Consider the following 91581-nt stretch of genomic DNA (forward strand, 5'->3'; position numbering starts at 1 on the left):
ACCCGGTTCATTTCCCGGATCACCTGCTTGCCAAAGCGGGTGACGCCACTGTCCTCGGCCTCGTAACAGCCACAGGCCAGCAGGCTCTGGTTATTGTAGGTAAGCTGCATGATCATCAGCCCCAGCCGCCGCATGATGGCGACCAGGTCAATATCGTCCTCGATGGGCGAGCAGTTCTGGGCACCGAAAAAGATGCCCACGCGATGGCTTTCCCGCGCCAGCTCAATATCACTGGCCTGGCGCACCGGCATGATCAGGTCCTCATGCTCTTCGAAGCGACGCTGCCATTCGCCGAAGCGCAGCAGGGTTTCGCGGCAGTTCTCGTGATACACCAGCGTGGCGTGCACGGCATCGACACCGCCCTCACGCATCTCCTCGAAGATTGCCCGTGACCAGTTCGAGTATTGCAGCCCATCAATGGTCAGAATCGACTTTGACATGGCGGAGTCCTCAGGCCTTGATATAGCAGGTTTTAACCACGGTATAGAACTCGCGGGCATATTGGCCCTGCTCCCGTGGCCCGAAACTGGAATCCTTGCGACCGCCGAAGGGCACGTGATAATCCGTGCCGGCCGTGGCCAGGTTCACCATCACGCAGCCGGTTTCGGCGCGGGCCTTGAAGTCCGAAGCCCGCTGCAGGGAACCGGTGATCAGGCCGGCGGTCAGACCGTAGTTGGTATCGTTCAGTGTTGCCAGGGCCGTTTCGTAGTCCGGCACCCGGATCACGCAGGCCACGGGGCCGAACACCTCATCCCGGTTGATGGCCATTTCATTGGTGGTGTCGGTAAACAGGACCGGCTGCATGTAATAGCCATCACTGTCGACACGGACATCCTCGCCGCCGAACGCCAGGGTTGCGCCTTCCTGCAAGGCGACATCCACCCAGCGGCGGTTGGCGGCCAACTGGCTTTCGCTGGCGATGGGGCCGATAACCGTGCCGTCTGCCAGCGCCGGGCCAACAGTGGCCTCGGCCAGTTTGCTGGTCAGCCTGGCTACGAATTCATCATGGACCGCATCAGTGACGATCAACCGGGAGGAGGCGGTACACTTCTGCCCGGAGCCGGAATAGGCACCGGCAAACGCTGCGTCCACCGCCACGTCCAGGTCGGCGTCGTCCAGCACGATCAGTGCGTTCTTGGACCCCATTTCCAGCTGGCACTTCACCAGGTTGGATGCGGTCGCCGCTGCCACACGGCGCCCCACTTCCAGAGAACCGGTAAAGGTGATGGCCCGGACCCGCGGGCTGGTGATCAACGCCTCCCCCGCTTCCCGGCCACTGCCGGTGACCAGGTTGAAGGTCCCTGCTGGCAGCCCCTGGCGGCTGATGATTTCGGTGAGCGCCCAGGCGCTTGCCGGCACCAGATTGGCAGGCTTGAATACCACCGCATTGCCAAAGGCCAGGGCCGGGGCAATCTTCCACACCGCAGTCGCCATGGGGAAATTCCAGGGACTGATCACGCCCACAACGCCCAACGGCTCGCGGCGGGTCTCGATCTCGACGCCGGGGCGCACGGAGGCCGCCCGGTCATCAATCTGACGCAGCACTTCGGCGGCGTAATAGTGGAAGAACTGGCCGGAGCGGTACACCTCGCCCTTACCCTCTGCCAGCGGCTTGCCCTCCTCCCGCGACAGCAATTCACCCAGTTCGTCCTTGCGGGCGATGAGTTCATTGCCAATCGCCATCAGCACGCTGTAGCGGGTTTCAAGGCCGGTTTCAGCCCAGGCTTTCTGGCCCTCGCGAGCCACCTCAATGGCCTGAGTGACCTGCCCGGCGCTGGCCTGGTGATAATGGCCGATGATGTCTTTCAGGTCCGAAGGGTTCTGGTTGGGCAGCGGGGTGTTTTCGCCTTCAACCCACTCTCCACCTATATAGAGTGCGTACGTGTTTGACATGGGAGCCTCCTTGAATGGTTATCCTCAAGCCTAAACCCCTCGCGGAAATAAGGATAATCAAAAATATCGCATTTTTTATAAGTACTTCTTATACTCGGTTTAAATGTACTACCCGGCAGATGATCCATGGCAACCGAACTGAAAATCCAGCCACTGCGCTATGTGCTCGCGGTTTGTGAAGAAGGCAGCTTTCAGGGCGCCGCACTACGGCTGCATCGCAGTCAGCCGGCGCTGTCCATGGCTATTCGGGATCTGGAGGAAAAGCTGGGGCAGCCGCTTTTTGAGAAGTCCTACAAGGGCCAGCTGACGCCCTATGGAGAATATTGCCTGCCGCGCTTCCGGGAACTGGTCCAGCAGCATGACCGGCTGGCCACCGAACTGGAACATATGGCCCGGGGCCACCAGGGGCGGGTCACTCTGGCCACGGTACCATCGGTCGCCAGCCGACTGATGCCTGACTTCCTGGCGGGTTTTATCAGGGATTACCCGGGCATCAACATCAACCTGCACGACGAAAACGCCGAGTTTGTATGTCGCATGGTGGCGGGAGGCGAGGTAGACCTTGGCATCAGCAGTACCTGGGCCGACGATGAACGCCTGAGCTACACACATCTCTTCGAGGACAATATCGGCGTGGTGCTGCACCGGGACCACCCGCTGGCCGACCGGCCAAGCCTGAAATGGCAGGAACTGACGCAGGAACGTTTCATCGCCAACGGCACCTCCCGCCTTCTGAAACATACCGCTGCTGCCAGCCTGGTGGACAATAACGACTTTTACATTTCCAACATGATTTCCCTGATTGCCATGCTGGAAGCCGGCAGTGGCGTTACCACCCTGCCCCGCCTGGCCTTTCCGGTCGATAATCAGAAGTTGTGCTTTGTCCCCCTGAGCGAACCCAAACTGGTCCGCCAGATCGGCCTTATCAAGCTGGCGAACCGCACACCATCGCCCTCGGCCCAGGCATTGGAAGAGGTAATTCTGAAACAGCTGACAGGCGTAACAACCTAGGTTTTCTTGTCCTTGATCAATCCACCATTGACGGGCCTTTAAAAGCGCGTAATCTGATAATTTAACGTTGAACCAATGAAAATAAGCCCAGCCATAGAGATTACTTATATGCCAGCGGAGAAGCACGACCTGATTCACGAAATGCCCGAATCCAAAGAAGCCATTCACTACCTGAAAACCAGCAACAACCATTTCGCAAAACTGTTTGACGAGTATCATGAGATTGATCATGCCGTTCATCACTTCGAAGGTGGTGCAGCAAACACCTCTGACGAACATCTGGAAAATCTCAAGAAACAGCGCCTGAACCTGAAGGACCAGTTGTCTGGAATGATTCGCGAGTACGAGTCGTCAGCATCACAGTGAGCGAACGGTAAAACGGTAAGAAGAGGACGCTGAATCTGGCAGTCCTGGCACGATGGGCAATCAAGGAGAGCTTTATAGCCGGGCTGCTTTTTTCTGACCCAAGATGGGAAACCGGAAGTGTCGGTTGCCGCGAAAGTTCGTTGAGTATCCTGACAATACCAATCCATTAAGCCAAACAGATATCGGCAAGTCCCGGGGCTGCCATCACCGTCGTATCTCCGGTCAGGACGATGCTCAGAATTAACAAAACGCAACTGAATCAACAGTTCATTCTGAGTATCCTCCGGCCTTGTACTCTTCAGTGATGCACAAAGTCAGGACACTCATTGCAAATGACCAAGACCGATCTCGTATTCCAGAGCTATGGAAGATGCTGTAACCGCGATGCGTTTTTTGTCGACTTCTACGAATCCTTCATGGCCAGCTCGACCATCATCAGGGATCGCTTCGAGAACACGGATATGGCAGCGCAGCGCCACTTGCTTCGAAACGGCATCATGCAGCTGATCCTGCACGCACGTGGCATGTCCGACCGAAAGCTGAAAGCGCTGGGAGAAAGCCACAATCGCACCCACTACGACATCAAACCGGAATGGTATTCACTCTGGCTGGACGCCCTGATGAAGACTGTCCGTATCCATGACCCCGAATACACAAAAGAACTCGATGCTGCCTGGAGAGAGGTTTTAACCCCTGGCATTGACCTGATTCGCGGGGCATATTAAGCCCCAGGAGCACAACGTCCGTTGATGACCTACTGATCAATGCCGCGAACCAGCCCCAGGCCTATCGCCACTTGCACCAACTCGGCAAAAGAATCAACCTTCATCTTGGCCATCATGTTTGCCCGGTGGCCTTCAACAGTTTTCCGGTTGATCCCCAGTTCGTCTGCCGCTTCCTGGTTAGACAGCCCCTTGACGATCAGCTCCAGGACCTGACGCTCTCTTCTGGTGAGGCTTTCGTAGTGCTCTCTCACACGTGCCTGAGAACTACGCCGCGCGAATCTTGCCCAGTCTTTTTCCAGAGCATTGTGTACGTGATCAATCAATACCTGATCGTCAAACGGCTTCTCGATGAAAGTCATGGCCCCCTGAGTGAGGGCCGTCACTGCCATGTCCACATTGCCATGGGCCGAGATCATGATAACCGGTAGCTCAACATTGTACTCAGGCAGTTTCTTCTGCGCATTGATCCCGCTCAGCCCGGGCATCCGTACGTCCATAACAATACAACCACTTTGGCCGGTATCGAAGTCATCAAAAAACGCCAGTGCATCCTCGTAGGTCCGCACATTGAGGCCGACAGACTCAAGCAGCCACTTCAGGGAATCTCGTACGTCTGCATCATCATCAATAACAAAAACCGTTTGCGCGTCGTTGTTGGAGGTCATGAATGATCAGTCAGCAATATTCAGGGTAAATGAAAAGCACGCACCTCCCTCCGGGAGGTTGTCTGCCCATAGCTCGCCACCAAGATTCTCCACCAATGAACGACTGATGGCCAGCCCCATTCCAAGCCCTGTTTGCTTGGTTGAAAAGAAACGATCAAAAAGACGAGACATATCTGCCTCTGAAATTCCTGCGCCCTGATCTTTAACCTGCACGCGCAATTGCCGTCCCTTATCCTTCGCAACACTGATTCTTACAGTTGAAAACTGTTCAGCAGCAGGTGAGCCGCTTGCCTCAATGGCGTTGACGATCAGGTTCAGCAAGACTTGCTCCAACTGGATACGGTCACCCAACACCAGAGGCAGATCGTGGTCAATTTCAAAAACAAGCCTCACGCTGTGCCGGTCCGCCATCGATTCACAGAAATCAATCATGTCGCGGATCAGCGCCGCCAGATTGAGCTCGGTAACAACCGGCTCCTGCTTGCGGGTAAAGTCCATCATCCGGTGAACGATCTCACCGGCCCTCAATGCGGTTCGTATGCTGCGGGTAATCGGAAGCTCGATATCACTCCAGGCAAGACTCTCCTTCCCCGCGAATCGCCGTTCGATCCCTCGGAGGAAGTTCACCATCGCCGAAAGCGGCTGGTTAAGTTCATGCGCCAGGCTGGATGCCAACTCACCCATAGTCACCAGCCGACTGGCGTGATCAATGTCCGCCTGGTACTGCTTCAGCTGTTCTTCTGCAGCCTTCTTTTCTGTGAGATCGTGGGCGACGAGTGAAAAATACTCGATATCTCCATGCAATGAGCGGTGGGCCAATAGTTCAAGAAGCACTGGAATACGCCCGCCCTTGAGACTCCGCATGGTCAGCTCTCCTCGCCAGTATCCGGTTTGGCTGGCAGAGGAGAATCCCTCCTGCATTAATTGTCTTGCGTCTTTTTCCGTGAGAAAACCAGCAAGAGCCGAGGAACTGTAGTCTGTTTCCTCCAGTTCCAGGGCAACGCGGGCAGCTTCATTCAGATGCGAGATGGTGAAGTCCAGGTTCACAAAAATGACGAGATCCTGAGTACTCTCCAACACTCTGGCAAGCCGCCTGTTAGCCTTATCTGCCTTGATTCGGTGGGTCGCATCGCGGGAAACCACTAGAATTTCCCGAATCTCATTGGTATCCGGATCCCGAATGGTGCGGCTGGTACTCTCGAGCCAGGTGTAGTGACCGTCTTTGTGCCTGAATCGATAGGTATGGGTATAAAGGCCACGATCATAATTGACGGTTGGTGCCCGCAACCTGAAATCTTCCACATCGTCCGGATGGTAGAGATCATAAGCAGACATACCCACGATCTCCTCAACGCTATAGCCCAACAAATGGGTAACGGCTGGCGATGCATAGATGAACCGCCAGTCCTCTGGCGTGTGCCTCGAAATCATGTCGGTTGACTGCTCAGCCATCTCTGCCAGCAGTCGGTTGCGCTCGGCGTCGTCCGTCAACGCGGTTAGCCCCTCTTCGGGCGTCCGGGTTTTCATTGTCAAGCGTTTCTCCGATCTCGGGTTGCCTTGATTACTCTATTCTGACGATGTCAGGGGCCCCTGGCCACGCTGCTGCCGGGCCCCCTTTTACGGTCAGCGCAGAAACTCTTTACTGAAATCTTTGAACTCAGGCATATCAGAACGACGCAGCCATTCGAATCCGACCATTTCTTTCGTCACGATTGCCGCCCCCGCCTGTTCCATCCTGCGCAACGCCACTTCCGTGTCGTATGGATTTCTTGCAGAAATTGCATCGGCAACTACAAACACATCAAATCCCTTCTCAAGCAGTCTCAGTGTGGATTGCATCACACAGGCCTGAGATTCCATACCACAAAGCACAACCTGCTTACGGCCATGGGCCTGGAAGGCTGCTTCAAAACCGGGATCATCAATACAGGAAAAAAAAGTCTTGCCATGAATGCGTTCCGGCCCTACCAGCTCCTGAAGTCTCTCTTCTGTATGTCCCAAACCATCCGGATACTGCTCCGAACCGATAACCGGCACATCCATTAACCGGGCCAGGCGAACCAGCCAGCTGCAATTCTCTACCAAGCGCTCACTTTCGTATACGCCAGATAGCAAACGTGCCTGAACGTCGATCACTGCAACGATGACATTATTCTTATCCATCAACATATAACTGCCTCCTGACTTACGCCGGCCTGCGATCAACCATGTTAGTGGCAACGCCTTCTGCAACGACCGTATCGCCTACTTTGCAAACGGTTTCCAGTTTCACCCGGCGTCGTTCTTGATTGATTTCTATAACTCTGGCGGAAGCTACCACCGTGTCACCAATGTGAACCGGGGCTTTGAAACTGATCTGCTGGTCAATGTAGATCGCGCCCGGGCCAGGCAGACGGGTACCCAGTACTGCCGAGATCAGGGCAGCACTGAACATGCCATGGACGATCCGCTGCTTGAATGGCGTGGTCTCGGCGTATTCCGCGTTTATATGCACAGGATTGTCATCACCACTGATACCTGCGAACAGCACCACATCTGCCTCTGTGATGGTCTTTGCATAAAAAGACTCCATCCCAACTTCCAGATCTTCCAGATAGTAACCGTGTAATTCTCGCATTGTTTATTCCTTATGTTGATCCATGAGCTTACTAGATTACTGGTTTATGACTGTAGAACCAAGTATTTTTACTTGGTTTTTTCAAGGACCTCTGATAGCCTTCCCGCAACAACAAAGACAACACCGCTTTGCAAAGAGGGAAATGCGGTATGCAGAGTCAACCCGTAAGTATTTTCGAAAGAGCCTTCAAGAAACTGGTTCCCGGTGGCCTGGAATCAGTTAGCCGGCGTGGTGCAGACATCATGAGTATCGCCGAAGACCTACCGGAAACAGACGTTGCCATTGTCAAAGAATGGATTGAAAACTGTTTGGCGGAGAATGGTGGCCAGGTAGAAGCGCGAAACCGGGCAGCGTTGCTGGGCCGCGCCTACCTGAAACTCTCGCAAACCGGCAAGATCCGATTTTTTGGCTTGCTCTCGGAGCAGTTTGGTGTTGAAGAAAGCAGTGTTGAGAAGGCGATTGACCACTGGCATAAAGCCGACGCAAATCGGAAAACAACGGCAGCCCAGGCACTGCGCAAGGCTCTGGAGCCCAGCCGTATAGCTCTTTTGAAACAATTCAATGGCGTTCCGTCCGGAGTCAAATTTCTGGTGGACATGCGGGATGAACTGCTCAACTTCTGCAAAGACTATCCGGCCCTGAAGCCCCTTGAAACTGACCTGCGAGACCTGTTGGCCACCTGGTTCGACGTTGGCCTTCTTCAACTGGAAGAGATCAACTGGAACTCAAGTGCGGCCATGCTCGAAAAGCTCATTGCCTATGAGGCGGTGCACGCTATCAAAAGCTGGAACGACCTGAAGAATCGACTGGATTCAGACAGGCGTTGTTTCGCCTTCATACACCCAAACATGCCAGATGAGCCTTTGATTTTTGTTGAAGTCGCCCTGGTAAATGGCCTCGCCGGTAACGTGCAGAAGCTGCTGGATGAGAGTGCACCAACCCAGGATATCAATACCGCCGATACGGCAATTTTCTATTCAATCTCTAATGCCCAACGCGGACTGGCAGGCATAAGTTTTGGCAACTTCCTGATCAAGCAAGTCGTGAAACGGTTGCAGGACGAGTTCCCGCAATTGAAGCAGTTCGCCACACTGTCACCAGTTCCCGGTTTCCGTCGCTGGCTTGACAGCACACCAGCGGACAGATTGCGAGAGTTACCGGGTGGCGAGAAATGGCTCAGTTATCCACCACCAAGAGATCCCGATCCGGCAAATTTGGTAGACCCTGCCGGAGGCCAACAGGAAGCCATTATGAAGCTAGCTGCAGCCTATCTTTGCACGACCAGACCCGGAAATGGTCGCGCAATAGATCCGGTTGCACATTTCCATCTCAGCAACGGCGCACAGATTGCTCGTCTGAATTGGCTGGCGGACACCTCCGAGAAAGGCATAAGCCAATCCGCTGGGCTGATGGTGAATTATCTGTATGAGCTTCCCAAAATTGTTCACCGCAGCGAGCGGTACACCTCCATGGGGGTGATTTCACAATCATCTGCCATCAAAAAACTTCTGAAATAAACAGCGACTGAAAATGAGGAGAACACAATGACAAATCGAATTGCCGTTGTAACCGGATCTACCGGTGGGCTGGGTACCGCTATGTGTAAAGCAATGGCCAGCCAGGGTCGAAAAGTGATTGGCACGCACCTGCCTGGCAACGAGTTCACTGCTGAAGCGCAGAAATGGCAGGCTTACCTGCGAGAGGAAGGTGTTGATGTTGCAATCTACCCGCTGGACGTTACCGATTTCGAGAACTGCCAGACATTTGTCCAGACTGTAGAGAAAGAGCAGGGGCCAATCGAAATCCTTGTAAATAATGCAGGTATTACCAACGATGCTCCATTAAAGAAAATGCAGCCGGAGCAGTGGAACCAGGTCATCAACGTGAACCTGAATTCCATGTTCAATATGTGCCGCCAGGTTTTTGACGGTATGTGTGAACGCGGCTTCGGGCGGATCGTAAACGTGTCTTCCCTGAATGGTGAGAAGGGCCAGTTCGGCCAGTCCAACTATGCGGCGACTAAAGCGGGCATCTATGGCTTCACCAAATCCATCGCACTCGAAGGCGCCCGTAAAGGCGTCACTGCCAATGCGGTATCTCCGGGCTATATAGATACACCGATGGTCCGCAAGGTACCGGAGAAGGTGCTCAACACCATTGTTGAGGGCATTCCTGTCGGCCGCCTCGGCGAGCCGGAGGATATTGCCCGGGCTGTCGCATTCCTGACAGCGGATGACGCAGGCTTTGTGACTGGCACCAACATGTCAGTCAATGGCGGCCAGTACATGAGCTAAGGGGACGAACAGTGATCGAGTATAGAGCACCCACTCGGGACATGGCGTTTACCCTACAGCAGGTCGCCGGATTCTCAGAAATGGCCAAAGCCTGCGGCTACGAAGAGGCCAGCGATGACGTTGTTGCAGCCATTCTCCAAGAAGCAGCAAAATTTTCGAGTTCGGTCATTGCGCCAATCAACGCTGCCGGCGACCAGTCCGGCGTGCATCTGGAGCCGGACCACAGTGTGATAACACCGGACGGTTTTGCCGAAGCCTATCAGCAGTATGCCGATAGCGGCTGGGCCAGCCTGCAGTTTGATCCAAAGTTCGGCGGCCAGGGGCTGCCATTCTCCCTTGCCATCCCGGTTCAGGAAATGTGGCACGCCGCCAATATGGCCTGGGGGCTCTGTCCTCTGTTATCGCAAGGTGCTGTCGAAGCGCTTTCCGAGAATGCCAGCGATGCCCTCAAGCAAAAGCTCCTCCCGAAAATGATCTCGGGGCGCTGGACCGGAACCATGAACCTGACTGAACCTCAGTCAGGATCTGACCTTTCCGATATTCGCACAAAGGCGTGGCAAGATGGTGATGTCTATCGGATCAAAGGCCAGAAAATTTTCATCACCTGGGGCGAACACAACATGGCAGAGAACATCATCCACCTGGTGCTCGCCCGCCTGCCTGATGCACCCCCGGGAGTTAAAGGCATTTCCCTGTTTGCCGTCCCGAAATATCTTCCGGATGTTTCCGGCGAACCCGGCGAGCGAAACGACTGCCGTGCCGTATCGTTGGAACACAAGCTTGGGATTCACGCCAGCCCTACCTGCGTCATGAGCTATGGTGATAATGAGGGAGCCATCGGCTATCTGGTCGGTGAAGAAAACCAGGGCCTGGCATGCATGTTCACCATGATGAACAACGCGCGGCTAACAGTTGGGTTGCAAGGAGTGTCCATTTCGGAACGAGCCTACCAGCAAGCACGAGACTACGCCTTCGAGCGAACCCAGGGCACAGCACCCGGCGAACATCCGGGTGTCTCTCCAATCATCAGACACCCGGATGTTCGCCGGATGCTGATGACCATGAAGGCCCTGACAGAAGCAGCACGTGGGCTCGCGTATACCGGATGTGTTGCCGTGGATTACGCCAACACCCTGCATCTTCCCGATGGTGCCCGCGAACGCTATCAGCGTCGCGCTGACCTGCTGACACCGTTGGTAAAAGGCTGGTGTACGGAAATCGCCCAAGAAGTCACGTCGCTGGGAATCCAGGTCTATGGCGGCATGGGGTTCATTGAAGAAACCGGGATTGCTCAACACTATCGGGACGCAAGGATTCTGCCGATATACGAGGGTACCAACGGTATTCAGGCACTCGACCTCGTTGGCCGGAAGATCATTCGCAATCAGGGCAAAGCCATGGCGGAGCTGATTGATGATATGCGGCAGCTTACCGTGCCCGTTCAAAGAACCTCATCACTCACTGCCGAACGACAGGCAAGATTTGACCAGGCCGTTGCCTTCCTCGAAGATGCCACTGGCATTGTGCTCGACCGCGGTAACGACGATCAGTTTACCGGTTCTGTTGCCCATAATTATCTGATGCTCAGTGCAACCGTGACAGCAGCCTGGCTAATGCTGAAATCCACAACCGCCGCAGCGAAGCAAAGCATTGACGAGGACTCGTATGCGGCCAGCAAGCTGGCAACAACCAACTTCTTTTTTGACCACATTCTGCCGCGCAGTTCAGCCTACGTGACCGCGTTGCGATCCGGTGATGATGCCATCATGGCATTGCCGGAAATTGATTTCTGATACACCCCGGAGGTAAGTCCTCATGTACATAAACGGAGAATGGATAACCGGACGCTCCGAGTTTCCGGTCACCAACCCGGCAACGGGTGAAACCATTGGTACAGTTCCTGACTGCACCAATCAGGACATTGAGGCGGCCATTACGGCCGCCGATCGTGCTTTTATCGAATGGAAAAAAACAACGCCGTATGTTCGATCCCGGTTGTTGTATCGTGCCTGGGAACTGATGATACGCCAGAAGCGGACATTGGCGGAGCTGATGACTCGGGAACAGGGCAAACCGCTGAAAGCATCACTTAACGAAGTACAGTACGGTGCTGATTTTCTGCTTTGGTTTGCCGAAGAAGCAAAAAGACTGTACGGGCAAAGCATTCCCTCTGCCCGGGAGAATCAGCGATTTCTCGTTCAGAAATCTCCCGTGGGGGTAGTCGGTGCCATCACGCCCTGGAATTATCCGATTTCGATGATCACCCGCAAACTTGCTCCTGCCCTGGCATCAGGCTGTACTGTTATTCTCAAACCGGCTGAGAGCACACCTTTGTGCGCCAAAGCCATGATGGAAATCTTCGAAGATGCCGGGTTTCCGCCGGGAGTGGTAAACCTGCTAACCGTGCAGAACCCGGAGCCGGTGGGAAAGGCCTTCTGCACTGACCCACGAATCCGCAAACTTACATTTACTGGTTCCACTTCTGTCGGCAAAGAACTGAATGGCCTTGCAGCCGCGAATATGAAACGGGTTTCCATGGAACTTGGTGGCCACGCGCCAGCGATTGTGTTCCCGGACGCGGACCCTGTACATGCTGCCAAAGGACTCTCACTGGTAAAGTTTCTGAATACCGGACAGGCTTGCATCAGCCCCAACCGGATATTCGTGCACGAGGATCACGCAGAACCTTTCATCAGGGAACTGAGCAGCCGCGCCAATCGGCTGGTAGCAGGCAATGGCATGACGGAGGGCACAGGCCTCGGCCCACTGATCAATGAGCTTGCCATCCAGAAGGTCGACACTCAGGTGAAAGATGCCGTATCCCGTGGAGCCAGAGTGGAAACGGGCGGGCGGCGGTTGACCGATGGCGGGCTATCGGACGGCTATTTTTACGCGCCAACTGTTCTGTCTGGCGTCACCGCTGCCATGAAGATCTACCGCGATGAAACCTTCGGGCCGGTAGCACCCGTTATTACCTATCGTTCAGAGGACGATGTGATCGCGATGGCCAACGATACCGATTACGGATTGGCAGCCTATATCTATAGCAATGACATAGGTACCGCCATGCGAGCCTTCGAAGCCCTGGATTTTGGCATCATTGGCATTAACGACATTAACCCCACAAGCGCCGCAGCGCCTTTTGGTGGCATGAAGACCAGTGGTCTTGGCCGGGAAGGTGCCAAGGAGGGCCTTGAAGAGTACCTCGAAACCAAGCTTGGCGGATTCGCGATTTGAACAGCGACCTGCACTAAATAGCCCGGCATAATGCCAGGCTATTTAGTGCAGGTACAAAAAGGCCCCGGCAATCGCCAGGGGCAAAAGACTACAGCGTAAAACCCAACCCACCTCTACACTGTCAGCTCACTCCTCAGTACATGCTTTTGCAGTTTGCCAGTGGATGTTTTCGGCAAATCATCCGCAAACACTATCTTTTTGGGCACCTTGAAGCCGGCGAGGTTCGCCCGACAATGCGCCACAATATCGGCCTCTGTCAGCCCCTCGTTTCCGGCTTTCAAAGTAATGAATGCACAGGGTATTTCCCCCCAATAATCATCGGGCGCGGCTACAACGGCTGCTTCCAGAACAGCAGGATGATCGTAGAGCGCACTTTCTACCTCAAGAGTCGAAATATTCTCTCCACCGGAAATAATGATGTCTTTGGAGCGGTCTTTTATTTCCACATAGCCATCGGCATGCCAGACCCCGAGATCACCTGTATGGAACCAACCCCCTTTTAGGGATTTCGCGGTTTCCTCCGGGTTGTTCAGGTAACCCTTCATAACCGCATTACCCCGCACATAAAGCTCACCAATCGACACACCATTCTTGGGCACTGGTTCAAGTGTCACGGGATCGGCCACCATCATGTCAGCCATCGACAATGACAGGATACCCTGACGTGCCATTTTCGCCGCTTTCTTCTTGCCATCCAGAAAATGCCATTCGTCCTGGAATTCACAGATCAGGCTGGGGCCGTATGTTTCGGTAAGACCATACAAATGAACCACGTTCATACCCATGGCCTCCATGGCTTCAATAGTCGCCGCAGGGGGCGCAGCACCCCCGGTCGCTGCCGTTACCTGCTGGCTGAACGGCTTTCTGTATTCCTGAGGTGCGTTAATCAGCATGTTCAATACAACCGGCGCTGCACAGAAATGCGTCACGCCGTGCTGTGCAATGGCGCTGAAAACCGGTTGCGGCTGAGGGGCTCTTAAACAGACATGGGTTCCGGCAACAGCCGTAACAGCCCAAGGGTAACACCATCCATTACAGTGGAACATCGGCAGTGTCCAGAGATAGACGGCGCCCGAAGGCAACCCGAAGCCGATTACATTACTCAGCGCGTTCAGATGTGCACCGCGATGATGATACACAACACCTTTCGGGTTCCCTGTCGTACCGGATGTGTAATTCAATGCAATTGCCTGCCACTCGTCATCCGGCATGTCCCACACAAAATCGTCATCGCCGCTGGCAAGCAGGTCGCCATAGGTCATTTTGCCAATCAGTTCACCACCCTCAAAGTTAGGGTCGTCAACGTCCACAACTATCGGTTTTGCGTCGCAACCTGCAAGAGCTTCTCTGGAACGATCACAGTATTCCCTGTCCGTAAAGAATACTTTGGCGCGGCCATGATTCAGCATGAACGTCATGGTTTTTGCGTCAAGACGAGTATTTTGAGCATTAAGTACGGCACCGATCATCGGTACCGCAAAGTGCAGTTCCAGCATTTCGGGAATATTAGGTAACAATGCAGCCACTGTATCCCCTTTGCGGACGCCCAGTTTTCTCAGGGCAGACGCCATCTTCAGACAACGCTGATAGGTTTCCGCCCAGTTTCTCCTGATATCCCCATGAATGACCGCCGTGCGGGTCGGATGTGCCAGAGCAGTTCTCTGAATAAAGGTGATCGGGGTGAGAGGCGTATGGTTCGCCTCTTGTTTTTCCAGCCCAAGTTCAAACATATTTTCCATCGCGGTTAACCTCTTACTATTCTGTCGGACCAAGATTCTGGGTCAGCTTCGATCAGCCACGGCATCATCATCAGCAGGCTCGTCTTTATGGTGGTGCGTCGCTTCATAGGCGTCGGCAAACCAGTTTTTCTCCAGGAAGAACCAGAGTACAAGCCCGACACCAAGCCCCCAGGCCGCTCCTTTCGCCGCCAGGATGGATCCAACGATCACTGCAATACCTCGCTCAAGGTTGGTCTGACGATCCAGCATTTCTATGGCCAGATAGCCGCAAAGGTAGCCTTGGATCAGTAATGTAAGTGCCATACCGATATTGAGGCCCGGCTTGAACAGGGTTACCACTGGCACCAGAACAATCGCGATAGTCATGCCCCAGTAGATACTGGTTGCACCTCCCCAATAGCTATCCATGGCAGAGCGGGGGTTGTTCATGTAGCGATTAATTACCAGAGCCTGCCCACCCGTCCAGGCCGGGCCGGAAAGGCTGATGAACGGTGCGAAGATGCCATGCAGGAAGTTACGAATGCCTACAATGATGCTGTTACGGCGAGGACTGAAGATCAGCTTCTCGTCCTTGCGCACGCCGTCAGCATTTTTGAAAAGGGAGTCCACAACCAGAATATCGCCGAACGCAATAATATAGGCAGCCAAAGCCAGCGGTATGGCATCAATGAAGTATTGCAGAGGTGGCAATCCCAGTCCTAAGACGCTGTAATCCTGGAGGATGGTGGTAAATGGAATTGTGGTAAAACCCCACTCGATTACCGGTGTTTCCACCTCGCCAATGATCATGCCAAACACGTAGGCAATCAGGAATGGGACCGCAATGCCGTACTGAGCCACGAAACGGAAAAAACCATATCGCGCGCGCAGAGGGCTTGCTGTCTCAGAGAACAACATGAAAAAACCAAGCACTGCCCCCGTCAGAATGGTGATAGGCATAGTCCAGACACGTCCGTCATCAGCGAATTCGCCCATCACTGCGGAAATACCGGCACCTATTAAAATGCCGGATTTGAGCGACATGGGCATCTTCCGCACTAACGCATCAGCCCCTTTGAACACCCCAAGCCCAAGGAAGATGATGGCAACGGTTATCTGTAGGGCAATTAACGCCAGTATTCTGGCTTCCCCCTCTGGGTAGCCGGTCAGGAAGGCGATATAAAGAGGAATACCAGCCGTGATCCAGCCAGCAACGGCCGGGTCTCCAAAATGCGAATGCACCAGGTAGAGAATATTGTTCAGTAACACAAAGGCAACCGCTATCTCGAACGGAATACCAAGAACTGAGGTCATCAACGCAGTGATACTCAGTGGAACAACACAAAGAATCGCGCCCTGCAGTATATCCGGGATCTCTACCTTGTAATGGACGAACGGCACGCGCAATTTCAAGGTGCCTAACATGGACGGCTGCTCGCCGCCTGTTGGCCTCTTATGTAAGGACATTGTTTTTGTTCTCCATCCAACTGAATTTGAGAATGCAAAGGGAGGCACATCACCTCTCCGATAATACTAGGCATATTTACTCATTTGTTCAATGGTTTTTACTTGGTTTTTAGAGAACTACTACTTGATTTATTTGCATGCCTATCTTTTTACATACTAATTATAAGCACTTGATATATGACACTCTTGGTCCGGAATTCACGCGACAATAGTTTCAGTCGACTGGCAGGCTCCTTCTTGCCCCGATGCCACACCCCCACGCCTCATGAGGCAATATGTCACAAGCGGCATTAAACTCACTTAATCTTTTGGTATTTTTATCTTATTGTTTTTAAAGGTTTTATTTCATTTTCAGGGCATCATGGAATCCTGGCACGGGGCTTGTAAGGGATACCTTGCACTCAACAGAGGCACTGATCGAAAACAGCCTCGAATGAAGCAAAACTGTAGGAGAGTTTTTATGAACAAGCTTTTGATCTCATTGACTGCATCCATGGCACTTCTGGCCGCTGGCCCGGTACTGGCCCAGGAATCCCAGCAGAACCAGCAAAGTGGCGATGCCATGCAGGGCGAGCAAAGCGCTCCGCAGACTGATTTCAGCGATGGTGAGCTGGAGAGCTTCGTTAATGCACAGAAAGGCATCAACGACATCCGTGACGAGTACATGGAAAAAATAGAGTCTGCTGACGACCAGGCGAAAGCCCAGGAACTGCAGCAGGAAGCCAATGACGAGATGGTCGAGGTTATCCAGGGCGAAGACATGGAGATCGAGACCTATAACAGCATCGCTACTGCATACAACAGCGATCCGGAAACCCGTGAGCGCGTTGATGAAATGATGTAACAGTAACGACTGCGTTACTACAAAAAATCCCGGGGTTATGCTCCGGGATTTTTTTGTGCCATCACGACAATATCGGCATAGTCGTGTATGCGAACCAGAGGTTTTTCGGGATTCTCTGGCCGCAGATCGCGCACCTCATTTACCATCGCCCTGGCCACGGTATCCGCCTCAATGGCACGAAACCTTTCCAGTGGACCGATGAGCGCCCGGTTGATCAGGGGCATGGCTTTCATACCGAGCGCCTCGGCTGTGCGGTGTTCGTTCCTATCACCCAAAAGCAGACTGGGCTGGTAAATGGACAGGTATGGAAAGCCCAACGCTTTGATACCTTCCTCCAGTTCACCTTTAACGCGATTGTAGAAAACTCTGGATGACGGGGAAGCGGCAATGGCCGACATCAGGATAAACCCTTTCACACCCTTCGCCTGCCCTAACCCGGCGGCTTTCATGGCATAGCCATAATCCACCTTGCGAAACACCTCGGCCGAGCCGGCCTTACTGATAGTCGTGCCAAGGCAGCAGATGATGATGTCTACTTCGAACAGACTGGCGTGATCATCCAGGTGGTCAAAGTCGATCTGGTGCTGTTCGAGTTTCGGATGGCTCAGTGACAGTGGCCGACGTACCGGAGTGACCACCAACGACACCTCCTCCCTGGCCAGCAAACCGTCCAGCACCTTTCCCCCGGTCAGGCCTGTCGCACCCAATAACATGATCTTCATAGAATATTCCTCAGCCACGAAACCACCCCGGGATACCCTGATGTATCCAGAACAAACTCCTGCCCACGGGACGCACTCCTGAGATAACAGTGGTCATCATCACGTTGCCAGCGCGAGAGGTTACTGTGGAAACTCAGGGCCGAGTCCGCAGAACCCGGATAGAAACCACCTGGCAGACGCCATTGCGTCGTTAACCTTGCCTCCGGTGCCGTCAGGCGAAGCGAATCCGCCATTGTACTGAATACACCGGCCCCCGGCAGTCCCGTTGACTGTCCCTCGAGATACAGGCGGTCAGAAGCAACATACAGGGTATTGTTACGATCCGGCCGACCGTGAAAATGCGGATGATACCGCGCCCATTGCAAGTCGCCGTCCGCAATCTCATCTATCTGGTGAATGTCGCCGATCTGCAGCCACCCCCAGAGGGCATGAAAGGGCCTGGCCTGCGTGACAAACCGCCAGGCCCTGCCCTGTTTCTCCACCTCCCGGAACAGACCGAAGAAAAGAAACAGATCACCCACACCCACCTGCTGTTTACGGAGGTGGCCCTGGGCCGCACCCGTCTGGCCCAGGCATGGCCGCCAACCGGGGGCACGGGGCAACGCACCGGCAATCAGATCAGGGTCAAGATGGGCCTTGCGTGTGCCTCCTCGCCGGTCACCGGTCAGGCTGGCAACCAGATGGCCCACACTCATACCGTTATACCGGATATCCCGATACGCAATTTTCGAACCCGAGTCCGGAATCGGCAGCGTGTAAAAAGAGCCATCCGGAAATACAGGGCTGGGACAACCGCCTGCAGATGAGTCGAAGCCTTTCCGGCTCAATATCAGTTTCATAAACGTTTTTTTCAGCGCCAGGAAGAAAACGGCAACCATATCACGCCGGGCAAAAGCAGTTTACACTGACTAAAACCGCACACTGGCCCACCTGCTGATCCGACATCGATTGCCCATGACTGATTCTGCCACGTTAAACGCGCTACAGTCCGGCCTCCAGGGCTGGTTTTTTCCTGGTCTGACCGCCCTGATCTCGGTGGTGGTTACCCTGCTGGTCTTCAGGGGTGTGTTAACGGTTATCCAGCGGCTGACCCGCCGGAAAACCGTCCCGCGGCTGTTTCTTGATGCGTCCGCCCCGGCCCTGGGGATTGTTATTGCCCTGCTGGTTCTTAACGGCATCCTTGAAACCGCCTCGCCTGACCTGCCATTCCTGGGCTTCTTCCAGCACGCCGCCACGCTGCTGCTGATTGTGGCTGTTACCTGGGCCCTGGTGCGCTGCACCTCGGCCATCGGCGAGGTGATTGTCTCCCTGAATCCGGTGCTGGAAGGCCAGTGGAAGCGTGCCCGCAAGGTCGAAACGCAAACGCGGTTCCTGGTGCGGGTGCTTAATATCCTTATTATCATCGTTGGTATAGGCGGTGCGCTGGTGACCTTCGAACCGGTTCGTCACCTTGGCAGTGGCCTGCTTGCCTCAGCAGGTATTGGCGGCATCATACTGGGTTTTGCTGCCAAGCCGGTGCTTGGCAACCTGCTTGCAGGCATGCAGATTGCCCTGACCCAGCCTTTCCGTATTGATGACGTTCTCTTCGTACAGGGCGAGTGGTGCTGGGTCGAGGAAGTAACCGCCACCTATGTGGTGCTCAGGGTATGGGACCTGAGGCGGCTGGTTGTGCCCCTGCAATGGTTTATCGAGAACCCGTTCCAGAACTGGACCAGGAACGACACAGAGCTGGCCGGTACTGTATTCATTAACGTGGATTACGGCATGCCCATTGAACCGGTACGCACAGAATTCAACAGAATGCTGCAACAGTCTCCGGAATGGAACGGGAACATCAGCAATGTTCAGGTCACAGAGGCCGGGGAAACAACCATTCAGATCCGCCTGTTCATGAGCGCCATAGATTCATCGGCGCTCTGGAACCTGCGCTGTGCCATTCGCGAAGGCATGATTACCTTCATCCAGCAACATTACCCGGAACATCTGCCCAGGGTCCGTGCCAGGCTGGTTGAAAAGCCGGATCAGTGAACGACAGCTTCGCGGTTACCCGCTGGCTTCTGTTCCAATCTGATCACACCATTCGTTGAAAGATACCGTCTTTGCGCAACAAATGACGCAAAGCTGCCGCGATATGGCCGGCAATCAGCACACTCAGCGTTATGGCAAGCCACCCGTGTATATAAAACAGGCTGGCAGCCAGTTCTTCGTCCTCTGGTACAAAAGGCATGGCAGGCAGTCTGTAATCGCCCGCTATGGCCAGAGCAGGAAACGCGGTCACGCCGGCCCAGCCAAACAACGGCGTTATCACCAGCAGTATATACATCAGGTGATGCACACTCCTGGCCGCTATCTGTAAGGTGCGCGGCATCTCATCCGGGTATGGTGGGCTTTTCACCCGGATTTTCACTGCAATCCTCAGGATCATCAGTAACAGCACCGTGAAGCCGATGGTCTTGTGCACACTGTAAAGTGTGTTCGTCAACGCCCCCCAGATGTCTGCTTCCGCCCGTGACGCCATCCAGAGCCCAACGGGTATCAAGGTCAGAACCATCAGGGCCATTACCCAATGCAGTACCCGCCAGCCTGTGGGGTATTTCTGAATCTGTGGCATACACTGTCCCTCCACTGTGATGTGCCGCAGCTGTAGCGAGGTCAGTCAGACCAGGAGCCGGGCATAAATATCACCCGAAGCAAATCCATCTGCACCCGCCGCAAGCCAATGCCGGAGTGACTCCGGATTCCGCCATGAAACCCAGATAAAGCGGCGTTGCTCACCGGCAATAACATTGAACTCGTATTGGCCGAGCAGATCCAGTTCTTTCAGACATCGCAATGCCCGATCCAGGGTACCGTTTACGAACTCGAAAGACAGTGCCGGCAGCGGCTGGCTCAGCCCCGCCAGCACTTCGGCCTCAAAGCCCTCCACATCAATCTTGCAGAAGCCAGGCCTGCCATACTGCCATATCAGCTCGTCCAGGGTTGTCACCGGAACGGTAACCGAATCTTCCCAGCGCACATGCCGGAAACCGGCCGTTGTTGTACGCAGGTGTTCCCGCCAGCGGCTGTCCAGTGAAGCCACCGCGGGATTGCGCAGGCTCAGGGCCAGCTCGGCATTGCCCGGAGCCCGCCCGACAGCCAGCGACAGGCACACCACCCCCGGTTGATGCCGGGTCAGCCACCGCAGCCAGCACAGCAGCCGGGGTTGGGGCTCCACCGCCACCACCCGGGCCCCCAGCGCGGAAAATGCAGAGCTTCGGTCGCCCAGATGGGCCCCAATGTCGAAGACCAGGTCCCCCGGACCGACGAACTCACTGTAGAGTTGGCGTAAAGCCCTCTGACGACCGGGACGTCGATAGATCACCAGGGACCGTAACAGCCCCAGCCCGTGGTTCAGCTGGTCGATGATCGGACGCAAGACCACCTCCTGTTGCACTCAACCCGGGACTGACATGCTCAGTAATTGTCAGAGTAGTAGAAAAACCGGATCAGTGAACGGCAGCTTCGGTCACCCGGTCCACCAGGTAAACCAGCCCATGGTAGTCAATCCCTCCATGCCGGCTCAGGCCGATCTCACAGGTGCGGCTGGTGGAAATCCCCTCCACGCAGCCATCCACCTGGCGCGGCAGGGTGCGCAGGGCGTGGCTGTTCAGTTCCGGCACATTGAAGCCCTTGTCACCGGCAAAGGCACAGCAGTGAATATCCTCGGGAATCACCACGTTGGTGCTGCAGCGCCGGGCAATATCGATCAGACCCTGTGATTCCCCAAGGTGCTGGGTGCTGCAGGTGACATGGATGGCAATGGCGGTGTCATCAGGCTTGAAAACCAGGCGGTCCACCAGTTTTTCACGGATAAACTTCACCGGGTCGTACAGGTCAAGGCCCAGCTCCCGGGCTGCCTCCTGGATCTGCAGGGTGCAGGGGCTGGTGTCGCAATACACCGGATCCTGGCCGTTACGGGTGGCAGCCATCAGTGCATCCAGGAGTTCTGTTTTCTTGCGCTCAGCCTGTTCAGGGTAGCCTTTGGAGGCAAACGGCTGGCCACAGCAGAGGGCATCCAGGCTTTCGGGGAAAACCACCTGATAGCCACCCTTTTCCAGCAGTTGCCGGGTTTTCTCATGCAGAGGCGTCTGCTCCGAATCGCCGCTGGCCGGCCCCATCACCCGGGATACGCAGGCCTGCAAATACACCACCCTGGGCGCTCCATTATCCGGTGCCACGGCTGACGGCACAAAACGGATGGGCTGCGGCATGGACGGATCCCACTGGGGCAGCCTTTGCCCGGAGAGCTTGCGCATACCAGCGCTCAGCTTCGCCAGTCTGGGCGCCCCCAGCAGCTTCTCGGCGCCGGATGCCATGGAAAGCACGAAGCGGGCGCCACGCAACACAGCCTGGAAATGATCGGCGGCACGGTCGGCGGTGCCACTGTGGCGGGTCTGACCAGCCCTGAGCTTGCGCACCAGGTCACCGGTGTTGATATCCACCGGGCAACGCTGGGCACAGAGGCCTGTCGCAGCACAGGTGTCTATGCCGTGGTACTGGTAGGCAGCCTCCAGCTCCGAGGTATCCTTGCCGGCCCGTTTTTTGGCCTGGATATCACGCCAGATCACGATGCGCTGACGCGGTGACAGGGTCAGCCCTTCCGAGGGACACACGGGTTCACAGAAACCGCACTCGATGCACTTGTCCACCAGCGGATCGGCGGCGGGCAGCGGTTTGAGGTTTTTCAGGTGAATGTCTTTGTCGTGAGAAAGCACCACGTCCGGATTCAGCAGATTATCCGGGTCCAGCAGACCCTTGATCTTCCACATCAACTGCCAGGCATCATGCCCCCATTCCAGTTCCACAAAGGGCGCCATGTTGCGACCGGTGCCATGCTCCGCCTTGAGTGAACCGCCGAATTCAACCGCCACCAGCTGCGAGACGTCTTTCATGAAGGCGTCGTAGCGGGCCACTTCCTCGGGGTCGTCAAAGCCCTGGGGAAACACAAAGTGAAGGTTCCCTTCCAGCGCGTGACCGAAGATGATGGCATTGTCATAGCCATGCTTTACAAACAGGTCCTGAAGCCGCTTCACGCCTTCCGCCAGCTGGTCGAGAGGGAAGGTAACGTCCTCGATAATCACAGTGGTTCCGGTCGGGCGCACCGCACCTACGGCGGGGAACGTGCCCTTGCGGATAGCCCACAGAAGCTCAGACACTTTCGGGTCCGTGGTGAAATCCACTTTCTGTTCCACGGGGAAGTCCGCCAGGGCGGCCTTGATCTGAACCAGCTGCTCCTGCAGCAAATTCTGGTCGGGAGCCCGGGTCTCAATCAACAAGGCGCAGGCATCGTCCGATAATCCGTGTATCCACTCGGGAAGGCCGGGCTTGTCCTGGACCGAGCGCAGGCTGCGACGGTCCAGAAGTTCTACCGCGTCCACCGGCTGGGACCGCAGCAATGCCGCCGCACGGCAACAGCTGTCTGCATTGGTAAACACCAGCAATCCGGTCGCCTTGTTCGGGTAATCCGGCACGGTGTTGTAGGTCACCGAGCTGACAAAACCCAGGGTACCTTCGGAACCCACCATCAGGTGGGTCAGGATATCCATCGGGTCGCTGTAATCCACCAGCGCATTCAGCGACAGGCCGGTGGTGTTTTTCAGCCGGTATTTATGGCGGATGCGATCAGCCAGTTCGGTGTTGGCGCGGGTCTCGGATGCCAGCTGTTCCAGCTTCGCCAGCAGCCCGGCGTGGCTTTCCCGGAACACCTTCACACTGGCATAGTCCTCGGTATCCACCACAGCACCATCCGCCAGCACCATTCGCATACTGGCGAGGGTATGGTAGGTATTCTGGGCGGTACCGCAGCACATGCCACTGGCATTGTTGGCGACAATGCCACCGATCTTGCAGGCATTGATAGATGCGGGGTCAGGGCCGATCTTGTAGCCGTATGGCGCCAGCCAGGCATTGGCCTGGGCACCGATGATCCCCGGCTGCAGGCGGATCTGGCGTCCTTCGTTACGGATCTCATGGTCTTTCCAGTGATCACCCAGCACCAGCAGGATGGAATCGCTGATGGCCTGGCCGGACAGGCTGGTTCCGGCAGCCCGGAACGTCACCGGCGCCGCGAAGCGCCGTGCGATCTTCAGTACTCCGACAACTTCATCCTCGCTTTCCACCTTGACCACGGCCCCCGGGATCAGGCGGTAAAAGCTGGCATCCGTGCCATAGGCCAGGGTCGAGAGCGGGTCGTCATAGACCCGCTCGACCGGAATCAACTCCTTTAATGCCGAGAGAGCCTCGGAGGACAGTTTCATGAGGCTCCCATCAGAGGATCAGTGGCTCCCAGCACATAGGCCGCAATCAATGCAATCAGGCCTGTGAAGAGAATGTAGTACATGGCTGGCCAGATAGTTTTTCGCAGTGTCTGACCTTCCTTGCCCAACAGCCCGACTGTTGCTGAAGCGGCAACCACATTGTGAATCGCCACCATATTACCGGCAGCGGCACCAATGGCCTGGACCGCGACAATCAGCGCCGTTGAAAGTCCCAGCCCTTCAGCCACACCAAACTGGAACTGGCTGAACATCATGTTGGATACGGTGTTTGAACCAGCCAGGAAGGCACCCATGGCACCCACGGCCGGAGCCAGCAACGGATAGATACCGCCAACGCTGTCCGCCACCCAGGTAGCCATGGCAATGGGCATGCTGGGCAGGTCAGACATATTGACGCCGGAGTTGATCAGAATACGGACCATGGGCACGGTGAACAGCAGCACGAACCCGGCGCTGAGAATGACACCGCTGGACTCCTTCACAGCCGCCGTCAGCTCTTTTACCTGCATGCGATGGAGGAAGAAGGTCGCGATGACAATCATCATCAGAATGCCACCCGGTAGGTAAAGGGGCTCAAAACTGGTACTGACACCAGACTCGCCCATGATATCGGTTACGCCAATGGAAACCGACATGAATGCTTCTTTCACCGCCGGCACGGTACGGCTGATAACCAGTACCACACCCACCAGCACATACGGCAGCCAGGCCCGGAAGGAGCTCATGGGCTTCTTGGTCAGCTCATCGAGTTTCATTTCGATGGTACCCAGCCATTCAGAGGGCCATTCGTTACCGGGGGCAAAGTCCCAGTTGTTCTTCGGCAGCAGGAAGCCCTTGCGCGCAGCAGTGGTCACAATGGCAAGGCCAATCAGGCCACCCAGCAACGACGGGAACTCCGGACCAAGCACAACACCGGTGATGGCATAGGGCACCACGAATGCAATACCGGCGAAAATGGCAAATGGCAGAACTTCCAGTCCTTCGCGCCAGCTGCGGTTCTTGCCGAAGAAACGGGTCATCATCATCACCATGAACAGCGGCATTACAACGCCGACAATCGCGTGAATGATCGCTACTTCCGAGGTGATAATCTGCAGGTAGGTGTCCCAGTTGGAGCCCAGCTCTTCCAGCCTTTCCGTGATGCTGGATTTTTCCAGGCCGGTGTTAACACCCACAATGATCGGCGTACCCACAGCACCGAAGGAAACCGGTGTGCTCTGAACCATCATGCCCAGCATCACCGCCGCCATGGCCGGGAAGCCAATGGCAACCAGCAGGGGTGCAGCAATCGCAGCCGGCGTACCGAAGCCCGAAGCCCCCTCAATAAAACAGCCGAACAGCCAGGCAATGATAATGGCCTGGATACGACGGTCCGGGCTTATATTGGCAAATCCTGCCCGTATGGCGGTAATACCCCCCGAGTGCTTCAGCGTGTTCAGCAGCAGGATGGCACCAAAGATAATCCACAGCAGGCCGAAGGTAATACCCAGCCCCTGAAGCGTGGACGCCAGGATGCGATTGAACGACATATCCCAGGCGGTGAGACCAATCAGTGCGGTCACGATAAACACGATGGGCATGGACCGGCTGGCAGGCCAGCGCAGACCAATGAGCAAGATGCCCGCCAACAGAATTGGGGTGAAAGCCAGTAACGCGAGAAGACCGGGTGACATCAGAGGCTCCTGAATTTTATTGTTGATGAATTTGGATAATTGGTAATACCAATTTACAATGTCAGTCAAACACGATAGGGAAATTTTCCGATGACTTCAAAGCATTCAGTATAGACATTAGTCGAGTAACGCAAATCGCGGGTTATCATTCACACCGTTGCTCGGCATAATCAAGAATTGGTAAGACCAGAGGGGAACCCAGGAGCACAATGAACACCGGACGTATCTCACCACGGCGCCTTGCGGATAGCATTGTCGAAGAACTGGAAAAGATGATTCTGGAAGGGACGCTGCAGCCCGGGGAGCGGCTGCCGGCGGAGCGTGCCCTGGCTGAAAAATTCGGTGTGTCGCGCCCGTCATTGCGGGAGGCCGTACATAGACTGGCGACCAAAGGTCTTCTCATCAGCCGCCAGGGCGGCGGGCATTTTGTCTCGGAATCACTGGGGACCAGCTTTACCGACCCCCTGATCACCCTGCTGGAGGGGCATCCGGACGCCCAGAGGGATCTGCTGGAGTACCGTCGCACCCTGGAAGCAGACTGCGCCTATTACGCCGCCCTGCGGGCAACTACCATCGACAAGACCCACCTCAAGGCTGCCTACGAAACCCTGCAGGCCTGCTACGCCTCTGAGAGCGGCGGGCTGAACGAGGAAGGGGCAGCAGACGCCAGGTTCCATCTTGCCATCGCTGAAGCCAGCCACAACGCCATCCTTTTGCATACCATCCGCGGGCTCTTCAGCCTGCTGAAAACCAATGTGGTAGCCAATATCGGCGGCATGTACGCCAGGGAGAAGCAGACGCGCAGCGAGCTGATGGAACAGCATCGCCTGCTCTTTGAAGCCATTATTGAAGGCCGCGCTGAAGACGCAAGGCATTTTGCCGGCCAGCACATCCAGTACGCCCAGCAGGTGCTCTCGGAACAGCTCGAGAACCACAGGCGCCTGGAAAGGTCCCAGCGCCGGATCAGGCCAGACAAAACAGCCACTGACTCAATGACTGCGAGTGAAGCCGGCAAAATGGGCTGACCTGGTGGGGTCTGGGCAGATTCTGTGCCAGCAACCCGCCACCCAACCACGCAAGGAATGCCCATGATGTTCGGAATCGCCTGGTTCGTAATGATGTGGTTCGGGCTCTTCACCATAGCCTTGATTGCCCTGCTGGTGTTTCTGCTGCGCCGGCATGGCCCGAGACGGGAGGAACGCAGGGAGGCCACGCGCCCGCTGAAAAGCGAAGCCCACCGGCAAGTGCTCGAGAAGATTCACGGCATGCACACCGCGACTGAAGGTCTTCGTGGACGCGCTCGCGTAAAAGCGCTGCGGCAGTACATGGACAGCATGAGCGATGGCCTGGATCTGAGTTCGCAAATCCGCTCGTCCGCAAGTGGCGCCCCCAGGGGAGAATGGGTGATAGCACCGGGCGCACAGGCCAATCGCCGGATTCTCTACATTCACGGCGGTTCCTGGATCGCCGGCAGCCCCAGGAGCCATCGGGCCATCACTGACCGCCTGTCGGGGCTGGCCCAAGCCTGCGTCTTTGCTGTTGATTACCGGCTGATGCCGGAAAACCGCTACCTGGACGGCATTAACGACTGCCGACGGGCATACCGCTGGATGCTCGAGAACGGCCCTGACGGAAAGGCACCGGCGGATTTCATTGTGGTTGCCGGGGACTCTGCCGGCGGCAGCCACGCCCTGGGGCTGATTGCCTGGATACGGGACGAGGGTCTGCACAGACCCGATGCGGCCATCGCACTGTCACCCTCTACGGAATTGATGCTTACTTCCCTGGGCAGGCGTGCCAACCTGGCAACGGACCCCATGTTGGGCCCAACGGTTAAAAAGCTGTCGCGTGTTCCCCTGCCGTTACTCTGGTGGGGGACTGTCCTGGGCCTGCGGGTACTCCCCACCAGCCCGATCGCATCCCCCCTGCGCGGAAAGCTGCACAACCTGCCGCCGACACTGATTCAGGTCAGCGAATCAGAGCTGCTGCTGGAGAACGCCCAACGATATGTAAAAAAAGCACAGGCTGCCGGATCGCCAGTGGAGATTGAAACCTGGCCGGACATGGTTCATGTATGGCATCTGTTTACGCCACTGCTACCGGAGGCGGAAGAGGCCTTCGGGCGGATCGGGGCATTTCTCGCCCGGGTGGAGGCAAACGCGGGCCGTTAGTCCCGTTCGGCCCCGCGCAATATGGCGTGCAGCAGTTCCTCAGCGTCGAACTTGGTGAGGGCCTCATCCGCACCCACCTGTTTGGCATAGCTCACGCTCATTTCGCTGTTCAGCGAGGTATGCAGGATAATGTAAGGCTGTTTCAGGGCGCTGCTGTCCCGCACATTGAACGTCAGTTCATAGCCGTCCAGCCCCGGCATTTCAATGTCGCTCACCAGGATATCAATGGGCTTGCCGTCGTTATTGGCATTGATCATCAGATCCAGTGCATCCTGGCCGTTCGTGGTCACGAAATAGGTGACATCCTTGGCGTCCAGCGCATCAGACAGCTGCTTGCGTGCCACCTGGGAATCATCCACCAGCAGGATGTTCAGCCCTTTCAGAGTCTCACGCTGAACATCGGTCAGGACCACTTCAGAGGGGTTGACGGATTCCGGATACACCCGTGCGAGCAACAGCTCCACATCCAGCAACTGGACAATCTGGTCCTCAATATTCACCAGCCCGGTAATAAATGCACGGTCGCCAAGGCTTTTGGGGGGAGGCATCACATCCTTCCAGTCCGTCTCCACGATTTTGCGAACGCTGCGCACCAGAAAGCCAATTTCCTTGCGCTGTATATCGGTCACGATAATGGAGGCTGTCTTGCGCTCTTCTGCGGACAGTGGCTGAGAGCCAACCGCTGCGGCCATGTCGATCACCGGCACCGCCGCGCCACGGAAACTCATGGTGCCCACCACCGCCGAATGGCTGTGGGGCAGCTTGGTTAACGGTACAAACGGCATGATCTCGCGGATTTTCAGGGTGCCCAGCCCGAAGGGCCTGTGACTCGTCAGATAAAACAGCAACAGTTTCTGGGGGTGCTTGGTGCCCTCGGCCATAACCTTGTAACCTGTCCTGAACTTTGAGAAAAGTGTAGCAGGCCGACAATACCATGCCGGCCCAACTGAAATTGTAAGATTTTGCAGCCAGCCGCCCTGCCCGAGATGAACGCCCGATGAAGAACCTGACCTTCTCTTCCCACTACGCCAGGTCCGTCCTTTACGGCCTGGAGAAGGCCGGCGGCTATTCCGATGAACTGTTACGTAATAACGGCATTGACCCGGAATTCATTAGCTCACCACGTGCAAGGGTGCCCACGGAGCAGTTTATACGTCTGTTCCGACTGGTATGGGGCAAACTGGACGACGAATTCATGGGCCGCACGACCCGGCCCTGCCGTGTCGGGCATTTCCATCTTATGGGGTCGCTGGTGGTGCACAGTGCCAACCTGGAAGAAGTCATTCACCAGAGTATCCGCTGTTACCGGCTGTTCTCGGATGACATTGTGATCGAGCTGGACACCAGCGGCGAAGAGGTGGAGCTGAGTGTCACCCACCGCCATCCGGAGCTGGACCCGGACAACTTTCTGGTGGAGTGGCTGTTACTGGTATGGCACAGACTGGTGGGCTGGCTGATCGGGCGCAAGATTGTACTCAGCCACGCCACCTTCCAGCATGGGCTGCCAGGGTATTTCGATGAGTATCGCTTTGTATTCCCCTGCCAGTGTTACTTCAACCAGTCCCGCAACAGCCTGTTCTTCAGCCGCAACTATCTGGACATGCCGGTCACCCGGACGCCGGAAGAGCTGGACGAGTTTATCGAGAAGTCTCCCCGTAACCTGCTGATCTGGACCGATGACGACGACAGTTTCACCACCCGGGTGCGGCAGATTCTGGAGAGCGTGGATGACGAACGGCTGCCGACCCTGGAACAGGTGGCGGACCAGCTGCATATGACGGCTTATACCCTGTCACGGAAGCTGAAGGCGGAAGGCAGTTCCTATCAGAAGATCAAGGATAACCTGCGGCGGGATCAGGCAGTGATCATGCTGACCCGGCAGAACCTGACGGTGGCGGAGATCTCATCCCAGCTGGGATTTGCCGAGCCCGGTGCCTTTTCCCGTGCTTTCAAGCACTGGACCGGGCTCAGCCCACTGGCCTACCGCAAGCAGGACCAGTAGTTACACCTTTTACAGCAGTTCGATGGCTACCGCTGTTCCTTCCCCGCCACCGATGCACAGGGACGCCACACCGCGTTTGAGGCCACGCTGTTTCAGGGCGTTGATCAGGGTGATCATGATCCGCGACCCTGAAGAGCCGATGGGGTGGCCCAGGGCGCAGGCGCCGCCATGGACGTTGACCTTGTTGGCATCCAGGCCCAGCTCGTTGATGGCGGCCAGGGTGACCACGGCAAAGGCTTCGTTGATTTCGAACAGGTCCACGTCGTCACGGCTCCAGCCGGCCTTTTTCAGTACCTTTTCGATGGCACCGATGGGCGCGAGGGTAAACTCGGCCGGCAGGCGGGCGTGGGTGGCGTGGGCGATGATGCGGGCCTGGGGTGTGAGGCCGCGTTTTTCTGCTTCTTCGCGGCTGGCCAGTACCATGGCGGAGGCGCCGTCGCTGATGGAGCTGGAGTTGGCGGCGGTGACGGTGCCGTCTTTGGCGAAGGCCGGTTTGAGCTGGGGGATCTTTTCCGGTTTGGCTTTGCCGGGCTGTTCGTCGGTGTCTACCACGGTGTCGCCGCCGCGGCCGGAGACGGTCACGGGGGTGATTTCGTCGGCGAAGCCGCCGTTCCTGATGGCCGCCAGTGAGCGTTCGAGGGAGGCGATGGCGAAGTTGTCCATGGCTTCGCGGCTGATATCGTATTTGTCCGCGGTGCGCTGGGCGAATACGCCCATGAGGCCGCCTTCGTAGGCGTCTTCAAGGCCGTCGAGGAACATGGAGTCCATGACCTGGCCGTGGCCCATGCGGTAGCCGGCGCGGGCTTTGGGCAGCAGGTAGGGGGCCTGGCTCATGTTTTCCATGCCGCCAGCGATCATGATGTTGTTGGTGCCGGCTTTGATCTGGTCGTGGGCCATGATGACGGCCTGCATGCCGGAGCCGCACATTTTGTTGATGGTGGTGCAGCCGCTGGAATCGGGGATGCCGGAGGCGCGGGAGGCCTGGCGTGCGGGCGCCTGGCCCAGGCCGCCGGGCAGTACGCAGCCCATGATGACTTCCTGGATGTCTGCTGGCTGGAGGCCGCTTCTTTCGATGGCTGCCTTGATGGAGATGGCGCCCAGGTCCGGGGAACGTACGGAGCTGAGGTCGCCCATCATTCCGCCCATGGGGGTTCTGGCGGAGCCTGCTATTACTACTTCTGTGTTGCTCATGGTTTTAGTCCTCTTGATTCGGGGGCGGGCCGAGTGGCGATCATCCCATCCGGGACACGCCGTGAATACGTCCCTGTAGGCTCGTAAAAAACATCCATGTTTTTTACGGTCCCGGATGGGATGATCGCCACTCAGCCTCCAACTTGTGAGTTATCTTCCGACCTGTTTTGGCTTTTCGATTTACGCCTTTCCCAGAACAGACCTGGCAATGATTTCTTTCATAACCTCAGACGTACCGCCGTAGATTCTTTGTACCCTTGCGTCGATAAACGCTCTCGAAATCGGGTACTCGCTGGTGTAACCGTAGCCTCCGAACAACTGCAGGCAACCATCAGCAACCCGGCACTGCATTTCCGTAGCGCTGTATTTCGCCATGGAAGCCGTGGGGGCGTCGAGTTCGCCTTTTTCGTACAGGTCGATACATTCGTCCACGAAGGCGCGGTTCACGCGGCAGTCGGTTTCCATGCGGGCGATTTCGAAGCGGGTATTTTGCAGTTGGGCCAGTTTCTGGCCGAACAGTTCCCGTTCCTGGGAATAGGCGATGGTCAGGTCCAGGGCGCCGCGGGCGGCGGCGACGCCGAGGGCGCCGATGACCAGGCGTTCCCGGGGGAGTTCACGCATCAGGTACATGAAGCCCTGGCCTTCCTCGCCCAGCAGTGCCGAGGCGGGGATGCGCATGTCGGAGAAGAAGAGTTCCGAGGTGTCGCCGGAGTGCTGGCCGATTTTGTCGAGGTTGCGGCCTTTACTGTAGCCCGGCAGCGAGGTGTCTACCAGGAACAGGCTGATGCCACGGGCGCCCGCCTTGGGGTCGGTTTTGGCGGCGACGATGACCATGTCGGCGTGTTGGCCGTTGGTGATGAAGGTCTTGGAGCCGTTGAGGATGTAGTCGTCGCCGTCTTTCACGGCGCTGGTGCGGATGGCCTGGAGGTCGCTGCCGGCGCCGGGTTCGGTCATGGCGATGGCGCCGACGGCTTCGCCGGAGACCATTTTCGGCAGCCAGTGTTGGCGCTGTTCCTCGTTGCCGATGTGGCTGAGGTAGGGGGCGACGATGTCGGAGTGCACCATGACGTTGGTGGACAGGGCGCCGAAGCCCATGCGGGCCATTTCTTCGCCGACGATGACGGAGTACTGGAAGGGCGCGCCGCAGCCGCCCCAGTCTTCGGGGACGTCCACGCACAGCATGCCGGCGTTGCCCAGGGTGTTCCACAGTTCCCGGGGTACGATGCCGGATTTTTCCCAGGCTTCGTAGTGGGGCGTTACCTCGGCCTCCAGGGCCTTGATGACGGTCTCCCGGAACATCTCGAGTTCTTCTTTATCAACAACGCTGGTCATGGTGGTCTCCTGCAATTATTTGGGCGCCATGCGCAGAGCGCTGTCGAGGCGGATGACTTCGCCGTTGAGCACCGGGTTGCGCACCATCTGGTCCACCAGCATGCCGAATTCTTCCGGCTTGCCCAGGCGCTTGGGGAACGGCAGTGTGGCGGCCAGACTGTCCTGCACTTCCTGGGGCATGCCGGCCATCATCGGGGTCATGAAAATGCCCGGGGCGATGGTGTTCACGCGGATGCCTTCCCGCGCCAGTTCCCGTGCGGACTGCAATGTCATGGCGACAACACCGCCCTTGGAGGCGCTGTAGGCGGCCTGGCCGATCTGGCCTTCGAAGGCGGCCACGGAGGCGGTGGATATAATCACGCCCCGCTCGCCATCGGCATTGGGCTCGCGCTGGGCCATGTCGGCGGCGGCCAGGCGCATGATGTTGAAGGTGCCTATCAGGTTGACCTGGATAACCTTGCTGAAGTTCTCCAGGGGCATGGGGCCTTCCTTGCCGAGGATTTTGGCGGCGGGGGCGATGCCCGCGCAGTTGACGGCGATGCCGCACAGGCCGTGGGCGTCGCGGGCGGCCCTGACAGCAGCCTCTGCGCTTTCGGCGGAGGACACGTCGCATTCGATGAACACACCGCCAATATCCTTCGCTACGGCTTCGCCCTTCTCTTTCGACAGGTCGAAAATAGCAACCTTACAGCCAGCGGCGGCCAGTGCACGGGCTGCGCCTTCGCCAAGGCCGGATGCGCCACCGGTGACAATTGAGGGGACTCCCTGAAATTCCATATTGTGCTCCTGATATCAGCATCACCGGCAAAGCCCAGGAGCCCGCCGGTGAACAGTTTGAATTGGGTATGGGATCAGTCTGTCTCAGTCACCTCCTGGGCGCCATGACATAACCGGGCAGGAAATTTGATAAAAAATGACACGCCGGAGCTACTTCCATGCTCGCCCCGGCGTTTACAACTGGCGGTCACAACTTTTTCGCGTCGTCCCGCAGCACGAACTTCTGGATCTTGCCGGTATTGGTTTTTGGCAGCTCGCTGAACACAATGGTCTTGGGAATCTTGTACCCGGCCATTCGCTCCCGACAGAAGGCGATGATGTCGTCTTCGCTGACATCTCCCGCCTCCGGTTTCAGGGTCACAAATGCGCAGGGTGTCTCGCCCCATTTTTCGTCAGGCCTTGCCACCACGGCGGCTTCGAGGATATCAGGGTGGCGGTAGAGCACATCTTCCACTTCGATGGTGGAGATGTTCTCGCCACCGGAAATGATGATGTCCTTCAGCCGGTCCTTGATCTCGGCATAACCATCCGGGTGCCACACGGCCAGGTCGCCGGTATGGAACCAGCCACCCCGCAGGGCTTCGGCCGTGGCCTTGGGATTCTTCAGATATCCCTTCATCACCGTGTTACCACGCAGGAAGATCTCGCCGATGGTCTTGCCATCTTTAGGCACGGCCTCCATGGTTTCCGGATCTCCCACCATCATGCCGGCCAATGTGTGGTAGCGAACCCCCTGCCGTGCTTTTATGCGGGCACGTTCTTCCACGGGCAGGTCGTCCCATTCCAATTTCCAGGCGCAAACGGTCACCGGGCCATAAACCTCTGTAAGGCCGTAAACGTGGGTAACCTGGAAGCCCATCTCCTCAATTGCCTCAATCACCTTGGCCGGTGGCGCCGCGCCGGCAGTCATTGCCTGTACGGTATGGCTGAAACTGGACTTGGAGGCCTCTGAAGCACCCAGCAGGGTGTTCAATACTATCGGCGCACCACACATATGGCTGACCTTGTGCTCACTGATCAGCTGCAGGATCTTCTCCGGGTCCACCTTGCGCAGGCAAACATGGGTGCCAGCAAAAGCCGTAATGGTCCAGGGAAAGCACCAGCCATTGCAGTGGAACATCGGCAGTGTCCACAGGTACACCGGGTGCATGCCCATGGACCAGACCGCCTGGTTGCCCATGGCATTCTCGTAGGCCCCGCGATGGTGATAAACCACCCCTTTGGGGTTACCGGTGGTGCCGGAGGTGTAGCAGAGTGAAATCGCATCCCATTCATCCGCCGGCATCTGCCAGTCAAATTCCGGATCGCCACTGGCCAGGAAGGCCTCGTAATCCAGATCACTGATCTGGGTACCATCACCAGCAAATTCAGGGTCATTAACATCAATCAACTGCGGGGGATTATCCAGCAGGCCCATGGCTTTATTGATCACATGGCCGAATTCCCGGTCTGCAATCAGCACCTTCGCTTCGCCATGTTCCAGCATGAAGGCAACGGCCTCGGCATCCAGCCGGGTATTCAGTGCATTCAGAACCCCGCCCAGCATGGGAACGCCGAAATGACATTCCAGCATCTCAGGAATGTTCGGCATCATCGCCGCGACTGTATCCCCTTTGCCAACACCTTTAGCGGCCAGCGCCGACGCAAGACGGCGACAGCGCTCGTAGGTTTCCCGCCAGTTACGGCGGATATCGCCGTGGATGACCGCCGGGTACTCCGGATAAACACTGGCGGTACGCTCCAGGAAATCCAGCGGTGACAGGGTTGCATGGTTTGCTGCGGTGGGCTCAAGGCCCTGGTCAAAGATCGAAGTCATACCGGTCTCCTGATGTTGTTGTTCCGGATTGGTATCCTGTTCCCATGACTATAGGGCAACCGTTGCGTTTTGACACTTACACCATTCGCCGAATTTTTCCCTGCCTGTCAATCCAATTCGATCTCAAAAATACTTTACGTTTACGTAAACTTTATCTAACCTAAGTCTAAAAAAGGAAACCGCCATGGACATCAAGAAAACTTACAGCATCAGCGAGCTCGCCAAGGAGTTCGACGTCACTACCCGAAGCGTACGTTTTTACGAAGATCAGGGCCTGCTCCACCCCACCCGGCGCGGCCAGACCCGCATCTTCAGCTCGAAAGACCGGGTGCGCCTGAAACTGATCCTGCGGGGCAAGCGCATGGGGTTTTCCCTGGCGGAGACCAAAGAGCTGTTCGACCTGTGGGACGAAACCCTCAGCGGTAACGAAAAACAGCTCCTGCTGATGCTGGACACCCTGGCCCGCAAGCGGGCACAGCTTGAGCAGCAGAAAAACGACATTGCCCAGGCGGAGATGGAAATGGATACGGCAGAAGCCCGGTGTCGGGAAGCACTCGCCGAGCTACAGAAGAAAAAGCGTCAACAGGCAAAGGCTAAAAAAGAAGAGCCCGAGTCCATCGAACAAAAGTAGTGGCGGACACCCGAGCGAGCGGATATCGGTTTCCGAAACCGTGCGGAGCCATGGATGGCGGAGCCCGAGCGTACAGGGACGTATTTACAGCGTGTTTCGGAAACCGATATCCGCTCGCGAAGCCCGCGACCAACTCCAGATTTGAGAGCAAAAGGTAGCCAACAATGAAATCACAATACTCAGAGTTCAACTTCGGCCTTGGTGAGACCATCGATATGCTCCGGGAGCAGATCAACGGGTTCGCCGCCAAAGACATCGCTCCCCGCGCCGAAAGCATTGACCGGGAAAACCTATTCCCCAACGACCTGTGGAAAAAGTTCGGCGACATGGGCCTGCTGGGTATTACCGCCGACGAAGCCTACGGCGGCTCCGGCATGGGCTACCTGGCACACGTTGTGGCCATGGAAGAAATCAGCCGCGCCTCGGCCTCGGTGGGCCTTTCCTACGGTGCCCACTCCAACCTGTGCGTTAACCAGATCAACCGCAACGGCACCGACGAGCAGAAAGAAAAGTACCTGCCCAAGCTCATCAGCGGCGAACACATCGGCGCCCTGGCCATGTCCGAGCCTAACGCCGGCTCCGACGTAGTCTCCATGAAACTCAGCGCCAAGGACGCCGGCGACCACTACGTGCTCAACGGCAGCAAAATGTGGATCACCAACGGCCCCGACGCCAACGTCTACGTCATCTACGCCAAAACCGACCCGTCTGCCGGCCCCCGTGGCATCACCGCCTTTATAGTCGAGCGCGACACCCCGGGATTCACCCAGGCCCAGAAGCTGGACAAGCTGGGCATGCGCGGCTCCAACACCTGTGAGCTGGTCTTCGAAGACGCCAAGGTGCCCAAGGAAAACGTCATGGGCGGCGTGGGCAACGGCGCCAAAGTCCTGATGAGCGGCCTCGACTACGAACGCCTCGTCCTCGCCGGCGGCCCGCTGGGCATCATGCAGGCGGCCATGGACGTGGTGGTTCCCTACATCCGCGAACGCAAACAGTTCGGCCAGGCCATCGGCGAGTTTGAACTGGTACAGGGCAAGGTTGCGGACATGTACACCTTCATGAACACCGCCAAGTCCTACGTCTACATGGTCGCCATGTCCGCCGACCGCGGCAACACCACCAGAAAAGACGCTGCCGGCGCGATCCTGTATTCCGCAGAAATGGCCACCAAACTGGCCCTGGACGCCATCCAGCTGCTCGGCGGTAACGGTTACATCAACGAATACCCGACGGGCCGCCTGTTGCGTGACGCCAAACTGTACGAAATCGGCGCCGGCACGTCCGAAATCCGCCGGATGCTGATTGGTCGGGAGCTGTATCTGAACAACTAGGCCCGCTGTTCCGGGTGGAGGCGGTCGGCCGGGTAGGGCTTTCGGGAAACGCTACGAGCACATCCATGTGCGCTTGACGTAGGCCATCCTTGGCCTACGACATTCCCGAAAGCCCTACCCGGCCAACCGTCCGAACTTGGGTAGTCGCTCTCAAACAGAAGTACAGAGAGCGGCTGGCAACCAAATTCAGACGAGGGTCTGGTGGCATGGACGTATTCACGGCGTGTCCCGGAGCGCCATGCCACCAGACCCGACGCACGGACTCAGACACACGGACTAAAATGCTATGACGGTACTCCAAAGCAAAGTTAACCCAAGGTCCGAAGAATTCCAGGCCAACCAGGCCTCCATGGCAAAAGCCGTGGCCGACCTGCGGGACAAGGTAGCCACCATCCAGCAGGGCGGTGGCCCCTCCTACCAGGAACGCCACATCGCCCGCGGCAAACTGCTCCCGAGAGAGCGCATCAACCGCCTTCTGGACGACGGCTCTCCTTTTCTTGAAGTAGGCCAATTCGCCGCCTATAACGTCTACGATGAAGAAGTCCCCGCCGCTGGTGTCATCGCCGGTGTGGGCCGCGTCTCCGGCACCGAATGCATGATCATCGCCAACGACGCCACCGTCAAAGGCGGCAGCTACTACCCGCTCACGGTCAAGAAGCACCTCCGTGCCCAGGAAATCGCCCTGCAGAACCGTCTGCCCTGCATCTACCTGGTGGACTCCGGCGGCGCCAACCTGCCCAGGCAGGACGAAGTCTTCCCGGACCGCGACCACTTTGGCCGCATCTTCTACAACCAGGCCAGAATGTCCGCCGACGACATCCCCCAGATTGCTGTCGTCATGGGCCTGTGCACCGCAGGTGGCGCCTACGTACCCGCCATGGCGGACGAATCCATTATCGTGCGCAACCAGGGCACCATTTTCCTGGCCGGCCCACCACTGGTAAAAGCCGCCACCGGTGAAGTGGTCAGCGCCGAAGACCTGGGTGGCGCCGACGTCCACTGCAAAATCTCCGGCGTGGCCGACCACTACGCCGAAAACGACGCCCACGCCCTGGAAATCGCCCGGCGCTGCATCTCCAACCTCAACCGCCGCAAACCCGCGGATGTGGAGATCCGCAAACCCAGGGCGCCGCTGTTCAACGCCGAAGAAATCTACGGCATCGTCGGGACCGACCTGCGCAAACAGTTCGACGTGCGTGATGTCATCGCCCGTATCGTCGACGGCTCCGAGTTTGACGAATTCAAACGCTACTACGGCCAGACCCTGGTCACAGGCTTCGCCCATATCCACGGCTACCCGGTGGGCATCATCGCCAACAATGGCATCCTGTTCAGCGAGTCCGCCCAGAAAGGCGCGCACTTTATTGAACTGTGCTGCCAGCGCAACATCCCGCTGCTATTCCTGCAGAACATCACCGGCTTTATGGTGGGCCAGAAGCACGAGGCGGAAGGCATCGCCAAGCACGGCGCGAAGATGGTCATGGCCGTGGCCTGTGCGGAAGTGCCCAAGATTACCGTACTGATTGGCGGGTCTTTCGGCGCAGGCAACTACGGCATGTGTGGCCGCGCCTACAGCCCCGACTTCCTGTGGATGTGGCCCAACGCCCGCATTTCCGTCATGGGCGGTGAGCAGGCCGCAGGCGTACTCGCCACCGTCAAGCGTGAAGGCATGGAGCGCAAGGGCCAGGACTGGAGCACCGAAGAAGAGGCAGATTTCAAAAAGCCCATCATCGACTCCTACGAGCACCAGGGCCATCCCTACTACGCCAGCGCCCGCCTGTGGGACGACGGCGTGATCGACCCGGCCCAGACCCGTGAAGTGGTCGCCCTGAGCCTGTCCGCCACCCTCAACCGCCCGGCCAAGCCAACACGCTTCGGCGTGTTCCGCATGTGACGGAGGAGAACGCCATGACCGATCAGGAATCAGCGATTCTGCTCAGAAAGCGTAGCGAAGGCATCACCGAAGTGGTGCTGAACCGCCCGGACAAACGCAACGCGTTCGACGACGTAATCATCCAGCAACTGATCAACGCGCTGGAAAAAGTAAACGCCGACAAAGACACCAACATCGTAATCCTGCGCTCTGAAGGCAAGCACTTCTCCGCCGGGGCGGACCTTGGCTGGATGCGCCGGATGGCGGACAACACCCGCCAGGAAAACCTGGATGACTCCCGGGAACTGGCGCGGCTGATGAATACCCTGAACCATCTCGGCAAGCCGGTGATCGGCCTGGTGCAGGGTGCGGCTTTCGGCGGTGCCGTTGGCCTGGCAGCCTGCTGTGACATCGTGCTTGCCACCGAAAAAGCCAGCTTTTGCCTGAGCGAAGTCAAACTCGGCCTGATCCCCGCCGTGATCAGCCCCTACGTGGTACGCGCCATCGGTGAACGCCAGGCCCGGCGCTACTTCATTACTGCCGAAGTCTTCACCGCCCGGCAGGCCGAACATTTCGGCCTGGTACACGAAGTATGTGAAGACGTGGCTGCCATGGAACGCCGCTGCAACGAACTGCTGCTGCAGCTTGCACTCAACGGCCCCGAGGCCATGCAAGCCGCCAAGAACCTGGTGTTCGCTGTCAGCCACAAAGTCATCGGCAAAGACGTTATCGACGACACCGCACAACGCATCGCGGACATCCGGGTGGGTGCCGAAGGGCAGGAAGGGCTCAGTGCCTTCCTGAACAAGCGCAAGGCCAACTGGGTTCCGGAGGAAGACTAATGTTCAGTAAAATTTTGATCGCCAACCGCGGCGAAATCGCCTGCCGGATCATACAGACCGCCCATCGCATGGGCATCCGCGTCGTCGCCGTCTACTCGGACGCCGACGCCGACGCCCGCCACGTGGCCATGGCCGACGAAGCCTTTAACATTGGCCCCGCCCCCAGCTCCGAGAGCTACCTGAAAGCCGACAAAATCATCGAGGTGGCCAAAGAAAGCGGCGCCCAGGCGGTTCATCCCGGCTACGGTTTTCTCTCCGAGAACACCCAGTTTGCCGAGGCCTGCGAAGCCAACAACATCGTCTTCATCGGCCCGCCCTCCTCCTCTATCGCAGCCATGGGCTCCAAATCCGCCGCCAAGGCCATCATGGAAAAGGCCGGCGTGCCATTGGTGCCCGGCTACCACGGTGACGACCAGTCCCCGGACACCCTGCGCAAGGAAGCCGAGAAGTGCGGCTTCCCGCTGCTGCTGAAAGCGGTCGCCGGTGGCGGCGGTAAAGGCATGCGGGTGGTGGAACGCATGGAAGACTTCGACGATGCCCTGGCCGCCGCCAAGCGGGAGTCCAGGAACGCCTTCGGCAACCCGGACATGCTGATCGAGCGCTACCTGACCCAGCCACGGCACGTGGAAATCCAGGTGTTCTGCGACAAGAGCGGCCATGGTGTGTACCTGGCGGAACGGGACTGTTCCGTGCAGCGCCGCCACCAGAAAGTGCTGGAAGAAGCCCCGGCGCCGGGCCTCAGCGACGATACCCGCAAGGCCATGGGCGAAGCGGCGGTAAAAGCTGCCCAGGCCATCAACTACGTGGGCGCCGGCACCGTGGAATTCCTCTACGACGTGGACGGCTCCTTCTTCTTCATGGAAATGAACACCCGCCTGCAGGTAGAGCACCCGGTTACCGAGATGGTCACCGGCCAGGACCTGGTGGAATGGCAGTTGAAAGTGGCCTGGGGCGACCCGCTGCCGCTGGAACAGTCCCAGGTGAAAACCCGCGGCCACGCCCTGGAAGCCCGCATCTACGCCGAAGACCCGGACCAGGACTTCCTGCCCGCCACCGGCAACCTGCGCTACCTGAGTACTCCTGATGAGAGCGCGCATGTGCGAGTGGATACAGGCGTTACCGAAGGCGACGACATCAGCATCCACTACGACCCGATGATCGCCAAGCTTATCGTCTGGGACGAAACCCGGGACCAGGCCATCAACCGCATGGTCCAGGCCCTGGAGCACTACCGCATCGCCGGCGTGAAAACCAACATCCGCTTCCTCCACGCCCTGGCCGACGCCCAACCGTTCCGGGAAGCCGACCTGACCACCGGGTTTATCGAGGAGCACCGGGACCTGCTGTTCCCGAAATCCAAACTCGACACCCACAAGGCCCTGGTACTGGCCGCCGGCTTCGTGCTGGAACAGCGCAAATCCCGGGAAGTGATCAGCACCGACCCCTGGTCGCCCTTCGGCCGCCAGAACAGCTGGCGCATAAACTCCGAATACGCCCAACCGCTGCAGCTGCAGGTGGGTGAAGACATCCACGAACTCAAAGTGCTGGAACGGGACGACCGCTACCAGGTGTTTGTCGGCGGCAGTGTCTACAACCTCACCGCCAAACTGGACGACGACTACCTGCAGGCCGTCATCAACGGCCACCGCATCAGCATCCATGGCAACCTGCACAACGACCAGCTGGTGCTCTTCTACGAGGGTGACACCTTCCAGTGCACGGTTTACCGTGAAACCTACGGCTTCGAGGAAATGGCCGGCGAAGGCAGCCTGGCCGCCCCCATGAACGGCGCCATCGTCGCGGTGCAGGCCAAAGTGGGCGATAAAGTCACTGCCGGCCAGAGCCTGGTGATCATGGAAGCCATGAAAATGGAACATGCCATCAAGGCCCCGGCCGACGGCGTGGTCACCGACATCTTCTTCGCCGAAGGCGACCAGGTGTCTGAAGGCGCCGAACTGATCGCCATCGAAGTCACCGTCACCGCGGAAGAGGAGGCAGGCTAATGGCCTTTCCCCAAAAAGTCAGACTGGTTGAAATGAGCCCCCGGGACGGCCTGCAGAACGAGCCCGGCGCGATCATCGCCACCCCCATCAAAACCGGCCTGATCGACCGGCTGGCCGACTGTGGCCTCAACCACATCGAATCCGCCAGCTTCGTGTCCCCGAAATGGGTACCACAGATGGGCGACGCCACCGATGTCATGGCCGGCATCAAACGCAAGCCCGGCGTGCGCTACTCCGTACTCACCCCCAACCTAAAGGGCTTTGAAAACGCCCTCGCGGCCGGGGTGGACGAAGTCGCCGTCTTCGGCGCCGCGTCCGAATCCTTCAGCCAGAAAAACATCAACTGCTCCATCGCCGAAAGCCTCGAACGCTTCCTCCCGGTGATGGAAGCGGCCAAACAACACAACATCCCGGTACGGGGCTACGTATCCACCGTCCTCGGCTGCCCCTACGAAGGCGACATCGCCCCCGAACAGGTGGCCAAAGTCGCCAAGGCCCTGGCCGAACTCGGCTGCTATGAAATCTCCCTGGGCGACACCATCGGCGTGGGCACTCCGTTGAAAGCAAAACGCATGCTGGAGGCCGTCGCCGCCGAAGTACCGATCGAAAAACTCGCCGCCCACTTCCACGACACTTACGGCCAGGCACTGGCAAATCTCTACGCGGTTCTGGAAGAAGGCATTTCGGTTATCGACGCCTCCGTCGCTGGCCTTGGCGGCTGCCCCTACGCCAAGGGTGCCTCCGGCAACGTGGCAACAGAAGACGTGCTATACCTGCTTAACGGATTGGGAATAGAAACCGGCGTCGACCTGGATAAGTTAGTAGCAACCGGCGAATGGATAAGCAGCCAATTGAAACGCCAAAACGGCTCAAAAGTAGGCCAGGCCCTGGGCGGTAACTGCAAATGATCAAATGGGGAGCGGGCCCGGTTGCCCGGGACCGTAAAAAACAGGGATGTTTTTTACGAGCCTACACGGACGTATTAACGGCGTGTCCCGGGCAACCGGGCCCGCTCCCCAAAGCACTCAATTAACAGGCTAGGAGCGTTTTTCAATGAGCCAGACCAAGAATGTAGTAGCCCTGGATCTCCCAATCCCGGAGATCAAAGACATGCCAGAAGACACCCAAAAGTACTTCCAGATCTGCCAGGAAAAACTCGGCATGATCCCCAACGTACTGACCGCCTACAGCCAGAACCTCAAACAGCTCGAAGGCTTCACCCGCCTGTACAACGAACTGATGATGGGCGAAAGCGAACTGAGCAAACTTGAGCGGGAAATGGTCGCCGTCGTTGTATCGTCCGAGAACAAATGCTTCTACTGCCTGGTCGCCCACGGCGCCGCCGTACGGGTGCTGAGCGGAGACCCGCAACTGGGCGAACACATGGTAATGAATTACCGCAGCGCCAAACTCGACAGGCGCCAGCGCGCCATGCTCGATTTTGCATCGCACCTCACTCGCTCCCCGGCCACCGTCACCGAAGAACACATCCAGGCCCTGCGGGACGCCGGCCTCAGTGACCGGGGCATCTGGGACCTGAGCAACCTGATCGGTTTTTACAACATGTCCAACCGCGTGGCCATTGCCAGCGATATGCAACCAAATCCGGAATATCACAGCCAGAGTCGCTAGCAGTCAAAGTAACCTGCTTGCCCTCGACGACAAAAACAATGGAGGCAGACAATGAACCAGACTCTACCAAGCTACACCAGCGGAACCTCCGAAACCCCGCTGCTGGGCATGACCATCGGCGACATGCTTGACCGCACCGCCGCAAAATACCCGGACACCGAAGCCCTCGTTGCCCTGCACCAGGACATTCGCTGGACCTACAGGGAATTCGTTGAAAAGGTCAACGAAGCCGCCCGCGCCTTCATGGCCATCGGCGTCAAACGCGGCGACCGGGTGGGCATCTGGTCCCCCAACCGTTACGAGTGGACCGTCACCCAGTTTGCCACCGCCAAGGTGGGCGCCATCCTGGTGAACATCAACCCGGCCTACGGCGTGCACGAACTGGACTACGCCCTGAACCTGGCCGGCATCTCCGCACTGGTCACGGCGGACAGCTTCAAGACCTCAGACTACCGCAAAATGGTCTACGACCTGGCACCGGAACTGAAAGCCGCCGCCCCTGGCAAACTCAAGGCCCAGAAGGTTCCCGATCTGCGCGCCGTGATCAACCTGGACAAAGACAAGCACGACGGCATGTGGACCTGGGCCGAGTTCATTGGCTTCGCCAGCGAAGTCAGCCAGGATGAACTGGACAAGGTACAGGGCCAACTGCAGTTCGACGACCCCATCAACATCCAGTTCACCTCCGGCACCACCGGCAACCCCAAGGGCGCCACCCTCACCCACCACAACATCTTGAATAACGGATACTTCGTGGCGGAAAGCCAGCTGTTCACCGAGAAAGACCGGCTGGTCATTCCCGTGCCCCTGTACCATTGCTTCGGCATGGTCATGGGCAACCTGGGCTGCATTACCCACGGCTCCACCATGATCTACCCGGGCGAAGGCTTCGAGCCCAAATCCGTGCTGCAGGCCGTGCACCAGGAAAAAGCCACCGCCCTCTACGGCGTGCCCACCATGTTCATCGCCGAACTGGCCGAGCCGGAGTTTGAAAGCTACGACCTGTCCAGCCTGCGCACCGGCATCATGGCCGGCTCCATCTGCCCGGCGGAAGTGATGAAAAAGGTCAACGGCAAGATGAACATGAAGGAAGTACAGATCGCCTACGGCATGACCGAAACCAGCCCGGTGTCCACCCAGACCAGCTCCCTCGACCCCTTCGAGAAGCAGGTCACCACCGTGGGCCGCACCCAGCCCCACCTGGAGACCAAGATAGTCGACCCGGCCACCGGCAACGTCGTCCCCCGTGGCGAAATCGGCGAACTCTGCACCCGTGGCTACAGCGTGATGCTGAAGTACTGGAACAACGAAGAAAAAACCCGCGAAGCCATCGACGACGCCGGCTGGATGCACACCGGCGACCTGGCCACCATGGACGAAGACGGCTACATCCAGATCGTCGGCCGCATCAAGGACATGGTCATCCGCGGCGGCGAGAACATCTACCCGAAGGAAATCGAGGAATTCCTCTACACCCACCCCGCCATCGAGGAAGTCCAGGTCACCGGCATCCCCGACGACAAGTACGGCGAAGAACTCATCGCCTGGGTGAAACTGAACCCCGACGCGGACCCGGTCACCGGCGACGAACTGCGGGAATTCTGCAAGGGCAAGATCGCCCACTTCAAGATCCCGAAGAACTACAAGTTCGTGGATGAGTTCCCAATGACCGTCACCGGGAAGATCCAGAAGTTCAAGATGCGGGAGATTTCGATTGAGGAGATGGGGTTGAAGAAGTAACGCCCCTCTTCCAGTCCGTTCCTACCTCAAACCCCGGCCATGTGCCGGGGTTTGAGGTTTGTGTACTCTGCATATACGCTCTTGGGGACGCCGGAACCATGCGAGGGACTGTAGCAGTCTGGAATTATACGCGCTCCACAGGGGGAAAAGATCAGACCATGGAGGGCGTATAATTCTGGCAATAGCTATGGCGAATCTTGATTAGTTTTTGTTTTTAAAAAGTTTTATTTAAGGTCGCCTGAGCGACTGAAATTGGAATTATACGAATGGGTGATATACGAACGTGTTCGTATCTTACGCTGTTATGCACAAATGGAGACACTATGAACATCAAGGATGATTGGAAGAAGGTAAAGTCAGTTTTAGAGCAAGGTCAGGCTTCGACGGTTTACTGCTCGATTGCAACGGTTAACCCCGACGGCACACCCCACATCACGCCAGTTGGCACTGTTTTCCTTCGCGATGATCAGAGCGGGTACTTCTTTGATCACTACGCCGAGGCCTTGGGTAAAAACATCGATCAGAATCCGAATGTTTGCATTATGGCAGTCAACGCCGGTCGATTCTTCTGGCTAAGGTCTCTGCTAAAAGGCCGTTTCGTTGCTCCGCCGGGCGTGAGGCTTTATGGCAAGGTTGGACGAATGCGTGAAGCCACGCCCGAAGAGATCGAGAAGATAGAAAAACGGGTTAAGCCATCTCAGTGGATGAAGGGGGCGAGGTTGCTCTGGAGTGATTTCACCCATGTTCGAGACATTGAATTTACCCATTACAAGCCGATCACCTACCCAGTGATGATGGATGGGATGTGGCAGGAACTTGCATAACCAAGTGGTCAACGGGATGCCAACTACGCTGCGCTTCGTTGCCGCCCATTACCACCGGCGTTATGTTTCTCGCAGGGCAGGCTCAAGTCCAAGGTGATCAACAAAAGGAATAAAGTCACGATCCAGGAACAGCAGGGGTAGCTCCTTCTCTATGCAAAAGGTCGCGATGATCACGTCGGCTGTCTTTCTGATCGTGATGCCCCTTTTACGAAGTGCTCGGTAATTGTCGGCGCACTTGGCTGCCATATCGTTCCCAAACATTTCATATTGTTGCAGCGCGAGCAGGCTTTGCTTGGTCTGACGATATTGTTTGTCGTTGCGGATGCCTTGCAGGATTTCCAGAAATATGAGGTCGCCGATAGCAACCGATCCTCGGACTATCGAGGCGTCCAGCAGGTCAGTTTGCGGGTTTTTGACTCCGTTGAAGTAGTCGATCCAGACGCTGGTATCCACCAGTATCATCGGGCGCTCCGCATTTCGTCCAGGTCGCCTTCCCAGTGGATTTTACCTCGTAGCTTTCGAATCTCCTGCTGCTTGCTCAGTTGGACCAGAAGCTTCAGACCTTGCTCAACGGCTTCTTTTTTGGTTTCGTAGCCGGAGGCTTTGAGAGCTTCGGCCATCAACTCATCGTCAATGACAATGTTCGTTCTCATGGTGCACCTATGTGTATGTAAGTCGGTATCTATACACAATCTAGCACTTCAGGAAAAACATAACAATCGGCTGCACAGCGACCGATTTTCCACCGCTTCGCGGCTCCAAACCTGCGTTAGTAATAATTTGGAGGGGGAATGCTAAAACGAGGAATAGTAATCTCACCGCCCTTCGAGTCCCTCCTAACTGGAGGAATACGCTGTGGGGGTGAACCCGACCCCATTGAGCTTGGAAAATATCTTCTTTATTGGGATCAGATTGATTATACCTCCAATAATCTTGTCCACATTTCCTCTGCAGACATCGATTATTTAGAGACAACAGATGCGCTAAAAAGAACGAGGGTGGCGTTCCAGGGAAGAATCCATTCTGGCAATGGAGAGTTTTTCATCGCGGCACAAGAAGCGGCACTCAGAGAGAATCAAAGACTTGAACCCGGTGCCTGGACCTTGGCTCAGCGGATATACCTAGGGCGAAGACAACCGAAATCGCCCGTTTGGAAAGCGCCATAAAGGACCTTGATGCTTCTTTGCGTGAAAGCGGGATCAAGAGGTTCGCTGGTAATATCAGGAATACGTTCAACATGGACTTTTCGGGACTAGTTGGAAGTGGTTTAGGAGCGGCAGGGCTCCACAGCATAATTGGACTACCACCGTTGGTTGCCGGTATGACTAGTGCAGGAATAGTTTTAGGTTATAAAACGATAACCATGCCACAAGCCAACAATTGTCCGAGCGGACGGAGTTATCTTAGGAGTGTCCGGCAGAACTTCCATTACTAACAAATTGTTACAGTTCGTTCCGGGCCTGCAGGCCGTCAAGGAGAACATACCCGCGCATATCCTGAAGTCGATTCTTGAGGTATGGGAAAATGAGTAATGAGACCCTGAGTGCTGAGGAGCTTGGCAATAAGCTGCTCCAATCTGTCAAAGAAATGAAAGCGGGCAAAGCGGCGCGAATCAGTCGTGTTGAGCCTAACGAGGTTGCAGAGGCGCGCAGCAAAACTGGACTAACCCAGATTGAGTTTGCTGAGGTACTGCATATTTCTCCGCGTACCTTGCAGGAATGGGAGCAAGGTCGACGCAAACCCTCCGGCCCGGCGAAGGCTCTCATCGAGATTGCTTCCCGCCATCCAGAAGTCATCCGGGAAGACCTCAAACTCAGGGGTTAACAAGCGGCTGTTGTCGGACGCACCTACGCTGGCGCTCCGGCACGCCGAAAAGCCAGGGCGTTGGGTGCATTGAGGATCGTGTTAATGGCGTTGATCAAATTGGCGGGAGTTGCAGTTTTTATTCTGATCTCGGGCTGCACCTACGGGCCACGAGAGGAGCGAGCATCTATTGAAAATGTGACAGCACGGCCAGAGTCCCTTCAGTTCGCAGTAGCAGTAAACTATGCGCGATTCCGGCCTGCAACTGGCATAAACGCATTTCCCAATGGAGGAATACCACAGTATCTCGAACAGGCTGCCATAGTGTACCTCGTTGATGTTTCGACTGACGATATTGTGGAGATCGCCCGAATCCAGGCACCCGAGCAGTTACAAACAAGTTTTAGTTCTCACTTGACCGGTTGGAAGGGAGAACGGGTATATATTCAGTTGTCCGGTTGCCCAGGCTCTGAATGTTATGGCGACCTCATGCAGTTTCGCCATTATGAGCTCAGCTCCGAGGCGGTGCCTCGAAGTATTGAATCCCGCCCCGAGGATGTAGACCGCCCGCCCGGTATGCTCGCACGTGCGCCTGGAGAAGACATATATATGAGAGTCAGCGCTGGCTCACGAGTTATTAGTGTACGCACGGATGAATCAGAGCCTTTCGTTGATCATTACATAATTGAGAATTCTGGCGAGCTGGCCCAAACTGGGGCCAACCGAGACTTGGACTGATGACTGCCCAGCTACTTAATCGATCAGGAAACCTTCTGAAAAAAAGAAACGGATCGGGTAACCCATGTCAGAAATCGCCAACACCCCCAAGCCCCCATACTACGCCGTCATTTTCAGCAGCCACCGCACAGACGGTGACAACGGCTACGCTGAAATGGCCGAGCAAATGGTGAATCTGGCCGCTGAACAACCGGGTTTTCTGGGCATCGAATCCGCCAGGGAGTGCCTGGGCATTACGGTTTCCTATTGGGAAAGCCTTGAGGCCATCCGCAACTGGAAGCAGAACGCGGAGCATCAGGAGGCCCAGCGGCTTGGCCATCAGCAATGGTATTCCAGTTTTCGAGTGCGGATTGCGAAGGTGGACCGGGAGTACGGGATTTAAGCCATCTGACCGCATCAAAAAAATCCCACGAATGTCGAAAACCGCGATGCCCGATCGACTACTGCCCCGCGATCCGCGAGGCGGAGGACGCCCGCGAATCGTTACTTCTGGAAGTTCGTTACTGTTGATGCCAGGCCAGCGAACACGATAGTGGGCCAGCCACTTTCTCGCCGTTGGAAATTACCTCCCAAAAGATCTAGTTTTATACACAGGGAGGTGACGTGCCATGCGTCAGGAACATGTCCAGGAACCGGACGACAGCTTGCCGGAACACAGCGAAGGCATCCGGGTTGGCCGTGAGTTGCTCGCCGCCACGAAGCCCTACGTTGAAAAGTCTGCCGCCAGAAGCTGGTGGCTTGTCGGCTCAACTTTTGTTTTGATGATTGCAGCCCTGACCGCTGCCGGGCTGATCCAGTGGTGGCCTCTCAGGCTGGTGTTTTCAGTATTGGGCGCCCTGCTGATGGTGCGTACCTTCATCACCTTTCACGATTACCTGCACCGCGCAATTCTCACCAACTCCCGGGCTGCCTACTGGCTTTTCCACGCTTTTGGCGCTCTGATGCTGACACCAACGCGTTCCTGGCTTGCCAGCCATAACTATCACCACGGCCATGTGGGCCAGATTTCGGAGGCCAGCGTGGGCGCTTTTCCGCTGATAACCGCCCGCATGTGGCGGGAGGCAACGCCGTGGCAGCGATTTACCTATCGCGCCCAGCGCAACCCGCTGGTGGTGCTGCTAAGCTACCCGATTGTGTTCGGTCTCAATATTACGCTCCTACCCCTGCTGAAGAACCCCCGCAAGCACCTCGACTTTGTGGCAGCACTGGTCAGTCACTTCGCGTTGATCGCGGTGGTATGGGCGCTCGGCGGGTTCAGCATGGTGTTCTTTGTGATCCTGCTGCCCATGACCCTTGCCTCCGCGATGGGCAGCTACCTGTTTTTTGCCCAGCACAGCTTCCGGCGCATGCAGATTGCCTCCCCCGAGGCCTGGAACTATTACCGGGGGGCCATGGAGTCGTCCAGTTACATGCGGATGAACAAGGTGATGCAATGGTTTACCGGCAATATCGGCTACCACCATATTCACCACCTCAACGTTCGAATTCCCTTCTACCGCCTTCCCGAGGCGATGGCGGATATTCCCGAGCTGCAATCTCCGCTGGTAACAACCCTGGCACCCGGCGACATTGCAGACTGCTTCCGGTATGCGCTCTGGGATGAGGACAAACAGCGCATGGTGTCCTATCGGGAGGCCAATCCGGCTTGACGACACTGTCACGATTGCGGCGGTTGTCGTGACAGGGCGCGGATTTCACTGCGCAAAGCGCTGACCTCATCCCGGAGCGCGATCAGCTGTTTGGCCCCGGCCACTTCGGCGTCGTTACTTTCGGCATCGCGCCCGACGAAGAAAGTGGCAAGCGCTGCCGTCACGTAGCCAAAGACTCCAAAAGCATACAGCGCCAGAAAGCCACAGAGTAAACGCCCTTCCGCAGTCTGCGGCCAGTACTCCGAGCCCATGGTTGCCATGATCATGGCAGTCCACCACAGCGACTCGATATAGCTGTCGAGACCTCCGGGCACCTCGTTCTCAAAAGCGTACATTCCGGCTGCGCCTGCGAAGGTGACGAGTAAAGTGAGGGCGATTACATATCCGAAGCCCCGTCGGCTCAGGCTGGCGCCCAGCGCCTTCATACCGCGATTCAGGGAAGTGACGACCCGCACCAGTCTTAATCCGCGCCCCGCCCTTGCCAGGCGGAGCAACCGGAATACACGGAAAATGCGGAAGATCCGCAGGGCGGGGAGCAAAAGGGCAATCGCGGTCAGCCAGTTACCTTTCAGGTAAACGAACCTGTCCGGAGCCAGTACCAGCTTTACAGCGAAATCGATAATAAAAACGACCCAGATGGCCGTACCGAGGAAATAGAACAGCGCGCTCTCGCCCCGAACCAGCTCTACTATCAATAGCACCAGCCACACGAATGCGAGGACCAGCATGGGCGTTTCCAGCCAGCCCTCCAGACGCTGGAGCAACTCGTAACGCTCCCGTTTCAGCTTTTCTTCATCAGGGGCGTTTGCACCAGGTTTTTGTTGAGTGTCTTCCTTGCTCATCGGATATTCTCCCGTTTAACCCATCCAGGTAGGCCGGCCCCTGAATCAGCGCTTGTCAGCCTCCCGCCACCATGCTTCACTCAGCAGACGCGAACCCGCTTCCCAGGAGACTGCTTATGTCCGGCCCTGTTACTCGTTCAATACTACCATCCGGTGCCAGGCGGCTATGGCTGTCGCTGTTCGGCATCGCGATTCTGAGCGGGTGTTCGTCACTGTACTACGACACCATGGAAAAATTCGGGTATGAAAAACGCGACATCCTGGTGGACCGGGTGGAAGACGCGCGGAACAGCCAGAATGATGTTCAGGAAACTTTCCGTTCGTCTCTGGAGCGCTTCCAGAGCGTGGTGGATACGCCGGACACCGAGCTGAAGGAACAGTACGCCGAGATCAGCGATGCTTATGAAGACAGCAAGTCGAGCGCGGAAAAAGTCCGCGACCGTATCGACAAGGTGGAAGACGTCGCAGAGGCTCTTTTCGATGAATGGGAGGATGAACTTGATCAGTACGAAAGCGATTCTCTGCGTCGTAACAGCGAACAGCAGCTCGATGAAACCCGCACCCAGTACAACCAGCTGATCAGCCGCATGCACGAAGCCGAAGAACGCATGGACCCGGTTCTGCAGGCATTTCAGGATCAGGTGCTGTATCTCAAGCATAACCTCAATGCCCAGGCGATTGGCTCCCTGGAAAACGAACTGGTGAATATCCGCCAGGACGTGGATGCGCTGATTCGCAACATGGAACAATCAGTCTCGGAATCTGAGGCGTTTATCCGGCGTTTCCGCGAAGGCGGGTAACGAGCCAACACCCTCAAGGAGATGATATTCATCCCTGTTACCTCACTGCACTGGCTGGCACCCGCGAACGCGAGATCGGTGGTCGCCTTGATCTGATCGTAGTACCTGGAGGCCGCATTTACACCCATATCAGTGTGATTACTGGCGGTAGGGCTGATCAACTGGGCCAGCTGAGTCCAGGCCTCCGCAGACTGGCGGTCCTGTTGATAAGCTGTGAAAGCCGGCGACTCCGGTTCAGGGGGCTTGTCACTTAAATACACTGAGTTAAGCTGTTCATAAATGCACCAGCAAGGTAACTCAGGACTATGGGACAAACCTCGGAAAACTTCAGCAATAGGCTACCGACCATTCCCCCACTGGACCCTGACCGTGTCTCGCTTATTGAGAAGGAAGGATTGACTGTCAAACAACTGGAGCCCCTTGGCGTTGAAATATACGGTGCTGATGTTCGTTCCAGGCTGCCCGAGCCTGTCATTGAAGCCCTGGAAGTGGAAATGGCGAATCGGGGCTTCATCGTCTTTAAACATCAGGCTGGCCTGTCCGCTGATGAGCTGGTTGAAGTGAGCAAATGGTGGGGGGCTCACCAGATTCATTCCACCCATGGTGTTCATCCTGCAACGCCCGAAAGGAACAGGCACATCTTCCGCTGTTCCAACGACGCTCGCCACGGCATCCTTGGTGTTGGGCCGCAGTGGCATAACGATGGCAGTTTTGAAGCGGCCACATTCTCGCACTCGGCATACTACATGGCTCGGGCACCTGAACAGGGAGGCGGTACCCACTTTGCCCATCAGGGAGCTGCCTTTGATGTTCTTCCAAAGGAAAAGCAGGAATTCTGGGAACGCCTTGTTTCTGTCAATTCGGCTTCAAGCGTGACTCATCCGTTAGTCCACACCCACCCCATTTCCGGAAAAAAGAGCGTGTGGCTTCATCTGGGGATGACCGGTGCCGTTATCGAGAGGCTGCCGGAAGATGATTTATCAATAGATGAACTGAAAAAAGAACCAGCAACCACGGACAGATTTCGCCTGCTGACAGAAGATGAAATGAAGCAGCTATTCAATGACTATAACGATCTTATGAATGCCTCTTTCGAGAAGGGATACGGGATACGTTATCACTACGACACCGGTGACCTGCTCTACATCGACAACTGGGCAGTCGCTCACAGGGCTGCGCCTGAAGCTCATATGCCTGTCGAAAAACAGGGACTGAGGATTATGGACCGTGTCACCATCAAATCGAAGCAGGACCTGGCTCCTCACTTTGGATTGCCTCAGTACATCAATATAAACGGGCCTCATCCATTCAATAAGGATGGTGTATGGCAGGCTGGTGGTGTGGGCTTTCGGTGGAAAGATGACATCCGCCTGCAAAATTAATCCATGGCGTAAAATCAGGTCTTCCAGTCCACTGGCGCGCGAGGATCGGGCTGGCTTGGCTGCTCAGTGGCTGCAGCGTTGACATACCCCCGGTTCTGCTTTTTTTCTCTCGCTGTCGATTTCCGCCGGCACCAACCGACTACCCAGTGAAGTCACACGACAATCACTGGAGAACGACAGTATGAAATACATGTTGATGCGCAAAGCCGATGCTGACACCGAGAACGCCGTGCTACCCACCGAAGAAGTCCTGCAGGCCATGGCGGACTACAATGAGCGCATGACCCAGGCCGGCGTGTTTGCCGGCGGCGACGGTTTGCGGCCAACGCGAGAGGGTTGCCGCATTCAATTCCGCAATGGAGAGCCCACGGTTATCAACGGGCCGTTCGAGCAGACCAGCGAGCTTCTGGCGGGCTACAGTGTGCTCGAAGTGGATTCCCTCGAAGACGCCATCGCCTGGGCGAAGCAGTGGCCAAAGGAGGATGCCGGCGGCAATGCTACCCTGGAGTTACGCCGTTACTTCACCATGGAGGATTTCGAGCCCGGCCCGGCGCTGGAGAAGCATCGCGCCCAGGAAAAACTGCCCCGGGAGATGAACGTACATGTGGCCTTCGGCGGCAACTGCCGGGAAGCGATGGAATTCTATGCCGAGGTAACCGCAGGCCACCTTGAAGCCATGATTACCTACGGGAAAACTCCCGCAGCGGCGGACGTGCCCGCAGAAATGCATGACCGCATCGTCCACGCCTCCCTCAACATCCGGGGCCGCCGGCTGATGGGTGCCGATATGGGCGGTGAGTGCTATCAGCCACCCCAGGGTGCCCAGGTTCATCTTGAGTACGACACCCCCGACCAGGCGGAACGGGTTTTCCGGGCACTGTGCGAGGACGGCACGGTGATCATGCCGTTCGAGCAGACTTTCTGGGCCAACCGTTTCGGAATGACCAGGGACCGCTTTGGCATACAGTGGATGATCAGCAACGACATTGCCCAGGGCCAGTAAGGGACAACAACAGGGAGACAGGCAATGACCAAGCGCGCAAAAAACACCATATGCCTCTGGTATGACGGCGATGCCGAAGAAGCGGCACGGTTCTACGCGGAGACTTTCCCCGACTCATCGATTGACGCCGTTCACCTTGCGCCAGGAGATTACCCTTCCGGAGCGCAGGGGGATGTGTTAACAGTGGAGTTCACCGTAATGGGCATCCCCTGCCTGGGGCTCAACGGTGGCCCCACCTTCAAGCACAGTGAGGCGTTCTCGTTTCAGGTTGCCACCTGTGATCAGGAAGAAACCGATCGTTACTGGAACGCGATCATTAACAACGGCGGCGAAGCAAGCGCCTGCGGTTGGTGCAGGGACAAATGGGGTCTGTCCTGGCAGATTACGCCGGCGGTTTTAATGGAAGCGATAGCCGATCCGGACCCGGCAGCCGCCAAGCGGGCATTCGAAGCCATGATGACAATGGGCAAGATCGACATCGCCGCCATTGAGGCTGCACGGCGGCCAGTGTAAAAACCGCGATGGCCTTCCCCCGGCTTTTTCCACGCGAATAGTAGCTATACTATTGGATTCGTAACGTGGCGAGGAAGTGTCAGGGGGATCCGGAGTGATCGATCCGTGCCAGCCAACCGAATCAGAACTCCTCGACCGGATCGCCCATGCGCATCACCGTGTACTGGTGACAGGCGAATCCGGTAGCGGAAAAACCACCCTGATCCGCCGGCTGATGTCCGGGCTCTCTGTCAGGGGATGCAGCAGTTATTGCCTGAACTGCGACCCCGGCCTGCCCGCCTTCGGGGTGCCAGGCACCCTGGCGCTGGCCCGTCTCGACGGCCATGACTGGTCCGTCCTGGCCAGCGCCCCCCTGTGCACCCTGGATGCCGGCCGTTTCAGGATGCCCCTGGTGATGGCCGCCAACCGGCTGCTTTCCCTGGCACCACAAGCCCAGAAGTCCACGCTGTTCCTGGACAGCCCCGGACTGGTTCGTGGCGTCGGTGGTGCCGAATTACTCCAGGCACTGGCCGCTACGGGGCATATTGACCTGTGCCTGGTGCTGGCGCGCGAAGGCCATGCACCGCCACTGCCCGACGAGCTGGAGTCCCTGCCAGCCCGGGTTATCACCATGACCTCGCCTCCCCAGGCCCGCTCCCCGACGCGAACTCAACGGGCCCTTCAGCGTAGCAGGCTCTGGACAGAGCACCTGGGCAAGGGCGAGATCGTAACCCTGTCGCCCGGGCAGCTCACGCTGGTGGGCACGCCACCGCCCCTGGATAACCCGGGGGCCTGGCAAGGCCGCCAGGTCGCCTTGATTCACCGTAGCCAGCTTCAGGCTCTGGCCGAAGTACTGGAAGCGTCACCCTCCCTCATAAAGGTAAAAGCTGCCTGCCGGCCCGGCGATGTCGACCAGTTACTGGTGCGCGATGCCGTATACCGGGACAACCGCCTGCACACTGCCCCGAAGCGTGTTCCCGCATCAGAGCCGGCCGCTGCGTCCGCCAGCGGGGCCGCCCCGGAACCGGGAGCGTTCACCAGCATCTCCGGAGAGCCCCAGGTGAAGGTGCGGGTGGGGAGTGCCCTGGCCACCCTGGTCAATGGCGTTACCGGCGACGCCCTGTTGCAGTTGCGGATGCTGCATGAGTCCCGCAGCCTCCTATTCGACATCGGCGATACCGGCCGTATGCCACTGCGTGCGGCCCATCAGGTCAGTGATGTGTTTATCAGTCATGCCCACGCCGACCATATCGGCGGCTTCCTGTGGCTGGTCCGGTGCCGCATCGGCCATTACCCACCCTGCCGTCTGTTCGGGCCGCCGGGTTTGCATAAACACGTGTCAGGCATGGTGAATGGCATCCTTTGGGACCGGGTGGAGGATCGCGCCCCTCAGTTTATCGTCCACGAATGGTATGAAGATCATCTCAAGCGCTGGCAGGTTGTCGCCGGCAAAGCCCGCGCAGTCCCCCTGGAAGCCGTCGCCATACAGAACGGCGTTGTGCACCGCGAAGTGGGGTTTGATGTCCGTGCCACCCGGCTTGACCACCGAACCCCGGTACTGGCCTACGCCTACGAGCCCCGCTGCCAGCTAAGGGTGCGCGGTGACCAGCTGGACGCCCTCGGAGTGGCTCCCGGCCCCTGGCTGCAGCAGCTCAAACACGCCTACCTCCTCCGCCAGTTTGAACAGGTTATTTCCCTGGGAGAGGGCCGCTCCGCATCCGTGGACGAGTTGTCCCGGACCCTGCTGCTGGAGGAGCCCGGTGAGAAAATGGTGTACGCCACCGACTTCCGGGACAGCCCCGATAACGTCCGCAAGCTCAGCGAACTGGCCCGGGGCGCCCATACCCTGTTCTGCGAGGCTTCATTCCTGTGCTCCGACCGGGACCAGGCCGAGCGTACCCAGCACCTGACCACCGAGGCCTGCGCCCGCATCGCCAACCTTGCCGAGGTCCGGCAACTGGTTCCCTTTCATTTCTCCCATCGCTATGAGAAACAGCGGGAACAGGTATATGAGGAGTTGCAGCAGTTTACTGACAGGTTGCGCAGGGCCTGAGGGTGAATGCACACCAGGGCCAGGCTTGGCCGTCCGTGCGGTTTCCGTGTCGATTGCTACTATGGGTATTATCCAAAAATAGCAGCCCGGGTTCTCCTGGTAACGAACAGACAACTTCAAGGAAACAATATGAACAACGAGCCGGTTCTCTTTGCCCTGGAAGGTAGCCAGGATTTTGGTCATGCCGTGGCGTCCCAGCTCGGCGTTGGCCTGGCCGGGCATGAGAATCGTGTCTTTGACGATGGCGAACACAAATCCCGGCCACTGCAGAGTGTCAGGGGCCGGGATGTGTACATTCTCCACAGCCTGTTCGGCGATGAAACCTCGAGCGTTAACGACAAACTTCTGCGCTTGCTGTTTTTTGTCGCGACCGTTAAAGATGCCGGTGCCAAACGTGTCACCGCGCTGGTGCCGTATCTGGCCTATGCCCGCAAGGACCGGCGTGGCAAGAGCCAGGACCCGGTGACCACACGTTACGTGGCGCAACTGTTCGAAGCCATGGGCGTAGACTGTGTGGTGGCGCTGGAGGTTCACAACCAGGGCGCATTCGACAACGCCTTCCGCTGCCAGACGGTGCACCTGGAAGCCCACAGCCTGTTCGTCAACGCAATCATGGACCGTATCGGTCACGAGCCTGTGGTTATTGTTTCCCCCGATGCAGGCGGAACCAAGCGCGTGGACCGGTTCCGGGACGCCTGGGCCGACACCACGGGCGAACAGCCTCCCACCGCCTTCCTGGAAAAACGCAGGAGCGAGGGCAGGATCACCGGGGATGCCGTGGTGGGGGATATGACAGGCCGGGTTGCCATTATCGTGGACGACATGGTGGCGAGTGGCACCACCCTGCTGCGTGCCGCCGAGGCCTGCAAAAATAAAGGAGCCACCAGGGTTTTCGGGGTCATCACCCATGCACTGTTCGGGCCGGGTTCAGATCAACTTTACCGCGCGGGCGCTATGGATCAGCTCTTCATTACTGACAGCGTTACGCCCCAGCAGGCACCCCAGGGCAAGGGACAGGTTTCCGTTGTTCCGGTAGCCGTGCTGTTCGCACAGGCCGTTCGGGAGCTGCGCACGGGCTGAGCCTGATCGTGTGTGCTATCTTTATTGATGGGTTGCCAAGTTGTGGGTATGCGGTAAGAGCAGCCGATAAAGCAACAACACTGAGGTAGCCACCATGCGTATCGCAAAAGATGATATACCTGTACAGATTGATGTACCCGGTGCAAAGGCGCGTCAGCAAACCGGCTTTGGTGATGTGTCGGGCTACGGGACGATGGGAGCCGAATACTTCTCTTTCGGTGCCGGCACCGATATCACGCAGCTATTGCACGGGCTTGAGAACGACAGTTGTCAGAGTCCCCACTGGGGATATGTTGTTGACGGTGAGATCACTGCCCTGTACACGGATGGAAGTGAAGAGACATCGCGAAGCGGTGACCTGTTCTACTGGCCGCCCGGTCACAGTGTCAGGGCGGAAAAAGATACTGATATCGTGATGTTCAGCCCTCAACACGAGCATGGCGTAGTGATTGATCACATCCGGCATCAGGTTGGTGGCTGAACAGGCGCTCCTGACGATACTGCTGCATGGCGCGTTCGACGCCATGATGCAAATGGGGGAAGTCGACATAGCGACGATTGAAGCGACGTGGCGAAGATAACAGTGCGTTTTCCGTTTTGGTTGCTACTCTAGAGAGGAACCAAAATAACAAAGGAGAACACCATGTTAGATCGGGCGTCCAAACCCCTGGTGAGTCTGGTGGACAAGTATCTGCCAGACCCCTACCTGTTCGTCATCATACTCACCCTGCTGTCGTTTATTGCTGCCATGATTTTCGAGGGCCACGGTCCGGTGGCGGTTATCGAAATGTGGGGGGATGGCTTCTGGAACCTGTTGACCTTTTCCATGCAAATGCTGCTGGTGCTGGTAACCGGGTTCATGATGGCCAGTACGCCGTTGGTGCGAGGCATCCTGAACAGGATTGCAGGCCTGGCCAAAACGCCAGGGCAGGCGATTGTGCTGGTAACCTTCGTGGCTTTGATTGCCAGCTGGATCAACTGGGGCTTTGGCCTGGTCGTTGGCGCCCTGTTTGCCAAGGCCCTGGCACGACAGATCAGGGTTCACTATCCGCTGTTGATCGCCAGTGCCTATTCCGGGTTTATCGTGTGGCACGGCGGGCTTGCCGGGTCCATTCCACTGACCATCGCCACCGATGGCCACTTCACGGAAGATGTAATCGGAATTGTCGGTACCGGCGAAACCATCTTTGCGTTCTTCAACCTGGCCATCGTAGTCGCTCTTTTCATCATCGTGCCTCTGGTAAACCGGTTGATGCTGCCTGAGGAAAGGGACAGCGTTTACGCGGACCCGAAAGTACTGGACGACGAACCCGATACCGCCGTCGTAATCAACCGCCCTGCTGACCACCTGGAGAACAGCAGGATACTGTCCTGGCTGATCGGCTTCAGCGGTGTCGCGTTCATGTTCCAGTATTTCATCGACGGTGGCGGCCTGAACCTGAACATCGTGAACTTCATGTTCCTGTTCATTGCCATCATTCTGCACCAGACTCCGAAACGCCTGCTGAACAGCCTGAATGAGGCCGTCAAAGGTGGCGCCGGCATTGTTATTCAGTTTCCCTTCTACGCCGGAATCATGGGGGTAATGACAGCCTCCGGCCTGGCCGCCAGTGTTTCCGAGGGCTTTGTTTCCATCGCAAGCGCAGCGAGCCTGCCGTTCTGGAGCTTTATCAGTGCGGGGCTGGTGAACATCTTCGTGCCCTCCGGTGGCGGCCAGTGGGCGGTTCAGGCCCCGGTCATGCTGCCAGCCGCACAAGAATTGGGTGCCGACATACCAAGGGTCGCCATGGCAGTTGCCTGGGGTGATGCCTGGACCAACCTGCTACAACCGTTCTGGGCCCTGCCTGTACTGGCCATCGCCGGCCTGAAGGCCAAGGACATCATGGGCTATTGCCTGATGTTGCTGATCATAACCGGCATTATTATCAGCATTGGCCTGACCTGGCTCTAACGCTTCCCCTCCCGTGAAAGGCCCGGAGAGTTTCAGAACTCTCCGGCGCGAGCTGTTCCTGTATCTACCGTACTCTACCGCACAGACGGCGGGATGCATGGTGGCGCATTCTCTGAAGTGAAGGAAGTTCACAACATCGCAGTCTCGGAAGCGGGGCCTGGTCGCTGCAGGGATGCACTGGCCGGGAAATCGTGCTCTCCGGACTGCGCAAAGGAGTAATGCACCATGAAAAAATTCCATTCAGCAGGGATTCTGGCCGCTCTTATAGTGGCAATGCCTATGGCTGTAACAGCACAAGAGCGCGGCAGCGGCGCTTTCGGCCCCTCGGAAGGTGAGAGGGAGTTCTCCATCTCCGGAACCGGCAGCGGTGACCAGGACTTCGACAGCGGCAGTTTCGGAGTATCCGGCGACCTGGGCTGGTACCTTCGCGACAATGTGGTCCTGGGTGTTCGCCAAAGCGTGAACTACGCCAGCATTGAGGGTGAGAACCTGAAAGACGATTTCTGGAACGGCGCTACCCGGGGTTACGGTAATTTCCAGTTCGCACCCACGGAGCGCATGCGCCCCTTCCTGGGCGGTAGTCTCGGCATGATTTACGGTGACGGTGTCAAAGACGATGGTTTTGCGGGCCTTGAGGCCGGCGGCAAGTACTATGTACTGCCCAAAACCTATCTGATGGGACGGGTGGAGTACCAATGGTTCTTCAGCAACTCCGACAACGTGGATGATGCCTTCAGGGACGACGGTGCCTTCGCTTACACGCTGGGTATGGGTTACAACTTCTAGGAAAGAATCCGGGAATTACCGGGGCGTGTACAGCCCCGTGTAATACCCCGTCCATCTGTTGTGTCAAGGCGCCAGCTTGCGCTTCAATGCCCGGGAAACCGACGACGGCAGGCTTGGCAACGCACGCAGCATCCACGGCAGTACCCGGCGCTTTACGCCACTGAGTGACTCCGGAATCATCACCTCGATCAGGTGCGGCCCTGGCATGCTCAGGGCATACTCCATGGCTTTCGCCATATCTTCTGCTGTATTGACCCTTACCGCATGCACACCCATCCCCTGCGCCATTTCGGCGAAGTTCAGCACCGGGCCGCGCAAGTCCAGCTGGGATTTGGCCTTGGCACCGGTACCGGACTGTTCGGCACCGACCCGGTCCAGTTCGATATTCAGCACCGAATACGAGGCATTATTGAAGATGATGCTGGTTACGTTGAGCTGTTCCCGGGCCATACTCCACAGGGCCTGGATGGTGTACATGGCAGTGCCATCACCGATCAGGGCCAGCACCGGCCTGTCCGGGCAAGCAACGGCGGCACCAACGGCATTGGGCAGGCCCTGGCCAATGGCACCCCCGGTGAGGGTGATCAGGTCATGCCGTGGTGCGCCAGCGGTCATCACAGACAGCATCAGGCTGGAGGTAATACCCTCGTCCACAATGATGGCGTTATCGGGCATCAGGTGCCCCACCGCCTTGCAGACTTTTTCCGCCGTAAGCTTGCCTCTTGGCCGGCCGGGGCGCTGCGGGGGCTGCAGCGCCGGTTCTGCCTGGCCGGCACCGAGGGCATCAACAAGCTTGTTCAGGCTGCCGGTAATGTCCTGATCCGGTGCGGCAAGGGTGTGAACCCTGCAGGTATCGGGAACCAGGTAGCTCTGCTTGCCCGGATAGGCAAAGAAAGAGACCGGTGCCTTGGCATCTACCAGGATCAGGTGCTCGATATCCGTGAGTTGCAGCGTCGCCAGTTCTGCCAGGTAGGCCAGGCGCTCCACCGGAGGCACGCCGGCTCCCCGCTCCATCCGGGTTGGGAAGGTTTCCGCCAGCAGGGTGACTCCACTGTGTGCGGCAAGTTTTGCCGCCGCCAGCAGGCTGGGCTCACGCAATGAGTGCCCACCCATCAGCAGGGCGGTTTTCTTGCCGGAACGGATGGCGGAAGCAATAGCATCGACGGTGGCGTCATCCGCCGGGGCCGGTTTCGGTGGCGCCAGCGGTGCACTGGGCACCCCCCCTTCACCCCAGGAAACGTCTGCCGGCAGAATCAGCGTGGCGACCTGACCGGGTGCGGTCCGCGCCGCGGCGATAGCCTCGGCGGCATCCTGGCACAGGGTTTCTGTACTACTGGCGGTGCGCACAAACCCCGGTGACACGTTGCGGGCGACGGTCTCGATATCGGACTGCAGCTGGGCATCGTATTTCACGTGGTAGGTGGCGTGGTCGCCCACGATGTTTACCACCGGCACCTTGCCCTTGCGGGCATTGTGGAGGTTGGCCAGACCATTGCCCAACCCGCAACCCAGGTGCAACAGCGTGGCGGCGGGTTTGTCCGCCATGCGGGCGTAACCGTCCGCCGCACCGGTGGCCACCCCTTCGAACAGGGCAAGGACGGCCCGCATCTTTGGCTCATTATCCAGAGCGGCCACAAAGTGCATTTCACTGGTGCCGGGGTTGCTGAAGCAGACTTCAACACCCGCATCCACCAGGGTTTTCATCAAAGCTTGTGCGCCGTTTGTCATTGTTATTCTCCAGCCTTCGGGAATTCAGCTTGTGGGGATCGATCCAATTGGTCTGTGCCGATATCGGCAACTCGGGTAACGCCGGTCAGGGTCATGGCCAGCCGCAATTCCTGTTGCCAGCTTGCCAGGAGCCTGGCCAGGCCGGCCTGGCCACCTCCGGCGAGCGCCCAGGCCCAGGGACGGCCGATCATGACGCCCCGGGCACCCAGAGCCAGGGCCCGGAACACATCGATACCATTGCGAACGCCACCATCCACCAGGATCTCGCTCTGTGAACCGACGGCAGCAACAATTTCCGGGAGTTTTTCGGCACCTGAGGCAACGCCATCCAGCTGGCGACCACCATGATTGGACACCACGATTCCGTCCGCGCCTACCTGCACAGCCTGGCGGGCATCCTCTACATCCAGGATGCCCTTCAGCAGCAACTTGCCCCGCCAGTGCTGGCGTATCCATGCAATATCATCCCAGGTCACGGTGGGATCAAACTGGGTGTCGATCCATTCCTTGAACGCATCGAGGTTGCTGGCGCCGGGGACGGCATCACTGAGGTTTCCAAAGCTGAGCGGACCACCGCGCACGGCGACATCCCATAACCAGCCCGGGCGTGACAACAGCTGCTGGATTTTCAGCACCCTGGACCTGGGGCCGGTACTGGCAAGACCGTTGCGAAAGTCCCGATGGCGCATACCCGGCAAGGGCAGGTCAACGGTAAACACCAGCGTGCGACAACCGGCCGCCCAGGCCTTGTCCAGCAGCGCCTCCACCCGGCTACGGTCGCGAATCATGTAGAGCTGGAACCAGGCAGCCTCGGTAGCAGCGGCCTGAACTTCCTCCACCGGGCAGATACCCACGGTTGACAGAGTGAAGGGAATACCAGCCGTATTGGCCGCGCGTACCGCCTGAACCTCGCCACGCCGGGCCATCATGCCCGCCAACCCCAACGGAGCCAGCACCACCGGCATTGAACAGGCCTGCCCGACCAGGGTGGCCTTTGTCTCCACCCGGTCGACATTGACCAGAACCCGCTGGCGAAGCTTTATTCTTGCCCAGTCGGTTTCGTTGGCACGAAGGGTTTGCTCGTTGTTTGCGCCGCCGTCCAGGTAATCGGCGAGGAATCCGGGCAGGTGGGCACGGGCCTTTTCACGGTAGTCGTCGGCGGTAGCCGGGTAGCCGAATCTCGGGTTCATGGGCATCAGCCTCCTGCCATGATGGATCGGACCGCTGCCCGGGCAGTCATGATGCAACCGGGCAGGAAGGTGCCTTCAAGGGATCGCTTGCCGTTAGCACCTCCGCCACCAAAGCCGGCAGCTTCTCCCACGCAGTATAGGCCCTGCACAGGAACACCTTCGGCATTGAGCACGCGGCTTTGCAGGTCCGTTTGCAAGCCTCCCAGGCTCTTGCGGGTGATCAGCTGCATGCGAATGGCGATGTAGGGGCCGGCACCGGGTTTTTGCAGCGGCGCCGGCTTGCAGGTGCGCAGGCGGTCCGGTTTCCATTCCCGGGCGTGCTGGATCAGGCGGATCTGGGGATCATTATGCAGTTGGGTACCGGCGGTGAAGTTGGCATCAAAGGCATCGGCCGTGGCCTGCAGGGTGCCGGGATTGATGTCGTGTGAGCAGGTCAGGGCATTCATTTTACCGGCCAGCTCCGCCAGGCTGTCCGCTACCAGGAAATCCCGGCTTTCACGCTGCATCTGGCGAACCAGCGATTGGTTGCCCAGCAGCAGTTCTTTCACGAACAGCAGAAACTGCTTGTCCCGTATCCGGGCGTTGTGCTCGGCACCCGAGATGGCAAATTCCCTGGCGGCAATGCGCCAGTTGAGCAGGTGCCAGGTCCAGGGTTTGTCCTGTTCGGCAACACGCTGGCAGAGCCAGTGGGTATCGAAGCCGGTGACCAGAGGTTCAGGGCCGATACGTTCGCCCCGGTGGTTCAGCCACAGGGCGGATTTGCAGGGGATGGTAGACAGGCCATGGCCCGGAAAGTGCGGGTAGGGATGCGGGAACCCCGCCGCGTAGTTCCACATCTCCCCGGCATGGGTGATGCGGCCGCCAAGGCTGTCAGCAACCCAGTGATGCATGCGGCCGTCCGCGTAGGGATGGGCACCATTGAGCATGCTGGCCGGTTGTGGGCGATCGGCAGGCCAGTTGGCGCGGCACTCCCCGTGGCTGCCGTTAATGCCCCCGGTGGCCATGACCACCGACGATGCCGTCAGCCGGACCTCCTCACCGTTTGCTTCATTGATGGCTACTGCGCCACAGACTTTGCCAGCGGCATGGTCCAGTTCGGTGATGCAATGCTGATGCAGCAATGTAAGCTTGCCGGCGCTGTTTTCACGATGAAGCGCCGCCACCAGGCAACGAACCAGTTCCCGCGCCGTACCCCAGACCACATGGTAGCGGGGCAGACGATTACCATCGCCGAAGCGGCCACGCTCAACCCAGTTAACGGCCGGCAGGAACTTGATGCCCTCCTCCCGCAGCCAGTCATATACTTCCGTGCGCGAATGTTCAACGTAGTAGCGGGCCCATTGCAGCGGCCACTGGTCATCGGGAGCCAGTTCGCCGAAGCTGAGCCAGTCCTGAAGGGCCACCTCAGGTGAATCTGCAATCTTCATGCGTTCCTGAAGAGGCGTGCCCACCAGCATCATGCCACCAAAGGCCCACAGCGCCAGGCCACCCATGCGCCCGGCTGTATCCCGGTCCGCCAGAGTGACGGTTTTTCCTGCTCGCAGGGCTTCCAGGGCCGTGACAATACCCGCCAGCCCTCCGCCAACCACCAGAATATCCGAAGCAATCGTTTTCGCCATAGTCCGTGTCCGACTCGATAAAGCTCTGTTGTCAGTATTCAAGATATACCGGTACCATGGTCGACAAATTGACTTTAGAGGCCAACGAAATTGACTTTAGAGGCCACTGTTTCCATCGGCTGGGTGAATACCGTTATTGCGGCAACTCAGCGGCTTTCCGTCGACACGGGCACCCTGCTGGCAACAGCCGGTATTGCTGAAACCGCCACAGGGTATGAGCGCTGGCCCATCGACGACATTACGCGGCTGTGGCATGCGGCAGAACGCTGCACTGGTGACCCCGGTTTCGGTCTGAAAGTGGGGGCTGAATTCACTCCCATGAGCATCAGCGGGGTGGGGTTTGCGCTGCAGTCCGCCGCAACCCTCCGGGAGGCCGTGGTGATGGTTCAGCGCTTCCAGCGCCTGATCTCGGATGGCGGGCGGTTCCAGGTGCTCACAGGCGATACCGCCACCTGGCTGGTCTATCATCCCCGGCAGGGCAAGCTGGCTTTCAGCCCCCACCAGATTGAAGCCGTTCTGGCGGCGGTTGTGGGCTTCGCCAGCTGGGTAACGGGAACCAGCATGCGTCCCTTGCGGGTACAGTTCAGCCAGCCCCGGCTGGGGCCACTGCAGGGATACCAGGCGGCATTCCATTGCCCGGTTGAATTCGAACAGGCATTCAGTGGCGTGCTCATCGACAATGCGGTGCTGGACCAGCCCCTGCCCCAGGCGGACCCCCAACTGGCACAGGTGCACAAGCGCTACACCAGGGCGCGCCTGGAGGCTCTTTCCATGAACAGTGCGTCTGTTCCGGAGATCAGGCGATGGCTGTCTGCCCGGCTGGGCCCGGCTCTACCCAGGCGCTCCGAGGCAGCGGAAGCCCTGGGCATCAGTGAACGAACGCTGGCCCGAAGGCTCCGGGATCAAGGGCAGACATTCGACCGCCTGCTGGATGAAGTACGTCGCGAGCGGGCACTTCAGGCAGTAGCGGACACCCGTGCGACCCTGCCGGAGATTGCCGAGTCACTGGGTTTTGCCGAAGTCAGTACCTTCTATCGTGCCTTCAGGCGGTGGACGGGCTTGCCGCCGGTGCGATGGCGCAGGCAGCACACCGATAAACACTGTTTGACAGGCCAAGACTGATATGATGTTATCACCTGTAACATTGTTACCAGTGATAACTTATGCCTGATAACCCAGCCACACTGAAAACCAATTATCACCATGGTGACCTGCCTCAACAGGCGCACCAGCTGGCTCTGGACATTCTCCGTGAACATGGCGATACAGCTATCAGCCTGCGCGCCCTGGCCAGACAAATCGGAGTCAGCGCCCCGGCGTTGTACCGCCACTTTATCGACCGTGAAAGTCTTTTGGCAGAACTCGCCGTCACCGGCTTTGAGGCCCTGCGCGATCGCCTGGTGGCAGTGGATCAAACCAGCCCGAGGCGGGCTTTGATTGATATTGGCCTGGTGTACGTATCTTTTGCACAGCATGAACCCAACCTGTACCGGCTGATGTTTGGGGGTCGGGTGTTACCCAAGGGCGTTCACCCCCGCCTGGACAAGGCTGGCAAGGGAGCGTTTCAGGTTCTGGAAGACACCATAGCCCGGGCCAGAGACGCTGGTTACGTGAAACCCGTTCCCCTTTCATTGATGACCGCCGCGGCCTGGTCAATAGTGCACGGGCTTTCGCAGCTGACCATTGACGGCCATCTCCCCGGTGCTGAAGTGGAACCCCAGCTGGCAGAGGGCGTTATCACGCTCCTGCTGGATGGCTCAGTGGCCGACCAACAACAGAATCACAAGGACAGCAACCCATGAGCAGCCCCAAACCAAGCACCATTCGTGTTGGCCGTCGCTACCGTGCCAATCGCCTGGACGGCCCCTACGACGCCATTGTGATCGGCTCCGGAATCGGTGGGCTGACTACCGCCGCCTGCATGAGCAAACTGGGCAGGAAAGTGGTGGTGTTCGAGCAGCATTACACCGCCGGCGGCTTCACTCACAGCTACGACCGGAACGGTTACGAATGGGATGTGGGTGTTCACTATATCGGTGACGTCGGCGCAGACCATACGCTGACCAAACGCCTTTTTGACCACATCACCGATGGCCAGCTGAAATGGGCAGGCATGGACAGTCACTTCGACCGTATCTTTATTGGCAACCGCCATGTGGACCTGGTCGCCGGGCCGGACAATTTCAAGGCGGAGCTGAAAAAAGCCTTCCCTGGTGAAGAAGCTGCCATCGACACCTATCTGGACTACCTGAAGAAGGTAGCCAGGGCCATGCCCGGCCTCGTTCTCGGCAAGGTACTGCCCGACCTTGCCGCCGGCCCGCTGCGCAAGCTGGTGAATCGTGCCGCTCCGGACTACCTGAACAAGCCGACCCGGGATGTGCTGGAGAGCCTGACCGGCAATCAGGAACTGATTGCCGTGCTCACCGGCCAGTGGGGCGACAACGGCCTGCCACCGGCGGAATCCAGCTTTATCATCCACGCGCTGATTGCGCGCCATTATCTTTACGGCGGCTACTACCCCATCGGTGGTGCTTCTGAGATGGCCAGGACCATCATCCCGGTGATCCAGCAAAGTGGCGGTGAAGTCTTCACCTACGCCGACGTGAAAGAAATCCTGATCGAGAAAGGCAAGGCGGTGGGTGTGCGTATGGCAGACGGGGAAGAGGTTCGCGCGCCACTCATTATCAGCAACGCCGGTGTATTCAACACCTTCGACAAGCTGCTGCCGGAAACCGCCCCGCACCGGGATTACTACCAGCAGAAGCTGAAAACCGTGGAACGCTCCATGGCCAGCAACTGCCTGTATATTGGCCTTCAGGATACCGCCGAGAACCTGAAGCTGCCAAAGACCAACTACTGGATCTACCCCGGCCCTGACTACGAGAAACACGTCAGTGATTTCATGGCGGCGCCCGATGAAACCGATATTCCGCTGACCTACATCTCTTTTCCCTCGGCCAAAGACCCGAGCTTTGCCGAGCGATACCCCGGCCGCGCCACCATTGAGATTGTCGCCCCGGGGCCCTATGAATGGTACGAACATTGGGCCGATAAAACCTGGGGCAAACGCGGCGAAGACTACGAAGCCAGGAAAGAAGCCTACGCCCAGCGGCTGCTGGCCAAGCTGTATGAGAAATTCCCGCATCTCAAGGGCAAGGTGGATTACTACGAGCTGTCCACGCCATTGTCCACCGACTACTTCTGCCGTTACAGCAAGGGCGAGATCTATGGCCTGAACCACACCCCCAGCCGTTTCGAACAGGACTGGCTGAAGCCGAAAACCCGTATTCCGGGCCTCTATCTGACGGGCCAGGACGTGATGACCTGCGGTGTGGCCGGGGCGATGATTGGTGGCCTGCTGGCGACGGTGGCCGTCAGTGGCCTGAAGGGGTTACCGTTGGCGAAGAAGATGTTTGCAGGTTGATTGATCAGGAGGCCCCCATGCTCTGCTTCAGCTACGGATCAAACATGTCGCAACGACGACTCCGGGCCAGGGTTCCATCGGCCCGCTTTGTGGCGGTGGCAGAGCTGCCAGCACACAGGCTCCGCTTCCATAAATCCGCCGGGGACGGCTCCGCCAAGTGCGATGCCGAAGAAACCGGCAACCCGGACGACCGGGTAATTGGTGTGGTCTACAAGATCGCGGATGCAGAAAAGCCCGACCTGGACCGGCATGAGGCACTGGGATTCGGCTACGATGAAAAGCAGGTCGTGCTGAAAACCGGGACTGGCAATCTCCACGCCTGGATGTATTACGCCACCCGCATCAATAACTCACTGAAGCCCTTCCACTGGTACAAGGACCACGTGCTTATCGGTGCCCGGGAGAATCGCCTGCCCGCTGAGTACATCGCCCGGATTGAAGCCGTGGAATCTATCGATGATCCCAGGCCCGAACGACACGGGTGGGAGCTGTCGATTTACAGCAATACATAGGTTGCCGAGCTACACCCCCAGCCGATCCCGCAACGCGTAATACCAGGCCCCCAGCGCCGTTAATGGCACCCGGAACTGGCGCCCGCCGGGGAAGGGGTAATGGGGCAGGCTGGCAAAGGCATCAAAGCGCTCGGCCTGGCCCTGGATGGCCATTGCAAGAGCCTTACCTGCCACGTGGGTAAAGGTGACGCCATGGCCGGAGCAGCCCTGGGAATAGAACACGTTATCCTGCAGACGGCCCATCTGGGGCAGGCGCGACAGGGTGAGCAGGAAGTTGCCGGTCCAGGCGTAGTCGATCTTTACACCCGCCAGTTCCGGAAATGTCTTCAGCATGTTGGGGCGGATCAGCCGTTCGATATTGGCCGGGTCACGGGCGCCATAGACCACGCCGCCACCGTAGATCAGCCGCCTGTCGCCGGAGAGGCGGAAGTAATCCAGCAGGTAGTTGCAGTCTTCCACGCAGTTGTCCTGTGGCAGAAGCCGGTTTGCGATTGCCTCATCCAGCGGTTCGGTGGCGATGATCTGAGAGCCGCAGGGCATGGATTTCGCCCCCAGCTCCGGCACCAGCCTGCCCAGGTAGGCATTGCCCGCCAGCACCACGAACTCTGCCCTCACCTCGCCGTCCGCCGTCTTCACGGTTACCGTCGGGCCGGGAACAATTTCTTTGACCTCGGAATACTGGTAAATCACGCCACCCCGGGATTCCAGCGCTGCTGCCTCGCCCAATGCCAGGTTAAGGGGGTGGATGTGCCCACCGCTATGATCAATGGCGCCACCCACGTAGCGACTGGTACCAACCCGGGCGCGAATGGCGTCTCGGTCCAGAAATTCCAGTTGGTCATAGCCAAAACGCTGCCAGAGAGCCTGCTGGCTTTCCAGGTGTTTGAGCTGGCGCGGGTTCAGGGCCGCGAAGATACCGCCCTCTTTCAGGTCGCAGCGGATACGGTAATCCCGCACCCGCTGGCGGATGATCTGGCTGCCCTCGAAGGCCATGTCCGCCAGCAGGCGCAGGTGATCCGGTGTGGTCTGGCGTTCAATGCTGTCCAGATCCCGGCTGAAGCTGTTAACGATCTGGCCCCCATTCCGGCCCGACGCGCCCCAGCCTACGGTAGCGGCTTCCAGCACAACCACCCGGAAACCCGCCTCGGCCAGGAACAGGGCGGTGGATAATCCGGTATAACCGGCACCCACCACACACACATCGGCCCGGCATGTTCCCTGCAATGCAGGACGGGCAGGCGTCCGGTTGGCGGAGGCCGCATAGTAGGAAGGAACCGGGGGAAACTGGGTCATAAGGTGGCGCCAGGCAAGGTGACGGAGGGCTGTGAAGACGAGCTGAAAATATGCCCGCTGGCGCCAGTCTATGTCAGGACCCGGGATTCGGGAAGACACGTTCTTCTACCTATATCAGCGGCAGCGATTGCGCGCGAAAGTACTGCTATGATTGGCCTATTCCCTTGCCTGAGAAACACCCATGAACAAGCCCGAAGGTTCCACCACCCCCACTGACCTGGCCGGCTGGCAGGCGCTCGCCGCGACATTGAGTATAGAGGGCCGCGCCTATGTGAGCGGTCATTACCTGGGGGCCCATCAGGGTGAGACGTTTGCCTGCATCAGCCCGGTGGACGGGCGCGAGCTGGCGCAGGTTGCCAGCTGTAGCCAGGCGGATGCGGACCTTGTGGTTATGGCTGCAAGAGAGGCGTTTGAAAACGGCGTGTGGAGTCGCCTGGCGCCAGCCAAGCGCAAGGCCGTCCTGCTTCGTTTTGCCGACCTTATTGACGCCCATGGCGATGAACTGGCCCTGCTGGAAACCCTGGATATGGGCAAGCCCATCGGCCATGCCCGGGCCGTGGACGTGCCGGCCACAAGCCGCGCCATTCGCTGGACCGCGGAAGCCATCGACAAGGTATACGGTGAACTGGCCGCCACACCCCATGACCAGATCGGCATGATCTCACGGGAACCCATGGGCGTGGTGGCCGCCATCGTGCCCTGGAACTTCCCGATGATCATGGCGTCCTGGAAGATTGCCCCGGCCCTGGCCACCGGTAATTCGGTGATCCTCAAGCCGTCGGAAAAATCGCCGCTCACCGCCATTCGCCTGGCTGCCCTGGCCACCGAAGCCGGCATCCCGGCCGGTGTCTTCAACGTGCTGCCCGGTTACGGCCATACCGTCGGCAAGGCCCTGGCCCTGCATATGGATGTGGACTGCCTGGTGTTCACCGGCTCCACCAACGTGGCCAAGCAACTGATGATCTACGCCGGTCAGTCCAACATGAAGCGGGTATGGCTGGAGGCCGGTGGCAAGAGCCCGAACATTGTCTTTGCCGACGCTCCGGACCTGAGAAAAGCCGCCGCCGAGGCCGCCACGGCCATTGCCTTCAACCAGGGCGAAGTATGCACCGCCGGCAGCCGGTTGCTGGTGGAGGAGAGTATCCGTGCCGAGTTCATCGGTCTGGTGTGTGAGGCCCTGAAAACCTGGCGTCCCGGCCACCCACTGGACCCGGCGACAACCTGCGGCGCCATTGTCGACCAGGCCCAGCTGGATCGTATTATCGAGTACATCGGCATCGGCCAGACCGAAGGCGCGAAACTGGTGGAAGGTGGCCACCGGGTAATGGAGAACACCGGCGGCCTGTATGTCCAGCCCACGGTATTCGATGGGGTGAACAACCGCATGCGCATCGCCTCGGAAGAGATCTTCGGGCCGGTGCTGTCGGTGATCGGTTTCACCACCGCCGAAGAAGCCATCAAAATCGCCAACGACTCCATCTATGGTCTGGCGGCGGCGGTGTGGACGTCCAACATCAACACGGCCCACAGGGTGGCAAAAGCGTTGCGGGCAGGCAGCGTGTGGATCAACCACTACGATGGTGGCGACATGACGGCGCCTTTCGGTGGCTTCAAGCAATCCGGTAACGGCCGGGACAAGTCCCTGCATGCCTTTGACAAGTACACGGAGATCAAGGCGACCTGGCTGATGCTCGAGTAGCGCTTCCACCGGGACACAAATGCAAAACGGCGCCACTGGGGCGCCGTTTTCGTTTTCAGGAAAGCCTCAGACCGTATGCAAGTACCAGAGGTATTCCAGGTCGGAGATGGTCATCTCGAATTCCGCCAGTTCGTGCTCTTTACACGCCACGAACACATCCATGAACTCCCGCCCCAGGTATTCCTCCATTACCGACGACTGGCTCAGCTCCCGGAGGGCATCCCGCAGGTTATTCACCAGGCTGGCTTCATGCTGCTCATGGGCGTTGCCAACGGTAGCCGGTGGCGGCTCGACTCTGTTGGAAATGCCGTAATGAATGCCCGCCAGCACCGCCGCCATCAGCAGGTAGGGGTTGGCATCCGCACCCGCCACGCGGTGTTCGATACGCAATGCCTCCGGATCACCACCCGGTAACCGCAACGACGCCGTGCGATTATCCACACCCCAGGTTGCCGCGCTGGGCACATAATATTCCGGGCTGAAGCGGCGGTAGGAATTGATGTTGGGACAGAACAGCGCCATGGCATCGTTCATGGTGGCCACCAGTCCACCCACGGCCCAGCGCAGCATGTCGTTGGGCTGCTCGGCATCACCGGCAAATACATTACGGCCGTCCCTGTTCAGCAGGCTCACATGGAGATGCATGCCACTGCCGGCCTGGTCGTGATAGGGCTTCGCCATGAAGGTGGTGTCCATCTCATGGTCGTAGGCCATGTTCTTGATCAGGCGCTTGAGCAGTGTGGCGTGGTCACAGGCACGTACCGCATCGTTCACATAATGCAGGTTCACCTCGAACTGGCCGGGCGCGGATTCCGCCACCAGGGCGTCCGCCGGCAACTCCTGTTCATGGGCGGCATCCAGCACATCCGCCAGGAACTCCGCGTATTCATCCAGATCATCAATGGAGTAGGCCTGGGTGCCTGCCGGGCGCTTTCCGGAAATGGGCGACTTGGGGGGCCGCGGCCGGCCGGCCAGGTTCTCCTGGTCGATCAGGTAGAACTCCAGCTCAAAGGCCGCCACCGGGCTCAGTCCCAGTTCGTCGAAGCGTCTGACGATGTTCTGCAGCACCACCCGCGGGTCCGCGAAAAACGGCGTTTCCCGATCCAGTTCATACATGGTCAGAAGCAACTGCGCCGTGGGCCGCTTCTGCCAGGGCTCCATGGTCAGGGTACCGTCAATGGGCAGGCACACCCGGTCAGCCTCACCAATGTCCAGGCCCAGGCCGGTTTCTTCCACCGTGGTGCCCTGGATGTTCAGGGCAAAGATCGACGCAGGCATTGCAATGCCGCGCTCGAACACCTTGGCAAGAACAGACGGATCCACCCGTTTACCACGGACAATGCCATTCATATCCGGAATCAGCAGATCAACAAACTGCAGCTCGGGGTGCGCCTTGAGGAATGCGCCGGCGCTCGCAAAACCAGAACCCATAGGGAAAGCCTTCCAGAACCCAAAAAGGCCTGTGGCGAATAACCGGCACAGGAGTTTTCAACGCTCCTTTATCCTGTTTTCCGGGGCGTTTTGCAAGATAGGCACATACCACACCAGAGCCAGCAGGCACGGGATCAGCCAACCGTTACGAAAGCTGCTCCCGCGCCTTGCCTTCGCGGATATTCTCCCGGGCTTCTTCACGTTCTTCGCTATCCGCTTCCGGGACATCGTGCTCATCGGCTCTTGAGGGGCGGAAGCACAGGGTGACCAGTATCGGAAAATGATCGGAGCCAAACGGAGTCAGCCGTTCAATATGGGCCAGTGTGAAATGCTCAGTGGTAAAGGCGTGATCCAGGGGCCATCGAAGATACCAGTGTTCGGCATGAAAGGTGTTGAACATGCCGCGGCCCCGGCGCGGATCCAGCATGCCGCTGACGTTACAGAACAGCCGTGTGGTGCGGGACCAGGCGACATCGTTCAGATCCCCCGCAACAATGGCGGGATAACCACCCTCGCGGACCTGCTGGCCGACCAACAGCAATTCCGCGTCGCGCCAGAGTGATTCCTCGCTTTCACTGGGCGATGGCGGGCGGGGATGGACGGCGTGCAACTTCACCCGGTCACCACAGGGCAGCTTCAGCCAACCGTGAATCGAGGGGATATCATCCTGGATCAGGTATTTCACCTCAGCTGCTTCCATCGGCAACCGTGAATAAAGATGCATGCCGTAGAGGTTGTCCAGCGGCACCCGGATAATGGTGGGCCAGTCCCCAAACGCGGCATCCAGCTGGTCGCCCCACCACTGGTCCGATTCCAGTGTCAGCAGGACATCCGGCTTCCGTTCCCGGACCTGGCGAATCAGTCCTTCGCTATTGCGATTAGGGGTCAGTACATTGGCGATCATCAGTGTCACGCAGCGGTCCTCCTGACCCAATTCCGCCGGACGCACCTGCAGGGGCCATAGACGCGTCCACGGCAGGATCCGGTATAACTGCAACACAAGTACCAGGGCGCATGACCCAAGCACCCATCCCCGCAGGCCATCTTCTGCGAGCCAGAACGCCAGGATGGCAATCAGGGCAGCCAGGATGGCAATCTGCACCCGGGGAAACTCGCAGGCCCGTATCCACCAGTCGTGAAGGCGCACTTTTCCAAGCAGGGTTACTGCCAGCAGGACGACGGCCAGACTCAGCAGAGTGTATGTGATCAAGCGGGCCTCCTTGGCGCGGACTTCCTTTACGCCCTCACTATAAACGATGGCCGGAAGTTCTGCCCTTGTGGCGGGCCTTTCATTAACAACACAGTCCCTGCGTAATCTCCATCACATGCGTATAAACTGTTGTAAAGGAGTTCCCCCATCGTCAGGAGTGCGCCATGCCGTCCAACCCAGGAATTACTGAGCGAGTCGAGGAAATCCGGGACAAGTCGTCCGAGGCCGCTGCGGAGTCGCTGGCTAAACTGGCACCGGATGAAATTCAGTTCATCCTTTCGCGCCTGCCTCATGACCAGGCGATGGAAGTGGCGTCTCACCTGGCGGAGTCCGTCGGGGCCGATGATCTTGCCACCAAGGCCGTGCTTTCCGGGGTCGAGGAAACCATCGGGGAGCTGATGACGCCCGCGCCAGCCATTCTTCCTGCAACCCACACGGTGGCGGAGGCCCTCGCCTTTCTGGTGAAAAGCTCCGAACTGCCGGAGATCAGCTATATCTTTGCCACCGAGGCTGATCGCCTGGTTGGTGTGGTTGGCATGCGTGACCTGATTCTTGCCAAACCGTCTGAACCGTTGGCGGACATCATGATTACCAACCCTTTTGCCTTTGACATCGACACACCGATTCAGGAAGCGGTAGGCGAAGTGCTCTATCGTCACTACCCTCTCTACCCGGTTGTTGATGACACCCGTCAGGTTGTGGGTGTTGTGCATGGCTGGAAACTGTATGAGCGCATTGCCTCGGAGCTCAGTGGCCAGGCCGGCGCCCAATACGGTGTTGATAAGGAAGAACAGGTCAGCACCTCGGTATTGAAGTCCTTCCGCATGCGCCACCCGTGGTTGCTGGTCAATCTGGTCACCGCCTTCGCCGCCGCCTTTGTGGTGGGCACGTTTGAAGATACCATTACCCGGATTGTCGCGCTGGCGGCTTTCCTGCCGGTTCTGGCCGGCCAGAGCGGCAATACCGGCTGCCAGGCCCTGGCGATCACCCTGCGGGGCATGACCCTGGGCCAGTTGCGGGATTACCCGGTGCGGAATCTGCTACGCAAGGAGATCCTGTTGGGCGCCCTTAACGGCGCTGTCGTCGGTTTCATTGCCGGGGCTGCCATGTTTGCCTATGCCATAATGACGGATTCCGTCGAGCCTCTGCTACTGGGCGTGGTGATCCTGATCGCGATGATCGGCTCCTGCATTGGCAGCGGTGTTTTTGGTGTACTGGTGCCGCTGACTCTGAAGCGTTTCGGTGCCGACCCGGCTACCGCCAGCAGTATTTTCCTGACCACCTTTACCGACATCCTCGGCATGGGCCTGATGCTGTTCCTGGCTACGGCCCTCGTGCTCTAACAAAGAGAGTTTTTGATGTTTGATACTGCTCTGATGCTGCCTGAGGGCGTAGAGATACCCGACATTATAATCGGGCCCTTGTTCAATACCGCCATTCTGATCACTGTCATTATTATCCTGAGAACGTTGTCGGCGCGTTTTATTCGCCGGTCAGTGGCCTCGTCAGAGTTACGTGGCCGGTTACTGGTCAATTTCCGCAATGGTTTTCTGCTGCTCACCCTGCTGGGGCTGGTAATGATCTGGGGTGATCAGCTCCGTACTCTGGCGTTGTCGATCGTAGCTATCGCTGTGGCCTTTGTGGTGGCCACCAAAGAGCTCATTCTGTGTATCACCGGCTCAATTCTGAAAAGCGGCGCCGGGTCCTTCGATCTGGGGGATCGCATCCAGGTGAAGGAATTTCGCGGGGATGTGATTGACCAGAGCCTGCTTGCCACCACCATTCTTGAAGTCGGCCCTGGCAAAGCCAGCCACCAGCGCACAGGGCGCATGATCGTGATTCCCAATGCCCTGTTTGTTGCCGAGCCGGTGGTCAACGAAAGCTTCACCAGCAGGTATGATTTCCACGTATTCATCGTGCCCTTCAAACTGGAGGACGACTGGCAAAAAGCCAGGGAGGCCCTGCTGGTTTCCGCAATAAGCCACTGCGAGCCTTACCTCGAGCCTGCACGTGCCTATATGGAGCGGGTAGGAAATCAGCGCGGGCTCGAAGTGCCGTCCGTGGATCCGCGGGTGAGCATCCAGGTACCCGAAGCCGGCGAAATTCACCTGATCGTGCGTATTCCGGTCCAGTCCGGCCAGAAGAGTTACATGGAACAGGTGATACTTAACGACGTATTCACCAATAACGAGTTTGCCCGGGTTAAAACACTTGCCCCGGGTTCGAACCCTGAAGCCGGCGAAGCATGAGCAGGAAATACTTGATGATCTCTGTTCGCTAGCCAACACACTGGAGTGGCCCCACTTCTTTATACTGGCCCACAGGTCGGGATTAAGAAACCACTTGTGTGAATAATGCGCTCGGCACCTGATACAGCAGGGGACGCTGACATGGGGGAGGATCATGAGATTATCAGATTTCATTCGGGCCGATATCGAGCCCATCCTTCAAGAATGGGACACCTTTGCCAAAACGCTGTTTCATGCCCGGGAAATGGACAAAACGGGGCGGCGGGACCACGCCCGGGAAATGCTCCTTGCCATTGCCGATGATATCGAGTCCACCCAGACCGCACCCGGGCAGGCCCCCAATTTCCGGGGCAGCGAACCAAAGAGCAAATACGACACCTGGGCCGAAGTACACGGCGGTGACCGGCAGGTCAGTGGCTTCAGCGTCAACGAGACAGTGTCGGAATTCCGGGCGCTTCGCGACAGTGTGGTATCACTCTGGAATAAAGCCTCTCCGACTATTGCCGGTCAGGACCTGCAGGACCTTACCCGGTTTCATCAGGCAGTAGACCAGGCAGTTGCCGAGTCGCTGGAGCAGTATACGACCCTGAAAGAGATGGAAACCCGGCTGTTCGGAGCCACCCTGCTGGCATCCCCGGACCCTATTTACGTCCTGGATCTCGACGGCCGGTTTATCTACGCGAATAAGGCGACAGAAGACCTGTTCACGCTGCCCATAAGCGCGCTGATTGGCAAGACCCCTCAGGATCTCGGCTTTCCGTTTGCACCGGAGTTCCAGCAACACCTGCAGCAGGTGATGACCCACAAAGCCTCCTATCGGGGTGAGTTTTCGCACCGATTTTCAGAAGCCAGTGGTGAGCACTTCGAGTATTTGCTCGCGCCTGTGGTGGATGAGGATGGCGAAACTGAAGCCACCGTCTGTATCTCCCGCGACATCACAGAACGGACACAGGCCCAGGAGAAGATCTGGCACAACGCCCATCATGACCTTTTAACAGGTCTCCCCAACCGGCGCCTGTTTCTGGATCGCCTGGATCAGGAAGTCAAACACGCCAGACGACGTAACGTCCCTCTTGCTGTCATGTTCATGGATCTCGACGGCTTCAAGGAGGTCAACGATTCGATCGGCCATGAAGTCGGAGACCGTTTGCTGTATTGCGTCGCTGAGCGCCTCGCCAGCTGTGTAAGGGAGGACGATACCGTTGCACGGCTGGGAGGCGACGAGTTCACGGTGATTCTTACCGGTGCCCGCAACAACGAGGACGCCGCGCAGGTGGCCCAGTCCATTGTTGATGCCCTGGCAAAGCCGTTTCATATTGCGGAACCACCTGTCCATATTTCAGCCAGTATCGGGATTACATTCTTCCCCCGGGATGGATCGTCACCGGACGCTCTGCTGAAAGCCGCGGACCATGCAATGTACACGGCCAAAAAATCTGCCACCAACCGGATCTGTATCTACGAGGGTCCGGAAAAGCAATAGCGGCTATGACGCCATAGCGTCGGTTAACGGACTCCCCTTCAAAGGAATGACGACATGGATCTGAAGAGCGGTTACCCCTTCTGGGCCGTCAAGAACGGTCTGATGTGCAAGTTCCCCAGGCTCAAGGCCGATATCAGCTGTGATGTGGCTGTGGTTGGTGGCGGCATTACCGGCGCCTTGATCGCAGATGAGTTGGGCAAGAACGGTTTTGACGTGGTGGTCATTGAACAGCGGGACATTGGCTGGGGGAGTTCTGCTGCCAGTACCGCGCTGTTGCAGTATGAGATTGATACCCACATGGCGGACCTGGCCCGCATGTATGGCGAATTCCAGGCGGTGCTGGCCTACAACGCCTGCGCCGATGCGATCACAGATCTGCGCGACCTTGCCAATGATCTGGGGGACGTGGATTTCGACATGCAGGAAAGCCTCTACTACGCCAGTACCCGCAGCGACAGTGAGCCCCTCCGCGAGGAGTACGAGTTGCGTATCAAGCACGGTTTCGAGGCCGAGTGGCTGGACTCGCGCAGCCTGAAGGAGCGCTTTGGCATCAAGGCTCCATGCGCGATATTGACGGCCCTCGCAGCACGCGTTGACCCCTATCGAATGGCCTCCAAACTCCTGATCCGGCTCGCCGAGCACGGCGGCAGGGTATTCGACCGCACAGAGATCCACACCATCGTACCCGATAAGGAAAGCGTGACGCTTGGCACTCCAGGGGGCCTCAGGATAGATGCCGGGCATGTGGTAATGGCGGCGGGCTACGCATCGCAAAAATGGTTAAACCAGTCCGTTTCAAAGAACCGCAGCAGCTATGCTTTTATTACGGATCCGGTCGAAACCGCCGAACTCGGCCCGCTGGCGTCAACCATGGTGTGGGAGTCCGCCCGGCCCTACCTCTATATGCGCACGACAGGTGACGGCCGACTGCTGGTTGGTGGGGATGACGACGATATCGACATCCCCGAGCGCCGCCACAGGCGTGTGGAGGGGAAGTCCAGAGGCCTGTACCGGAAAGTTGGGAAACTGTTCCCCGAGTTACCGATGACTCTGGCGTTTTCCTGGGGCGGCACCTTTGCCGAAACCGAAGATGGCCTGCCCTTCTTCGGTGCGCATACGCAATATGGCCCGCGGGTGTTGTTCGCCATGGCCTACGGCGGTAATGGTATCAGCTACAGCATGATCGGCGCCGGCCTGCTGAGAGCCATCATCGAAGACCGGCCACACCCACTGGCGGAGCTGTTCAGTTTTTCCCGCATAAGCTGAACTCTGGCGACCCTGTACGCCGAAAACGGCCGCGCTTTGCCAGATAAGGAAACCCGGGGCCTTTCCTGGTGAATAAACCTGAATAAGCACAAGCCCGGATCCGTAAGGTGAAAATTTATGTAGCACCCACAGGATTCTCGTGTTAAATATCGCGCGAGTACGGCCGGTTCCCCACCGCCGTTTCCAGGACAAGCCTCAAAGGAGCCGCGCTGCGGCCACCCTCAGCAGACCTGCACAACACCGCGTGTGTTCTGCACGCTTTGTATCCATCCCTTTTCTGTGAGGGACAACGCTCATGTTGAAGTTGTGTAAGCCAACGGCGCTGGCCGCCGCTATTGCTGTGTCATTGGGTGCGTCTTCTGCCTTGGCGGCAGAGGAAGTGCGTGTTTACAACTGGTCTGACTACATTGCCGAGGACACGCTGGAGAAATTCACTGCGGAAACCGGCATCAAGGTCATCTACGATGTCTACGACAGCAACGAGATCCTGGAAGCGGCATTGCTCTCCGGCCGTTCCGGTTATGACCTGGTGGTGCCATCGAACCATTATGTGGCCAAACAGATTTCCGCCCAGGCGTTCGAGAAGCTGGACCATTCAAAGCTGCCGAACATGGCGAACCTGAACCCGGACCTGATGGACGACCTGGAAAACGTCGACCCCGGCAGCCAGTTCTCCCTGCCCTATCTGTGGGGCACCAACGGTTATGGCTATAACGAAGGCCGTATCCGGGAAATCCTGGGTGACAGCGCCCCCACCGATTCCTGGGCCCTGGTGTTTGATCCCGAAGTCACCGGCAAACTCGCCGCCGGTGGTTGCGGCATTGCCATGCTGGATTCCGGCGAGGAAATGGTGCGTGCCGCCATGGCCTACATCGGCCTGAACCCCAACAGCAACAACGCCGAAGACATCAAAAAAGGCGGCGAGGTGATCAAGGCCATTCGCCCGAACGTCACCTATTTCCACTCCTCCCGTTACATTGGCGACCTGGCCAACGGTGACCTGTGCGTGGCCGCCGGCTATTCCGGCGACATCCTGCAGGCCGCTGCCCGCGCCGAGGAAGCCGAAAACGGCAATGTGATCCGCTACACCATCCCGAAGGAAGGTGCGGTGTTGTGGTTTGACATGATGACCATTCCGGCCGGCGCCCCGAACGTGGAAAACGCCCACACGCTGATGAACTTCCTGATGCGCCCGGAGATCATTGCGGATGTGACCAACTATGTGTGGTACGCCAACCCCAACAAGCCGGCCAACGAGTTCGTGGACCCGGAGATCCTCAGCGACACCAGCATCTACCCCACCGACGAGGTGATGAAGAAGCTGTACGTGATGGAAGGCCGGCCCCAGGACGCCCAGCGCCTGATGACCCGCACCTGGACCAACGTGAAGTCCGGTCGTTAAACGGTGGACAACGGCAACAACACCTCCGCGCAAGCGGAGGTGTTACTCCACATTGAAGGCATTTCCAAAAGCTTTGACGGCACGCTGGCCGTGGATAACGTGAGCCTGGACATCCACAAGGGCGAGATCTTCGCCCTGCTGGGTGGTTCCGGTTCCGGCAAGTCCACGCTGCTGCGTATGCTGGCGGGCTTCGAGGCGCCCAACGCCGGCCGCATTGTGCTGGACGGCCAGGATATTACCGGCCTGCCGCCCTACCTGCGGCCCACCAACATGATGTTCCAGTCCTATGCCCTGTTCCCCCACATGACGGTGGAGCAGAACATTGCCATGGGCCTGAAACAGGACAAGCTCCCCAAGGACGAGATCCGCGACCGGGTCGAGGCCATGCTGAAGCTGGTGAAGATGGAAACCTTCGGCAAGCGCAAGCCGCAGCAGCTTTCTGGCGGGCAACAACAGCGTGTGGCTCTGGCCCGCTCCCTGGCCAAGCGCCCGAAACTGCTGTTGCTGGACGAGCCCATGGGCGCGCTGGACAAGAAACTGCGCACCGAGATGCAGCTGGAACTGGTGGAGATCCTGGAAAAGGTGGGGGCCACCTGCCTGATGGTGACCCACGACCAGGAAGAGGCCATGACCATGGCCAGCCGCATTGCCATCATGGCCCAGGGCCGTATTGCCCAGGTGGGCTCGCCCATCGACATCTACGAGAGCCCGAACAGCCGCATGACAGCGGAGTTCATCGGCTCCGTGAATATTTTCGAAGCCAGGATCCTGGCTGATGAGTCCGACAGTATTACCCTGGAGAGTGCCTTGCTGGACGCTCCGGTATTTATCGACCGGGGTGTCAGCACGCCGGCGGAAAGCACGGCCACCCTGGTGGCGTTGCGCCCGGAGAAGGTCTACCTCTCGAGCGAGAAACCGGAAGGCGAGACCAACTGGAGCCGGGGCATGGTCGATAACATCGCCTACCTGGGGGATATCAGTTGCTACTACGTGCGGCTGGCCAGCGGCAAGCGAGTGCAGGCTACCATGGCCAACGTGGAGCGCCGTGGCGAAAGGCCCACCTGGGGCGACACGGTGTTCGTGTCCTGGGAAGCCTCCAGCCCCATCCTGCTGTGGAACTGATGCCGTGGCCAACAGACTGATATCCGGCCCGCTGATGGAGCGGGTGCGTGCCGTGGTATTCCACCGCAGGGTGGTCTTCGGCATTCCGTTCCTGTGGCTGCTGCTGTTTTTCCTGCTGCCCTTCGCGCTGGTGCTGAAGATCAGCTTTTCCTCGGCGGTCATGGCTATCCCGCCCTACCAGCCGGTGTTCAACTTCGTGGACAACACCTTCTCGGTGGTGGTGAATTTCAGCAACTACCTGTTCCTGCTGTCCGACAGCCTGTACATCGCCGCCTACTGGGGTTCAGTCAAGATCGCCCTGATCTCGACCCTGGTGTGCCTGCTGATCGGCTACCCCATGGCCTACGCCATGGCCCGGGCGTCGGCCCGGATGCAGATGGTGTTGTTGCTGATGGTGATGCTGCCCTCCTGGACCTCATTCCTGATCCGCGTCTACGCCTGGATGGGTATCCTCGGCAACCAGGGCCTGCTGAACAACCTGTTGATGTGGCTGGGCGCCATCGACGCCCCCCTGAAAATGCTGAACACCAACTTCGCGGTGGTGCTGGGCATTGCCTATGCCTATCTGCCTTTCATGGTGCTACCCATCTACACCAACCTGGTGAAGCTGGATGTGCGCCTGCTGGAGGCGGCCTCGGACCTGGGCTGCCGTAGCCTGACCACCTTCTGGGCCATCACCCTGCCGCTGTCGAAGGCCGGCATCATTGCCGGTTCCATGCTGGTGTTCATTCCCGCGGTGGGCGAGTTCGTGATTCCGGAACTGCTGGGCGGGCCAGACACGCTGATGATCGGCAAGGTGCTGTGGGAAGAGTTCTTCAACAACCGTGACTGGCCGGTGGCGTCTTCGTTGGCCATTGTGATGCTCGCCCTTCTGCTGATTCCCATCATCCTGTTCCACCGTTTCCAGGCACGGGAGATGGAAAAGCATGGTTAAGTCACGGCCGATGAGCTTTTCAAAAGTGATGCTGGTGCTGGGCCTGCTGTTCCTGTACCTGCCCATGCTGGTGCTGATCGTCTATTCCTTCAACGCCTCACGGCTGGTGTCGGTGTGGGCGGGTTTCTCCACCCACTGGTACGGCGAGCTGTTCCGTGACCAGCAGATCCTATCGGCAGTGTGGATGAGCCTGAGAATCGCCTTCTACTCCGCCAGCATGGCGGTGTGCCTGGGTACCCTGTGCGCGTTCGTAATGACCCGCTTCAGGCGCATCCGTGGCCGCACCCTGCTCTCCAGCATGATCAGCGCGCCCCTGGTCATGCCGGAAGTGATCACCGGCCTGTCGCTGTTGCTGCTGTTCGTACAGATGGCCCAGACTATCGGCTGGCCTACCGACCGCGGCATGGCCACCATCTGGATTGCCCATACCACCTTCTGCAGCGCCTACGTGGCCGTGGTGGTCAGCGCCCGCCTGCGGGAAGTGGACCACTCCATCGAGGAAGCGGCGATGGACCTGGGCTGCACGCCTTTGAAGACCTTTTTCGTGATCACCCTGCCGGTGATTACCCCGGCGCTGGTATCCGGCTGGCTGCTGGCTTTCACCCTGTCGCTGGATGACCTGGTGATTGCCAGTTTCGTCTCCGGTCCCGGGGCGACGACCCTGCCCATGGTGGTGTTCTCGTCCGTGCGGATGGGAGTATCACCGAAAATCAACGCGCTGGCGGCGCTGATTATTCTGGCGGTCTCGCTGATTGCGTTTATCGCCTGGTATCTGATGCGACGAAACGAGAGGCAATAACCCGCCCGGATGGAAAGCCCCCGGGAGAACCGGAGGCTTCCACCCGTGACGCTTAATGCACGTTCGCGGGATTCCGGGCGGTGATACACCAGGAACTCGAGGGCATGACAATCTGCCCGGACTTCTTGTCCTGATAGGGAGTCAGGGCCTCGCGCAGGGCTTTCTCGATTTCCGGACGCTGCTGTTCAGCGAGCTCCCCGGCCTCCCGGAAAACCTCCCCGGCCGGCCCGATGGCCAGCTGGAAGTTGATCGCGTCCTGGACGGAATCCCCAACGGTAACCGGGCCATCAACCTGCTCGAATTCTATGTCGCTGAACCCGGCAATCACCAGTTGCTTCGACACAACCTCGGTATTGGCCATGGAAAAGGGCCCCGGGCCACAGGATCTTGCGCCGTCTCCCGGCTCTGGCAGGTACCGCAGGACCACCTCCTTTGCCATTCCCAGCCAGGGATTGTGGTCGCTGCTGCGCCAGACAATGAACATCAGCTCTCCCCCTCGCCGCAGTGCCCGGCGGATGTTCTTCATGGCCCGCACGGGGTTCTCGAAAAACATCATGCCGAAGCGTGAAAAACACAGATCGAAACGACCATCAAAGGGATACCGCTCCACGTCTTCCGTAATGAATCGGATGTTGTCCAGACCCGCCTTACGGGCCTCTGAACGCGCCCTGGTCAGAAACTGATCGACGCAGTCAACGCCAAGCACATAACCGCCGGGGCCCGTCTTGCGGGCCAGCTGGATAGCTGTGTCGCCCCAGCCGCAGCCAACATCCAGAATGCGGCTACCCGGCGTCACTGCAAGACGCTCCAGAGGTATCCGGCTGTGGTAGCTCAGGCCTTCCATCAGAATATGGCGAAACCGGTCAAACTTGTCCGCCAGCGTGTCATTCCAGAACTGAACATATTCAGTTGGTTCGGTGAGTTGTGTTGCTGTCTCGCTCATGGTGTCCTCCATTGTGTTGTGCGGTAGCCCAAGGACGCACGAAAGGAATTTCTTGTTCCCGGAATTAACGAACAACTACACTGCCAGTGGCAGTACCCGCATCTGTCCCCATGGATGCGGATCAACACAAAGGGAGCTGACTATTGGATATTGCCCAGGCCTCAATGCAGTTTGATGCCGCCCTGGCAGATTTCGCCCGTGCCCGGAGCTCGTCACCGAACGCCTCCAGCCTTAACCTGCTGGAGCGGGCGCGCGTGTTGATGACACTGCCAGGCGGGTTTGATGTCCTGTATCGCCGCGTGCGGTCGCTGGAATCCGCGGGTATCTTCGGCACCAGTGACTGGTCAAAACCGGGCATACTTCAGCCTGCCCTGGCCAAGCATTCACTTCGTGAAGCCGGCGCCGTTACCACTGTTGTGGAAGCGATCAGCGAGATCCGCCTGCTGGCGGTCGTTCGGGGTGACTACTTTCATCCCGGAATTTCTTCGGAACAGGCACGGCACTTCCTGACCCAGGTAATGGCTCTGAATCTGGATCTGCTTTCCGGCACCCTCAACGAAGCCGACCGTGAAAGGCCAAAACAACTCGGGGTTATCGTACAGGGGCTCTACCAGTACCTGATATCCCATCTTGGCTACGAAAGCCTGCTGGACAGCCTGGTTGCAGAGGTCTGGCGACTATTGGAACAGGGGCCGGTGCAGGTGGACAGCATTTGCGACATGATCGGCCAGATCGCCAAATGCCTTTATGACCCGGAACTGGAGACTACGGGCACGGCTGATGCCACCCGCCTGGTACGCGCCCTGTTCGCCCCTACACCGGGCAGCCGGGAAGACCCCGGGCTGGATGTTTACCAGCTGCGGCTGACCACGATGGACGATATTGCGCTGTCTGCGGAAGCTTCGGAATTTGCCCGCAACATGCACGATACCGGGCTGGCCTCACCCTACCATGCGGTGTTTCTGAGGTTCCTGAGGAGCAGCAACGAGGATGAACTGATCCCCACCGCGCTCGGATTGACCATGACAGGGCTGGATGATTTCTATTGCTACAACCAGCTGGTCCATACCCTGATCGACGAAGCGATCCATCCGGAAACCTGCCAGGCCGTGTACGGACTCACCATGATGCTCGAACGCGGCTCGCTGTTCACACCGGCCGTGGCCCAGGCACTTTGGCGGCAGATAAAGCTCAGGCTCTCGGCGGAAACGGAACGGGCCCTGGCAGAAACGTTTGGTGATGCAGTACCACCGAGAGTGTTCCTGCTGGCGGGGGTACTCAACCTGTTAGGTCAGCCACTTGGCGTGGGCCAGGGCAACAATCCCAGTTGCCAGTCCGCAATCGGGCTGTCCATGTGGGCGGCAAACGAGGCGGATTACCTGCTTCAGGTGCTGGCCTGGGCAGCCAGGGACAATGAAGTACTGGGACGGTTTGAGGGCTGGGAAGTATCATCCAGGAACCTGGAGCCGGGCCTGGTCAAGGAAACACCGGTGGATGTAGACCCGGTCTCGCTGATCCTCATTCCCCACCTTGACCGTATTTACGGTGAAATGTGGCGCCGCTGTGAAGACCGGGACGACGATGCCCATCGCTGGATCAACCCGGAATTCTACGGCTGGTGGGTCAGCCATGGTTTCAAGGTTGTGGCGGATATCCACACCGGAGAGATCAGGGACTACGAAGGCTTCATCCGCCATTTCTATGCCAGCTACCACCCCTATTACAACGGCAACTTGCCGGTGATTCACCACCAGCCTGCCGGTATTGCAGTCACCGACAGCGCTGCCCGCTTCGTCGGCCGCCACGCCATCACCATCCAGCGAGTGGCCTTGAGCCCCACCAACGAGATGCGGGTGTATTTCTTCAACCCCAACAACGACAGCGGCCAGGACTGGGGCCAGGGCATCACCTGCTCAACAAGGGGGCATGGCGAAATAAAGGGTGAAGCATCCCTGCCAGTGGCTGAGTTTGCCTCACGCCTTTACGCATTTCATTACGACACCCTGGAGCTGGGTGACCTCAGCGCCATACCCGAAGAGGAAGTGGCACGGGTTATGGAGCTGGGGTATGGCAGCTGGGCGGCTGAGGAGGAGTCTCACTGACCTCAGCAATACCAATAGCCGTCGCATCAATTCGGTTCAGGTTCCGGGTCAGACGACAACAGCGCCAGCATTGGAGCATCGTCCGCGATCAGTGTGCGGCTGAGCCTTCGGAAGGAGTCCACGGTCATGGCATCAAGGGCTTCCTCCACTTCACCTGCCCGATCAACTGGCTCTCCCGTTTCCCGCAGGGTAGACCACCAATAGGAGGCGTACCCCTGCAAATTCTGCCTGCGTGCGCCCAATGCCTGCCGGATACCATCGCGATACTGGTCAAAGCTCTCTTCGGTGAGGTCTGGCAGCTCTTTACGGTAACGATCCAGAACTGCAGCAATTTCTTCGTCCAGCTTTCCAGGTTTCATGTCCGGGGCCTGGAGCATCAGGGTTGTTCCCCACTCCTCGTACCCTTGCAGCAAGGTGGCGAAGGCAACATAGCCCCACTGCTGTGAGTCCCTGAACTGCTGGAAGATGCGGTTGTGCAGCATCTGGGTGGTCAGCATGGTTGCGGCCATGACATCTCTGCGATCGCCGTCTACCGGGTAATAGCGGGCAGCCACCCCCGCAGGCACCCAGCCTACCCTTTGCTCAACGGGCCCGGAACGTTCAGCGGCCGGAAACCGTTCACCCAGGGGTGTCGGCTCAATCTCCAGGGTACTGGTGAATATATCAGCCAACGCCCGTGCATGTTTCTCCCGGTAGTTTCCAAGGGCCATCATCATCACTTCCGGAGCCTTCCAGAACTGGCGGTGGAAGGCCTTCATGTCTTCAACACCCAGTCCGCCGAGTTCGGCCAGTTCCTCACGGGGCCCGTTCACCCCCGGGCGCAGGCGGTTGTTAAGGGCTGTCATCATCTGTTCGAAATACTGAGCGTTTTCCAACCCGTCGACCTGAACCCTGGCTTTGGCCCGAGTCTTGCGCAACAGCTTCGGTGTGACCTCCAGGTTGTGAATGGCATCCGCCACCTGCTGCAGGAAGTCTTCCTGTTTACCGGTGAAGCCCTGGACCGACAGGCCAACACCCTGATTCATCCGGTTCACCATAAACTGGATGCCGGCATCGCTTCCGGTCTGCATCAACTCCGTCAGCTCTTCAGCCAGCATAAAGCTGTACAGCAGATTGGTGGAGGCATCCTTCAGGTTCTGTTCGATCATGGGCGATTCGATAGCAATGGTGAGAACACCGCGAGGCTCCCGGAACTCCTTGTCCTGAAGGTGCCAGATCTCAAGGCCACGGGAATCAGACAGGTTCACCGGCAGCTCCGCGGTGTTATCGGCCAGGGGGTGAACAACCTTCTCATCGTCGGTGAACGGATTCTCGCGGATGGCAAGTTTAGCGTTTACCCCCGAATCACTGTCCTTCCAGCGGGTCAAGGTGTCGTCGTCAGGGCTCACTGCCTCGTAATCAATGCCGGTCACCGGCTCAACATCCGGCAGATCTCCGAAATCACCCGCGTGGGTCACCAAAGCCTGATCCGGTGTCATATCCTTGAGGATAGAGCGCACGAGCTTTTCATCGAACGAGGACATCAGTGCGGGCGCCGTCAAAACCTCCTCTACCGGATAGCGCAGCAACGACACCGCCAGGCCGGAGACCTCCTGCATAACCTGGCCCTTGCGGGGGAAACGAAACTCCTCTTGCGCCTGCCGGCTCTGTTCTTCGTAAAGTGCCGCCAGATCCTCTGATTCACTCATTGTGTCGAGATAATCGAAGATGCTGGCAATGATACGATCCCCGGCCTTAACACCCTCCTCTGTCAAGGTCATCCGGACACTGAAAGTGGCGTAATCCGCACCCTGCAAATCCATGCCGGTGCTCAGTTCGTCAATCCAGCCCCGCTCCTTGAGAGCCGCGGCCAGACGCCCGGATTTCTTGCTGGATAACACGCGCCCCAGGAAGGTGTAGGGTTTGGTCTGGTAGAACAGGTGTTCCGGTTCTGCCTCGAAGGAAAGCTTGAGTACATCGGTGTCACCCACGGTTTGAAGCCTGGCCCGGGCGGGCAGGCCATCGTGCTCAAGCAGCGGCACCTCAGCCCCGGACGCTGTGGCAGCATCATCCTCTCCCGATTCAGCCGGCGCGAAAGACCTTTCCGCCCATTCCCGGAGCTGCTCCATCGGCTGGGGGCCCATAACCACCAATTTCATCTTGCCAGGAGTGAAATACAGGCCGTGGTAAAGGTCCAGGCGCTCCACCAGATTTTCATGGGAGACTCCTTCAAACGATTCCCGGTTACCCATCGCCATTCGCGACGCGGGATGGTCCGGATTCACCTGCTGGCGCAGAACATTCTGCATACGCCAACCCAACTGGTCCCGGCGCCCATCAAACTCGGACTGCACAATGGCAATCTCGTCGGCGACCGCATCGGGCTCAAGCGACGGCGCGATAATGAAATCGGAAAAACGGGACAGGCCTTCCTCCAGACGATCGGCACCGACCTGAAAGAAAAAGTTGGTGTGGTCCGCAGCGGTATAGGCGTTATAACTTCCCCCCGCACTGCTGATATAGTCGGTAAACCCGCCCCGGTCAGGATACTTTTCAGACCCTGAAAACAGCATGTGTTCCAACAGATGAACCAGGCCAGGGATATCCTCCGGGTCATCATCACCACCCAATGGAACCGTCAGCGCAGCACCGGCAACCGTGAGCTCGTCGTCGTGAACGAGCAACACTTCCAGACCGTTTTCCAGGGTAATATGTCGGTAGTCCCGCAAGTCGAGTTCGGGCTTTTCGATCTGTGTTTCGGCAAGGCCGGAGTGGGAGAAAAGGAGTGTAAAGAACAGGAAAAAACTGCTTAAGTGCCACCTTGGCATGGGAACCTCCGTGTAATATCTGAGTTAACAGGAAAAGGGTGCCAAGATTCAGCTCTCAGTCGGCAAATACATAAGAAAGAGCTATCCAGGCAAAAATCAGGTACAAAAATCTGTCAAACCATTTGTTCAGATGTTCATATTTTTCAAAAAACCTCAATAATCTCATGGCCTTATCGTTGCCGAATTTACCCATTAAAAACCGCGTGGCGTCTCGCAACAACCAGTACAGACCTATCGCTGTCACTATATATCTTAAGTCCATAAAATAGATCCGCTTATCTCCATATACATCTAACCTGACGGAAGAAAAATGAACACTTCTGGAAAATCCGCGCACCCAGAATGTTCCTATCTAATCTTGCTCAATAGTTTTTCATACCGTATTAGTGCTAACCCAAGTATAACGAACCATACGGCGGAGAAAATCTCAATCTGGCTCAAAAAATCCAGACCCATAGCCTCACGAAATATATGATCCAGAAAGACCGAAAGTAGAATTCCGGCTAGCGTGAAACAAATCCAGATCTTAAATAATGTGGCTGACATCGATTTCCCACCAATATTATTGAATTCAGTACTAAGTAAACATAATTGGTGCCACTGTGTGATTCAGTTAATTCCAGCTTGCTACTCCTACCAAAGACCTTACTTTATTATCACTACTAACCGCACATAAATCAGAAAGCTTTGATAATGGCTGCAACCACCGCTATTAATAGCCCAACTAGAAGCACATTACTAAATATCCATTGCCTCGCATCCAACACCTCTTTATCAGACACTTTATGCAATTCTTCCGATTTAACCCTTAAAACCAGATACCCTATAAATACTAATGGAAATATTGCAAATATCGCTAATTGATCCGTCGTGAGACCCCATATAAATGTCACCCAAAATAAAACATCAAAAAAAGTAGAATATTTTCCACCCAGCCAATTTTCAAGAATGGACTTCCCACCACAACGCTTGCATACTGCTGGTGCAAATTCAGATGCTAAGAGCGCTCGCACCACTGATATATTTGGATCGCTACAGTACGGACATTCTTTTTTTCCGTTGTTTTTTTGCATACTTAAGATAGGCTTCACTCATCTTTCGACTTATTAATCATCATAAGCTCGATAAACGTACCAATTATTACAAACAATGTAAGAAGCCAAAGAGGCACTCCCAAATAATAACTTATCAGTGAGATGATAATAACAAATATTGCCCCTGAACCACTCACAACACAACTCCTTTAAAAAAAGGGTATGCTTCCCCCTTAAAGCAGAGGGAAGCATTTTAGGTTATATATTAGAATGCCCTATTTTGCTGGGGAAGCGGGGACTCTTGAGTATCAGGAATACTTACCCCTTCATCCAGCTGTTTTGCTGCTTGATAAGTTGCATTCGGTGTAGCGACCCGTGTCGTAATTGCCTGGGTCAGCTTCTTGGAGGTGTGGTGCCTCACTAAAGCTGCACCAAACTGTATGAGCGGCAAGTAACCGCCACTTACTTGCTCAACTTCCTGCACATTCAATTCACGCATACCTATTTCTCCTTAGTCATTGGTTAAACCACTTCCATGTTGCTCCTTCGACCGGTCAATCAGGCAACAACCTGAACCTACCAATATTAATCACGATTTGCCTACCCATTAGTTTTAAAAACTGTGAAATTAATCACGTTATATAATATCCACATGGTAATCCTCCGGATAATTGACAAGGGAAACACCTTGTTATTTATAAGTTAACAGAGGCAAGCTACTGAGATTCAACGCTCATTCGGAGAATATATAGAAAGAGCTGTCCCGAAAAAAATCAGGTACAAAAATTTATCGCCCCACTTATTTATAGTTTTATTTTTTCAAAAGATATAAAAATTCTCTCCGCCTTAGAGTCACCAGACTTCACCACTAATGACAACCTATTGTGGCGTTTCTGCTTATTTTCCACCTAAGTCCCATGCACTATTGATAGCGCCGATTACTTAGGGAGACTCTGAATAAGTCTCGAAATCAGCGATAATACGGCCATCGCCAACCGCATAGGATTCGTTGCCACCATGGATCAGATCACTTTCTCCGAA

The 91581-nt window shown here is 57.7% G+C and carries 81 protein-coding genes (1 of these 81 running past the window's edge); 49 read left to right on the forward strand and 32 right to left on the reverse strand.

Annotated features, from left to right (window positions below; genetic code table 11):
* Together HLUCCO03_RS10175 and HLUCCO03_RS10180 are read right to left on the reverse strand one after the other, a co-directional pair.
* Positions 1-440, reverse strand: partial view of a membrane dipeptidase gene (locus HLUCCO03_RS10175; protein ID WP_027830666.1) — the beginning only. It extends 562 nt beyond the left edge of the window; the window shows 440 of its 1002 coding nt (coding positions 1-440); its start codon is at positions 438-440; its stop codon lies off the left edge, out of view.
* A gap of 10 nt (positions 441-450) precedes the next feature.
* Positions 451-1893: an aldehyde dehydrogenase family protein gene (locus HLUCCO03_RS10180; protein ID WP_027830665.1), complete on the reverse strand. Its 1443-nt coding sequence runs from the start codon at positions 1891-1893 to the stop codon at positions 451-453.
* A 126-nt stretch (positions 1894-2019) separates the two neighbouring features.
* Here HLUCCO03_RS10180 and HLUCCO03_RS10185 point away from each other — a divergent pair, with 126 nt between their 5' ends.
* From HLUCCO03_RS10185 to HLUCCO03_RS10195, 3 genes are all read left to right on the forward strand, one after another.
* Positions 2020-2904: a LysR family transcriptional regulator gene (locus HLUCCO03_RS10185; RefSeq protein ID WP_027830664.1), complete on the forward strand. Its 885-nt coding sequence runs from the start codon at positions 2020-2022 to the stop codon at positions 2902-2904.
* A 108-nt stretch (positions 2905-3012) separates the two neighbouring features.
* Positions 3013-3270, forward strand: coding sequence for a DUF465 domain-containing protein (locus tag HLUCCO03_RS10190; RefSeq protein WP_027830663.1), 258 nt, complete (start codon positions 3013-3015; stop codon positions 3268-3270).
* Between the two features lie 332 nt (positions 3271-3602).
* Positions 3603-3995: a globin gene (locus tag HLUCCO03_RS10195; protein ID WP_027830662.1), complete on the forward strand. Its 393-nt coding sequence runs from the start codon at positions 3603-3605 to the stop codon at positions 3993-3995.
* Between the two features lie 29 nt (positions 3996-4024).
* Here HLUCCO03_RS10195 and HLUCCO03_RS10200 read toward each other — a convergent pair whose 3' ends face one another.
* From HLUCCO03_RS10200 to HLUCCO03_RS10215, 4 genes are all read right to left on the reverse strand, one after another.
* Entirely contained in the window at positions 4025-4660 is a 636-nt protein-coding gene (locus tag HLUCCO03_RS10200; protein ID WP_027830661.1) for a response regulator, read from the reverse strand.
* A 6-nt stretch (positions 4661-4666) separates the two neighbouring features.
* On the reverse strand, positions 4667-6187 hold the full coding sequence (locus HLUCCO03_RS10205; RefSeq protein WP_036197199.1) for a PAS domain-containing sensor histidine kinase: 1521 nt from the start codon (positions 6185-6187) through the stop codon (positions 4667-4669).
* A gap of 96 nt (positions 6188-6283) precedes the next feature.
* Positions 6284-6829 carry a hydrolase gene (locus HLUCCO03_RS10210; protein WP_027830659.1) on the reverse strand — a complete coding sequence of 182 codons (546 nt, stop codon included), beginning with the start codon at positions 6827-6829 and terminating at the stop codon, positions 6284-6286.
* Between the two features lie 16 nt (positions 6830-6845).
* Positions 6846-7277 carry a MaoC family dehydratase gene (locus HLUCCO03_RS10215; protein ID WP_027830658.1) on the reverse strand — a complete coding sequence of 144 codons (432 nt, stop codon included), beginning with the start codon at positions 7275-7277 and terminating at the stop codon, positions 6846-6848.
* Positions 7278-7426: 149 nt separating this feature from the next.
* On the opposite strand from HLUCCO03_RS10215, the gene HLUCCO03_RS10220 reads away from it, so the two are divergent.
* The 4 genes from HLUCCO03_RS10220 to HLUCCO03_RS10235 are packed head-to-tail and all read left to right on the forward strand — an operon-like array spanning position 7427 to position 12808.
* Complete coding sequence (locus HLUCCO03_RS10220; RefSeq protein ID WP_027830657.1) at positions 7427-8794, forward strand: malonyl-CoA decarboxylase; 1368 nt, start codon at positions 7427-7429, stop codon at positions 8792-8794.
* A 27-nt stretch (positions 8795-8821) separates the two neighbouring features.
* Positions 8822-9571, forward strand: a complete 750-nt coding sequence (gene phbB, locus HLUCCO03_RS10225; protein WP_027830656.1) for an acetoacetyl-CoA reductase — start codon at positions 8822-8824, stop codon at positions 9569-9571.
* Positions 9572-9582: 11 nt separating this feature from the next.
* Complete coding sequence (locus HLUCCO03_RS10230; RefSeq protein ID WP_027830655.1) at positions 9583-11364, forward strand: acyl-CoA dehydrogenase; 1782 nt, start codon at positions 9583-9585, stop codon at positions 11362-11364.
* 22 nt (positions 11365-11386) lie between these two features.
* Positions 11387-12808 carry an NAD-dependent succinate-semialdehyde dehydrogenase gene (locus tag HLUCCO03_RS10235; protein WP_027830654.1) on the forward strand — a complete coding sequence of 474 codons (1422 nt, stop codon included), beginning with the start codon at positions 11387-11389 and terminating at the stop codon, positions 12806-12808.
* A 113-nt stretch (positions 12809-12921) separates the two neighbouring features.
* Here HLUCCO03_RS10235 and HLUCCO03_RS10240 read toward each other — a convergent pair whose 3' ends face one another.
* Both HLUCCO03_RS10240 and HLUCCO03_RS10245 read right to left on the reverse strand, forming a co-directional pair.
* Positions 12922-14547, reverse strand: a complete 1626-nt coding sequence (locus HLUCCO03_RS10240; RefSeq protein WP_027830653.1) for an AMP-binding protein — start codon at positions 14545-14547, stop codon at positions 12922-12924.
* A gap of 42 nt (positions 14548-14589) precedes the next feature.
* Positions 14590-15951, reverse strand: coding sequence for a hypothetical protein (locus HLUCCO03_RS10245; protein WP_197025636.1), 1362 nt, complete (start codon positions 15949-15951; stop codon positions 14590-14592).
* A 502-nt stretch (positions 15952-16453) separates the two neighbouring features.
* Here HLUCCO03_RS10245 and HLUCCO03_RS10250 point away from each other — a divergent pair.
* Entirely contained in the window at positions 16454-16837 is a 384-nt protein-coding gene (locus HLUCCO03_RS10250) for a DUF4168 domain-containing protein (protein WP_027830652.1), read from the forward strand.
* Between the two features lie 35 nt (positions 16838-16872).
* On the opposite strand, the gene HLUCCO03_RS10255 is transcribed toward HLUCCO03_RS10250, so the two are convergent.
* Together HLUCCO03_RS10255 and HLUCCO03_RS10260 are read right to left on the reverse strand one after the other, a co-directional pair.
* The gene (locus tag HLUCCO03_RS10255) at positions 16873-17559 is read right to left on the reverse strand and encodes an NAD(P)H-binding protein (protein WP_027830651.1); all 687 of its coding nucleotides are present in this window, start codon (positions 17557-17559) and stop codon (positions 16873-16875) included.
* Positions 17556-18437, reverse strand: coding sequence for a hypothetical protein (locus tag HLUCCO03_RS10260; RefSeq protein WP_367142349.1), 882 nt, complete (start codon positions 18435-18437; stop codon positions 17556-17558). The genes HLUCCO03_RS10255 and HLUCCO03_RS10260 overlap by 4 nt, the downstream gene beginning before the upstream one ends.
* Positions 18438-18513: 76 nt before the next feature.
* Here HLUCCO03_RS10260 and HLUCCO03_RS10265 point away from each other — a divergent pair, with 76 nt between their 5' ends.
* Positions 18514-19587: a mechanosensitive ion channel domain-containing protein gene (locus tag HLUCCO03_RS10265; protein WP_027830649.1), complete on the forward strand. Its 1074-nt coding sequence runs from the start codon at positions 18514-18516 to the stop codon at positions 19585-19587.
* A gap of 43 nt (positions 19588-19630) precedes the next feature.
* On the opposite strand, the gene HLUCCO03_RS10270 is transcribed toward HLUCCO03_RS10265, so the two are convergent.
* The 4 genes from HLUCCO03_RS10270 to HLUCCO03_RS10285 all read right to left on the reverse strand — a co-directional run bounded on the left by HLUCCO03_RS10270 (position 19631) and on the right by HLUCCO03_RS10285 (position 25549).
* Complete coding sequence (locus HLUCCO03_RS10270; RefSeq protein ID WP_027830648.1) at positions 19631-20170, reverse strand: cytochrome b; 540 nt, start codon at positions 20168-20170, stop codon at positions 19631-19633.
* A 45-nt stretch (positions 20171-20215) separates the two neighbouring features.
* Positions 20216-20974: an FkbM family methyltransferase gene (locus HLUCCO03_RS10275; protein WP_027830647.1), complete on the reverse strand. Its 759-nt coding sequence runs from the start codon at positions 20972-20974 to the stop codon at positions 20216-20218.
* A gap of 70 nt (positions 20975-21044) precedes the next feature.
* The gene (locus HLUCCO03_RS10280) at positions 21045-23855 is read right to left on the reverse strand and encodes an FAD-binding and (Fe-S)-binding domain-containing protein (RefSeq protein WP_027830646.1); all 2811 of its coding nucleotides are present in this window, start codon (positions 23853-23855) and stop codon (positions 21045-21047) included.
* On the reverse strand, positions 23852-25549 hold the full coding sequence (locus tag HLUCCO03_RS10285) for an L-lactate permease (protein WP_027830645.1): 1698 nt from the start codon (positions 25547-25549) through the stop codon (positions 23852-23854). The genes HLUCCO03_RS10280 and HLUCCO03_RS10285 overlap by 4 nt, the downstream gene beginning before the upstream one ends.
* Positions 25550-25758: 209 nt before the next feature.
* On the opposite strand from HLUCCO03_RS10285, the gene HLUCCO03_RS10290 reads away from it, so the two are divergent.
* Both HLUCCO03_RS10290 and HLUCCO03_RS10295 read left to right on the forward strand, forming a co-directional pair.
* Positions 25759-26574, forward strand: coding sequence for a GntR family transcriptional regulator (locus HLUCCO03_RS10290; RefSeq protein WP_051603751.1), 816 nt, complete (start codon positions 25759-25761; stop codon positions 26572-26574).
* 63 nt (positions 26575-26637) lie between these two features.
* Positions 26638-27720: an alpha/beta hydrolase gene (locus tag HLUCCO03_RS10295; protein ID WP_027830644.1), complete on the forward strand. Its 1083-nt coding sequence runs from the start codon at positions 26638-26640 to the stop codon at positions 27718-27720.
* Here the strand turns inward: HLUCCO03_RS10295 and HLUCCO03_RS10300 are convergent.
* On the reverse strand, positions 27717-28601 hold the full coding sequence (locus HLUCCO03_RS10300) for a chemotaxis protein (RefSeq protein WP_027830643.1): 885 nt from the start codon (positions 28599-28601) through the stop codon (positions 27717-27719). The two genes, HLUCCO03_RS10295 and HLUCCO03_RS10300, sit on opposite strands and share 4 nt — an antisense overlap.
* 116 nt (positions 28602-28717) lie before the next feature.
* Between HLUCCO03_RS10300 and HLUCCO03_RS10305 the strand changes: the two genes are divergently transcribed.
* Positions 28718-29722 (forward strand): AraC family transcriptional regulator, encoded by a 1005-nt coding sequence (locus HLUCCO03_RS10305; protein WP_027830642.1) that lies wholly within the window; start codon positions 28718-28720, stop codon positions 29720-29722.
* 9 nt (positions 29723-29731) lie between these two features.
* Here the strand turns inward: HLUCCO03_RS10305 and HLUCCO03_RS10310 are convergent, their stop codons facing one another.
* From HLUCCO03_RS10310 to HLUCCO03_RS10325, 4 genes are all read right to left on the reverse strand, one after another.
* Positions 29732-30913, reverse strand: a complete 1182-nt coding sequence (locus HLUCCO03_RS10310) for an acetyl-CoA C-acyltransferase (protein ID WP_027830641.1) — start codon at positions 30911-30913, stop codon at positions 29732-29734.
* Between the two features lie 180 nt (positions 30914-31093).
* Entirely contained in the window at positions 31094-32245 is a 1152-nt protein-coding gene (locus HLUCCO03_RS10315; protein ID WP_027830640.1) for an acyl-CoA dehydrogenase family protein, read from the reverse strand.
* 15 nt (positions 32246-32260) lie between these two features.
* Positions 32261-33022, reverse strand: coding sequence for an SDR family NAD(P)-dependent oxidoreductase (locus HLUCCO03_RS10320; protein ID WP_027830639.1), 762 nt, complete (start codon positions 33020-33022; stop codon positions 32261-32263).
* 187 nt (positions 33023-33209) lie between these two features.
* Positions 33210-34838: an acyl-CoA synthetase gene (locus HLUCCO03_RS10325; protein WP_027830638.1), complete on the reverse strand. Its 1629-nt coding sequence runs from the start codon at positions 34836-34838 to the stop codon at positions 33210-33212.
* Between the two features lie 184 nt (positions 34839-35022).
* Here HLUCCO03_RS10325 and HLUCCO03_RS10330 point away from each other — a divergent pair, with 184 nt between their 5' ends.
* The 9 genes from HLUCCO03_RS10330 to HLUCCO03_RS10370 all read left to right on the forward strand — a co-directional run bounded on the left by HLUCCO03_RS10330 (position 35023) and on the right by HLUCCO03_RS10370 (position 45714).
* A complete protein-coding gene (locus HLUCCO03_RS10330; protein ID WP_027830637.1) occupies positions 35023-35469 on the forward strand; it encodes a MerR family DNA-binding transcriptional regulator in 447 nt (148 codons plus the stop codon).
* A 164-nt stretch (positions 35470-35633) separates the two neighbouring features.
* Positions 35634-36800 (forward strand): isovaleryl-CoA dehydrogenase, encoded by a 1167-nt coding sequence (locus tag HLUCCO03_RS10335; protein ID WP_027830636.1) that lies wholly within the window; start codon positions 35634-35636, stop codon positions 36798-36800.
* A gap of 286 nt (positions 36801-37086) precedes the next feature.
* Positions 37087-38694, forward strand: a complete 1608-nt coding sequence (locus HLUCCO03_RS10340; RefSeq protein WP_027830635.1) for a carboxyl transferase domain-containing protein — start codon at positions 37087-37089, stop codon at positions 38692-38694.
* A gap of 14 nt (positions 38695-38708) precedes the next feature.
* Positions 38709-39515 (forward strand): enoyl-CoA hydratase-related protein, encoded by an 807-nt coding sequence (locus HLUCCO03_RS10345; protein WP_027830634.1) that lies wholly within the window; start codon positions 38709-38711, stop codon positions 39513-39515.
* Positions 39515-41518, forward strand: a complete 2004-nt coding sequence (locus tag HLUCCO03_RS10350; RefSeq protein WP_027830633.1) for an acetyl/propionyl/methylcrotonyl-CoA carboxylase subunit alpha — start codon at positions 39515-39517, stop codon at positions 41516-41518. The genes HLUCCO03_RS10345 and HLUCCO03_RS10350 overlap by 1 nt, the downstream gene beginning before the upstream one ends.
* Positions 41518-42426, forward strand: coding sequence for a hydroxymethylglutaryl-CoA lyase (locus HLUCCO03_RS10355; RefSeq protein ID WP_027830632.1), 909 nt, complete (start codon positions 41518-41520; stop codon positions 42424-42426). Before HLUCCO03_RS10350 ends, HLUCCO03_RS10355 begins: the two co-directional genes overlap by 1 nt.
* A 145-nt stretch (positions 42427-42571) precedes the next feature.
* Entirely contained in the window at positions 42572-43150 is a 579-nt protein-coding gene (locus HLUCCO03_RS10360; RefSeq protein WP_027830631.1) for a peroxidase-related enzyme, read from the forward strand.
* A gap of 51 nt (positions 43151-43201) precedes the next feature.
* On the forward strand, positions 43202-44890 hold the full coding sequence (locus HLUCCO03_RS10365) for an AMP-binding protein (protein ID WP_027830630.1): 1689 nt from the start codon (positions 43202-43204) through the stop codon (positions 44888-44890).
* A gap of 323 nt (positions 44891-45213) precedes the next feature.
* Positions 45214-45714 (forward strand): pyridoxamine 5'-phosphate oxidase family protein, encoded by a 501-nt coding sequence (locus HLUCCO03_RS10370; protein ID WP_027830629.1) that lies wholly within the window; start codon positions 45214-45216, stop codon positions 45712-45714.
* Between the two features lie 60 nt (positions 45715-45774).
* Here the strand turns inward: HLUCCO03_RS10370 and HLUCCO03_RS10375 are convergent, their stop codons facing one another.
* Both HLUCCO03_RS10375 and HLUCCO03_RS10380 read right to left on the reverse strand, forming a co-directional pair.
* Entirely contained in the window at positions 45775-46176 is a 402-nt protein-coding gene (locus HLUCCO03_RS10375) for a PIN domain nuclease (RefSeq protein ID WP_027830628.1), read from the reverse strand.
* Positions 46173-46367: a type II toxin-antitoxin system VapB family antitoxin gene (locus HLUCCO03_RS10380; protein ID WP_027830627.1), complete on the reverse strand. Its 195-nt coding sequence runs from the start codon at positions 46365-46367 to the stop codon at positions 46173-46175. Before HLUCCO03_RS10380 ends, HLUCCO03_RS10375 begins: the two co-directional genes overlap by 4 nt.
* Before the next feature lie 138 nt (positions 46368-46505).
* Between HLUCCO03_RS10380 and HLUCCO03_RS19400 the strand changes: the two genes are divergently transcribed.
* The 5 genes from HLUCCO03_RS19400 to HLUCCO03_RS10395 all read left to right on the forward strand — a co-directional run bounded on the left by HLUCCO03_RS19400 (position 46506) and on the right by HLUCCO03_RS10395 (position 49904).
* On the forward strand, positions 46506-46880 hold the full coding sequence (locus tag HLUCCO03_RS19400; protein ID WP_367142351.1) for a DUF6236 family protein: 375 nt from the start codon (positions 46506-46508) through the stop codon (positions 46878-46880).
* On the forward strand, positions 46832-47149 hold the full coding sequence (locus tag HLUCCO03_RS19405; RefSeq protein WP_367142352.1) for a DUF6236 family protein: 318 nt from the start codon (positions 46832-46834) through the stop codon (positions 47147-47149). Before HLUCCO03_RS19400 ends, HLUCCO03_RS19405 begins: the two co-directional genes overlap by 49 nt.
* A gap of 89 nt (positions 47150-47238) precedes the next feature.
* On the forward strand, positions 47239-47538 hold the full coding sequence (locus HLUCCO03_RS10385) for a helix-turn-helix domain-containing protein (RefSeq protein ID WP_027830626.1): 300 nt from the start codon (positions 47239-47241) through the stop codon (positions 47536-47538).
* A gap of 781 nt (positions 47539-48319) precedes the next feature.
* Positions 48320-48637 (forward strand): antibiotic biosynthesis monooxygenase, encoded by a 318-nt coding sequence (locus HLUCCO03_RS10390; RefSeq protein WP_027830624.1) that lies wholly within the window; start codon positions 48320-48322, stop codon positions 48635-48637.
* A gap of 226 nt (positions 48638-48863) precedes the next feature.
* The gene (locus HLUCCO03_RS10395) at positions 48864-49904 is read left to right on the forward strand and encodes a fatty acid desaturase (protein ID WP_081813485.1); all 1041 of its coding nucleotides are present in this window, start codon (positions 48864-48866) and stop codon (positions 49902-49904) included.
* Positions 49905-49912: 8 nt separating this feature from the next.
* Here HLUCCO03_RS10395 and HLUCCO03_RS10400 read toward each other — a convergent pair whose 3' ends face one another.
* Positions 49913-50746, reverse strand: a complete 834-nt coding sequence (locus tag HLUCCO03_RS10400) for an ion transporter (protein WP_051603750.1) — start codon at positions 50744-50746, stop codon at positions 49913-49915.
* 116 nt (positions 50747-50862) lie between these two features.
* Between HLUCCO03_RS10400 and HLUCCO03_RS10405 the strand changes: the two genes are divergently transcribed.
* The 9 genes from HLUCCO03_RS10405 (at position 50863) to HLUCCO03_RS10445 (ending at position 60293) form a co-directional block, all read left to right on the forward strand.
* Positions 50863-51546, forward strand: coding sequence for a DUF2959 domain-containing protein (locus HLUCCO03_RS10405; RefSeq protein WP_051603749.1), 684 nt, complete (start codon positions 50863-50865; stop codon positions 51544-51546).
* Positions 51547-51851: 305 nt separating this feature from the next.
* Complete coding sequence (locus HLUCCO03_RS10410) at positions 51852-52928, forward strand: TauD/TfdA family dioxygenase (RefSeq protein WP_027830620.1); 1077 nt, start codon at positions 51852-51854, stop codon at positions 52926-52928.
* Between the two features lie 181 nt (positions 52929-53109).
* Positions 53110-53931: a YciI family protein gene (locus HLUCCO03_RS10415; protein WP_027830619.1), complete on the forward strand. Its 822-nt coding sequence runs from the start codon at positions 53110-53112 to the stop codon at positions 53929-53931.
* 24 nt (positions 53932-53955) lie between these two features.
* Positions 53956-54444: a VOC family protein gene (locus HLUCCO03_RS10420; protein WP_027830618.1), complete on the forward strand. Its 489-nt coding sequence runs from the start codon at positions 53956-53958 to the stop codon at positions 54442-54444.
* A 94-nt stretch (positions 54445-54538) separates the two neighbouring features.
* Complete coding sequence (locus HLUCCO03_RS10425) at positions 54539-56476, forward strand: MBL fold metallo-hydrolase (RefSeq protein ID WP_036197193.1); 1938 nt, start codon at positions 54539-54541, stop codon at positions 56474-56476.
* A gap of 129 nt (positions 56477-56605) precedes the next feature.
* Positions 56606-57556 carry a ribose-phosphate diphosphokinase gene (locus tag HLUCCO03_RS10430; RefSeq protein ID WP_027830617.1) on the forward strand — a complete coding sequence of 317 codons (951 nt, stop codon included), beginning with the start codon at positions 56606-56608 and terminating at the stop codon, positions 57554-57556.
* A 94-nt stretch (positions 57557-57650) separates the two neighbouring features.
* Positions 57651-58037, forward strand: a complete 387-nt coding sequence (locus HLUCCO03_RS10435) for a hypothetical protein (protein WP_027830616.1) — start codon at positions 57651-57653, stop codon at positions 58035-58037.
* A 162-nt stretch (positions 58038-58199) separates the two neighbouring features.
* A complete protein-coding gene (locus tag HLUCCO03_RS10440; protein WP_027830615.1) occupies positions 58200-59507 on the forward strand; it encodes a short-chain fatty acid transporter in 1308 nt (435 codons plus the stop codon).
* Positions 59508-59732: 225 nt separating this feature from the next.
* Positions 59733-60293, forward strand: a complete 561-nt coding sequence (locus tag HLUCCO03_RS10445) for a hypothetical protein (protein ID WP_036197190.1) — start codon at positions 59733-59735, stop codon at positions 60291-60293.
* A gap of 63 nt (positions 60294-60356) precedes the next feature.
* Here the strand turns inward: HLUCCO03_RS10445 and HLUCCO03_RS10450 are convergent, their stop codons facing one another.
* From HLUCCO03_RS10450 to HLUCCO03_RS10460, 3 genes are read right to left on the reverse strand one after another with little or no spacing between them, the layout of a single operon-like run.
* On the reverse strand, positions 60357-62021 hold the full coding sequence (locus HLUCCO03_RS10450) for an acetolactate synthase large subunit (RefSeq protein WP_027830613.1): 1665 nt from the start codon (positions 62019-62021) through the stop codon (positions 60357-60359).
* 2 nt (positions 62022-62023) lie between these two features.
* Complete coding sequence (locus HLUCCO03_RS10455; protein WP_027830612.1) at positions 62024-63217, reverse strand: L-lactate dehydrogenase; 1194 nt, start codon at positions 63215-63217, stop codon at positions 62024-62026.
* Positions 63217-64830, reverse strand: coding sequence for an FAD-dependent oxidoreductase (locus tag HLUCCO03_RS10460; RefSeq protein WP_027830611.1), 1614 nt, complete (start codon positions 64828-64830; stop codon positions 63217-63219). Before HLUCCO03_RS10460 ends, HLUCCO03_RS10455 begins: the two co-directional genes overlap by 1 nt.
* A 90-nt stretch (positions 64831-64920) precedes the next feature.
* On the opposite strand from HLUCCO03_RS10460, the gene HLUCCO03_RS10465 reads away from it, so the two are divergent.
* From HLUCCO03_RS10465 to HLUCCO03_RS10480, 4 genes are read left to right on the forward strand one after another with little or no spacing between them, the layout of a single operon-like run.
* Positions 64921-65952, forward strand: coding sequence for an AraC family transcriptional regulator (locus HLUCCO03_RS10465; protein WP_027830610.1), 1032 nt, complete (start codon positions 64921-64923; stop codon positions 65950-65952).
* Positions 65953-65993: 41 nt separating this feature from the next.
* Entirely contained in the window at positions 65994-66632 is a 639-nt protein-coding gene (locus tag HLUCCO03_RS10470; RefSeq protein ID WP_027830609.1) for a TetR/AcrR family transcriptional regulator, read from the forward strand.
* Entirely contained in the window at positions 66629-68254 is a 1626-nt protein-coding gene (locus HLUCCO03_RS10475) for an NAD(P)/FAD-dependent oxidoreductase (RefSeq protein ID WP_027830608.1), read from the forward strand. Before HLUCCO03_RS10470 ends, HLUCCO03_RS10475 begins: the two co-directional genes overlap by 4 nt.
* 17 nt (positions 68255-68271) lie before the next feature.
* The gene (locus tag HLUCCO03_RS10480; protein ID WP_027830607.1) at positions 68272-68766 is read left to right on the forward strand and encodes a gamma-glutamylcyclotransferase family protein; all 495 of its coding nucleotides are present in this window, start codon (positions 68272-68274) and stop codon (positions 68764-68766) included.
* Positions 68767-68775: 9 nt separating this feature from the next.
* Here HLUCCO03_RS10480 and HLUCCO03_RS10485 read toward each other — a convergent pair whose 3' ends face one another.
* Positions 68776-70059 (reverse strand): FAD-binding oxidoreductase, encoded by a 1284-nt coding sequence (locus HLUCCO03_RS10485; RefSeq protein ID WP_027830606.1) that lies wholly within the window; start codon positions 70057-70059, stop codon positions 68776-68778.
* A gap of 181 nt (positions 70060-70240) precedes the next feature.
* On the opposite strand from HLUCCO03_RS10485, the gene HLUCCO03_RS10490 reads away from it, so the two are divergent.
* On the forward strand, positions 70241-71758 hold the full coding sequence (locus tag HLUCCO03_RS10490) for an aldehyde dehydrogenase (RefSeq protein WP_036197187.1): 1518 nt from the start codon (positions 70241-70243) through the stop codon (positions 71756-71758).
* A gap of 66 nt (positions 71759-71824) precedes the next feature.
* Here the strand turns inward: HLUCCO03_RS10490 and HLUCCO03_RS10495 are convergent, their stop codons facing one another.
* On the reverse strand, positions 71825-73189 hold the full coding sequence (locus HLUCCO03_RS10495) for a glutamine synthetase family protein (protein ID WP_027830604.1): 1365 nt from the start codon (positions 73187-73189) through the stop codon (positions 71825-71827).
* A 145-nt stretch (positions 73190-73334) separates the two neighbouring features.
* Positions 73335-74399 carry an endonuclease/exonuclease/phosphatase family protein gene (locus tag HLUCCO03_RS10500; protein ID WP_027830603.1) on the reverse strand — a complete coding sequence of 355 codons (1065 nt, stop codon included), beginning with the start codon at positions 74397-74399 and terminating at the stop codon, positions 73335-73337.
* Between the two features lie 164 nt (positions 74400-74563).
* Here HLUCCO03_RS10500 and HLUCCO03_RS10505 point away from each other — a divergent pair, with 164 nt between their 5' ends.
* From HLUCCO03_RS10505 to HLUCCO03_RS10540, 8 genes are all read left to right on the forward strand, one after another.
* Entirely contained in the window at positions 74564-75742 is a 1179-nt protein-coding gene (locus tag HLUCCO03_RS10505; protein ID WP_036197185.1) for a magnesium transporter, read from the forward strand.
* Positions 75743-75757: 15 nt separating this feature from the next.
* Entirely contained in the window at positions 75758-76648 is an 891-nt protein-coding gene (locus HLUCCO03_RS10510) for a mechanosensitive ion channel domain-containing protein (RefSeq protein WP_051603748.1), read from the forward strand.
* Between the two features lie 154 nt (positions 76649-76802).
* Complete coding sequence (locus HLUCCO03_RS10515) at positions 76803-78131, forward strand: diguanylate cyclase (protein WP_036197182.1); 1329 nt, start codon at positions 76803-76805, stop codon at positions 78129-78131.
* 54 nt (positions 78132-78185) lie between these two features.
* On the forward strand, positions 78186-79397 hold the full coding sequence (locus HLUCCO03_RS10520) for an FAD-binding oxidoreductase (protein ID WP_027830601.1): 1212 nt from the start codon (positions 78186-78188) through the stop codon (positions 79395-79397).
* Positions 79398-79692: 295 nt separating this feature from the next.
* Positions 79693-80799, forward strand: coding sequence for a polyamine ABC transporter substrate-binding protein (locus HLUCCO03_RS10525; RefSeq protein WP_027830600.1), 1107 nt, complete (start codon positions 79693-79695; stop codon positions 80797-80799).
* A 3-nt stretch (positions 80800-80802) separates the two neighbouring features.
* Complete coding sequence (potA, locus tag HLUCCO03_RS10530; RefSeq protein ID WP_027830599.1) at positions 80803-81921, forward strand: polyamine ABC transporter ATP-binding protein; 1119 nt, start codon at positions 80803-80805, stop codon at positions 81919-81921.
* A gap of 34 nt (positions 81922-81955) precedes the next feature.
* The gene (locus tag HLUCCO03_RS10535; protein ID WP_027830598.1) at positions 81956-82855 is read left to right on the forward strand and encodes an ABC transporter permease subunit; all 900 of its coding nucleotides are present in this window, start codon (positions 81956-81958) and stop codon (positions 82853-82855) included.
* Positions 82848-83654, forward strand: coding sequence for an ABC transporter permease subunit (locus tag HLUCCO03_RS10540; protein WP_027830597.1), 807 nt, complete (start codon positions 82848-82850; stop codon positions 83652-83654). The genes HLUCCO03_RS10535 and HLUCCO03_RS10540 overlap by 8 nt, the downstream gene beginning before the upstream one ends.
* A gap of 52 nt (positions 83655-83706) precedes the next feature.
* Here HLUCCO03_RS10540 and HLUCCO03_RS10545 read toward each other — a convergent pair whose 3' ends face one another.
* A complete protein-coding gene (locus tag HLUCCO03_RS10545) occupies positions 83707-84597 on the reverse strand; it encodes a class I SAM-dependent methyltransferase (RefSeq protein WP_027830596.1) in 891 nt (296 codons plus the stop codon).
* A 143-nt stretch (positions 84598-84740) separates the two neighbouring features.
* Here HLUCCO03_RS10545 and HLUCCO03_RS10550 point away from each other — a divergent pair, with 143 nt between their 5' ends.
* Entirely contained in the window at positions 84741-86699 is a 1959-nt protein-coding gene (locus tag HLUCCO03_RS10550; protein ID WP_027830595.1) for a hypothetical protein, read from the forward strand.
* A 26-nt stretch (positions 86700-86725) separates the two neighbouring features.
* Here the strand turns inward: HLUCCO03_RS10550 and HLUCCO03_RS10555 are convergent, their stop codons facing one another.
* The 3 genes from HLUCCO03_RS10555 to HLUCCO03_RS10565 form a co-directional block, all read right to left on the reverse strand.
* Positions 86726-89506, reverse strand: a complete 2781-nt coding sequence (locus tag HLUCCO03_RS10555; protein ID WP_027830594.1) for an insulinase family protein — start codon at positions 89504-89506, stop codon at positions 86726-86728.
* Between the two features lie 677 nt (positions 89507-90183).
* Positions 90184-90579 (reverse strand): hypothetical protein, encoded by a 396-nt coding sequence (locus HLUCCO03_RS10560; protein ID WP_155939869.1) that lies wholly within the window; start codon positions 90577-90579, stop codon positions 90184-90186.
* 226 nt (positions 90580-90805) lie between these two features.
* Positions 90806-91039, reverse strand: a complete 234-nt coding sequence (locus HLUCCO03_RS10565) for a hypothetical protein (RefSeq protein ID WP_027830591.1) — start codon at positions 91037-91039, stop codon at positions 90806-90808.
* Positions 91040-91581: the final 542 nt, after the last annotated feature.

Source organism: Marinobacter sp. HL-58, assembly GCF_001314605.1.
GTDB lineage: Bacteria > Pseudomonadota > Gammaproteobacteria > Pseudomonadales > Oleiphilaceae > Marinobacter.

Bases quoted from the DNA above. Each gene is read 5' to 3' on its own strand.
- HLUCCO03_RS10180 (WP_027830665.1), bottom strand. From the start codon at position 1,893: ATGTCAAACACGTACGCACTCTATATAGGTGGAGAGTGGGTTGAAGGC.
- HLUCCO03_RS10185 (WP_027830664.1), top strand. From the start codon at position 2,020: ATGGCAACCGAACTGAAAATCCAGCCACTGCGCTATGTGCTCGCGGTT.
- HLUCCO03_RS10190 (WP_027830663.1), top strand. From the start codon at position 3,013: ATGCCAGCGGAGAAGCACGACCTGATTCACGAAATGCCCGAATCCAAA.
- HLUCCO03_RS10195 (WP_027830662.1), top strand. From the start codon at position 3,603: ATGACCAAGACCGATCTCGTATTCCAGAGCTATGGAAGATGCTGTAAC.
- HLUCCO03_RS10200 (WP_027830661.1), bottom strand. From the start codon at position 4,660: ATGACCTCCAACAACGACGCGCAAACGGTTTTTGTTATTGATGATGAT.
- HLUCCO03_RS10205 (WP_036197199.1), bottom strand. From the start codon at position 6,187: ATGAAAACCCGGACGCCCGAAGAGGGGCTAACCGCGTTGACGGACGAC.
- HLUCCO03_RS10210 (WP_027830659.1), bottom strand. From the start codon at position 6,829: ATGTTGATGGATAAGAATAATGTCATCGTTGCAGTGATCGACGTTCAG.
- HLUCCO03_RS10215 (WP_027830658.1), bottom strand. From the start codon at position 7,277: ATGCGAGAATTACACGGTTACTATCTGGAAGATCTGGAAGTTGGGATG.
- HLUCCO03_RS10220 (WP_027830657.1), top strand. From the start codon at position 7,427: ATGCAGAGTCAACCCGTAAGTATTTTCGAAAGAGCCTTCAAGAAACTG.
- phbB (WP_027830656.1), top strand. From the start codon at position 8,822: ATGACAAATCGAATTGCCGTTGTAACCGGATCTACCGGTGGGCTGGGT.
- HLUCCO03_RS10235 (WP_027830654.1), top strand. From the start codon at position 11,387: ATGTACATAAACGGAGAATGGATAACCGGACGCTCCGAGTTTCCGGTC.
- HLUCCO03_RS10240 (WP_027830653.1), bottom strand. From the start codon at position 14,547: ATGGAAAATATGTTTGAACTTGGGCTGGAAAAACAAGAGGCGAACCAT.
- HLUCCO03_RS10245 (WP_197025636.1), bottom strand. From the start codon at position 15,951: ATGTTAGGCACCTTGAAATTGCGCGTGCCGTTCGTCCATTACAAGGTA.
- HLUCCO03_RS10250 (WP_027830652.1), top strand. From the start codon at position 16,454: ATGAACAAGCTTTTGATCTCATTGACTGCATCCATGGCACTTCTGGCC.
- HLUCCO03_RS10255 (WP_027830651.1), bottom strand. From the start codon at position 17,559: ATGAAGATCATGTTATTGGGTGCGACAGGCCTGACCGGGGGAAAGGTG.
- HLUCCO03_RS10260 (WP_367142349.1), bottom strand. From the start codon at position 18,437: ATGGTTGCCGTTTTCTTCCTGGCGCTGAAAAAAACGTTTATGAAACTG.
- HLUCCO03_RS10265 (WP_027830649.1), top strand. From the start codon at position 18,514: ATGACTGATTCTGCCACGTTAAACGCGCTACAGTCCGGCCTCCAGGGC.
- HLUCCO03_RS10270 (WP_027830648.1), bottom strand. From the start codon at position 20,170: ATGCCACAGATTCAGAAATACCCCACAGGCTGGCGGGTACTGCATTGG.
- HLUCCO03_RS10280 (WP_027830646.1), bottom strand. From the start codon at position 23,855: ATGAAACTGTCCTCCGAGGCTCTCTCGGCATTAAAGGAGTTGATTCCG.
- HLUCCO03_RS10285 (WP_027830645.1), bottom strand. From the start codon at position 25,549: ATGTCACCCGGTCTTCTCGCGTTACTGGCTTTCACCCCAATTCTGTTG.
- HLUCCO03_RS10290 (WP_051603751.1), top strand. From the start codon at position 25,759: ATGAACACCGGACGTATCTCACCACGGCGCCTTGCGGATAGCATTGTC.
- HLUCCO03_RS10295 (WP_027830644.1), top strand. From the start codon at position 26,638: ATGATGTTCGGAATCGCCTGGTTCGTAATGATGTGGTTCGGGCTCTTC.
- HLUCCO03_RS10300 (WP_027830643.1), bottom strand. From the start codon at position 28,601: ATGGCCGAGGGCACCAAGCACCCCCAGAAACTGTTGCTGTTTTATCTG.
- HLUCCO03_RS10305 (WP_027830642.1), top strand. From the start codon at position 28,718: ATGAAGAACCTGACCTTCTCTTCCCACTACGCCAGGTCCGTCCTTTAC.
- HLUCCO03_RS10310 (WP_027830641.1), bottom strand. From the start codon at position 30,913: ATGAGCAACACAGAAGTAGTAATAGCAGGCTCCGCCAGAACCCCCATG.
- HLUCCO03_RS10315 (WP_027830640.1), bottom strand. From the start codon at position 32,245: ATGACCAGCGTTGTTGATAAAGAAGAACTCGAGATGTTCCGGGAGACC.
- HLUCCO03_RS10320 (WP_027830639.1), bottom strand. From the start codon at position 33,022: ATGGAATTTCAGGGAGTCCCCTCAATTGTCACCGGTGGCGCATCCGGC.
- HLUCCO03_RS10325 (WP_027830638.1), bottom strand. From the start codon at position 34,838: ATGACTTCGATCTTTGACCAGGGCCTTGAGCCCACCGCAGCAAACCAT.
- HLUCCO03_RS10330 (WP_027830637.1), top strand. From the start codon at position 35,023: ATGGACATCAAGAAAACTTACAGCATCAGCGAGCTCGCCAAGGAGTTC.
- HLUCCO03_RS10335 (WP_027830636.1), top strand. From the start codon at position 35,634: ATGAAATCACAATACTCAGAGTTCAACTTCGGCCTTGGTGAGACCATC.
- HLUCCO03_RS10340 (WP_027830635.1), top strand. From the start codon at position 37,087: ATGACGGTACTCCAAAGCAAAGTTAACCCAAGGTCCGAAGAATTCCAG.
- HLUCCO03_RS10345 (WP_027830634.1), top strand. From the start codon at position 38,709: ATGACCGATCAGGAATCAGCGATTCTGCTCAGAAAGCGTAGCGAAGGC.
- HLUCCO03_RS10350 (WP_027830633.1), top strand. From the start codon at position 39,515: ATGTTCAGTAAAATTTTGATCGCCAACCGCGGCGAAATCGCCTGCCGG.
- HLUCCO03_RS10355 (WP_027830632.1), top strand. From the start codon at position 41,518: ATGGCCTTTCCCCAAAAAGTCAGACTGGTTGAAATGAGCCCCCGGGAC.
- HLUCCO03_RS10360 (WP_027830631.1), top strand. From the start codon at position 42,572: ATGAGCCAGACCAAGAATGTAGTAGCCCTGGATCTCCCAATCCCGGAG.
- HLUCCO03_RS10365 (WP_027830630.1), top strand. From the start codon at position 43,202: ATGAACCAGACTCTACCAAGCTACACCAGCGGAACCTCCGAAACCCCG.
- HLUCCO03_RS10370 (WP_027830629.1), top strand. From the start codon at position 45,214: ATGAACATCAAGGATGATTGGAAGAAGGTAAAGTCAGTTTTAGAGCAA.
- HLUCCO03_RS10375 (WP_027830628.1), bottom strand. From the start codon at position 46,176: ATGATACTGGTGGATACCAGCGTCTGGATCGACTACTTCAACGGAGTC.
- HLUCCO03_RS10380 (WP_027830627.1), bottom strand. From the start codon at position 46,367: ATGAGAACGAACATTGTCATTGACGATGAGTTGATGGCCGAAGCTCTC.
- HLUCCO03_RS19400 (WP_367142351.1), top strand. From the start codon at position 46,506: ATGCTAAAACGAGGAATAGTAATCTCACCGCCCTTCGAGTCCCTCCTA.
- HLUCCO03_RS10385 (WP_027830626.1), top strand. From the start codon at position 47,239: ATGAGTAATGAGACCCTGAGTGCTGAGGAGCTTGGCAATAAGCTGCTC.
- HLUCCO03_RS10390 (WP_027830624.1), top strand. From the start codon at position 48,320: ATGTCAGAAATCGCCAACACCCCCAAGCCCCCATACTACGCCGTCATT.
- HLUCCO03_RS10395 (WP_081813485.1), top strand. From the start codon at position 48,864: ATGCGTCAGGAACATGTCCAGGAACCGGACGACAGCTTGCCGGAACAC.
- HLUCCO03_RS10400 (WP_051603750.1), bottom strand. From the start codon at position 50,746: ATGAGCAAGGAAGACACTCAACAAAAACCTGGTGCAAACGCCCCTGAT.
- HLUCCO03_RS10405 (WP_051603749.1), top strand. From the start codon at position 50,863: ATGTCCGGCCCTGTTACTCGTTCAATACTACCATCCGGTGCCAGGCGG.
- HLUCCO03_RS10410 (WP_027830620.1), top strand. From the start codon at position 51,852: ATGGGACAAACCTCGGAAAACTTCAGCAATAGGCTACCGACCATTCCC.
- HLUCCO03_RS10415 (WP_027830619.1), top strand. From the start codon at position 53,110: ATGAAATACATGTTGATGCGCAAAGCCGATGCTGACACCGAGAACGCC.
- HLUCCO03_RS10420 (WP_027830618.1), top strand. From the start codon at position 53,956: ATGACCAAGCGCGCAAAAAACACCATATGCCTCTGGTATGACGGCGAT.
- HLUCCO03_RS10430 (WP_027830617.1), top strand. From the start codon at position 56,606: ATGAACAACGAGCCGGTTCTCTTTGCCCTGGAAGGTAGCCAGGATTTT.
- HLUCCO03_RS10435 (WP_027830616.1), top strand. From the start codon at position 57,651: ATGCGTATCGCAAAAGATGATATACCTGTACAGATTGATGTACCCGGT.
- HLUCCO03_RS10440 (WP_027830615.1), top strand. From the start codon at position 58,200: ATGTTAGATCGGGCGTCCAAACCCCTGGTGAGTCTGGTGGACAAGTAT.
- HLUCCO03_RS10445 (WP_036197190.1), top strand. From the start codon at position 59,733: ATGAAAAAATTCCATTCAGCAGGGATTCTGGCCGCTCTTATAGTGGCA.
- HLUCCO03_RS10450 (WP_027830613.1), bottom strand. From the start codon at position 62,021: ATGACAAACGGCGCACAAGCTTTGATGAAAACCCTGGTGGATGCGGGT.
- HLUCCO03_RS10455 (WP_027830612.1), bottom strand. From the start codon at position 63,217: ATGCCCATGAACCCGAGATTCGGCTACCCGGCTACCGCCGACGACTAC.
- HLUCCO03_RS10460 (WP_027830611.1), bottom strand. From the start codon at position 64,830: ATGGCGAAAACGATTGCTTCGGATATTCTGGTGGTTGGCGGAGGGCTG.
- HLUCCO03_RS10470 (WP_027830609.1), top strand. From the start codon at position 65,994: ATGCCTGATAACCCAGCCACACTGAAAACCAATTATCACCATGGTGAC.
- HLUCCO03_RS10475 (WP_027830608.1), top strand. From the start codon at position 66,629: ATGAGCAGCCCCAAACCAAGCACCATTCGTGTTGGCCGTCGCTACCGT.
- HLUCCO03_RS10480 (WP_027830607.1), top strand. From the start codon at position 68,272: ATGCTCTGCTTCAGCTACGGATCAAACATGTCGCAACGACGACTCCGG.
- HLUCCO03_RS10485 (WP_027830606.1), bottom strand. From the start codon at position 70,059: ATGACCCAGTTTCCCCCGGTTCCTTCCTACTATGCGGCCTCCGCCAAC.
- HLUCCO03_RS10490 (WP_036197187.1), top strand. From the start codon at position 70,241: ATGAACAAGCCCGAAGGTTCCACCACCCCCACTGACCTGGCCGGCTGG.
- HLUCCO03_RS10495 (WP_027830604.1), bottom strand. From the start codon at position 73,189: ATGGGTTCTGGTTTTGCGAGCGCCGGCGCATTCCTCAAGGCGCACCCC.
- HLUCCO03_RS10505 (WP_036197185.1), top strand. From the start codon at position 74,564: ATGCCGTCCAACCCAGGAATTACTGAGCGAGTCGAGGAAATCCGGGAC.
- HLUCCO03_RS10510 (WP_051603748.1), top strand. From the start codon at position 75,758: ATGTTTGATACTGCTCTGATGCTGCCTGAGGGCGTAGAGATACCCGAC.
- HLUCCO03_RS10515 (WP_036197182.1), top strand. From the start codon at position 76,803: ATGAGATTATCAGATTTCATTCGGGCCGATATCGAGCCCATCCTTCAA.
- HLUCCO03_RS10520 (WP_027830601.1), top strand. From the start codon at position 78,186: ATGGATCTGAAGAGCGGTTACCCCTTCTGGGCCGTCAAGAACGGTCTG.
- HLUCCO03_RS10525 (WP_027830600.1), top strand. From the start codon at position 79,693: ATGTTGAAGTTGTGTAAGCCAACGGCGCTGGCCGCCGCTATTGCTGTG.
- HLUCCO03_RS10535 (WP_027830598.1), top strand. From the start codon at position 81,956: ATGGAGCGGGTGCGTGCCGTGGTATTCCACCGCAGGGTGGTCTTCGGC.
- HLUCCO03_RS10540 (WP_027830597.1), top strand. From the start codon at position 82,848: ATGGTTAAGTCACGGCCGATGAGCTTTTCAAAAGTGATGCTGGTGCTG.
- HLUCCO03_RS10545 (WP_027830596.1), bottom strand. From the start codon at position 84,597: ATGAGCGAGACAGCAACACAACTCACCGAACCAACTGAATATGTTCAG.
- HLUCCO03_RS10555 (WP_027830594.1), bottom strand. From the start codon at position 89,506: ATGCCAAGGTGGCACTTAAGCAGTTTTTTCCTGTTCTTTACACTCCTT.
- HLUCCO03_RS10560 (WP_155939869.1), bottom strand. From the start codon at position 90,579: ATGCAAAAAAACAACGGAAAAAAAGAATGTCCGTACTGTAGCGATCCA.
- HLUCCO03_RS10565 (WP_027830591.1), bottom strand. From the start codon at position 91,039: ATGCGTGAATTGAATGTGCAGGAAGTTGAGCAAGTAAGTGGCGGTTAC.